This window comes from Blochmannia endosymbiont of Camponotus sp. C-046, assembly GCF_023585865.1.
Lineage (GTDB): Bacteria > Pseudomonadota > Gammaproteobacteria > Enterobacterales > Enterobacteriaceae > Blochmanniella.
The window spans coordinates 576,715-692,057 of record NZ_CP097752.1 but is presented as its reverse complement, the minus strand read 5'-3'; the positions used below and the strand labels follow the sequence as shown (position 1 = coordinate 692,057).

Below are 115,343 nucleotides of genomic sequence, written 5' to 3'. Positions count from 1 at the left end.
ATATTCAAATAAATAAGAATTGTGACAGTAATACAGAGACGGTTTCTGTTAATAAACCATTAGTGAACAATCTCGTTTTATATGCAAAATGGATAAAAACATTAACTAATGAAGGGGAAATTAATCCAATAGATATTTTATCTTGGCCAGGAGTAATAACGTATGAAAAAAATAATTTGGATAATATGAAGAATAATGTTCATTCTGAATTATTAATATGTTTTAAAAAAACATTAGATAATTTAATACAAGATAGAAAAAGAGAGGGTGTGTTTTTAAAAAATAAAATTATAGAACGATTACATCTAATGTACTCTGAAGTGAATAAAATTCGCCAGTATATTCCTAATGTATTAGAGTGTAAAAGAAAACAACTCTTGGAATACATGAAAGATGTTTGCGTTTATACTGACCCAGTACGACTGGAGCAGGAGCTATTAATGATAGCTCAAAAGATTGATATTTCAGAAGAAGTAGATCGTCTAACGATTCACATTAAAGAGATGCATCGTATTCTTGATGAAAACGGAGCTGTTGGTAGACGATTAGATTTTGTAATACAAGAACTACATAGGGAGGCTAATACATTAACTTCCAAATCTATCAATTCTTACATTACTCAATTAGCAATCTCCTTAAAAATATTTATTGAACAAATACGAGAACAAACTCAGAACATTGAATGATATAATATATCTTCTTAGATAAGATATCTATCTGCTTTTTAAAATTTTTATATTTAAAATCTGAATTTGTTGTATAACCTTCCAATTTTATAATTCTTAATTATTTTTTATTTTCATCACATGAAATTTAGTCTGATGAATCAATTTGATTAAACATATTAATTGATACTAAAAATATAATGTACTTAAAATTTTAATTTTATGGAGATTCTCTGATCTATAGAGTGGATTCAATTATTAAAAATTTAAATTTTTATAATAATTTTTATACTCAAATTTATTTTATTTAAGTACTACATAAATTTATATAGTTAATATTTTACTATAAAAAAACTGATATATATCCTTTAATATTATTATTTTTAAGAGTGCATGTGAATTAAAAGAAAGAATATATAATTTAATAAAAAATATTATTATAAAATATAAAATAATTTTTTATTTTTATTTGTATAAAAAATAAAAAATTATTTTATATTTTATAATAATATTGTTTTTTTTTGATTTAGATCTGTTTACTTACAGATGTATAAAATTATAAAATTAAAAATAAATCATAAAATATAAAAAAAATTATTTTTTAATAAATCTACAAGAAGTTTTATTTTCCAATAGCCATATTTCAAATTTAAAAAAACTCCGATAAAATAAAAATAGAAAACAAAATAAATTAAATACCAGAATATATATATTCTGAATGAATCATGTTTTCTATTTTTTAATAAAATCAAAATTTTAATTTAGTAAAATTGCAATAAGTTAGGAGGTGTACACTGTAATAGTTAATTAAAAATATAATTGATTATCAGATGTAAATAATTGTCTATAAAGTTTATTATTCTCAGTAAACAATACTTCAAATAATAATTACTGTTTTAGACTATTATTAACTGATACTGCCAAATACAGTCCTATTATCATTATTGATTCAATATAGAGACAAATAATTATGAATAGATCAACAGATATTTCAAACATGGTAGAATCCTTATCTCGTATTTATCACCGTTTACGCAAAGAAATAAATGGTCAATTAATTAATGAAGGTCTTTCAATGTCTAAGATGAAAATTTTACATCTTATTACTACTGGCAAAACCAGCGCAACAGACATAAAAAATTATATGGGATTTTCATCAAGAACTGTAGTAACAGTTCTCGATGCATTAGAAAAAGATGAAATGTTACGGCGACAACAGAGTCTTACAGATCGTAGAGTAAAATACGTTTATATTACAGAAAAAGGACGTGATAAATTACGTGTTGCTGAAGATACACACAATGTTATTTTAGACCGTATATTTTCCCTTTTATCTGATGTACAACTTAAAAGTTTCAAAGAAGTATGTAATTTACTTGAAACACAACAAAAAAATAATGTCACAAAATAACAATACAACATACATATATTATGCTATAAATTTTTATTAATTCAAAGAAGATCCGCGATGAAACTAAATAATTTTCAGTAATTTCATGGTGACAATATATACTTTAGTATAATTAAATTACGAAAATGTTTTGATCAAGGATCTTCTTTTGAGATAATATCAATATATTCATGCAAACAATGGTTTGAAAATGAATGGGAACTAAATTGATATTTAATAAAAATATGTGTACACATATTAATACGATATATATTTATAAATTTTAACTATTTATATAATTAAATATATATATATATATGTATATATATACATGATCATTTTATGACAAAGAATTCAGGAATATTGTGCATCATATCCGCCCCTAGTGGAGCAGGGAAATCTACATTAATTCAAACTGTAATGCAATATAATCGTTTTATTTATCAAACTAAATTATCTATCTCTTATACCACACGTATTCAAAGGCCTGGAGAAATACATGGGAAGGATTATTATTTTGTTTCAAAAAAAATGTTTAAATATATGATTGATAGAAATATGTTTTTTGAATATGCAAAAATTTTTAATTATTATTATGGTACTGCAAAAAGTAATATTGAAATGATGCTAAATACTGGGGTACATATTATACTAAATATTGACTGGAAAGGAGCTCAACAAATTCGAAATAAAATATCAAAAAACATCTATACTATTTTTATTTTACCTCCATCAAAAAAAGAATTGGCACACCGTTTGTATTTGAGAGGACAAGACACAAAGAAAGTGATCGCTATACGTATGAAGCAAGCAATGGATGAAATTAGCCATTTTAAAGAATATGATTATGTCGTTGTAAATGATAATTTTGATGTCGCTTTAATACATTTACAATCAATTATGTTATCTGAACAATTACGAATAGCACATCAAGAAATACGTTATGCAACATTAATAAATAATTTATTATTACCAGATATGTAAAGAATAAAGTAGTATATATACCCAATCAATATTAATTTAAACTAATAAATAAATTTTTAATATGCGGTAAATTAAAATGGCACGTATAACTGTACAGAATGCTGTAGAAAAAGTTGGTAATATATTTGATTTAATATTAGTTGCCGCGCGGCGCGCGCGGCAACTGCAAATTGGTGGAAAAGAAACGTTGATTAAAAAAAATAATAATGATAAGCATACCGTACTTGCGTTAAGGGAAATAGAAGAAGATTTAATTACCAAAAAATGAATATTGACTATGTATACAATTAAAAAATCAATATTATTTTGAGTGATGAAATTGATATTTAAGACAAAAGGAATGTCTAATATGATAATTATAAAAGTCTATCAAAATATAAGATCGTTATGTTGTTCTTATGTAAGTTTGTATTATCGCATGTAGTATATATAATTTTTTTATTTATAAAACAACAGTTATCATTGTTAATATATGTTTAATTCTCTAAAACTATTGTTGATATTGACAATGTTGCTTACAATATAGATGCATTTTTTAAATTTATATGAAAATAAAAATGTATATATATTTGTGTACTTTATAAATATCATGAAGTATATAAATACATAAAAATGATTATAGCATGTTTGGGCTTTAACTGTTTTTTATGTTGAATTATAGAAATGATAAAAATAATTGATAGTCGTTATGCATATAAGTGTGTTTGTTTTTATTATATTAAATTATTTATCAAGATAATAGTAATATAAGAAATCAGTGTTATATCCAACAAATTTTAGGTTTCAATAAAGGATTAACAGATCTGATTCAAATATTTTATGTACTAAAATATGGTATAGTTTGAATATAGATATCTTAATCAAATAAAGTTTTGAAAACTGTTTGATCGCAAGAATCTTATTCACAAGAGTATTGTTAAATGCCTTTATACAAGTAATATTATCATTATCATGTGATCTATAATAGCTGAGAGAATAAATATGAAAAATATTGAAAAAATTTTTTCTGTTATAAATGAGAATCAAATAAAATTTGTCGATTTGCGTTTTACTGATACCAAAGGAAAAGAACAACACATTACTATTCCTACAACACAGGTTAATGATCATTTATTTAATCATGGCAAAATTTTTGATGGGTCTTCTATTAAAGGTTGGAAAGATGTTAATAAATCAGATATGATATTAATGCCTGATCTTGATAGTTTCGTGATAGATCCATTTTATGAAGATGCCACAATAATTATTCGTTGTGATGTAATTGACCCTAATACTATGAAAAATTATGATAGGGATCCACGGTCTATAGCTAAACGGGCGGAAATGTTTTTGTATAATTCTGGTATTGCTGATAACGTTATGTTTGGTCCTGAACCAGAATTTTTTTTATTTGATAGTGTGCGTTTTTCGACAACAATATCAGGATCTTATGTAGTTGTTGACGATCGAGAGTCTTCATGGAACAGTGGTAGGGTTTATAAAGACGGAAATAAAGGTCATCGTCCTAAAATAAGAAGTGGATACGCTCCAGTGCCCCCAATAGATTCCTCTCAAGACTTACGATCTGCTATGTCTTTAACAATGGAAAAAATGGGGTTAATCGTAGAAGCTCATCATCATGAAGTTGCAACATCGGGCCAAAATGAGATAGCAACTCGATTCAACACTCTTACTAAAAAAGCTGATGAAATACAAATATACAAATATGTGGTCCACAATGTTGCTCATAATTCTGGAAAAACCGCAACTTTTATGCCTAAACCTATTATAAATGATAATGGGTCAGGAATGCATTGTCATATATCCTTGCATAAAAAAGATACTAATTTGTTTTCAGGTTTGCAATATGGCAAACTTTCCGATATCGCTTTATTTTATATTGGAGGTATTTTACGTCACGCTAAAGCATTAAATGCTATAACTAATCCAACTACCAATTCGTATAAACGTTTAGTTCCAAATTATGAAGCTCCAGTAATGTTGACTTATTCTGCTGGTAATCGGTCCAGTGCCATTCGTATTCCATCGTTTGTGGAAAAATTAGGAAATGATGCATCATGCCGTGTTGAAGTTCGTTTTCCTGATCCTTCTGCCAATCCTTATCTGGCGTTTTCTGCGTTGCTTATGGCTGGATTAGATGGCATCATGAATAACATCCATCCTGGAGAACCTGTAGATAAAAATTTATATACTGTTTCTAAAAAAGAAGCATTATCTATACCACATGTGGCTTCATCTCTTGATGAAGCACTAAAATATTTATACGAAGATCATATGTTTTTAACCCGAGGGAACGTCTTTACCCAAGATTATATCAATACATATATTTCATTGTGTCAAGAAGACAGTAGACTAGTATCTGCTACACCACATCCTGTAGAATTTGATCTGTATTATAGCGTTTAAAAATTTTTTGTATTATATGTGAAAAAAATAAAAATACAACATTATTTATTGACTATAGATAGTAATTTACAAAAAATTTTATCAAGGAACAAAACAATTATTTTCATATTCATATATAAATTGGTTGTTTGAAGGGTTTATCAAATAAATTTTGTTAATTTATTTGATTTTTGAATGAACAAAATTATATTAATTTAAATAATTCATTTTAATATTTACTGTGTTATGACATATAATTATCGTGTTGCTTATTTTCTAATAAGTGTACCTGCGGTTTATTGTTTACCTAACGAAACAACAAGTATGGAGGTAGCTTTCGTTGGTTATTCTAATAGCGGAAAATCTAGTGCTATTAATGCTTTAACTTATCAAAAAAAATTAACTAAAGTGAGTAAAACACCAGGATGCACACAATTGATTAATTTATTTGAAATTAGTCCGGGTATTCGTCTTATTGATTTTCCTGGTTATGGTTATTCTAAAAAAAGCAAAAAAAGAAGAAACTATTGGCACGATGCTATATGCGAATACTTAAAAAAGAGAGAAAATTTAAGAGGATTAATATTAATAATGGATATTAGGTATCCAATAAAAGATTTAGATCAAAAAACAATTGAAAGTGCGCTTTCCCTAAACGTTCCTATTTTTGCTTTATTAAGCAAATCAGATAAAATTTCTAGAAATATTTTGCAAATTACATATAAAAAAATAAAACAAGATATGCAGATGATATTTGAAACACATATACAGGTTGAACCTTTTTCTGTCGTAAGAAAATATGGAATAAAATCATTGAAAAAAGTCCTCAATAATTGGTTAAAATAGTGTATTTTTTAAAATATAATTTACATAAATAAATTATTATAATGTGATTGTTATGCAACATGTAGTGATATTTATCATTGTATTTTTAATATTAATTTGATGTAAATTTATGTATTAATGTGCTTGCTCCCAATTCTTTCCAACACCAATATCTACTTTTAGTGGTACATCCATAATAAAACATTCTTCCATTAATGTTTTAATTTTTCTTATAACCGGGTCTATAAGATCATGGTGTACTTCGAATACTAATTCATCATGTACTTGCATAATAATCCGTGCTGGAATTTCATTTTTTTGCAACCAATTATCGATGGATATCATTGCTTTTTTAATAATATCAGCGGCGCTCCCTTGCATAGGAGCATTAATTGCTGATCTTTCAGCGCTTTTCTTTTGTGAAATATTAGTGGAATAAATGTCTGGTAAATATAATTTTCGTCCGTCTAATGTAGATACATAACCGTATTTATTAACATGTTCTCGAATATGTTGCATATATTTCATAACACCAGGATAACGATTGAAATAACGATCTACATATTTTTGAGCTTCTTTACATGTTACTGATAATTGACGTGCTAATCCAAATGCGCTCATTCCATAAATCAATCCAAAATTAATAGTTTTAGCTCGTTGTCTTTGTTCATCAGTAACTGAGTGTAATGCAGTAACAAATATTTCAGAAGCTGTTGCAGTATGAATATCTTTTTCAGAAAGAAAATCATTGATTAATTTAGTATCTTGAGAAAGATGCGCCATAATTCTTAATTCTATTTGAGAATAATCTGCTGCTACAATTAAAAAATTTTTAGGAGCAATAAAAGCCTGACGTATTTTTCTTCCATCGTAATTTCTATTTGGAATATTTTGCAAATTAGGACTAGTAGAGGAAAGTCGTCCCGTAGAAGTTCTAGTTTGATTATACGAAGTGTGTACTCTATTTGATTTTTTATTGATCATAGCGATTAGTTTGTTGATATAAGTAGATTGTAATTTAGATAAAGCACGATACTGCAAAATAATTTTTGGAATTGGATATTTTTTTGATAATTTGTTTAATACTTCTTCATTGGTTGAAGGAGCCCCTTTAGGTGTTTTCTTTAAAATTGGTAACTTTTGCTGATTATATAATATTTCTTGCAATTGTTTAGTTGAAGCAAGATTAAAAGGAGTGCCTACTAATTGATATGCTTCTAGCTCTAATGCATGAATTCGCGAATCTAACTCTTCTGAATGTGTATTAAGTAGTTGTTTATCAATCAATACACCATAACTTTCAATGCGGGATAAAATAGATATTAAAGGCATTTCTATTTCTTCAAATATTTTTTTTAGTTTGTCATTTTCCTCTATTTTTGGCCATAAAGTATGGTGTAGATTAAACAAGGATTTGATGAATTTTGAGGCATATAGCGACTGTAATTGTATATTTTGAAGATCTGAAATTATATTTTTTTTATTATAATTTTCATAATTTTTTTTAAAATTTGTAACAGCATCAAATGTATCCTTATCTAAAAATTTTTTTATATCGTGATAATTAGAAGTACCATACAGTGTATATAATTCTAATATAACATCAAATTCCATACCAACTAAATTTATATTATAACGTTTAAAAACAGAGTAGCTAAATTTTAGATGTTGGCTAACTTTTTTTATTTTTTCATTTTCTAAAATTGGTTGTAGAATTGATAATATTTCCTCAAGATATAAAAAATTCTGATGATTATTAATTGAATCAGTTTTTATAGGGATATACGCGTTTTCTTTAGTATCTATAGATAAACATATACTTATGATATTAGCTGTAGAAACATGAAATATATCTGTATGTATACTAAATATGAAAAATTTGGATGTGTTAATTTTTTCAACCCAATGATACAACATTTCAATATTGTGTATTATTTTGATAGTTTTTTGTTCTTTGGAATAATTTAATAATAAATTATTTTTTTGAGAGAACAGTGTATTATTGGATTGTCGGTGTGATGGGGTATTTTTAAAATGGTGATATTTATCCAGCCATGTTCCTGATTGTAAATCTATTAACCAATTTGTAAATTCATACTGTGTGAATAAAGATGACAAAGTGTTCATATTTATCCGTTGTATTAACAGTTGATAATCAGATATATTTAAAGATAGATTCGTTTGAATAGTTGTTAACCTATAAGAAAGAAATGCTACTTCTTTGTTGATTTGCAATGTTTTTTGTATTGCTTTAGCACCACGTAGACCTAAATTTAATATATCAAATTTATCTAGATGATCGTATAATTTTTTTAAGTTACCTATTTTATTTAATAAAATCTGAGCAGTTTTTTTTCCTATTCCAGGAACTCCAGGAATATTATCAGATCGATCTCCTATTAATGCTAAATAATCGGCTATTAAAGTTGGTGGTACCCCAAACTGTTTTTCTATTTCTTTAGGAGTGAGAATAATATTCGACATGGTATTTATGAGAGTTATTTGAGAGGATACTATCTGAGCCATATCTTTATCTCCTGTACTAATTAATACAGAATTTCCTGATCGCGCGCAAGATACAGCTAATGTACCTATTACATCATCTGCTTCTACATCAGGCACTCTCAGAATTGGTAACCCCATCGCTTGTATTATTTCACATAATGGATCAATTTGAGTATATAAATTTTTAGGGGTTTTAATACGATTAGCTTTATATTGTTCAAATAAATTATTACGAAAGGTTTTTCCTATTGTGTCAAAAACAACTACCATGTGAGTAGGTTGATATCGTATCAATAGACTTTTTATCATGTTGATTACCCCGTATATTACCCACACTGGGGTTCCAGAGCTAGTGATTAATGGGGGAAATGCATGATATGCACGGTGTATATAACAAGATCCATCCACTAGAATTATCGGACTATTTATGATTGTAGCCATAATAATGTTTGTATACGACTTAATTTTACAGAAAAATAAAGAGAATATTAGATTGTTACTTAGTAAAACTATTAACTGTAAGGTTATTATAAACAACAAAATAATAAAATCAATGAAGTCATTTTTCGAAATAACTTTAATACAAATAAAATACTTATTTATATATGTTAGCGTAATGATGATGTGCAATATATAAGGATTATGTTTTATCTATAAGTAAATTTAGCAACTCACAAAATTGTTTTATATAAGCATTAACGGATGATATGTCTAATTTCTCGTTTTTTATCATATATTTACCATTAATGAATATTGATGGTACTCCTTTTAAACGAAAATTTATTGCTGCTTGTTCTTGATCCAAAATTAAAGATTTTACTAATACACTATCCCAAGCGATATCAAATTCTTCTTCTTTGACACCAGATTTAATGAATATTGCACGAATATCCTCTACAGTGCGAATAGATTGTTGTTTTTGTATTGCTGTAAATAATATAGGGCTGATTTTATTTTCTATTCTTAATGCTATTGCTACAGCCCAAGCATGTGTTAATTGCTTTCCTAAGTTACCTAAAAAATTTACATGATATTTATAAAAATTTACATTTTTAGGTAATGTTTGTTTTATATTATTGGAAATATGATAAATTTGTTCGAATTGATAGCAATGTGGGCAGTAAAAAGAAAAAAATTCTAATAATTGCGGTGCATTGTGAATAGGTTTATTTAGTCGAACATATTGCCTGCCTTCTGTAATTGAAGAGGCAATGCTTTTGAATGAAAATATCAAATAAATTACTATCAAAATGAGATGCAATTTTTTCATACCCCCTCCTAATAAGTATATGAATATTTCATATAAAAATATAAATATTGTAATATTATGATTAGAATACTATTTTAATTTATTTAATATTTAAATTAATTTAATTATTGATGTTGGTTTTGTGTATAATACATTTATTTGTAGTATTGTATGAGAGTTTATGTGACTGTTGCATGAACTAAATATAGACAGTAAATTATATTTGTATTTGTTTGAATATGATTGTTAAAAATCATTTTATTGTCGAGATAGAATGTAATATTCGCAAATGGATTATTTTATATAATAATTTTAATTAAAATTTATTATCTATGTGTATGCATACATGGATATTTTCGTAGTTACAAAGTACATAATTACAAACCTATTCATAATATTATACTTGGAACTTCAGAGCAATGATTATATGTTATGATGAATGGAGAGCTTATATAAATTTATTTTAATATAGCAATACATATGTATATGCGATGATTTATTCATATAAATTGCAGTATATCTTTTATTTGTATCGCTAAATATTTATAAATATTGCTATGTATTTAATTTGGTGTATTTGAACTGTATTATTTTTTATTATAAAGTAGTATGTCTAATTTGTCCCAAATACTATCAATATAATGTCGCACTGTATCCTTCATTTGAATAGGAATACCCCATTCTCTTTCAGTTTCTCCTGACCATTTATTTGTTGCATCAATACCTATTTTAGAGCCTAAACCAGAAATTGGGCTAGAAAAATCAAGATAATCAATTGGAGTATTTTTTACTATTATGGTATCTCGATCAGGATCCATTCGTGTGGTTATCGCCCATACTACATCATTCCAATCTCGAGCATTAATATCGTCGTCACATATAATAATAAATTTAGTATACATAAATTGTTTCAAAAAGGACCATATTCCGAAAATTATACGTTTAGCGTGTCCAATATATTGTTTTTTTATAGTCACAATAGCTAATCTATATGAGCAACCTTCAGGAGGTAAATAAAAATCTATAATCTCCGGGAATTGTTTTTGTAAAATGGGGATAAATACTTCATTCATCGCCATTCCAAGAATTGCAGGTTCATCTGGTGGTCGCCCAGTATACGTAGAATGATAAATTGGGTTGTTCCGTTGGGTAATATGGGTAATAGTACATACTGGAAATTTATTAGTAGTGTTATAATATCCTGTATGATCTCCAAAAGGACCTTCCATTGCCATTTCATCTCGTTCTAAATATCCTTCTAATATAATTTCAGAATTAGCTGGAACATCTAAGTCGCATGAAATGCATTTGATCACTTCAGTTCTACAACCTCTTAGTAAACCAGAAAAAGCATATTCTGATAACGTATCGGGAATAGGAACTACTGCTCCTATCAAAGTAGCTGGATCAGCTCCTAATGCTATAGTGATTGGAAATCTTTTTTCTGAAGTATTTTTATGCCATTCTTGAAAATCTAATGCGCCACCACGATGAGATAACCATCTTATAATGATTTTGTTTTTAGATAGTACTTGTTGACGATAAATTCCAAGGTTTTGTCGTTTACTTTTTAGACCACGGGTGATCGTGATACCCCAAGTAATTACAGGGGATATATCTTGAGGCCAACAACGCATTATTGGCATATGTGTGATATCTACATCTTGGTTGCACCAAACATTTTCTTGGCACGGAGCTGTACTGACACGCTTAATGGGCATATGTAGGATATGACGAAAATGAGGTATTTTAGAAAAAAAATCATGCATTCCTGTCGGTAATTCAGGTGCTCTTAAAAATGCAAGTAATTTTCCAACATCACGTAAAGATAAAATGTTTTCTTTTCCCATCCCTAAGGCTATCCTGTTAGGGGTGCCAAATAAATTACAAAGAACAGGTATTGCATATCCTTTAGGATTTTCAAAAAAGAGCGCTGGACCTCCAGATTTAATAGTACGATCAGCAATTTCTGTTATTTCTAAATCAGGACTAATAGGAAATTTAATTCTTTTTAACTCTCCTCTATGTTCTAAGATTGTTATAAAATCACGTAAATCTTTATATTTCATAGTTTTTTAATAATCATTAAATATTGTTGCAATTAATAATATTGAAAATATTGCATGATGTCATTAAATATAGTTTTAAATTTATGATTGAAATTAGCTATATTTTTCTATTTTAACATTTATTTAAAATAAGATATTTATTTGCATGTTCACATGAACTTGTATTAGAAAATACAATTCAATAAAACAGTAACAGTATTATTGTGGATTTAAATAATGCGTTTCCAACCTATTATCCAAATAAAGATGCCAACTGAAAATAAAAAAATAGAAAAAATTTTTAAGTATTTATCTTGTATGTATAAGAAAATACTGCTAGTAATTAACATTGCGCCAACACCGAATAAAAATAATGCTTGACCGTGATTAGTTCGCTGAATGCTTAATTCTCTTATTAATGTTTCTATTTTTTCTTGTAAGATATAAGAACGTTTAAATTCATTAGATAACAATGTAGGTAATTCCGGTATTTTATCTATCCAATAAGGTATCTTGTCTTTTAAAGTACATACTGTTTTTGATAATTTTAATTGGTCCCGCATCCACTTTTTTAAAAAAGGTTGAGCAGATGTCCAAAGATTCAGATTTGGATATAGTTGTCTAACTATTCCTTCGATATATAATAAAGTTTTTTGTAATAAAATTAATTGAGGTTGTATTTCCATATTAAAATGTCGTGCGGTATTAAATAAGTACAACAATATTTTACTAAAAGGAATTTTTTCTAATGGTTGTTCAAAAATTGGTTCGAATACTGTTCTCATGGCGCATTCAAAATCTTCAATTTTGGTATCAACGGGTATCCAACCTGAATCAAGATGTAATTCAGCTATTTTACGATAATCACGATTAAAAAATGCTATAAAATTTGCTGCTAAATAGTATTTATCTTTTTTATTTAAAGACCCAATAATCCCACAGTCAACACTAATATATTTTGGATTTCCTGGATGTTTATAACTAATAAAGATATTACCAGGATGCATATCTCCGTGAAAAAAACCATCTCGAAATACTTGAGTAAAAAATACTTCTATTCCGCGTTCCGCTAATAATTTCATATTAGTTTTTTGTTTTTTTAACGCAACCAAATCATATACAGGTATACCATAAATACGCTCCATAACCATAACATTTTCATTACAAAAATCTACATATACTTTGGGTATATATAATATTTGACTTTTTTTAAAATTTCTTCTTAATTGAATAGTATTAGCTGTTTCTTTTAGTAAGTTCAGTTCGTTAAACAGAGTTTTTTCGTATTCTGCAACAACTTCTGAAAATTTAAATTTACGTCCTTCTGGTAGAAATTTATAAATCCATTTGGACAATCTATACATTAAGCATATATCTACTTTAATAATAGGTAAAAGACCTGGTCGAATAATTTTAATTACTATATCTTTATTGTTTTTTTTTAATCTGGCAGAATGTACTTGTGCAATAGATGCAGATGCCAATGGTATCTCTTGAAAATCTTTAAACCATGTTTCCAATGAATTTCCAATAGATTGTTCTATATACCTTTTAGCAATAATTCCGTCGAAAGGAGCCACACGATCTTGTAATATTGATAGTTGGTCTGCAACGGCATCTGAAAAGATATCTCGTCGAGTGGAAAGCATTTGACCAAATTTGATCCATATTGGACCTAACTCTTGTAATGCTAAACGCAATCTTTCCCCTAAAGTCAGTTGGGAATGTTTATTTAAAGAGTGCAAAAGAAATCTATTACCTATTCTTAATGGAAAAATTAGTCGATGAGTGGGAACGAAATCACTCAATCCATAATTTAATATTGTTTTTATTATGGAAAAAAGTCGATATAGTTCATCAAAAAACATCAGATTTCCTATAATTTGTTTGAAATGATTAAGCATATCTCTTTATGAGGGTTACTTTCGGTTCAATAAATTTACCTCGTGTTCCTACACTACTATCAAATATAGTTATATTGAAAATATTTTTAATTAATATTTATTTTTAATAGAAGCTTATGAGTATTGAATGCCAATTTAATTTGTCTTATGAAATATCAGTTTGATGTACATACAATGAATATTAGTAATGTTTAAACTAAATATTAGGTACTCCTATTTAATTAAATTTCGTATTTATTTATTTATTATTATTATTACACATCCTATTATAGATCTCATTTAATTTTAATATGAATATATTTTTCATGCACTGTATTGTAGGGTGTGTATTCATACGGTAATGGTATCACTGTTTTTATATGTTATTGTTATAAACATAAAGATACAAATAATTTGTTTTTTATTAATATATAAAACAATTGGATATTATAGGTTTGTGAACTCGATATGAAATACTTTTGTAAGATTCGAATAAATATTCATTGTTTTAATAGTATAAACGAATAGCAATATTATTGATCTTCATAACTTACTTAATATAAATCATTTTAACATTTATAAGCGTAATGTAATACAGCAATTCCGAAAGTCATGTTGAAATATTCGACATTTTTGAATCCTGCTTTTATTATCATATTTTTTAAAGTTTCTTGATCTGGATGCATACGAATAGATTCTACAAGATAACGATAGCTATTAATATCTTGAGTTACACATTCACCTATTTTTGGTAAAATATGAAATGAATATAAATCATATATTTTATTTAATATTTTAAACACGGGTACCCCAAAATCTAAAATTAATAATTTTCCTTTAGGTTTTAGTACTCTATGTATTGAAAATAATGCTTGCTCTTTATTTGTAAAATTACGTAATCCAAAAGAAACAGCAACACAATCAAAAGTATTTTCAGAAAAAGGCAGAGATTCAGCATCAGCTTGAATGTATAACACATTATTTAGTATGCCTAAATTGCGTAGTTTCTTTTGTCCTATATGTAGCATGGAAGAATTGATATCTGCTAATACTACTATTCCTGTGTTACCTACTAATCTGGAAAATGGAATACTTAAATCTCCAGTACCTCCAGCTAGATCCAGTACATTGCATCCAACATATACTTCACTGTGATAAATCACAAATTGTTTCCATATTCTATGTATCCCAAATGACATTAAATCATTCATTAAATCATATTGCGATGCTACAGTGTGGAATATATTAGACACTAATGATGCTTTCTTATTTTTGTAAACGTTTTTAAAACCAAAATGAGTTATGTCTTTTTCATATTTATTATTCATATTCGTTTATATATCGTAATATTTACCAACTACATTTCTATTTATCAAAAATATTGATTTCACTAAAATAGCATTATAGTTTTATCAAGTCACATATGTAAATATGCTTGTTTCAAGGATTTGATAAAGATTTATGAGATGTATTTTTAGTGAGATTATCTTCAAAATTGGATGGATCAGAAGAATTATTTTGTTTATCACATAAAAATATGTCATGTGACGACATCACATTAGCAACAATTGGTTGTTTTATTTGTACTCCAAGTGCTCGAAAACCTTCTGCTTGGCTTATAATGTTACCTTTTCCTTCAGAAAATTTATTTTTTGCTGCGCTATAAATAACTTCTGCTTTATTCAGATAGAGGCCAATTTTATTCAAGTCATCCATAAACAACCGTAGTTTATCGTACAATCGTCCTGCTTTATCAGCAATTTTTTTAGCGTGACAATTTTGATATTCATAACGCCATAAATTATTTATGGTGCGCAAAGCTATTAATAGTGTTGTAGGGCTGATTAACATAATATTATATCGCATAGCATCTGTTAATAATGATGCTTCTTTTTTGATGGCTAGCATGAAAGCTGATTCAATAGGAACAAACTTCAAAATATAATCTAATGTGTTTAATCCAAATAATTTTTGATAATCTTTTTTACTTAATAATTTTATATGAGCACGTAATGAATTTACGTGCTCAATAATAGCTGATCGTTGATCTTTTTCGTTATCGCTATTGAAATAACGTTCATAAGCTACTAGGTATACTTTAGAATCAATTATTACATCTTTACCATGGGGTAAATGTATAATCACATCAGGTTGTAATTTGTTTCCATCAGTTTGTTTTATGCTGACTTGTACATGAAATTCATGACCTTCACGCATACCAGATGCTTCTAATGCGCGAGTTAAAATTATTTCTCCCCAACTTCCTTGTGTTTTATTGTTTCCTTTCAATGCTTGTGTTAGATTGATAGTTTCTTGAGTAATTTTCGTGTTTAATTGATGTAAATTATGAATTTCATATGTCAGAGCATGTCTCGATTGCTCCTCTTTTGAGAAATTGTTTTCTATTTGACTTTTAAATCCTTCTAGTTGTTCTCGCAATGGATATAATGTTTTTTCAAGAGTTATTCGATTTTGCTTATCTATTTTATATCCGCTTTGATCAAAGATACGATTTGCTAAATTTTCAAATTGCATAGTTAATCGGTTTTCATTATCGATAAATAATTTTTGTTTTTCTTCTGTTGCTAATTTATGTTCTTCTAACCGAATGTTTAATTCCTGTAGTTTTAATTCTTGAGCATGATTTAAATTTAATTGCATATGTAATTCGTGATTTAGTTTTTCACATTTTTGATGATAATGATCTAATAATTTCAAACGTTCTTCGGCGGTAGATAATTTACCATGTAGTTCATATACTATTTGTGATTCTTTTTGCAATTTCTGTTCTATATTATAACGTGAAGCAGACTCATTTTTTAAATTTTGTGTCATGACAGATAAGGCGTTCTTATGAGCTGCGTAGTCATTATGGTATTTTTTAATGTAACTTTTTCTTATAATCTGAAAAAATATTCCAGATATTAAGAAACCTATGAACATGCTAATTATGTTATATAAGTGAAATGAGGTAATTGGCATATATTCTCTGTTATAAAATATATTGATACATAATCTTATAGTAATTATGCATTATTATTGATATGCAATATATCAATAATCTAGGAATACAACTAGACGACATAAGGTTTATATTATGTTTTAAACAACATATTTTCTTAGATAATACAACATATTAAATTTTATTTAAGATTCTTTGATTTTAAAGAAAATATGTTGTTCAAAAATTTTTCAAGTTATGAAATATATTTTGAATGAATTAAAAGATCTCAAAAGTGACAATTAATATTATTTTAAATAATTATGTAAAGTATTGTTTTTATTCATAAGAATATGAGCACCTTCTATTACAACTTTAATTGCCATGTATTCAGTATGGTGTATCAAATCAATGTTTGGAGTTTCTTTTTGTGTACGGTTTACAATAACACCTGTAACCACTCCTGCCCGTAATCCTTGAGCTAAACACATAGTTAGTAGTGTTGCAGATTCCATTTCGTAACTTATAACTCCCAGGTTTTTCCATTCTTCCATGGATCCGCGCAATTTTTGAATAACTCGTCCAGAATATGTATCCTCTCTTTCTTGTCCAGGATAAAATGTATCTGAAGATACGGTTACACCAAAATGTGATTTAATCCCAATGTTTTTAGCTGCTTTAATTAAAGCCATAGTACACGATAAATCTGCTACTGCTGGAAATTCTAATGGAGCAAAATGTTGACTTGCTCCATCACAGCGAACGGCTGCAGTGGTAATTAATATATCGCCTATTTTTATGTGTTTTTGAATAGCTCCTGCAGTACCTACACGTAAGAATGTGCGTATGCCTAATTGGGATAATTCTTCCACTGCAATGGAAGTAGATGGACCACCTATACCTGTAGAACAAACAATGATTGTATCTCCGTTAATTTTTGAAGACCAAGTAGTAAATTCTCGATGACTAGAAATATATTTTGATTCGTCCATTAAAGAAGCGATTTTTTTTACTCTATTAGGATCGCCTGGAAGAATAGCTAAAGTCGCTCCTTGAAGGTCCCTGATCTTTAAACCTAAGTGAAATGTATTAATTATAGTCATAATAAATCTAATTGCGTGATTTTTTAAGAGCTATTGTCAAGTATTTAAAATTAGTGGAATATTTTTCCAAATTTTTATTTTATAAATTAAATAATATTAATTGTAACTTATCTAATAATCGTTCTTTAAATAGATAATTTCAATGACCATGATTTCACTAGTAAAAATGGTAATTTTTATCTGGATATTAATTGTATACAATCAATGAATAAGATTATTGCGATAATTTATGGTAAATATGATTGTTTGCGTAATAATTTAGCCGCAGACACCATATTACTCAATGATTGTTTAGTTTCAGGCCATGATCTCGTCTTTAACCCGCAATCAGGATTAATCCATAAACGTTGTTTTGGGATATATTTTAACAATTGATTAATTTTTGTGATAAGCTCGTTTTGAGTTGGTGCATTTGGAGAATGAATATCGTATATTCCTGGTCCAATTTCGTTTAAATTCTTGGTTACATATTGTATAGATTGTAACATTTTTTCGTCTGACCTAGATGCTTCTATGCTGATTACATCTGCATCTAATGCTAGGATACTATCCATGATATCACTAAATTCAGAATAACACATATGAGTATGAATCTGAGTTTCATCTTTCACCGACGATACAGTTATCCTAAAGACATCAATTGCCCATTCTAAATATTTTTTTTGATCAGAATGTTTTAAAGGTAATCCTTCTCGTAAGGCTGGCTCATCAATTTGTATGATTCCAATGCCAAATTTTTCTAAGTCGATTACTTCATCGCGTATCGATAATGCTAATTGTAGTGCTATTGTTTTTCGTTGTATATCTTCGCGTGGGAATGACCAATACATTATAGTGACAGGCCCAGTTAATATACCTTTTATTGGTTTTTTAGTCAATGACTGAGCGTAATTGATCCATTCTGTAGTAATGGGTTTTGAGCGACTAATATCTCCAATAATTACTGGAGGTTTTACGCAACGTGAACCATAACTTTGTACCCATCCATTTTGAGTAAATATAAATCCATTTAAATTTTCTCCAAAATATTCTACCATGTCATTTCGTTCTGGTTCTCCATGCACTAAAACGTCTAAACCTAATTTTTCTTGTTCTATAATAATTTCTTTAATATAATTCTTGATATTAAGATGATAATCTTCTTTATTGATTTGATTATTTTTGAAACGAAAACGAAGTTTACGAATTTCTTTAGTTTGAGGAAACGAACCGATAGTAGTTGTTGGAAGCAATGGTAAATTAAGCTTCTTATGCTGTAATGTAACTCGTGTTGCGTATGGAGCACATCTAGAATGTGCAATTTCATTGATATCTTCGAGACGTTTTTTAACTTGTATATTATAAATTGCACTGGAATCAGATCTCAAATTATTGGACACGTAATATTCACTAAGTATATCTTCGTGTGTCGAGTCGTCTGCGTATTTAGCGTTCAAAGCAGTGCATAACATTTTTATTTCGCAACATTTTTGTACTGCAAAGGCAAACCATTCTTTAATGTGTTTTTTTAGTTTTGTCTCTATATTTAGATCGATAGGACTATGTAAAAAAGAACAGGAAGAACCTATCCATAATTTACGCTCTCCCACTAAAGGGGATAATTTTTTAAACCAGTTATGTAAATTAGTTTTCCATATATTACGTCCGTTAATTACTCCTGCTGATAGTACCCAATGTTTTGGTAATTGTGCATGAAGTAAAGGTATGTTATCAGAGTTGGAAACTAGGTCTGCATGTAGACCATCTATTTTTAATTGTGTAATAATATCTAATTGATGATATATATTATCAAAGTAAGTAGTTAACAGCAATTTAACTGTACCATGAAGTTGTTCATATGTGCTTAGATATGCTTCTAGCCATTGGAACGGTAGCTCTAAAACTAATATGGGTTCATCAATTTGTACCCAATCAATATTTTTTGATGATAATATATCTAATATTTCTTGATATACTGATAATAAATTAGGTAATAGTGATAATCGATCAAATTTTTTTCCTTTTACTTTTCCTAACCAAAGATAACTAATTGGGCCAAGTAGTATTGGTTTTACTGTATATTTTAGAGACAAAGCTTCATCTATTTCATCGAATAATTGCATCCAATTCAATCTAAATTCTTGAGTGTGAACAAATTCGGGTACTATATAATGATAATTTGTATTGAACCATTTTTTCATTTCTGCAGGCGGTATTAGTTTTTTGTTGAAAGAATATCCTCGACTTATTCTAAATAATGTTGTTAAATTATCATTTTCTTGATCAGTTCGGTGTCTATTTGGAATATTATTGAGCATCATGCTAGTAGTCAAAACATGATCATACCATGCAAAATCGCCTACTGGGATCCAATCGATACCGGAATCTTTCTGTTGTTTCCAATGACGTCTGCGTAATGTACGACCTATTTCTAGTAATTTATTTTCTTTTATCTTCCCATTCCAATAGTATTCTAGAGCATACTTTAGTTCTCTATGTAATCCAATACGGGGAAATCCCAATGTATGACCGATAATTGTCATAATTTACTCCATGATCATATTTGATTATATGAGGTGTTCATAAAAATGTAGAGTAGAAAATATTTAAAAAAAGCGTCAGGTGCTAATAATCAATCTGGATATTGAAAAATAAATTTACAGTTGATTCTGTATTATATAGTTATATGATTACTTTATAAACTTAATATACACAACATTGCAATTATTAATTATCGCGAATTATATCAAATAATTTAGCTTATAGTCAAATAATTAAAATTAATAAATTATATACACGTGCTAATGGTTTTTTATATCGTTTGGTTTTGTAAATCAAATTAAAAAAATCTAATTAATTTTGTATGATTAATCTCATTTTTTTCATTGCATTTTTTTCTAATTGACGTACTCGTTCAGCGGAAACACCGTATTGATTAGCTAATTCTTGTAATGTACTTTTATTGTCTACATTTAACCATCGGGCACGAATAATGTGTTGGCTGCGTTTATCTAAAGTGTTTATAGCTGCATTTAGTTTATTACCAACCTGATCGATCCATTCATCTTCTTCATTAGAAGAAACGATTTTATCTTGTAAATATAACATAGGTGCTATTGATATTCCTCGATTATCGTCATCTGAAGATTGTTCAAAATTCATATCTTGTGCTGACATTCGAGATTCCATTTCACGTACGTCTTTGCTAGTTACATTTAGTGCTTTTGCAACTACTTCTATTTCTCCTGCATTAAACCAACCTAAACGTTGTTTAGTTTTGCGTAGATTAAAAAATAGTTTACGCTGTGCTTTAGTAGTAGCGATTTTTACAATACGCCAGTTTTTTAAAACATATTCATGGATTTCTGATTTAATCCAGTGCACAGCAAATGATACTAAACGAACATCTAATTCTGGATTAAATCTCCGGACAGCTTTCATTAATCCAATATTACCTTCTTGTATTAAATCGGCCTGCGCTAAGCCATAACCAGAATAATTACGAGAAACGTGAATAACAAATCTTAGATGCGATACAATGAGTTTTTTTGCAGCATCTAAATCTCCATGATAATATAAGCGTTGAGCTAGCGTTTTTTCTTCTTCTGCTGTTAACATAGTGTAGGCATTGGCGGCTCTTATATATGCTTCTAAGTTCCCTTGAGGAACCAAAGTTATATTTTTTTGTATATATTTAGGCATTTATTCTCCTAAAATAACCATGCGTATGCTGATAATATATGTGCATTAATGCACACATATTCAATTGCATTAGAACTTTTATTAAAAAATTTTGTGTCGACAATAGAACTGATACATAACACTAAATATTATATGCAATAACACAATCATCATTTGATGCTATTATTAATTTAAATTGTATATATAATATCATAAAATTACCTGTTATCATTAATTATTTCCCATTTAATCCCATCCAATAATTCGTTAAATCATTTTAGCAATGAAATCTGAATTTCAATTAACATTGATGATTGTAGATTATGTATAAAGTATCCAGTATCCTAGAGGTTATATTTTTTGATTCATTGTTATTAATTTGTGCTATTGTATTAAATGATGTCTTTGAATCAATATGCTAGGGTTATGATTTTTTTTCTATTTAAAGGCATGACAAGTGCTGATTTTAATTCTTATAAATTGGTCTGTTTGGATGAAACTGCTTGTAAGCATAATAAATATTAATGACATTATTTTTAATAATTGTTGATGTAATTATTTTTATTGTTATTTATATTAGTATCTTGTTCTCAATAGATACTAATATAAATTATGAGTATTTTTGTTATTGAGTTTGTTCTTTTAAAATAGCTTCAACAAAATTGTGTGATATAAAGGGTTGTAAGTCATCAATATTTTGCCCTATTCCAACATATCTTATTGGTATTGAAAAATGATCAGCAATAGATAAAAGAGTTCCTCCCTTAGCGCTACCATCTAATTTAGTCATAATTATTCCTGTAATTTTAATAGCTTCATTGAACATACGTACTTGATTTATAGAATTTTGTCCGATGTTGGCATCAAGAACTAATACGATTTCATGAGGTGCTTCTGTATCAATTTTTTTTATTACTCTGATAATTTTTTTTAGTTCTTCCATAGCATGTATTTTATTTTGTAATCTTCCTGCGGTGTCTATAATAAGTAAATCAACAGATTTTATTTTAGCTATTTTAATAGCATCAAAAACTATTGAAGCAGAATCTGCAGTGGTATTTTTTTTGATGACTGTAACGCAACCACTACGTTCTCCTAAAATTTTTAATTGATCAGCAGCTGCTGCTCTACAGGTATCTCCTGCTGCTAACATTACAGTTTTATTCTCTAATCGGTAATAATGTGCTAATTTTCCAATAGTAGTAGTTTTTCCCACACCATTAACTCCTACTATTAACATAATAAATGGTTTTTTTTCTTGTAAAAAAAACGGTTTGTCGACGAGTGTAACTATTTTTAACATTTCGTTACGTAATGTATCGTGAAAAGATTTTTCATCACAGTTTCCATTAACATTAATATAATTTCTCAAATTATTAATGATTTTTTTTGTAGTGTGTATATTTATATCTGCAATTAATAACTGATTCTTAATTTTATCCAGCGTAGCTGTATCAATTCTTTTATCATGAACTAAATCCATGATATTATCACCTAATTTTTTTCGAGTATTTAATAAACTTTGCTTCAGTTTGCTAAATAAATTATATGCACGATTCATATATATATTTACCTCATAATTATTATCAACATATGTGATTTTGTTTTCATTATTTTTTATGTTTTTTTAGATATTTTGTTAATTAATTTTAATTGATATTGTTTATTTTGTATTTTTAAAAACACGAAATATTTAGATGTAATACGCCATATATGATTATATAACGTAAATGCAACTAATAGAAAGTATAACAAAAATAAATGGGTGGTAGATATATGAAGAAGTATCAAAAACTATAATTGTAATATTTTTATAGTTTATGTATAAGTAATTAGATTTATATGGAATAAAACAAGTTGATGATTTGTGGTTCATAATAAAAATATTTATTTTAAAAGATAAAGATATCCTGTGAATCGTTATTTTTAAACTCAGAAATATAGCGAATGCATGAAAAATAAATTACATTTAGGTGTATCCAGAAAAATCAAGATTATTGGTGGTAAATGGAAAGGAAGGAATATACCAATCCTTCGGAATGCTAAGATACGACCAACTACTAATCGTATGCGTGAAATGTTATTCAGTTGGCTTAATCCTATTATTTCTAATGCGGTATGTTTAGATTGTTTTGCTGGAAGCGGCGCATTAGGTTTAGAATCATTATCTAGAGGGGCTAGTAAAGTAACTTTTTTAGATAATAATCGTATTTGTACCACTGCGTTGATGGAAGTCACGCAGTCTTTTTCAGCATATAACAGTGAGATAATATATACTGATTGTCGCTCTTGGTTACAACAATCAATTATGACTTATAATGTAATCTTTCTTGATCCTCCTTTTCAGGACAATATCATACCTGAGGTTATTCTTTTATTAGAAACATGTAATCTATTGAAAAAAAAATCTTGGATTTATATAGAAACCCCTAAAAATAGAAATATTTTTAATGCTAGTATAATTCCAAATCATTGGGTTTTATATCGTGAAAAAATTACTCGGAATGTCATGTATTATCTTTTTCTGAGAAGATCATAGAATGTTTTAAATATGACAAAATACTAATAAAGACAAATTATTCCTAATGTCTTAACTATATAATTGAACACGATTTTATGAATCAAGAACCACATTGATTACGCCAAAATTTGTAAGAATCTATTAAACCGCGAGTTGAGCTGTCATGCTGTTTAGAGGTGATATTTTCATATTTTAATTCCGGTAAAATACTGTCAGCCAGTTGCTTTCCTAATTCCACCCCCCATTGATCAAAAGTATAAATATTAAAAATAATACCTTGTGTAAATATTTTATGTTCATATAAAGCAATCAAAGCTCCTAAAGTATAAGGGGTGATTTTTTTAACTAAAATAGAATTACTAGGATTATTTCCTTTACATAACTTACAAGGAGCGACATATTGTTCGTTTCTGTAATTTTTTTTAGATTTTATATATTTTTGAATTGATGTTGCATGTGTATTTCCGAAAGCTAACGCTTTAGTTTGAGCCAAAAAATTTGATATTAATTTTTCATGATGATCAGATATAGTGTTATGACTGATTGCTGGAGCTATAAAATCACATGGAACCATTTTAGTACCTTGATGAAGCAATTGATAAAATGAATGTTGTCCATTAGTCCCAGGTTCTCCCCATATAATAGGACCAGTTTGATATGTAGTAATAGGGCGTCCATTTCGATCTACACATTTTCCATTAGATTCCATATTTACTTGCTGCAAATATGCTGTGAAACGATGCATGTATTGATCATAGGGAAGAATGGCTTCAGTTTCTGATTGAAAGAAATTATTGTACCAGATACCAATAAGCGCTAAAATTACTGGCAGATTTTCATGTAACGGTGTGTTATGAAAATGCATATCCATATCATGAGCTCCGGTCAGTAATAATTCAAAATTACTAACTCCTAGCGATAGCATTATCGGTAAACCAATTGATGACCATAATGAATAACGTCCGCCTACCCAATCCCAAAGCTTAAACATATTGTCTGACGGATTAATACCAAATTTACGCACTTCTATAGTATTTGTAGATAATGCTATAAAATGCTTCGATATATGTTGTGCATTGGAAGAAACTTTACAAAACCAATTACGTGCGCTAAGCGCATTGGTCATAGTCTCTTGAGTGGTAAAAGTTTTTGATGCTATTACAAATAGTGTATTTTCTGGATTTAAATTTTTTAATGTTTCAAAAATATGTGTACCGTCAATATTAGAAACAAAATGCATGTTTAAATGGTTTTGATATGGTTTTAATGCTTCAGTGACCATATAGGGCCCAAGATTGGAACCTCCAATGCCTATATTAACAATATCTGTAATTATCTTATCTGTATAGCCTGTCCAACTACCTTGAATAACCCGATTACAAAATTGTTTCATTTTATTTAGTACTACATTTATTTGTGGCATTACGTTAAATCCATCTACTAAAATTGGTGTATTTTTTATGTTTCTTAGAGCTATATGTAGTACAGCACGATTTTCACTGCGATTAATTTTTTCACCACGAAACATATCTGAAATAGCTGCTATCAGATCACATTCAATAGCTAAGGATATTAGTTTCATGATAGTTTTGTTTGTAATTAAGTTTTTTGAATAATCTACTAAAATTTCATTGTTAAATGTTTTAGAGAAGCGACTGAACCTATATTTATCTTGATTGAACAAATCGATAATTGATGTGTCCTTCATATCGTCAAAATGACGTTTGAGATCTTGCCAGGATTTAGTATGACTAGGATTTATATTTTTCATGATTTATTTTCTTATGTTCTATTGTAAAAAGTAAGTGCATAAGAATTTAATTTAAAGTAAGCTATTCGGCGCAACATACTTTGTTGACGTTACTATATCTATTGAGTTGGGTAATGTATATAAAGAACTATATCATACCTTATGCATCATGTATAAATATGACGAAAAACTATTTATTTTTTTATAAATATAATACATATCTCCACACATATTTATATAAATTAAAGAGTTCTTGTCTATATATAAATATAATTTTTTAGTTAATTGATATCATCAATTTCATATAAAAGTTGAAATACGTAGTTATTTTACACTTATAGTAACAATAAGTACAAAACTGTAGTTTTGAATAAATTGTACGAGTGTGAAATATTTATAATTTTTTGAGCTTAGATTTTGTAAGTTGATTTTCTAAAAATAGAAAATATGATTTATTATTTATTCAATTTGTTCAAACAGAACTGAAATGTTTTGTGATATTTATGTTGTACACATAATGATTTAACCAATTGGCAAACAATAAATACGCGTGACTTCTCCAGTTGATCTTAGGCGCTAAATTAGGATTGTTTTGAGGAAAATAATGATCTGGTAGCATCGGACTTAATCCTAATTTTAAATCTCTATAATACTCTTGATGTAAAGTCATCGCATCATATTCTGGATGTCCAGTGATAAATATTAAACGCTTGTCTTGACTGATAAGTAAATATGCGCCTGCTTCATCAGATTCTGCTAAAATTTCTAAATCTGTATTCCGATAAATTACATCCTTAGGGAAATCCGAATAACGAGAATGAGGTGCTAAAAATATTTCATCAAATCCTTTGGTTAAAAGTGCATGTGAATTAATAGTATTATGCTGGTAAATTCCTACTAATTTATGTTGTCGAGTAAATTTAGGAAGATTGTATAGTATTTTTAAAGCTGCTTGTACTGCCCAACAAACAAATAATATTGAGTTAATATGCTCTTTTGCCCATAAAAATAATTGCTTAATTTGAGGCCAAAAGGTTATATCTTCAAAATCAATCAACCCTAAAGGAGCTCCGGTTACAATTAAACCATCGAAATTTTTATATTGGATATCTGGAAAACTGCAATAAAATTTATTTAGATGTTCGACAGGTGTGTGTTTGGGAACATGATTATCTATGCGTAATAATTGAATATCAACTTGTAAAGGAGAATTTGATAGTACGCGTAGGAATTGATTTTCTGTTTCAATTTTTTTTGGCATTAAATTAAGAATCAATACTTTTAAAGAATTTCGTTCTTTAAAAGTATTACATGATTTTTGCATAACAAAAATGTCTTCGTTCTGTAAAATTTTTATCGCAGGCAATTTTCTTAATACCCGAACTGGCATAGTGTTTGCGACCTTAATATGGATACATATGTGCTAAGTTTATTTGATTTGAGATTGTTTAATTACCTATATATATCACAAATTCCTATTTATTTCTTATAAAGATGAAATTTTAATCATAAAAATCGATTTTTTTATTTAACACATATTCAATACAATTTAAAAAATGAAAAATCATAGTTAAAGATTACTGATATCTGCACTCGATATATTTAAGATAGTTAAAATGATTGTAATGATCAATCGCATATACGTATTATAGGCATGCATAAATATGCAAATTTTATTGCATATTAACCATTCCATTATCTATCTAAATTAAGTTCAATGCATTGATTTTATTATAGGCCTGAGTGGAATTGAACCACCGTCCTCACCCTTATCAGGGGTGCGCTCTAACCGCCTGAGCTACAAGCCTGTAATATCAATGATAAAATGTATCAATTTTTAAAATTTTTAATCATAACACATGAGATATATGTAAGTTTTGATTGCTTAACCGCTTTTTTTATTGAAAATGAAATGTATAGTTAAACTCACGTGTTTATTATTTACATAGTAAAAATACCACATCTTACGATAGCATAACTAGAAATATTAATTCAAGCGTTTCCATAGCTTTGTCATTGCAGTAAAATTAATAAATAATAACAATTGTTTCAAATTCTATTTTTGAATCTTATATACTATTACAATAATCTCACTAATATAATCCTAATTACCTACAGTAATCAGTATTACTTCAGATGTCCTCAATAAACAAGTGATTTAATCTATTTTTTTCATTGAATTTTTTAATTTTTCAAGTACAATTATAAAAATATTTGATCATTGAGGCGGATTGTTTTTAAGGATATAGAAGGATATAAAAAAGGTTCGTTTGGAGTTGTATGTTAGTAAGTATAATTAGGTATACGATTTTATTCTAAAAAGAAAAGTTTTTGGAATAGTTTTGGGGATTGTTGTTAACTGTGCAATGAGGTTGGCGTATGTTTTATTCTACTCACTTTGATGTTATTGTTGTGGGAGGAGGTCATTCTGGGACAGAGGCAGCTTTGGCTTCTGCTAGGATGCAATGTAATACGCTTTTGATTACTCACAATATCGATACTCTTGGTCAGATGTCTTGCAATCCGGCTATTGGTGGAGTAGGGAAAGGACATTTAGTCAAAGAAATTGATGCTATGGGTGGGGCGATGGCTTATGCTATAGATCAATCGGGAATTCAATTTAGAGTCCTTAATAGTAGTAAAGGCGCTGCTGCTAGAGCAACACGTGCTCAGGCAGATAAAATATTATATCGCCAAGCAATACGTAATCTTCTTGAGCATCAAGAATCTTTGTTGATTATTCAGGCGTCAGTAGAAGATCTAATAATTAATGGTAACAAGGTTGTTGGGGTAATTGCTCCAACAATAGGAATGAAATTTTTTGGTACGTCCGTGGTGTTAACAACAGGAACGTTTCTTAATGGTAAGATTCATATTGGGATGAATAATTTTAGAGGAGGGCGATCTGGAGATGCGGAGTCATCGTCGTTTTTATCAAAGAGGTTGAAAGAGTTATCTTTTCGGGTTAACCGGTTAAAAACAGGTACTTCTCCTCGCGTGCACACCAAAGGAATAAATTTTGGTTCTTTGAGAGCACAGTATAGCGATAGTCCCATCCCTGTTTTTTCATTTATAGGATCGGAACAACAACATCCTAAACAAGTGCCTTGTTTTATTACTCATACTAATAATAAAACACATGAAATAGTTAGATCGAATTTACATCAAAGTCCTATGCATGCAGGTTTAATCAAAGGAATATCGCCTCGTTATTGTCCATCTATAGAAGATAAAATAATCCGTTTTTCAGATCGTAGTGCTCATCAGATTTTTTTAGAACCTGAAGGTTTGACGACACCTGAAATATATCTTAATGGTATTTCTACCAGTTTACCATTTTGTGTGCAAATACAAATGATTAAATCAATTCAGGGATTAGAGAATGCTCATATAATTAGGCCAGGATATGCTATCGAATACGATTTTTTTGATCCTCGTGATTTAAAGTTAACATTAGAGAGTAAGTTTATTTCTGGGTTATTTTTGTCTGGTCAAATTAATGGAACTACTGGATATGAAGAGGCAGCTGCCCAAGGATTATTGGCTGGAATTAATGCAGCTAGATTTTTTCAAAATAAAGAAGGATGGTATCCTAGAAGAGATCAGGCGTATTTAGGAGTGCTCGTAGATGATTTATGTACACGTGGAACTAAAGAGCCTTATCGTATGTTTACTTCTCGTGCTGAATACCGTTTGTCTTTGCGTGAGGATAATGCTGATTTAAGATTGACTGAAATAGCGCAACAATTAGGTTTAATTGACGAAGCAAGATGGAGATCTTTTTGTTGCAAAAAAGAAAATATTGAAAAAGAACGTCAAAGATTGCGTAATACTTATATTTTTCCGTATAGTGTAGATGTTGCTCAGTTAAATAATTTTCTTACAACACCTTTAATACATGAAGTAAATGGTGAAGATCTATTAAGAAGACCAGAAATTAATTACATAAAGTTATCCCAACTAAGTACTTTTGGTCCATCTATATTGGATCATCAAGTATTCGAGCAAATTGAAATTCAAATAAAATATGAAGGCTATATTCGTCATCAACAAGAAGAAATAGCAAGACATATTTATAATGAAAATACATTATTACCGATTGATATAGATTTCAATCTTGTTACTGGATTATCTAAGGAAGTCATTGAAAAGCTTAATAATTATAAACCTTATTCTATTGGGCAAGCTTCTCGAATTTCTGGTATAACTCCTGCCGCTATTTCTAATTTATTGGTTTGGTTAAAAAAACACGGTTTGTTAAGTATAGACCATGTGAATTTTGTTAAATAATGGATTTTTATTATTGATATAAGTAATACTTGTTCATTACCGTGTGTTTGTTGTGGTTATTATGTAGAGGATAATGGGAGTGTAGAGTGTGACATGGTGATGTTTTTTCAACATTTCTATAGGATAAAGTAATGGTAGTAGATATACTACTAAGATAAGTTGGTTATATACGACATTAGTTTGTAGGTTCTATGTGGTTGTTTTTGGTATATGTTTAAATTTTGTGTCTTGAATTTGTTTAAAACAGAATTATACAAAATTTTTTAGTTATATGTAGCAGATTCATTATTTCGTAATTTTTAATGAATACACCTTAATTAATATTTATCAAAAATAAGTTACAGTATTATTTATGTCACATCAAACTTGTAGTTTGATTTTTTTTGTTTTATAAATTGTAGTGTGTCACATGAAAATTTATTAACTAATTCATAGTGTTATTATAATTCTTTTTTATTACATTAGTGTGGGTTTGTATAAAAACCAGTGTTCTTATTATTTTCTGATAGTATTTGATTTCATAATATTAATTGAAGGCTCTATTGTTTTTATTCGAATACAACATCATTTTTAAACATTATATAATGTATATAACTTTATTAAATATAGTATTCTTGTATATATAAGATATTGTAACCAATATTTTTTTTGAAAGGTAGACTATGTCAGGAATCAAAGGCACTTCCCAGGAATATATTGGACATCATTTATATCATCTACAATTTGATTTAAGTACTTTTTCGTTAGTAGGATCGGAAAACATTTCTTCATTCTGGGTATTAAATGTAGATTCGATGTTTTTTTCAATATTATTAGCTGTTTTATTTTTATTGATTTTCGGTCGTTTGGCTACAGTGGCAACTTATGAAGCACCCACAAAACTCCAAGTGTTTATCGAGTTAGTGATATTGTTTATTGATGACAACGTGAAAGACATGTTTCATGGAAAAAATAAACTAATTGCGCCGTTATCTATGACAGTTTTTGTTTGGATTTCTTTAATGAATGCTATGGATTTATTTCCTATAGACTTATTGCCTGTTATAGCTCAGTATATATTAGGATTGCCTGTTTTACGTGTTGTGCCATCTGCTGATGTAAATATTACTTCTTCGATAGCTTTAAATGTATTTGTACTTGTTGTGTATTACAATATCTATACTAATGGTATTCGTGGTTTTTTTAAAGGACTAGTGTATCATCCATTTAACCATCCAACATGTATTCCTATTAATTTTATTCTTGAAGTTGTTGGTTTGATATCTAAACCGGTATCGCTTAGTCTTAGGTTATTTGGCAACATGTATGCTGGTGAGTTGATTTTTGTTTTGATATCTGGTTTATTGCCGTGGTGGGGGCAATGGATTTTAAATTTACCATGGGCTATTTTTCATATTTTAATTGTTATATTACAAGCTTTTATTTTTATGGTTTTAACGGTGATTTATTTATCTACAGCCCATGATCGGTGTTGAAATGAATAATATAATACAGAAGATGTAAAGAGGTTATTAATTATGGAACATTTAAATTTTGATATGTTGTATATAGCTGCAGCGATAATGATGGGATTAGCAGCAATAGGAGCAGCTATTGGTATTGGAATTTTAGGTAGTAAATTTTTGGAGGGAGCTGCGCGTCAACCGGATCTCATTCCTATTCTTCGTACTCAATTTTTTATTGTTATGGGATTAGTTGATGCGATACCGATGATTACTGTGGGTCTTGGTTTGTATGTGATGTTTTCTGCAGTTTAACAATTAAAATTAATGTGTGTATTTATTATATTGATTATCAGATATCAGGATTTGTGCCGTGAATCTTAATGCAACAATATTAGGTCAAACTATTTCATTTATTTTGTTTGTTTGGTTTTGTATGAGGTATGTATGGTATCCATTTATGTCTATTATTGAGAAACGTCAAAAAGAAATTTCTGATAATTTGGCTTCTGCTACTCATGCTAGAACAGAATCTGATCGTGTTAATGCTGAAGCTTTGATTTGTTTAAGACAGGCTCGGATAAAAGCTCAATACATTATAAACCAAGCAAATATATGTAAAATGCAGATAATTAATGAAGCTAAGCATGAAGCCGAAAAGGAACAAAGTAGAATTTTGTCCCAAGCGAGAGAACAGATTCTTTATGAAAGAAAATGTGTTATTGATGAATTAAGAAAGCAAATTGGTAATCTTGTAATTGAGGGTATAGAGAAAATTATAGAACATTCTATAACTGAAATGATTGATACAGATCTTGTAAATAATATTATTAATACGTTGTCACATGAGGATTAAATGTCTAGTATGTTTGTAGTGGCTCGTACATATGCTCAAGCTATATTTGATATAGCTGTAGAACAAAAAGATATAAGCAAGTGGGAATCAGTTCTTGATTTATTTTCTAAGATTAGTGTGAATAGATTAGTACAATCTTTATTTGTTAGATGTTTAGAACCGAAAAGATTATCAGATATTTTTATTACTATTTGTGAAGATTATCAAAAAAAACAAATTGATGTTTTTGGTAGAAATATAATTTATATCATGGCAGAAAATCATCGTTTATTGTTGTTACCAATTGTGTGCAAAGAGTTTACTTATTTATGCGCTATGTATGCTCGTACTGTAGAAATAGAAATTGTTTCTGCTTGGCCTTTGAAGTATAGGCAACTAAAAAAAATTACTGATATAATGTCTAAACGTTTATCTAAAACAGTGAATGTAGTACACAAAGTAAATAAAGATATTCTGGCTGGTTTAATTATTCGTGTTGGAGATACTGTAATTGATGGAAATATACGTGGACGTATTTTACGCTTAAATAATATTCTACAATCTTAATATTTTAATGTTAGTTTTTAGGTACAAAAGGTGATGCAATTAAATTCAAGTGAAATTAGCAAATTAATTAAACGACGTATTGCTCAGTTTGATATAACGTGTGAGATTCGTAATGAAGGTACTATTACTTCCGTAGGTGATGGAATAGTTCGTATACATGGATTAACTGATGTTATGCAAGGTGAAATGATTGCTTTGCCATCAGATCAGTTTGCTGTAGCATTGAATTTAGAACGTGATTCTGTCGGGGCTGTAGTTATGGGTTCATGTTTAAATTTGTCTGAAGGAATGGTGGCAAAATGTACAGGAAATATATTAAGAGTTCCTGTGGGAACAGCGTTGTTGGGGAGAGTAGTAAATGCATTAGGGGTTCCTGTGGACAATAAAGGAGCAATACAATGTTCTTCTTATTTGCCGGTAGAAGCCAGTGCGCCTAGTGTGATTGATCGAAAGTCGATAAATAAGCCTATTCAAACAGGATATAAATCTGTAGATTCTATGATACCTATTGGACGCGGTCAACGTGAATTAATTATAGGAGATCGTCAAACTGGAAAATCTGCATTAGCAATTGATACTATTATTAATCAACGTCATAGTGGGGTGAAATGTGTTTATGTTGCTATTGGTCAAAAAGCAACAACTGTAGCTAATGTTGTAAAAAAACTGGAAGAATATCATGCGTTGTCAAATACTATTGTGGTTCTTGCATCTGCTTCTGAATCAGTTGTATTGCAATATTTAGCTCCTTATGCCGGGTGTGCTATGGGAGAATATTTTAGAGATCATGGAGAAGATGCGTTGATTGTATATGATGATCTTTCCAAACAAGCAGTAGCTTATCGTCAAATTTCTCTATTGCTGCGGCGTCCTCCGGGACGTGAAGCATATCCAGGGGATATATTTTATTTGCATTCTCGTTTGTTAGAGCGAGCTTCTAAAGTTAGCTCTGATTATGTGGAGCGATGTACTCATGGAAAGGTCATAGGAAAAACTGGTTCGTTAACTGCAATACCTATCGTTGAAACTCAAGCTGGAGATGTTTCTTCTTTTATTCCAACTAATGTTATTTCTATCACTGATGGCCAGATTTTTTTAGAGTCTCATTTATTTAACTCAGGAATTCGTCCTGCAGTAAATCCAGGAATTTCAGTATCTCGAGTTGGAGGATCTGCTCAAACTAATATCATGAAAGTGTTGTCTGGGGGAATTCGTACTGCTTTAGCCCAATATCGTGAATTAGCTGCTTTTTCTCAATTTGCTTCAGAATTAGATGAGATTACTCAAAAACAATTGCAGCATGGTCAAAAAGTAACTGAATTATTAAAACAGAAACAATATGTACCTATGTCTGTTTCATGTCAATCCATTATTTTATTTGCAGCAGTGCATGGTTATTTAGAAGATGTTGAAGTTTCAAAGATAAATGATTTTGAGTCTGCATTAATATTATATATGATTCATACAGAAAAGGAGCTGATTAAAATCATTGATAATGATGGCGTATATAATATTAATGTCGAAAATAAATTTAAAAGTATACTTGAGACTTTTAAATCAAATCAATCTTGGTAAACGCAAACGAGTTACATGATGGAACAAAAATATGTCTGGTCCAAAAGAAATACGCGGGAAAATAAATAGTGTTCGTAACATACAGAAAATTGCCAAGGCCATGGAAATGATTTCTGTTGCTAAGATTCATAAAACACAGAGACGTATGTTAATAAGTAAGCCGTATGCAGAAACTATTCGTAAAGTAATTAATCATATTTCTTCAGGGACACTAGAATATAAACATTCTTATTTTTTAGAACGAAACATTCAATCTGTTGGTTATTGGGTAGTTTCTACAGATAGAGGGTTAACAGGAGGATTAAATATTAACTTATTTAGAACGTTATTATGCGATTTTAGCAAATGGAATAATACGGGAATAACGATTAGATTAGCTATTATTGGATCAAAAGCTGCTTCTTTTTTACGTTCTATAAAACAAACTCAAATAGTCAGCTGTGTCCATGGAATTGGAGATGCTCCTAAAATGTCAGCGTTAATTGGGTCTGTGAAAGTGATGTTGCAGTTGTATGATAGTAATCAGATAGATAGATTATATTTGGCATATAATACATTTGTTAATACTTTAACTCAAGTTCCTCAGATTTTACAGATTCTACCGATTATTCCCTCAAAAAACTCTATATTACAAACTAAATATTGGGATTATTTATATGAACCGGATTCTAAAATATTGTTAAATAGTTTATTACAAAGATATATTGAATCACAAGTTTATCAGGGAGTAGTAGAAAATTTAGCTAGCGAGCAATCTGCTCGAATGACGGCGATGAAGACAGCTTCGGATAATGGAGAAATTATTATTAATGATTTAAAGTTATTTTATAATAAAGCTAGACAAACTAAAATTACGGAAGAACTTACAGAAATTGTTGCAGGAGCTTCTGTGATATAAACTTAAAAGATAGTTAGAGGTGTAATTAATATGAGTTCTGGGAAAATTGTCCAGGTTATTGGAGCAGTAGTTGATGTTGCGTTTCATCAAGATGCGGTACCGACTGTATATCACGCTCTTGAAGTGTATGTTGATAATTTTAATAAAAAGTTAATATTAGAAGTAGCACAACAATTAGGTGGAGGTATAGTACGTTGCATTGCAATGGGTGGTACAGATGGGTTACGACGCGGGTTAGTAGTAGTCAATTTAAAACGTTTTATTGAAGTTCCAGTAGGTAAAGAAACTTTAGGTCGTGTAATGAATGTATTGGGTGAGCCGATTGACATGAAAGGACCAATTAATGAAAAAGAAAAGTGGTCTATTCATAGATCTGCTCCATTTTATTCTGAATTATCTACCAATCAAGAACTTTTAGTTACCGGTATTAAGGTAATTGATTTAATGTGCCCCTTTTCTAAAGGAGGAAAAATTGGTCTTTTTGGAGGGGCAGGGGTAGGAAAGACCGTAAATATGATGGAGCTTATTCGTAATATTGCTGTAGAACATTCTGGTTACTCAGTATTTGTTGGTGTCGGAGAGCGCACTCGTGAAGGTAATGATTTTTATAATGAAATGATAAACTCTGATGTTATTAATAAAGTTGCTTTGATATATGGTCAAATGAATGAACCACCTGGGAATAGGTTGCGCGTGGCTTTGAGTGGTCTTACTATAGCGGAAAAATTTAGAGATGAAGGACATGATGTATTGTTGTTTATAGATAATATATATCGTTATACTCTTGCTGGAACTGAAGTTTCTGCATTATTAGGACGTATTCCATCAGCAGTAGGATATCAATCAACATTGTCGGAAGAAATGGGTATTTTGCAGGAACGCATTACTTCTACAAAATTAGGATCAATTACTTCTGTGCAAGCAGTATATGTTCCTGCGGACGACCTTACAGATCCCTCTCCTGCTACTACTTTTTCTCATTTAGATGCAACTATAGTTTTAAGTCGTCAAATTGCTGCTCTTGGTATTTATCCTGCAGTAGATCCATTAGATTCTAATAGTCAACAATTAAATCCACTGATTGTGGGACAAGAACATTATGATGTGGCGAGTGATGTGAAATCTATCCTGCAACGTTATCAAGAACTGAAAGATATTATTACGATTTTAGGTATGGATGAATTATCAGAAGAAGATAAGTTAATAGTGTTACGTTCTAGAAAAATTCAACGGTTTTTATCGCAACCCTTTTTTGTTGCAGAAGTTTTTACTGGATTTTCTGGTACATATGTTGCTTTAAGAGATACTATTCAAGGATTTAAAGAAATCATAGAGGGAAAATATGATCATATTCCAGAGCAAGCATTTTATATGGTAGGAACTATAGAAGAGGCTATAGAAAAAAATAAAACGCTTTAAAATTTTTTTATTTTATTGATAAAAAGTAAAGGATATCAGAATGTCTGAGCACACGTATTACTTAACTGTTGTTTCTATCGAAAGAAAGATATTTTCTGGTATGGTGCATAAAATTCAAGTAACAGGTACTGAAGGTGAAATGGGTATTTTTCCCAGGCATACTCCATTACTTACATCGATTAAGCCAGGAATATTGCGTATAGTAAAATCATATGATCATGAAGAATATGTATATATATCTGGAGGTATACTTGAGGTTCAGAGAAATGTAGTGACGATATTGGCGGATACAGCCATTCGCGCGGAAGAGTTAGATGAAAAAAAAGCCATGGAAGCTAAATATGAAGCTGAAAAACATATTAAGAATTATCGCCATAACGCTGATAAAGATTATATAAAAATAGCTTCAGATATATCTAAAGCTATTGCAAAACTTAGATTAATGGAATTGACCAAAAAAAACAAGCATATGTAATCATATGATAATATAATACGAGTAGATACAATCAAAAGTAATAACCCAAAGAAATATATAAATTATGTCATATATTGATTTCAGCGCAATTATCCTTGCTGCCGGTAGAGGTAATAGAATGTTGTCTGATATACCAAAGGTATTGCACCAGATTGGCGGTAAGTTTATGTTGCAACATCTGATCGATTCTGTGATAAAGGTAGGTGTTAAGTCCATATATGTGGTGTATGGATACAAAGGAGAAATGATCAAAAAAAAAATTAATGCGGATCAGTATAAAATTCCTGTATATTGGATACTGCAGAATGAACTTATTGGGACCGGAGATGCTGTTCGGAGAGTGCTACCTATTTTCGGTGATAGAGAAGAAATTCTTGTGCTATATGGTGATGTTCCTTTTGTTTCTTATCAAACATTACGACAATTACATGCCATTAAATCCCAGTGTGATATAAGCATGTTAACTGCTACATTGCCTAATCCAAAAGGATATGGACGTATCATTCGAAATCAGGAAGGGAATGTTGTTGATATAATAGAACACAATGATATAATCAATGATGATCACAACAAAATTAAAGAAGTTAATACTGGCATTTTTATTGCTATTTCTGGGCATTTAAAGCATTGGTTAAGCGCATTAACAGCGCATAAGTTAAACAATGAATTCTATTTAACAGATATAGTGAAGATAGCCCATCAATCGGGTTACATCATACACACCATGTGTCCCGCGGATCTATTTGAAATAATGGGAGTAAATAGTAAATTAGATTTAGTTGATTTAGATAAACAATATCAACAAAGAAAAATACAATGTTTTTTATTGTCAGGGTTGATGATTGCTGATCCAAATAGATTTAATTTAAGAGGAAACTTAGTACATGGAAAAGATGTGTATATTGATATAAATGTGATCATTGAGGGACATGTTTCTTTGGGGAATAGAGTTAAAATAGGCGCAAGTTGTATATTGAAAGACACAGTGGTTGAAGATGATGTAGAAATATATCCGTTTTCAATTATTGAAAATACAAAAATAAGTCTTCAAAGTAAAGTTGGTCCATTTGTTCGGTTGAGACCAGGAACTGAATTAAAGAAAAAAAGTCATGTGGGAAATTTTGTAGAAATAAAGAATACTCAATTGGGCGAGAAATCTAAGGTCAAACACCTTAGTTATTTAGGTGATGCAAACATTGGTGATCAAGTAAATATCGGAGCTGGCACTATTATTTGCAATTATGACAGCATCAAGAAACATCATACTATTATTGGTGATGACGTTTTTATTGGAGCGGATAGTCAATTAATAGCTCCAATAACTATTGGAAAAAACGCAACTATTGGAGCCGGAACTACAGTAACTCGAGATGTACCTCCTGGGGAAACTATTATTAGTAGAATACGACAATTTTCTATTTTAAATTGGAAGAAGCGATCAAAAAAATAAGTGTTATTTTTTATTTATTAGTTATATCCGAACACAACATTCTAATTACAGATTTTCAAGGAAATTTATATTTGTAAAAAATATTTGAAAATTGATTATGCGCGTTTATCATGCATTATTTTCCAATACAAAATGTAGAAAATATTTTTTTTAGTAGATCGTCAGGAGTAAATTTTCCCAAAATTTTACTCAATTCCTTATGTGCTAATCTTAGATCTTCAGCGAAGAGTTCATTGATTGTCATAGCAGACAATAGTTGTGTTTGAGCAGACACAAGAAATTGAGAAGATTTTTCAAGCGCTTTTAAGTGACGTCTACGCGCGATAAAATTTCCTTGATTTTCAGAAAGATTATAAGAGTAATCTTTCTGGATTTTTAATTTTATATTATTGCTTAAATGTTCTTTTAATAAATTCGTTCCATCGTCAAATAAAGCTGATAATGTGATGATTGTATAATCATTGATCATATTGATTCCGATTGGATTATTAGTTAAATCGGATTTATTATGTATGATTGTAATCGGAGTTTTTTTATTTTTATAACACAATATTTTTTCTACATGTTGTAGTGTGATGCTATGTTCTGTATTTATGTGATCATTAGGATCAATTACCCATAATATATGATCTGCATTACTTAATTCTTCCCATGCACGTTTCATTCCAATTTGTTCTATTTCATTGTCACTGTTCTTTTGTAGTCCAGCAGTATCAGTGATATGGAATGTTATTCCATCTAACTGAATACATTCAGTTAATGTGTCTCGTGTGGTTCCAGATATCGTACTTGTAATTGCTCTATCAATTCCAATTAACGCATTAAATAAACTAGATTTTCCAGCGTTTGGTTTTCCAGCAATTACTATTTTTATTCCTTCACGGAGCAAAACACCATGACAGGTTGATTTATGCATTTGTTGTATATTGTTGATAATTTTTTTCAATTTGTTTTTAATATCTTCATATGAAATGATGCTAATTTCATCTTCTGAAAAGTCAATAGATGATTCGACGTACATGCGTAGATTAGTAAGTTGTTCTGATATTATATGTATTTTACGCGAAAACATTCCTTGTAAAGAATTTGATGCTGATTTTGCAGCTTGATATGAAGTAGCATCGATAATGTCAGCTATTGATTCTGCTTGAATGAGATCTATCTTATTATTTAAGAATGCTCGTTTAGTAAATTCCCCTGGGTGTGCTATTCGAATATCAGAGGATATTTTTAAAATACGTTCCAATAATATATCTAGAATTATTTGACCTCCGTGTCCATGAATCTCTAGTATGTTTTCTCCGGTAAAAGAATTTGGTTCAGGAAAAAATAAGGCTATTACTTTCTCTAGTATGGATCCATCTGTGTCTAAAAATGGTAAATATTCTGCTGTTCTGGGATGTGGTATTTTGCCTAATAATTTACCAGCAATTATAGGAACTGATTTTCCAGATATTCGTATAACTCCAATACCTCCACGTCCTGGAGGTGTGGAAATAGCAACCACTGTATCTGTTGTATAGTTCATTTTTATGTTATTTTAAGATATATGATAATGTGTAAGTATTTTTAATCTATAAATTTTTAAATATTTTTGTGAGTTGTTTTATTGTGTAATCCTTGTTTTTCTAATTCTCTATGAATCATGTATTGTTGAATGATGGTGATCATATTGCTCGCTATATAATATAATACTAAACCAGATGGGAACCAGAAAAAAAATATAGTAAAAATTATTAACATGATCGTCATCATTTTTTTTTGTATCGCATCACTAATTGTAGCAGGAGACATTTTTTGTATGAAAAACATACTAATTCCCATTAATATAGGCAATATATAATAAGGATCCGGAGCAGATAAATCATGAATCCAGAAAGCAAATTTAGCGTGTCTTAATTCTACGGAACCTGACAACATATAGTATAAAGCCAAAAATATTGGCATTTGAATTAATAAAGGCAAACATCCCCCTAACGGATTCACTTTTTCTGTTTTATATAACTCTATAGTTTTTTGATGATATTGATATTTATCGTGTTTATATGCCTCCTGTATTGCAGATAATTTGGGTTGTAGCATGCGTATTTTTGCCATAGAAGTATATTGCGCTTTGGTTAACGGATACATGGTTAGACGTATCACTAATGTTATTATAACAATAGATATACCCCAATTTTCTATGTAACTGTGAATAAAACTCAATAATTTAAACAATGGTTGAGAAATAAACCATAACCATCCGTAATCAATTACTAGTTCTAAATTTGGAGTTATTTCTTTCATTTTTTCTTGAATTTTTGGACCTATCCATAATATAGATTGGAATGTACCTGTTTCTCCTATTGGGAGGGATATTGAATCAGATTGAAAACCTATAGAAACACTATTGTTATCATGATATGTAGTATAAAATGTATTATTTCCTTGAGTAATGGGTATCCAAGCTGTCGCAAAATATTTTTGTGACATTGCTATCCAACCTTTAGAAGTATTAATGTTTAAGTTCATATTTTTTATATCTTTAAAGCTATATTTTTGATATTTTTTTTTATCAGTAGAGTATGCTGATCCTCGATAAGAGTATAAAGGAAAATTATCTCCGTCATTGTTGCTGTTATTGTGTGATTTTGGATAGTGTTCAGATTGTATGATATCGCCAAACAACTTAATTTTTAATGGAGAAGTGCTCATATTATTTACGGTGTAAAATAAATATATGAAGTAATCATTTCTATTGAAAATATAATTCTTAGTATATGTAATTCCATCGGAGGTGTAATGTGTTAGAGTTAACTGTAGTTTGTTTTTATTTTTTGGTATAAAGTATGTACTTTGATTAGTTTCGGTAGTATACAATAGTTTTTTTTTATTCGGAACATTTTCGTTTATTAGTCCGCTTGTTGTTTGATATGTAAATTCTTGTGAAGTACTTAATAAATGAAAAGGCTCCTTAGAATGTAAATTCTCTAAATAATTTAATAGATATGCTTCTTCAATATCTCCTCCATAAGTATTTATTTTGAGCGACAATACATCTGTTTTTACTGTAATCACAGGATTTGTATTATGAACATGTTTGATCTCATCATTATTTTCAGCACGAATCAATGGATATGTATTTGCATGTTGTATATCTATTTTATTAATGTTCGTTCTTTGGTGATATTCTGTTTGCCATGTTTGCCATAGTATAAACGACATAATTAAAAAAGCTATCACAAAGAAATTGCGTTGCGAATCCATATTGATTATGTCCTGAATATGTGAATATGAATAATATTTAAAATCTTTATCGCTATTTAATGTTAAAGGGTGACATCGCAAAACACGAATACATGTTATCCAAATACCTCGTAATACTCCAAATTTACGTATTGATTCTACCCCGTATTGAGAACATGTTTTTTGAAAACGACAATGATGGCCCAATATGGGACTAATACTGATTTGATATCCATGTATCAGCCATATTATGCTTTTTTCTATTAACACAAATAGTGGTGATACCATAATTGTTCGAGCTTTTGTATCAATGTTTTATTATTACAATGAATAATCTCTTTTGAACTAATAGTTAGAACAAAGTCTTTATCTAATAGGTTAGATTGATTTGTACGAAATGTTTCGCGCATATGTCTTTTTATTCTATTGCGTTCATGAGAACATTTAACATATTTTTTTGAGATAGATAACCCAATACGAGGATATCCTAATCGATTGGATCGACTGAACAAAGTGATTCCAATTGTTTTAACACGCTCTGGTTTTTGAAATACAAAAATAAACTGATTTAAAGTCAATAAACGTGCCCGTTTAGGTAGAAATTTTCTATTCATTTGGTTGCACACTAACTAATAAAATTTTAGTGAATGTTTATACAGACACAACCAATCGAACGCGTCCTTTGGATCTACGTCTGGATAATATTTTACGGCCTTGTCTTCTTGACATTCTTACTCTAAACCCGTGCGCTCTATTGCGTTTTAATATGGAAGGCTGAAAGGTGCGTTTCATATTTATATTCTTGTGTATTTACTTGATAATAATAATAAAATTATTTAATTGTGTTATTTAACTATTTTGCGTTGATAATTAACGCTTATACTATAGGATAGTATAGACGAAGTCAAAAATATTTAGAGTTTTGTTTTATTATTTTTAGTGATGATTGTTGATTTGGAATAATACTAATGAAGGTAATTATTTGTATGAACGTGTCGTTTATTTTTTTACACATCAATGTGTTTGCGTTTTGATATTTTACACACTATATTATTACGATATATTACTGAGTCTTTAATCAAAATAACATCACGCGTGATTATTTTGGAATATTGTTTTTAACAAGTTCAGTTATGGATGTTTCAATAGATAGAAAGTTGTTATATCGATCATTACAAAAGATTATGGGCATCCTTAGCGGACGCCCGAGGATCCCCATATTAACTCATGTATTATTAGAAGTCAATGATAATTGTTTGTGTATTACTGCTACAGATTTAGAAATAGAGATAACGGTTCGAATTATGTTACAAGATAAGTGTCCCATGGGATCCGTTGCAGTACCAGGGCGTAAGTTTTTCGAAATTTGTCGCAGTTTATCCGAACTATCAAAAATTTCTATAGTATTAGAGGGAAAAAAACTAATTATTTGTTCTGGATGTAGTAAATTTCATTTATCTACATTTTCTTCGTCAGATTTTCCTAAATTAGAAAATTGGGATAGTAACTTACAATTAGTCATATCTCAAGATATTTTAAAAAAAATGATTGAATTAACCCAATTTTCTATGGGTCATCAAGATGTACGTTATTGTCTAAATGGTATGTTTTTTGAAACTAAGGAAAATGTTTTACGTATTGTTGCGACAGATGGACATCGCTTGGCAAGTTGCGAAATAACTATGGATTCATTGTTACCCGATCAATCAGTGATCATACCTCGAAAAGGAGTTATTGAAATCTTACGTTTGTTAAACGTCAGAGAAAAATTAGTTAATATTCGCACGAATAATAATAGTATTCGTATGGAGGCAGATGATTATACTTTTACTTCTAAGTTGATTGATGCTGTGTTTCCGAATTGTCATGATATTTTTGTAAAACGCCCAAAAAATGTTTTGGAAATAGAATGTGATCTTTTGAAGCAGGCTTTAAAACGTGCAGCTATTCTTGCAAATGAAAAACTTCGTATCATTCAATTTGCCTTAAGTACTAATCAATTAAAAATAACCGCGCATAATTTTGAACATGAAGCATCAGAAGAAATTTTAGACGTTTTATATTCAGGTCAGAATATGAAAATATCTTTTAATGTAGATTATTTAATCGATGTTCTTCAGGTAATGAATGCTTATTATGTGAGGTTTTATTTAACAAATGCAATATCTAGCGTGCAAATTGAGGGCACAGAGCAATGTTATGGAGCAACATATATCGTCATGCCAATTCGGATATAATAATGATTTACAGATTGTAACCTAACATGTATTTTAATGTTATGAAGTGTGATTTAGTTGATAGTGCGTAATCACAATAACACCAAAACGGATAAATTATCTAAGTGATTATACATTTCCAAATTAAAAATGGAATAATCAATATATTTTCTTTATATAAGTAAATCTTTGCTGCATGATCAAATGATTATGCATGCATGTGTGTGTTCATATTTATAAATATGATACTTCAGTTGTAGTTATTTTGGGTTATATATTTTTTGAAAAAATTTGTTTATATTATATGTGTATTTATACAGGAACAAGGTCATGTTGAGTGCTTATGATTCTTCAAGTATTAAGATCTTAAAAGGGTTAGACGCGGTACGAAAACGTCCTGGGATGTATATTGGAGATACTGATGATGGCACAGGATTGCACCACATGGTATTTGAAGTAGTAGATAATGCTATTGATGAAGCTATCTCGGGATATTGTCAGAAAATAGTAGTAATAATTCATCAGGATCATTCTGTTTCGGTACAGGATGATGGACGCGGTATTCCCACAGGTCTGCATGAAGAAGAGGGAATATCTGCAGCTGAAGTTATCATGACTATATTACATGCTGGAGGTAAATTTGACAATAGTAATTACAAAGTATCAGGAGGATTACATGGTGTTGGAGTGTCAGTAGTAAACGCATTGTCTGAGAGACTAGAATTAGTAATACAAAGAGATTTTAAAACCTACAAACAGGTGTATTGTGAAGGAAAACCGTTATCACCTTTGGAAATTATAGGCGATAGTGAGCACAGCGGCACCACAGTGCGTTTTTGGCCAAGTCTTAAAACATTTACGGGTAAAACTGAGTTTCAATATGATATTTTAGCTAGGCGTTTTAGAGAGTTGTCATTTTTAAATTCTGGAATCGTAATTATTTTGCGTGATTGCCGTAATAATAAAGAAGAAAATTTTCATTGCTCAGGCGGAGTAAAATCTTTTATAAAGTATTTAAGTGTTAATAAAACACCAATTCATCCTAATATATTTTATTGCTTAGGCAATAAAGGAGAAATCAATATAGAGGTTGCATTACAATGGAATGATAACTTTCAGGAAAAGATATATTCTTTTACTAACAATATCCCTCAACGGGATGGAGGGACTCATTTATCAGGTTTAAGAGCAGCTATTACAAGAACAATGCATTTTTATATGGATAAAGAAGGATATAATAGAAAAGTTAAGGTTCTAACTATAGGAGATGATGCTCGAGAAGGGCTTGTTGCTGTATTATCTATTAAAATAGCAGATCCAAAATTTTCTTCGCAAACTAAAGATAAATTGGTGTCTTCGGAGGCGAAAACTGCCGTTGAGTCATTAGTTTATGAAAAATTAATAGAATTTTTTTTAGAAAACCCAATAGATTCTAAGAATATAATAAATAAAGTTATAGGAGCTGCCCGGGCTCGAGAAGCAGCGAGAAAAATAAGGGATTTGACACGTCGTAAGGGTTTGTCAGATTTTTCAATACTTCCAGGTAAATTAGCCGATTGTCAAGAAAAAAATCCAGTTTATTCTGAACTATATTTGGTAGAAGGAGATTCTGCTGGTGGTTCTGCAAAACAAGGTAGAAATCGTAAAAATCAAGCAATATTGCCGCTTAAAGGCAAAATATTAAATGTAGAAAAAGCACGTTTCGATAAAATGTTGACTTCTCAAGAAGTGATGACGTTAATTACTGCTCTTGGATGCGGAATTGGTCCAAATGAATATAATCCAGATAAATTGAGATATCACAATATTATAGTTATGACGGATGCAGATGTTGATGGCGCACATATTCGGACTTTGTTGTTGACTTTTTTTTATCGGCAGATGCCAGAAATTATTGAAAGAGGCCATATATTTATTGCGCAACCTCCTTTGTATAAAGTTCAAAAAGGACGCCAAGAACGATATCTTAAAGATGAGGAAGCAATGAGTAGATATCAAATATCAATAGCAGTGGGAAGTTCTCGTTTCTATATTAATCCTGATACCCCTCCTTTAACAGGAAAAATATTAGAACAATTAGTTTTTGAATATTATTTAATACAAAAAATCATTGTTCGAATGGAGCATCGATTTCCCAAGATACTATTGAATAGATTAGTTTATCATTCAGTTTTATCTGAGGAACAATGTTGTTGTTACGAAAATGTTGAAATATGGGTGAGATCTTTAGTTGACTCATTGAGTGGTTTTGAAGAATATGGAAATAGTTATGATTTTATTATTTTAAAACGTCATGAGCATAAATATTTTGAACCGGTATTACGTATACGAACATACGGTATAAATATAGATTATGTATTAAGTATGGATTTTATTAAAAGTTATGAATATAAAAAATTGGTATCTTTTGGAATGAAAATGAATGCATTGTGTATTTCAGATGCATATATAGAATATGGGATATATCGTAAACGGGTCCATTCTTTTGATCAAGCAATGGAATGGCTTATGCAAGAATCTAAAAAGGGATTAATAATACAACGTTATAAAGGACTAGGTGAAATGAATCCAGATCAATTATGGGAAACAACTATGAATCCAAAAAACAGATGTATGTTACGTGTAACAATAAAAGATGCAATAGAAGCTGATCATTTATTTACTACACTTATGGGTGATTTAGTTGAACCAAGACGTGCATTTATTGAAAAGAATGCATTGAAAGCAACAAATGTAGATTACTAAATTGTAAATATTTTCATGTGAATTTGATGTAAAAATGGTTTTCCAGTTAATAGATTGTTATTATGTAATTATGTATTGATATTATAAGCACAAATAGTATTATAATATAGGTAATGATATTATAGTAGAAGATACAGTAATTAAATCTTATTATATTTGTACATTTGTTAAAGTTAGTCAATCACTTGATTAGGAGTGCTGTATATGCGTAATTTCGATTTTTCGCCGTTGTATGGTTCTGTCATTGGATTTGATAGATTAGTTAATTTTTTGGAGATCGGGCAAAGTAATGGAAGTTATCCACCTTATAATGTTGAATTAGTTAGTGAACACAAATATTGTATTTCTATTGTAGTAGCTGGTTTTACGAATAGTGAATTGGATATTACAATGCATGATAATATGTTAGTAGTTAAAGGGATACATATTGATTCCCATCAAAATTCTAAAAATTATTTGTATCAGGGTATTACTGAGCATGATTTTGAAAGAAAATTTCAATTAGCCGAACATATTCAAATAACAGGTGCAAATCTGGAGTATGGAATTCTTTACATACATTTGGAAAGAATATTACCAGATACATTAAAACCAAGGCGTATAGAAATTAAATAGTGATAAATTTAATTCTTAATGTAATGTAAGAATCAAACCGGGCTTTATTAATTAAATATACGGATAGAGTTCGGTTTGATTTTATAGTTTCCGATATTTAATCAATAAATTAGTTGATTATGTGAATGAGTTTAACACTAAAATATCAAATTATTTTTTTCGAACGTAATTCATTTTTTAAATAGGCATAAAAAATTGGAGCTGCTATTAGGCCTTCTAATCCGAATATTGATTCTAGCAAAATCATTGCAAGTATTAGTTCCCAAGGGTTAGCATTGATTTTATTTCCAACAATTTCGGCATTCAAAAAATATTCTAATTTGTGAATTAATATTAAATAAATAAGCATCATTAATCCAATGCTTAACGAGATAGATAAAGCAGCGATAGTAATCATAATATTGGAAATAAGATTACCAATGATTGGTAGCATACCCAAAACAAAAGTAATGATGATTAAAGTCTTTCCTAATGGTAAAGATTGTCCAATTAATGGTAATAAAACAAAAATTATAATGGATGTTAACAGTGTATTTACGGAAGAAATTTTAATTTGAGCAAAAACAATATTGCGAAATGCTCTAGAAAGATTATATATACGTTCTGATAATTGAATAATGAAAAATGTATCATGAGTATAATATTTTGTAGATTTAGAGCAAGATACTAAAATACCAACCACTACTCCTACTAGTAAGGTAATAAATCCGTGTAGAAAAGTGTGTCCCATATTTCGGATAAGAATTGAGTTTGATTCGATCCAAGTAAATATTTGATCTTTTAGTTCTTCGGTAGTATTTGGTAAAAAAGAAGGTAAAAAATCAGGAAGTCTTTTTTTAAAATCAGAAAAAATTCTATTAATTTCAATGGAAATACTAATTTTATTGATATCTTCTGTAAAAAAATTGGTGCAATTAATAACTCCTATGACTATAACAATAGTTATGTTTATAACAATAAATGCTACTGAAATCCAACGAGCACGACTGATTCCAATAAATCGTTCAAAGTAAGATGCAAGAGATACTATAATTTCATAAGTTAAAAATCCAGAAAAAAAACAAGGAAATAAACCCAATGGTATTACGGTAATGATAAAAATAAACATTATTAGATAAGAAATTATTATGATCGGTGTTTCTTGAGAAATCATTTTATACCCTAATGCGTGTAGATTTCTGAAATATGTAATGTCTTATCAAGATTAAGAATAAAACTACATGTTCATAATATATGAATGTGAATTTTTATTTTGTTGTATAGCATATTTATAATGATCGATGTAGAATGAATTTGTTTTAAGCAACTGATTTAAAAATCATCTCATTATTATATATATGAATATATAATACCTAATATTAAATAGATATAAAAATATTAATATTGATGTTTTTGATGTCCTATATATATCAATATATATTGATTTTTAATTTAAGATGTTTTGCATTACATGATAGAAATTATTTTCTGTAATTATAACTTTAAGTTTTGTTATATTATAAATGTCATCAACAATAATGAAATGAATATTTATTGTTATAAGTAGATGTGCAATCAAAATGATTTTTTAAATAGATAAGATAAAATGTACGATAACAATGATACAAAAACCTTTCAAGGACTAATACGAACATTAGAAAGTTATTGGGAAAGTTATGGTTGTATTATAGTTCAACCATTAGATATAGAAGTTGGGGCCGCTACTTCGCATCCCATGACTTTTTTTAATGCTATTGGTCCAGAGCCTATTGCTCTCTCTTATGTTCAGGTATCTCGCCGGCCAATGGATAGTCGGTATGGTCAAAATCCCAATAGATTGCAACAATATTATCAGTTCCAAATAATTATAAAGCCTTCTCCAAAAAATATGCTGCAATTATATTTAGATTCTTTAAAAGAACTTGGATTAAATCATATAAAAAATGATATTTTTTTTGTTGAAGATAATTGGGAAAACCCTACGCTTGGGGCATGGGGATTAGGTTGGGAGGTTTGGTTGAATGGTATGGAAATAACACAAATTACTTATTTTCAACAAATGGGTGGATTAGAATGTAGACCTGTTACTGGAGAAATAACCTATGGTTTAGAACGTTTATCTTTATTCTTGCAAGGGGTCAATCGTGTTTATGATTTGATTTGGAGTCATAGTGTATTAGGGCCTGTTACGTATGGAGATTTATTCTATCAAAATGAATTAGAACAATCAATTTATAATTGTGAACATACGGATATTAAATTTTTGTTTAAAATTTTTAGTCAATATGAAAATGAGATAAAATATTTGATTACTATGACGCAACCATTACTTATGCCCGCATATGAACGAGTTTTAAAAGCAATACATATTTTTAATTTATTAGATGCTAGGAAAGTAATTTCCATTACAGAAAGAAAAAATTATATTTTACGTATTCGTAAATTATCAAAAATGATAGCAGAATCTTACTATATATCTCGCAGAAAATTAGGATTTCCTATGTGTATAAAGAAATTATAATATAATGCAAGGATAATTTTATAATGAAAGTATATACTTTTTTAGTAGAGGTTGGTACTGAGTCGTTGCCATCTAAAATTTTAAAAAGATTAGGAAAAGATTTTTTTTATCAGATTGTTAGTGAGTTTAAAAAAAGTAATTTTTTTTGTGATAAAGTGAAGTGGTTTGCATCTTCGTGTCGCTTAGCGGTAAAGGCTAATATAACAGTAAGAAGTGACTTCAATACTAATATAGAATGTGTTAATCAATCAGATACTAGTGATATGTATGATAAATGTATTAAAAATGCAGATACTCAAATTAATCATATAGTTAATAATATGAATGTCAAAAGTATTTTGCACACCGATAATTTTCAAAAAATATTGGCATACGATGAAAATATAGCAACGCATAAAAATTTAAAATATTTATTATGTAAAATAGTTAATTCCTCCTTAGAAAAATTAAATGATTATGAAATGATGCGTTGGAGCGATATAGATATTCCATTTGTTCGGCCCGTCCGTACTATGACTATATTGTTAGATACATATCTTGTTCCGGGTTGTTTTTTTGGTATAAAAACAGATCGAATATTATATGGTAATAGATGTATGGAAGAGAATAAAATTACTCTTGAACATGCAGATCATTATCCAGATATTTTGACTAAAGATGGTTGGGTAATAGCAGATTATGATGTACGTAAAAATATAATATGTTCAGAAATAGAAAAAGAGGCTAGAAAACTTGGGGGAATTGTAGATGCTCAGAGTGTAGAGAGTTTGTTAGAAGAAGTTACTTCTTTAGTAGAATGGCCTGTAATTCTTTCTGGTCAATTTAATAATAAATTTTTAGTATTACCATGTGAGGTAATACTTCATATTATGAAATACGATCAAAAGTATTTTCCTGTATACGATGTTACAGGTGGAGTTTTATTACCGTATTTTATTTTTGTATCAAATACGATTTCAGATAACTACGAACAAATTATTGCTGGACACGAAAATGTGATAACTCCACGTTTAATGGATGCAGAGTTTTTTTTAATGCAAGATAACAAATGTCGTTTAGAAGATTATATACCTAAATTAAATGCTGTTTTATTTCATAGCAGACTTGGTACTTTGCGTGATAAAAGTTGGCGTATAGAAACATTATCCGGATGGATAGCTGAAAAAATAGGTATAGATATAGAACAAACGAAACGCGCTGGGCGTTTGTGTAAGTGTGATTTGATGAGTAATATGGTATCTGAATTTCCTTCAACTCAAGGAACTATTGGTATGTATTATGCTCGTCGTGATGGTGAATTGGAAGAAATAGCATTAGCGCAAAAGGAACATTATCAACCTCGTTTTTCTGAAGATACATTACCTACCACTCATATTTCTTGTGTTATATCTATTGCAGATAAAATAGATACTATATCAGGTATATTTGGAGTTAAAGAATTACCAAAAGGAAACAGAGATCCGTTTGCTTTAAAGAGATCTGCAGTTGGAATTTTACGTATTCTTATATATAAAAAATTACCAATAAATTTATGTGATCTAATAAAAAAGTCAGTACAATTATATGGTTCTCAATTAATTAATGCGACAGCTATTAATGATATTTATGATTTTATGTATAATCGTTTGTTTTCGTGGTATTCTTTGAGAGGTTACAAATTAGATGTTATAAAATCAGTTTTAAGTATTAAATCTGATAGCATAGTAGATATCGATGACCGGATAAAAGCAGTCACTGATTTTTGTAGATTACAAAAAGAGAAGAATGTTAAATTGAATTTAATTTATAAACGCATATCTCATATGTTATTAAAACATCAGATATCTTATGATGATGTGCAATATTTTTTGTTAAAAAAGCCAGAAGAAATAAGTTTAGCCATGGAGGTAATTTCGATTGAAAAAAGACTGCAGGTATTGTGCGCACAACATCGTTATTATGATGCATTAATTGTTGTTGTAACGATATCAAATGCGGTGAATGCATTTTTTGATAATGTTATGATTATGGATGAAAATGAAGAGATAAGAATCAATCGATTAACTTTATTAAATAAAGTTAAAAATTTATTTTTGAAGGTGTCGGATATTTCTTTATTAAATGTTTAACTGTATATTTATGTGTGTATTTTTTAATTTCAGTTAGCTCGTTAATAATTTTTTACGAGCTAACTGAAATTATGATCAATGGTACTTCGTAAACTTGTTTGTGTTTAGAATGCCATCAAATTTGACATGTGTATATAAAACTCATATCTTTTAGTTTAATTAATAACTATTTTATACTTGATTGAATTGCTCGTGTACTTCATCCCAGTTCACTATACTCCAAAATGATCTAATATACTCTAATCGCCGATTTTGATATTTTAAGTAATAGGCATGTTCCCATACATCTAGACCAAGAATTGGGTGTCCATTTGTTCCGGAAATATCTGTTCCCATTAATGGGTTATCTTGATTAGCAGTAGATACTATAGATAAAATATTATTTTGTTTTATAAGCCATACCCAACCAGATCCAAAACGACTAATGGCGGTTTTTTCAAAATGATCTTTAAAAGAAGAGATACTTGAAAAGTTATATTCTATTGCATCTTTTAATGATCCTTGAAGTACAGTATTTTTTTTAAGATACTTCCAAAAAAGGCTATGATTGATATGTCCTCCGGCATTATTACGTAATATAGTTTTTTTGTGATTAGGTAAATGATTTAATTGTTTTATTAATTCTATAACAGATAGATTAGAAAATTCAGGTAAATCAATTAGCGCTGCATTAGCGTTATCAATGTATGCTTGGTGGTGTTTTGTATGATGAATCTCCATAGTTTTTTCATCAAAAAATGGCTCTAAAGCATCATATGAGTAAGTTAAAGAAGGTAATATAAAACTCATAATTAAAATTTCTCCATAATAATGTAAATAGTAAGACTATTAATTCTAAGCATAATTTAGATTATACATTTGTTAGATAATAATGTATACGAATAGATTATTTATTAATAAATGTATGCAAATTATTTATATTATTTAATATGATGTTTGTGTATATTTCAACTTTTGATAAAACATGATAAAATAAATATTTTAATTTAGATATCTGTTTAGTGGTATTCTTATTGATAAAATCGTATTAGTAAATTCTAAATTTTGTTGTGGTTGATTGTGTCAATAAAATCAGAATATTTATGTTGAATCGCGAGTTATATGCAACCATACTTATAACACGACGGTGAGTAGCGTAGTTTGGTTAGCGCAATACGTTCGGGACGTATAGGTCGAAGGTTCAAATCCTTCCTCACCGATATAAAATAATGATGTATTTATTGAATTTTACGTAAATTGATAAACAGTAAAATGATTGTAAATGATGCGTCAATAAAGACCTATTTAATTAAATAAATAAGTTTACAGATAATATCTGGATGTATGTATAACCTGTTTATGTATATGATTTTAATACAACGTGAGATTTCAAAATTGGCTATACGATAGCTATAATTTTTTAAGGTTTGTTTTATGGATAATAATCCGTTGTTAAGCTATTCTATATTTCCTCCGTTTTCCTCTATTAAGGTAAGCCATATAAAAGAGGCTGTGCGAACAGTATTGACTCATTGTTATAATACGGTAGAGCAGATTGCATCTGAGAAACGTATTACTTGGGACACGTTATATTATCCGTTGATGATTGCAGAAAATGAGTTGCAACGCACTTGGTCTCCGATAACGCATTTAAATTCTGTGCAACATAATTTAGAATTACGTAAAGTTTATGAAGAAAGTTTACCACTTATTTCTGAATATAGAAATTGGGTCAATCAACATTATGGATTGTATAGATCGTATCAATTATTACGACATGGAGATGCTTATCAACAGTTAAGTTCAATACAAAAAAAAGTGTTAAATAATATTTTACGTAATTTTAAATTATCAGGAATTTATTTGTCTCCACAGAATAAAAAGATATATGCATATATAACCTCTAAATTATCCCGATTAAGTTCAAATTATGCCAATAATGTATTTGACGCAACGTTAGGTTGGAATAAGTTAGTTACTGAAAAAAAAATATTATCCGGAATACCAGATCATATATTAGAGATTGCTCGTGCAGCAGCACAAGTTCGTGGAAAAAAAGGATGGTTATTTACATTGCAATATCCTAGTTATTCTTCAGTTTTGTTATATTGTGATACCCGAGAACTGAGAGAAGAACTATATTGGGCTTTTAATACTCGTGCTTCTGATCAAGGACCTAATAGCGGAAAATGGGATAATACTTTGGTAATGGATGAAATTCTTGCATTACGCTATGAGTTAGCACAAATTTTGGGATTTAGTACTTATCTTGAAAAATCTTTAGCAAACAGAATGATACAAAGCCCAAAGCAAGTATTTGATTTTCTTATAAACCTATCCGACCAGATACGCCCTTACGAATATAAAGAATTTTTAGAAACACAAAATTTTGCTAAAAATAAATGTTCTTGTATATCTTTATATCCATGGGATGTTGCATATTATAGAGAGAAACAGAAACAGTATCTTTTTTCTATTAAAAATGAAGAACTACGTTATTATTTTACTGAAAAAACGGTACTTCATGGAATGTTTTCAGTAGTGAATCGCATTTATGGAATCATTATTAAAGAACGTTATAACATAGAGAAATGGCATTCTGATGTACGATTTTTTGATATTTTTGACGAAGAAAATGAGTGGATAGGAGGATTTTATTTAGATATATACCTTAGAAATGATAAGAGAGAGGGTGCTTGGATGGATGAGTTAGTGAGCATGATGTATCGGAATAATACTGCTAATCAAAAACCCATCGCATACTTAACTTGTAACTTTAATCGTTCAGAAAATCAAAAATCTTCATGTTTGCTGACGCATCATGATGTCATTACTTTATTTCATGAGTTTGGGCATGTACTACATCATATTATGACACGCATTGATATTCCAGAGATATCTGGAGTTAATGGGGTACCTTGGGATGTGGTAGAATTACCTAGTCAACTCATGGAAAAATTTTGCTGGGAACCTAATGTATTACAATTAATTTCCATGCATTGTCAAACACAAGAACCGTTACCTGATCATATAATAAATAACTTATTAAAAACAAAAACATACCAATCATCATCGTATCTTTTACGTCAAGTGATATATGGATTATTTGATTTACGAATACATCATGAATATATTCCGGGGGAAAAGAGGAGTGTATTAAAAATATTTAATGACGTAATAAAACAAATATCAACGTATCATTTTTCAATGGATTGGGATCGTTTTCCTCACTCTTTTTTACATACTTTTTCTAATGATTATTCTGCAGGGTATTATAGTTATTTATGGTCGGATATGTTGGCATCCAATGTTTGGTGTCGTTTTCAAGAATTAGGCATTCTTAATTCAAAAATAGGGAAATTGTTTCTTCATGATATTCTTGCGTTGGGGGGGTCCATTGACTTAAAAAAATGTCTTTCAAAATTTTGTAGTACACACACTATGACAGTAAAACCGATGCTAAGATATTATGGGTTCTCTGTTACTATTGATAATTCTATGTTAATAAAACGTGCATAATTTATTATATACACCATTTTAATTGTATGCAATTATTCTTAGATTAATCAGATAAATTGATGATAGAGGATGTTGTTTGGTTTTTTTGACAGATATCTTCAGTAGTTATGTGTAAGAAATCTAGAAGTTATTTATACTTTTTTGTTTTATATTTGAATGTATTTATGTAATAGTGTTAATGTAACCCAATAAAAACTTCCGCTTAATATAGTAGACACAGGTACAGTTAATGACCAAGTAATTAATATGTTTTTTATCGTCTTCCCTTGTACTCCCCATCCCCGAATTAGCATGCTCCCCGTAATGGATGAGGATAATACATGAGTAGTTGATACAGGCATTCCAACGTAACTTGCTGTGCCTATAGATATAGCTGTAGTTAATTGGGCTGATAAACCCTGCGCATAAGTCATCTCCTTTTTTCCTATTTTTTCCCCGATAGTAGTAGCAACTCGTTTCCACCCAATTACCGTACCTAAAGATAATGATAATGCAACAGCCAAAATGATCCAAGTTGGTGCGTATTCAATGGTGTTCAACAAATTTTTTTTTAAGTGTTTAAGGAAATTTTTATTTTCATACGAGGTTTCTGGGAGTACTATGATTTGATCTAAAACATCTACTACATAGATGAGTAATTGTCTCATTTGGGAACGTTGATCTACGTTTAATTGAGCATAATTATCCAAATTTTCAAGCAACAGTAAAGCGTTATTGATAATAGTAAGAGTTAATGATAAATCGTGGAAAATTTTTCTTAGTTGTATCTCTGTTTCTGAAGCAGATAGATATTTATTAAAATATGTTACGTTGTTATTTTTTATAAAAATTTGCGTAGAGTCTTTGATGGAAGGAACAATAACTTTTATTTGGTTTAATGCTATTGATATGGGCATAGATGTGATTTCTGATGGCATGATAGTTTTAAAATTATTATAGTGTTGAGTATAATATTTATAAACGTCATCCACGGCATTTCGAGTACGGGATATATCATGAGTACTAGCATGCATATTCAACATAAAGTTTGCTGGAGCTACTCCTATTAGCAGTAACATGATAAGACCAATTCCTTTTTGTCCATCGTTTGCGCCATGAGAAAAACTAACTCCAGCTGCAGATAAAATTAATATAATACGAGTCCATAATGATGGTTGAGGTTTTCCATATTCTTCTGCTTGTTGAGTTGGAGTGATATGAATGTTTTTATTTTTTTTGTTGCTGTTCCAGTATCTACATAATATTAACATAATTATTCTAGATAGCGTCAAACCTATTATTGGTGATATTATTAATGATAAAAAAATATTAATTAATTTTGGGATATTCAATCCTTGCACCATTGGACAGTGTGTAATAATTGCATGTGCTAATCCGATCCCAATTAATGTTCCGATTAGAGTGTGAGAACTAGAAGTAGGTAATCTGAAATACCATGTTCCAAGATTCCATAGTATCGCTGCAAATAATGTGGAAAAAATCATAGCTAAAATATGGTTAGTATTGGAATTCATAAAAAAATGAGTGGGAAGTAAATGGATAATTGTATATGCAACACTCAAACCACTTAGTGTTACGCCTAAGAAATTGAATATTCCTGACATTAACACCGCACTGTGAGAACGTAATGCGCAAGTGTAAATTACAGTGACTACAGAATTAGCAGTATCATGAAAACCATTAATAGCTTCATAAACACATACGAGAATCAATGCAAGAATCAACATAATGCTGATGTGTATTTCTAAGTTGAATAGAAAGTGTGACATAAGAAATACGCCATTATTAAAATGATAAAATTCGTATTATCTAAGAGAATCTATATAGAAAAAAAGAAAATTATATTTTTTTACGATGATCATATGTATACATGATATATTTCATTATTGTACGGTCATGTTGTTTGTAAAAATATTTCATGCTTGCTTCCTATTGTATATGACATAATATTTATTGGTTTGATAAATCGGCGATGGATACGATTGCGGTAATACGTAATTATTTCATGAAATATAAGTGAAATAAATATCCACAATGCCATTGTATATACTGTGATAACATTATCGATGATTGATATTGTTATTGGTAAAAAGTTACAATGATTATATTAATTACTAATTTTATGTCAAACGGGCTTTTTTTTATTAAAAAGTGCTATAATCTAGCACAGTTAATGCGCATTAATCAACCTATTGGGTTTTTTCTATTACTATGGCCTACTTTATGGGGGTTGTGGTTGTCACATCAAGGTATCCCGGATAAAGGGATTTTGATAGTGTTTGTTGTCGGCGTATTGTGTATGCGTTCTTCAGGTTGTATCATAAATGATTATGTTGATTACGATATTGATAGTCGTGTTCAACGTACTAAAATGCGTCCTTTATCATCTGGGAGGATCACAAAAAAGGAGGCATTAGTGGTATTAGTGATACTTCTTTTTATTGCATTCATATTGGTTCTAAGTTTTAATGTTATTACTATCTTGTTATCTGTAGTAGCATTGATATTGTCTTGGATATATCCTTATCTTAAAAGATACACCTATTTTCCTCAATTAATGTTAGGAATATTATTTAGTTGGCCTATTTTAATGACGTTTACCGCAATTAATAGTCCTGTAAATAGTACTGCTTGGTTATTGTTTCTGATGAACACTGTATGGACAGTGGTGTATGATACACAATATGCTATGATAGATCGAGAGGATGATATATGTGTGGGAGTAAAGTCATCTGCTGTGTTTTTTGGAGACATGGATAAATTTGCAATAGGAATGTTTCAGTTGTGTATTATATTTATATTGGGAATTATTGGATGGAAAGAACGATTTACTGTAGCATTTTATTTTTTTTCATTATTTGGTGTCATCGTATTATTTACGTGGCAACAAATATTGCTTAATAAAAGAAAACGAATGAAATATTTTCAGGCTTTTTTGAGTAATAATTATGTAGGTATGTTAGTGTTTATAGGTATTGCTTCAAGTTTCTATTAATTTACAGATAATAGATTTTATTTTTTAAGAATAAGAGTGTATAGAATAAGTGTATGTACAAAGTAGCCTTACGAGTTTATGTGGATTCTAAAGTATTAAAATTTTAATTTAAGTTGATATTAATATACGGCGCAATTATGGATAAATTGTTAGTTTTAATTGATTTTTTTTATTATCATAATATTAAAGATTCATGATGTATATATAAAATATTTGTATTAATTTTAGTACATATATAAATAATTAGGGTTTGTAATGTGAGTGCAACTTAATATTGATACATTTGGGACATAATCCGTGTGCTTCAATAATATTATTAAACATAGTAAATCCTGTGATTTGAGCCATGTTTTGTAAAATTTCTTCGATTCCTTTTGTTGTTTGTTCGGTAACTTGTTTGCAACTTTTACAAATAAAGAAAGCAAAATTATGTGATAATTCAAAAAAATAGTGGCATAACATAAAACTATTAGTAGATTCAACACGATGAATAAATCCTTGTGCTAACAGAAAGTTTAAAGCGCGATAAATAGTAGAAGGTTTTGCGTGGGGTAGCGAAGATTGTCGTAGTAAATCTAGTAAATCATAAGCACTTATAGCTCCGTTGTATTGGGATATCAATCGTAAGACCGCCAAGCGTTGCGGTGTTAAACGTACACATCGTTGTTCGCACAGTTTTTTAATTTGAGTTAATATTTTTTGGATATTAGTATTCATACTGTTCCTTAAATTATTGATGATATAGTTATGTTATTGTCAATATAGGAGGTATAAATCAACAGTTATTTGATATATCCCTGAAAAAAAGATGATACTAAAAAGTAATTATAGTACATATAAAAATGTAGATTTATTAATTAATTGTGTCTTTTACGTTTATAGCATATAGTTTGCAGTAAATGAATAATAAATAATATTGAAAGATGGTTACGCATAATGATTTTATTTTTTATCTATAAAAAGATGTTTATGTACTGTATGTTTATACTATCATCGATTAAACTGTAAGTATTTTCATATTATATTAGTAAAAATATTGTATTATTAGATACAAAATGTATTTTAATTTCATTTTTAATATTTTAAACAATCCCAGTATACATAGGTATGATATTTGTATATATGATTTTATGATTGGCATTAGTTTAGTTATTTTGGGTGTTACACAGGTATTTGTAATGGTGGAAATATGGTTTTCATGTTTACAAATTTAGATATTTCTTGTTAATAAAAATAAAAATTTATGCGGAGAAAATATTAAGACAATGCATGTTTCGCATGATCAACAAGTAAATAATGTAAAGATACCACCGTATTCATTAGAAGCTGAACAATCAGTATTGGGTGGTTTAATGTTAGATAATACTCAGTGGGAATATGTATCAGTACAAGTAAATTCTGATGATTTTTTTAATTATGCTCATCGAATTATTTTTAATGAAATGAAATGTTTGTTAGAAAGGAATAAACCTATTGATTTAATAACACTGTCGGAATCTTTAGAGATTCAAGGAAAATTAGAATTAGTGGGAGGATTTGCATATTTAGCAGAGTTGTCAAAGAATGTTCCTAGTGTCTCTAATGTAGTTGCATATGCCGATATAGTACGTGAACGTTCGGTAATACGCGCAATGATTGCGATAGCAAATAAAATTGCTGATGCCGGATATAATCCTCAAGGTCGAAGCAGTGACGAGCTATTAGATTTAGCTGAATCTCTCGTTTTTCAAATCTCAAATAGTAAAAGTAATCACAATATTAATCCACAAGGAATAGATCATATTTTAGAAAAAACAGTTGCTCATATTGAGAAGGTATGTAATAAACCGAAATATGGTGTTACTGGTGTTTCTAGCGGATATAAAGACTTGGATAAAAAAACTGATGGTTTACAAAAATCTGATCTTATTATTATTGCTGCTCGTCCTTCTATGGGAAAAACTGCTTTTGCTATGAATTTATGTGAACATGCCGCAATGACTGAGAAGAAACCAGTGTTGATATTTAGTTTAGAAATGCCTGGTGATCAAATTATAATGCGTATGTTAGCTTCATTGTCTCGAGTTGATCAAGTGCGTATTCGTACGGGGCGACTGAATAATGAAGACCGAGAAAGAATTACTAGTGCTATGGAACTTCTTTTGGAAAAACGTAATATATATATTGATGATTCTTCGTGTTTAACGCCTTCTGAAGTGCGTGGTCGTGCTCGTAGGTTGTGTCGTGAACATGATGGTTTGAGTTTGATTATGATTGATTATTTACAATTAATGAGAGTGCCGTCTTTATCTAATAATCGTACATTAGAAATTTCAGAAATTTCTCGTTCGTTAAAAGCTTTAGCTAAAGAATTAAAAGTGCCAGTGATAGCAATCTCTCAGTTAAATAGAGGTTTAGAGCAACGTACTGACAAGCATCCTATTAACTCAGATTTACGTGAATCTGGAGCAATTGAACAGGACGCCGATCTTATTTTATTTATTTATCGTGATGAAGTGTATCATGAAAATAGCGAAATGAAAGGGGTTGCTGAAATTATCCTAGGGAAACAACGAAACGGTCCCATTGGCACCATACGGTTGATGTTTAACGGACAATGGTCTCGATTTGATAACTATGTTGAATCTGGTCAATATTGATATTCTATTGGTGATGTGGATTTGTTGTAGATATTACTATATAAAGTAGTAACTTATGTATTTATTTTAAGCAAAGTTTTTAGTATTTGTTTTACAATAAATGATACATAATACATATATAAATATTATTGTTTAATTATGTTTTATACTGTAATAAACATAAAAAATAAAGTTAATTATGAATTAATAATTAATTATTATTATATGTTTCAGTATAAATGTGATTTTTAATTTTTTTCATGAAATTCATGCAATAATTTAAAATTTTTTACTAATACAGTGTCGTATCACTCGATAAAATACTGATTCTTAATATGATTCATTTTATTTTATGGAATTTTTTAGAAATATTAGTTAATAATATTGGTTTTGATTGAAGTATATTAATTATATTGTTTAATGCAATGGCAATCACATAGTTATTTGAATAGAAATGTTTTATATAAAAACCATACGATGTAATTAGCGGAGGCATTGTGGCTAACAGAGGAATTAATAAAGTTATTTTAATAGGGTATCTCGGTCAGGAACCGGAGATTCGTTATATGCCTAATGGTAATATGGTCACTAATATTTCAGTAGCTACTACTGAATCCTGGAAAGATAAACAAACGAATGAATTTAAAGAAAAAACTGAGTGGCATCGTGTAGTGTTATTTGGAAGATTAGCAGAAATTGCATCAGAATATTTGCATAAAGGTTCTCAGGTGTATATCGAAGGATCGTTAAAAACTAGAAAATGGCAAAATAAAAATGGACAAGATCGGTATGTTACTGAAATCATTGTTAATATCGGAGGAACAATGCAAATGTTGGGTAGCCGTCATGCAGGAGAAAACGTATCATTAGATGATCAGAACATAATGAATAACAGTGACGAATCTACATCGAATGATGTAGCTTCTAATGATTCGCCCGATGTTTCTTTCGATGAAGAGGATATTCCTTTTTGAACGAACTTGAATGCATTAAAATTGACTTTGGTCTGTTTTATTGTGTGAGATGTTGTTGTGTATGGGTTGGATTTTAGAATAGTTAGGCTCATGTTATATATTTATATATAGCCTATAAACATCAATATACATAGATTATGTTTTGTATTTTTAGTTATATCAACAGAAATTTCATATTGTTATCATGTTGTTTAAATTATATAAACTAATCAAATATGCATTTATATTTTTGCTATCATTCAATCAACTTGATCATATTAACGAGTGTTAAAGTGCTTCAAACAGAGTTATTACAAGAATTGCCATACATCTAGGATGTTATACAGTAAGTATATATACATATATGAATGGTACATTCAATACTATATTGAATATATTTAAATAATAAATCATAGTGTTTATATTGTTAAAGCAAATGTAAAAATATTTTGATTTCTTGTACGTAGTATATAACCAAAGGGTTATATACATATATAAATTCATCATTTTGTTTAATGCATTATGCATTAATGCCATGCTTATATACAATATGAAGTAAATATAAAACTAATATTATATTCGTAGGTAAAATATTTATTTTTTTTTTTTGATACGGTTGAGATTACGGCATGGAGATTTTTTTCACGATTCTTATTCTTACTTTAGCTGTCTCTATGTCAGGAGTTATAACGCGAATTTTGCCATTTCAAATGCCATTACCTTTAATGCAAATTGTATTAGGAGCTTTATTAGCTTGGCCTAGATTTGGATTACATGTAGATTTTAATCCTGAATTATTTTTGTTGCTTTTTATTCCCCCTTTATTATTTTCTGATGGTTGGAAAACTCCAATGCGTGAGTTTTTGCGTCATGGGGGAGAAATTGTTATATTGGCATTGGTATTGGTTATTATTACCGTGGTTGGTATTGGATATTTAATTCATTGGATGATACCAGAAATGCCTCTCGTAGCAGCATTAGCATTGGCAGCAGTTTTATCTCCAACTGATGCAGTAGCGCTTTCAGGCATTGTGGGGGAAGGACGTATTTCTAAAAAGATTATGGATATTCTTCAAGGAGAAGCTTTGATGAATGATGCATCAGGTTTGGTATCGCTCAAATTTGCTATTTCAGTAGCTATGGGTACTATGGTTTTTAGTGTAAGTGGAGCTTCTATAGAATTTATCAAAGTATCTATGGGTGGATTATTAGCAGGGGTAGCTGTTACTTGGGGATATAGTAAATCATTAAGGGTTATCACTCATTGGAGCGGTGGTGATCCTGCTACTCAAACAATATTGCTTTTATTATTGCCTTTTGCGGCATATTTGGTTGCTGAACATATTGGGGTATCTGGGATATTATCGTCAGTTGCTTCGGGAATGACTATTGGGCAATCAGGAATAATTCGCAATGCACCGTTAGCTATGCGTTTAAGAGGGAATAGTGTTTGGACGATGTTAGAATTTGTGTTTAATGGCATGGTATTTATTATGCTGGGATTGCAATTACCAGATATTTTATCAACCTCTATTTCACAAGCAGCAATGGATCCAACTATTAAAACATGGATGTTATTTGTATACGTAATTCTTATTTATTTCGCATTAATGATACTTAGATTTGGGTGGTTGTGGTTGATGAAAAACATAAGTTTATATTGTATGACTAAGCGTCCAATGGTATTTGGTGAATATAGTATACGAGAGATTTTAATTGCTTCTTTCGCTGGGGTACGTGGCGCTATTACATTAGCAGGAGTACTTTCAATACCACTTTTTTTGAGAGATGGATCAGTTTTTCCATTTCGTTATCAATTAGTTTTTATTGCCACTGGTGTTATTCTGTTTTCTTTACTATGTGGTGTAATTGTTCTTCCGTGGTTGTTGCAGGGAATTATAGTATCTGATAAATTATTACAACGAAAAGAGGAACGTATGGCACGAGCGATAGCAGCAGAAGTAGCTATTGAAAGTTTGTATAAACTGGAAGAACGGTTAATACATAGCCAAGAAGAAAATATTGATAGTCAAATTATTAATGAGGTAAGTGCGCGTGTTATAGGGAATTTACGTCGTCGTATAGATGGCAACAATGATGCGAATTCTATGTTAACTGAAGAATTAGAAAGACGGATGAGGTTGAATGCATTACGTGCTGAACGAGGAGAATATTATCATTTGCGCGCACAACAAAAAATTAGCAATGAAACATTAACTAAATTATTACGTGATTTAGATTTTTTGGAAGCTTTATTAGCAGGGCACGAATAATATCACTTATCTTAATAAAGATAATATTGTGATTTCGTGTAAAGATTATGGTAGTATTAAATACTAAAGAATTTAAAAAAAATTAAAAGTAACTGATATAAATATTGGTCATGTATGCTGTTGTGATAATCTCAATTATATAGTAAAATACGATGTTATTTTATTTTCAATGCAATTATATATTGTTATATGTTACGTGTTGACGTAACATATAATTTTTTTTGTTAAAAAATAATAATTTTTTGATGGATATTTCGTTATGAGATCGGTTGGTTTTAATTATGGGCGGTTTTGTCCTTTTGGCAGGTAGTTTGAAATTATTAGGGTCTCTCTATTTAAGATAGAGATAGGGTGTTGATGTTATATTGTGCTTAGTTGTAAGTTTTCATGAATAGTTAATACATAATTTTATGTATTAATTTGGTATATTACTCAATGCACATAAAAAAATATGTTGCGTTGAGTTTTGTTTTTTCAAGTAATTGTGTTTAATAAATCATTTATAATGGATATGCAGTGTTTTGATATAAAGTTTAATCAATTTTTTGTGAATTGGTTTATGTTTGTGATTAGTAGTTTCTTTGTGTACGTTTGTGTTATTTCATGGGGATTCTGAGAAGAAAATTGTTTAAATTAATTGAATATGATTGATTCGGAATTGATGGTACAACAAACATGACTCATTTTAATTAAGGGAACTATGATGATTAAAAAGTTTAAAATTACCCTTGCTTGGAAAATTTTTTTTGCTTTAAACTTGGGTATTATTTTAGGAATTGTATTGCATAATCAAATAGAATTAAAAGATTGGATGATTACTACATTTTTGTCTCCAGCTGGAGAAATTTTTATCCGAATGATAAAGATGATCGTGGTTCCCATTGTAATGGCTACGTTGGTAGTTGGAATTGCTGGTATTGGAGATGCTAGAAAATTGGGCAGTATTGGTTTAAAGACTATCATTTATTTTGAGATTATTACAACACTTGCTATAGTGCTTGGTGTAGCTTTCGCTAATTTGATGCATCCTGGTTATGGAATTGATATGTCTCTTCTTTCGAAAACAGATATTTCAATGTATGAACAAACTACATCTGAAATACAATCCAATTTAGTGAACACTATGTTATCGTTGATTCCTTCGAATATTATTCATTCTATGGCTAAAGGAGATATGTTGCCAGTTATTTTTTTTTCAGTCATCTTTGGGCTCGGATTAGCTACGTTACCAGAAAAAACTAAAACTCCATTATTAGATATTTTTAATTCTATAGCGGATACTATGTTTGAAGTAACACATATCGTGATGCGGTATGCTCCTATCGGAGTGTTTGCTTTGATTTCAGTGACCGTTGCGACTTTTGGATTTAGCTCTTTATTACCCCTTACTAAACTTGTATTATTAGTTTATGGTGCTATTATTTTTTTTGCATTAGTAGTATTGGGTATAGTGGCACGTATATGCAATCTTAGAATTTGGAAATTAATTTGTATTTTAAAAGAAGAATTGATTTTATCTTTTTCTACTGCTAGCTCAGAGACTGTATTACCGCGTATCATAGAGAAAATGGAAGCTTATGGAGCCCCTTCAACTATCACTGGATTTGTGGTGCCTACTGGTTATTCTTTTAATTTAGATGGATCAACTTTATATCAAAGTATTGCTGCTATTTTTATTGCGCAATTATACGGTATTGAGTTAGCTTTAAGTCAGGAAATTATTTTGGTATTGACTTTAATGATTACTTCTAAAGGTATTGCTGGTGTTCCAGGGGTTTCTTTTGTAGTGTTATTGGCTACATTAGGTAGTGTAGGTATTCCATTAGAAGGATTAGCGTTTATAGCAGGGGTAGACAGGGTTTTAGATATGGGTCGTACAGCTTTAAATGTCATAGGCAATGCTTTAGCGGTGCTAGTTATTGCAAAGTGGGAGAATCAATATGATACAGAACGAGCGCTTATATATGAATCAGAGATGTTATCTAGTAAATAAATAAAATAGTATCTGTTATTTATAATAATTTATAAAAATAAAATTTTTCAATATTGGTATATTTAAAATTTTTGTTTTCTTTAAAAATAAAGATGTATGTAATAATGATGAAAGAATTTTATTACTTATTGTGTAAGTATCTTTTATAAATAGAGAGATAATGCAGTTTGAGGTCTGTATACATCTATTTGGCTCCCTATTTAAAAAATAGGGAGCCAAATAGATGTATCATTATATCAATGAGATTATGCAAAATGATTTGTTTGTTTGTTGTTTATTAGTGTTTTTGTCATGATTATTATATATCTATAAAATACGCGCAGCGATAGCTTCAATTTCTATTTTAGCATTTTTTGGAAGTCTAGAAACCTCTATACAGGATCGTGTTGGTAAGATTGTATCTTTATTATAATTAAAAGAAGATGAATGAAAAAAATTTTTATAGCTAGCATTTATAGTAGGCATATCATTTATATCAATGACAAACAATGTAGTTTTAATAATATTGTTTATTTTTAAACCAGCAGTTTTTATGATGTTTTGGATATTGTTTAGTGATTGATGTGTTTGATCGTAGATATTATCAGGAATAGTATCTGTATCCGGGCATATTCCTATTTGTCCAGATACAAATACTATGTTTCCTATGTCTATTGCTTGAACATAAGGCCCCATAGGGAGGGGGGATTTTTTTGTATTGATAATGTGAAACATATGATTTATCCTAATTTTTTAATGAAAAAGATGCTCTAATTTTGAGTATTTATATCAAATAATTCTATTATTTATTAATAAAATTATTAGCATTGGGTAGTAACGTTGCCAGAATCAGAGCTTTGGCGGTATGTAATCGATTTTCAGCTTGATCAAACACTACACTACAAGAAGATTCGAATATATCGTTTGTTACTTCTAGTCCATTTTTCAAATTATATTGTCTTGCTATTTTTTTACCAATAGTGGTGTCGTTGTTGTGTAATGCCGGTAAACAATGTAGAAATTTCACATTTGGATTATTGGTCTCTTGGACCATACGATGGTTTACTTGATATGGAGATAATAAAGAAATACGTTCTTTCCATATTTTTTCATTTTCTCCCATAGATACCCATACATCAGTATATAAAAAATCTACATTATTGATTCCGATAGGAATATCTTCAGTCAGTGTGATATTTCCATTATTACGTTGCGCAATATTTTTACAATTTATAAATAGTTCTTGTGTTGGCCAAAATATTTTAGGTGATACCAATCTCAAATCAAATCCCATTATAGCAGCAGCTTCTAATAAAGAATTGCTGATATTGTTTTTTGCATCTCCTATATAGGCTAACTTCATTTGATGAAACATTTTATGTGGTAGTTGTTCTTTCATAGTCATCAGATCGGCAAGTAATTGTGTTGGATGAAATTTTACGGTAAGTCCATTCCATACTGGTACCCCAGAATATTGTGCAAATGTGGTAACTGTATCTTGACTGTAACCGCGATATTGAATCCCATGATACATGCGGCCTAATATTTTAGCAGTGTCTTTAATAGATTCTTTATGCCCAATTTGACTAATATTTGGAGTCAAACAGGTTACACATGCACCTTGATCAAATGCTGCTACTTCAAAGGCACATCTTGTTCTAGTTGAATGGTTTTCAAAAACGAGTACAATATTTTTTCCGTTTAATTTTTTAATTTCAGTTTGTGTATGTTTTTGGTGTTTTAAATGACTGGATAATTGTAATAAGTAATAAATTTCATTTATAGTGAAATCCATTAATCGTAAAAAAGATCGTTTATATAATTGATTCATATGATATTTACCTAAAATATTGATATTTATATAATCATGTGGTGTTGAACATTGTGAATATATATATGGAAATTAATTTTGATCATCAAAGCGTGAGAGTTATTTATAACTAATTAAAAAATAATGGAATAAATTTATTACTTAATTTTTTAATTCATACTTAGAATACGAATAAAAATTTATTTTCCAAATTGTTTTTATTTATATTTTTTGTATCAACTGATTACAGTTTTTTTATTATATCGCATTGATCAATCAATTTATTTTGAATTTGTTCGTAATAATTTAATAGTTTTTGTTTATTTTGGATGACGGAATTTGGAGCCTTCTTCATAAAATTATTGTCATCTAACAGTTTTTGTATTGCTTCAATTTTATGATTTATTGATTTTGATTCTTTTTTCAATCTATTTATTTCGATCTCTTTGTTAAACGTTTCAGGTATTTGTATTAATAATTCTGATGAATCTAAGGGTATTATCACTGATTTTGGATAAACTGTATCTTTGGGTATGAAATTGATACTTCTTAATTGAGCAATATGACATAAAATATTGGAATTTTCTGTAATGCGTCTTTTAATTTCTGATGAAGTATTTCTAAATACTATCTGTAGGGGTATATTGTATGCTATATTCATGTTTACTCGAGTGGTACGTATTGCTATGATAGTATGTTTCATCCATTCTAGATCTACTACAGATTTTGTGTCGATCATAGATTCATTATATTCTGGAAATGATTGTAGCATAATTGTTTTTCCGTTATTTCCACTAATTATTTTAACTTCTTGCCAAATTTTTTCTGTGATAAAAGGAATAATTGGATGCGCTAATCTTAGTAATGATTCTAACAATGTAATTAATGTGTAACGCGTGCCTCGTAGTTCTAATGTATTTCCATGGTAAAGTATTGGTTTCGTTAATTCTATATACCAATCACAAAACTGATGCCAAATAAATTCATGTAAAATATTTGCTATTTTATCAAAACGATAAATTTCTAACTTTTTATGAAAAATTTGTATTGTTTGATAAAATTTTGTGGTGATCCAACGATCTGCTAAGGAAAATGATTTTTCTTTAGCAGATATACCGCAATCTTGATTTTTAGTATGCATGAGAATAAAGCGACTAACATGCCATAATTTATTGCAAAAATTACGATAACCTGTTAGTCGTTTCATATCCCAATGTATATCTCGTCCAGATGATGCTAATGCTACTAAGGTGAATCGTAAAGCATCTGTTCCGTAAGGTTTGATTCCATTGGGGAATTGTTTTTTGGTATATTTTATAATTTGATTAGACAATTGTGGTTGTAACATGTTTTTTGTTCGTTTTTTTAATAAATTTTCTATTGAAATACCATCTATTATGTCTATTGGATCGATGATATTTCCTTTAGATTTAGACATTTTTTGACCAAATTCGTCGCGTATAAGACCGGTAATATATACAGTTTTAAAGGGAATTTGCGCTGATCCGTTGTCATTTTTAATGAAATGCATAGTTAACATAATCATTCGTGCAATCCAAAAAAATATGATGTCAAATCCACTGATTATAATGTTAGTAGGATGAAAAACATTTAATAAATTAGTATTTTTAGGCCAACCTAAAGCAGCAAATGTCCAAAGACTTGAAGAAAACCATGTATCTAATACATCTTCATCTCTATGTAATATTACGTCGTTATCTAATTTATTTTGTGTTCTAATGTCTTGCTCGCAGTGTCCTACGTATATTTTGTTATTATCATCATACCAAGCAGGTATTTTGTGTCCCCACCATATTTGACGAGAGATGCACCAATCTTGCAGGTTGTGCATCCAGCTAAAATACATATTTTTGTATTGTTTTGGAATAAAATTAATCATATCTAAATTTACTGCGTTTATTGCATGTTGTGATAAATTTTTAATTCGTATATACCACTGATTAGTCAACATGGGTTCGATTATAGTGTCAGTACGATCACTATATGGAATCGTTATATCATGAGGTTCTATCTTATGTAGCAATTTAAGTGCGTTGCATTCGGAAATTATTTTTTTTCGTGCTTTATAACCGTCAAGATTATGGAATATTTGGGGAATATTGCAGTGTAACTGCTCATTAAGTTGTCCATAGCTGTTAAATACTTCTGGTTGTGTAAGAATTTTTCCATCAAGTGAAAAAATTTTTATCATAGGTAATGCATGTCTTTTTCCTATAACATAATCATTAAAATCATGGGCAGGAGTGATCTTAACGCAACCGGTTCCTTTCAACATGTCTACATGTTTATCAAAAATAATAGGAATACGTCTGTTAGTTATAGGTGTGATAACGTATTTTCCGATTAAATTTTTATAGCGAGTATCTTCTGGATGTACTGCAATGGCAGTGTCTCCTAATATAGTTTCTGGTCGTGTTGTTGCGACAACTAAGTGATTAGAGTTTGAATTAATAATAGTGGAGTTATCAAATTTATAGTTTATATACCACATAAAACCTTTTGTTTTTTTATTTGTAACCTCTAGATCAGAAATTGCGGTTTGTAATTTGTAATCCCAGTTTACCAACCTTGTTCCTCTATAAATGAAATTATTTTGATATAAACGAACAAAAGCTTCTGTTACTGCATAAGACATCTCTGTATCCATGGTGAAACGTTTTCTTTTCCAATCTACTGAATTCCCTAATCGTTTCATTTGATAAGTAATAAATCGTTCAGATTGATTTTTCCATTCCCAAATTTTTTTTATTAATTCATCACGCGTATAATCGTGTCTGTTTTTACCTGTATTATTGTAAATTTTATGTTCCACCAGCATTTGAGTAGCAATCCCAGCATGATCTGTTCCTGTTTGCCACAAAGTGTTCTTGCCTTGCATTCTTTGATAACGAATCAAGACGTCCATAATAGTTTGTTGAAATGCGTGTCCGAGATGTAATTGTCCTGTAATATTAGGTGGAGGCATCATAATACAATAACTTCCTTGAGATGTATCTCCATGGGGACTAAAGTAGTCTTCATGTTCCCAACATTTATAAATTGATTCTTCTATGTTTTTAGGGTTATATATTTTTTCCATGATATAATTGCTCATGAAGTTGGAGTGTTAATAACATTTATCTGAAATCCATTTCTTTTGTAGGATTGATATCTGTATCTTGCCCATTTTTTTAAAATGTCAGGTATGGGAACAAAATCTATTATTTCGTTAAAATTAAAAAAAAAGCTCATATTTTTTTGCATAAGATTTATTAATAAATCTCTTGGTTGATTATCATAATAATATTGATTCCAATATATGGTTATTGGAGCGTGATGGATATTTTTCCCAAATAGATTATGTGGCAAAAATGAATCTTGATCAAATGTCCACAATATTTCGTCTATTTTTGTAGCTTGCTGTTTATTTTCACAAGTTACTAATATAGTTTTTCCCGATCTCCACTGCATAGTTATTAACTTGCAAGCAAATTGTTCGATATAGTCAGATTTATTTTGTTGTTCAAATTTTTGAGATAGTAAGTAAAAAGTACCGTGTTTCATATATTATTGATCTTGATTATTTTTATAAAATTGATTTTATAAAAATAAATTTTAAATTTCACGGGATGATCTATTGATTAGGTATTGCGATAAAAGTGCAACGGGGCGTCCCGTTGCACTTTTATCGCAATGCTCAGATATCCATGCTGTTCCAGCAATATCTAAATGTGCCCAACGATATTTATAAGCGAACTGTTGAAGAAAACATCCGGCTGTAATAGCACCACCGGGTTGACCCCCAACATTTGTCATGTCCGCACATGTAGATTTTAATTGTTTTTGAAACATTTCGTCTAATGGTAATTTCCAAACATAATCTTTGGTTTGTTCTCCAGCTATAATTAATTCGTTAGCTAAATTTTTGTCATTAGACATTAAACCGCTAAAATGATGTCCTAAAGCAATCACACAAGCTCCGGTTAATGTAGCTATATCTATTACAACATCAGGTTTATAACGTTCTGCGTATGTTAATGCATCACATAGAACCAAACGACCTTCAGCGTCAGTGTTTAATACTTCTACTGTTTTTCCTGATAAAGTAGTCAAGATATCACCTGGACGGAATGAAGTATGGCTTATCATATTTTCACAAATAGCAAGTATTCCGATAATATTTAGTGGCAAATTTAGTTTTATCGCTACACACATAATTGCATATACTGTAGCAGCTCCACACATATCATATTTCATTTCATCCATTTTATTTGATTCTTTAATAGAAATTCCACCAGAATCAAAGGTTACACCTTTTCCTATAAATACAATAGGAGGAACATTAGATCCTTCAGGATGTCCTCTGTATTTAATTATGGGCATTGTAGGAGCATAACGAGATCCTTTTCCTACTGCTAAATAAGCATTCATACCTAATTGTTTCATTTTTAAGGCATCGACTATATTTATTGTGACATTATCATAGTTAGATAATTCATTTACTTGATTGACAAAATAATCAGGAGTACAAAAATTAGGAGGCATGTTTCCTAGGTCTTTAGCTGTTTTTATTCCATGAACGATAGATAATCCATCCCTAATAGATTTTTTACAAAATCTTAATTCATTTTCATTAGGAATATATAATATTATTTCATTTAGTGATCGATTTAATGTAGCTTTATTGTTTTTAAATTTATTAAAAACATATAATTCTTCATTGACGATTTCTATCGTTTGTCTTATTTTCCAATAATTATCGTATCCTTTTATATTTAATTCACTTAAAAAAAGTAATATCCTAACTATGGGCATCTCTTTGCATAAGATTATTATTTTTCGAATTAATTTTTTATAACAATTTTCATTAAAATCAGATTTGTTGCCACAACCAATTAATAAAATTTGTCTATTTTGTAAATGAGGTACGTCGTATAATAAAAGTGTTTGAGTGATTTTTCCGTGTAACGCTCCACGATGTAACAACGAACTGATATATCCTTCGCTTATGTCATCAATTTTTTTGGTAGAGGGAAATAAATGTAATTCTTCAAATACGCCAGTAACAATGCAGCCGTCAGGATATAATTCTATATGATCGCTAGTAACTCTAAATTTTATCATAAAATTTCCTATGTGTAAATATGTCAAATGATATGCTGCAAAACAAACTAGATACAACATTCATAAATTTTTTTATATTTTATGTGGAAACATAATTAACATATATCATTGTGACGATTTGTATTGGATTTATAACTCAATAGTAATTTTTTTGTTGCATTATACACAAATCGGAATATGTATCATTTTTTCAACATCATAATCTGTTACCATTACAATACTTATTTTTTATGTAAAAACAAGTTTTTTTAGGCAATATAATGATATTTACCAAATATATATTGAAAGAAACATTTAAGAATCAGTTCATTATTTTAACATTGTTATTTTTAGTGTGCTTTTCTCAAAAATTGGTTAAAATGTTGGGTTTGATGATAGATAATAATATTTCAATATGCTTGATTTTTCTGTGTCTTGGATTAAATATACCAGAATTAGGAAAATTACTTATTCCTTTTAGTGTATTTTTAAGTGTGTTAGTAACGTTTTATCGATTACATGTTCATAAAGAAATTATAGCTATGTATTCTTGTGCTGTAGATAAATATATCTTTATAAGAAGCATGGTTTTTTTTAGCGGGATCGTTGCTATATTCACTATGATTAATATAGCGTGGTTATCTCCTTATTGCTCAAGTTGTCAAAGTAGATTGTTGTATCAAATTAAGGAAAATATTAATTCGGTTGTTTTATCAGAAAAAAAATTTCAACCGTTAGCTACTAAATACTTAATTTTATTTTCAGATAGCATTCAGGGAAATACATTAAAACACGTGTTTTTATCGAAAAAAAATCCAGATAAAGATAGTGATATGTTTATAATTATCACTGCAGATCAAGGCAGTGTTTGTAGAAATTCTGATGGATCTCGATCAATTATTTTAGAAAAAGGCACATATTATGAAATTTATAATAAGTGTGAGTTGCGCAAAGATGTGTTTATTACCGATTTTTCTCAGTATGCAATGTTAATCAATGGTACTTTTAAAAGATTGTTAAAAAAAAATGAATCTGTTGATCATATGTCTATGTATCAGTTATGGTGTTCTGATCAATTAGAGATGCGGATGGAGTTTCATTGGCGTTTAACTCTGTTAGTATCTATTTTTATTATGCCAATGATCGCAGTATTATTAATCACTGTTGTTTCATATAATTATTTCTCAAATTTGTTAGCAACACTTGTTCTATGTACAATTTTTTTTATTTTTCATATTTTACTGCGCTCTTATATTCTGTTGGATACAATAAATCCTATAGTATGGATGTGGGTTATTAATAGTATTTATTTATCGATAATTTTATTGCTTAATTCATGGGATACTTCTTGTATGAAAAAATTAGTTTTAATAATGTGTTATCGTAGTCACATAAAAATATAGTGTATATGTATAGCATTTTGAATGATTACATTAGAAAAATGGTTATATCGAATATAACAGCGGTGTTCTTAGTGTTACTATCTTTATCTAGTGTAATCAAATTAGTTGATGAATTGCGTAAAACAGGAGAAGAAAATCATTCTGTTTTTGAAGTTATTGTGTATATGGTTTTAAATTTACCAAAAGATTTTGAATTATTTTTCCCTATAGCTACTTTGTTAGGTGGGCTTTTAGGTTTATGCATGCTTGAAGTACATAATGAATTTATAGCAATGCAGGTCTCGGGATTTAGCAGGTTACAGATCGCTTTATCAGTAATAAAAGCTTCTATTCCTGTACTATTATGTAGCATCATTTCTAATGAATGGGTGGTGCCTAATAGTGAAAAAATAATGTGCATGTATCATAATCAATCACAACATGATTCTTCTTTGCTGTCTGTAAAGATTAAAAATCTGTGGTTTATAGATAATAATAATTTTATTTATGTTGAGAATATAATCACTTGTAATGAGTTGTTAGGAATAAATCTGTATAATTTTAATGAAGAAAAAAAATTAAAAAAGATATGTTATATTGAACGGGCAGTATTTGCGAATAAAGTATGGCATTTAATTAATGTAAATGAGTTGGATATTTCTGAGGAAATATATGTTACTAATAAAAAAATACCCCATTCTGAATGGAATGCTGCGTTAACTCCATATAGATTATCCATGATGATTACGCATCCAAATTTTTTGTCTATTTCTAAATTATATAGTTGTGCTAAATATTTTAATAGGATTGGTCAAAATTCTAAATATTATCAAGTGATTTTTTGGAAGAAAATATTATCTCCTATCTCTGGGTCGGTGATGACCATAATGGCACTAGCGTTTACTTTTGGACCATTATATAAAAAAAAGATAGGTGTTAGACTATTTGTAGGAAGTATAGTGGGGTTTTTATTTTATATTGTAAATCAAATATTTGGAATATTAAGTGCTACACATAGTGTTTCTCCAATAATTGGATCTATATCACCTAGTGTAATATTTTTAGCAATTAGTGTTATTATTATGTGGATATATTCATAATCTTATGAATATAAAAATTTTTGACAATTTTTATATTATATTTTGGTTAAAAATATGTTTTTAGTAAATTCTCTCAGCCATTTATGAGCAGAAGAGTGGTTATGTTTAGAATGCCATGCTTGAATAATACTTTTTTTGCCTAAATTAAAATCAGTATTAAAATATGTTACTGGTATATTCAATGTCTGTATCATTGTTAATGTAAATTCTGGTATTATCGCTAATGCATCCGAATTAATTATAGCGTTTACAGTGGTAATATATCCAGGAGTAATACCAATTAAATTACGTTCTGACCAAAAATATCTACTATATTCATCGGCATTGGTTAAATGTTCATGTTTGGTTTTGATGAATTGATATTTTAACAAATTATCCATATTTTTAGGTTGAGATAAAATAGGATGATGATTCCGACATATCATATAACATTTGGATACGTAGATAGTTCGAATAGTTATTTCGGGATTAAGTGCACGTATTTCTCCTATATATAAATCTATGGTGTGGTTGCGCAAAAAATTATCATCGTAATCTGAATCATTTACTAAATGAATGAATACATTGGGAGCTTCATTTTGTATTTTTTGAAATAAGATAGTATTCAGGATAAAAAGAATAGCATTATTTGATGCAATAGTAAATGATATAGTAGTAGTTGTAGGCTCAAATACTATGTTGCTGTTGAATATTGACTCAATACGATTAACTAATTCTTTAATATTTTCCTTTAGAGAAATTGCTTTAGGTGTAGGGATTAATTTAGTTCCACTACGAACTAAAATTTGATCATTAAATAAAATACGTATTTTATTGAGGGATTTACTAATAGCTGGAGCAGTAACATTTAATTTTTTTGCTGCTAAGTTTACGCTATTATTTTCTAGTAGTGCATTAAGAATTACTAGTAAATTGAAATCAAAATTATTCATATAATAAATTTTCATGTAATATTTATGTTACATTGTATTATAATGTATAAATATACAATAGTAAAATATATTAAATGTACTTAATCATAATGTGATTATACACTTGTATAGTGTGAAAATCATAAGTGGTGGTGTAGTTGATGTAAATAAAAGTTTTTGATGCATTGTTATTGTAATAACACGTCACATAATACATGTGTATTTGGTAATTCTTTATATTATCAAAAATGAAATATTTAATAGATGGTTTTCGAATTTTTTAATATTTTGAATTATATTTCATGAAGAATTATATTATATTTACAATTTTAATACTTAAGTTGAATGATTGTGGAACAATTGATTTTGTATATTGAATTATCTTTCAAAATTTGATAGACTTTTTGAGGTTGTGTAGTCTTCTTACATAAGGTGGATTTACTAGATATGTTCAGATTTTGCCGAAGTGGCGAAATAGGGAGACGCAATTGACTCAAAATCAATCACCTTAATGGCGTGCCGGTTCGAGTCCGGCCTTCGGCAGTTTTATATCAGGTAATTATAAGAAAATAATTTAAGATTAATAATCTGAATTTGGTTTTGAAGATATACAAATAGATGTGGTGTTATGACAAACAAATTTCATCTATTTATTAATTAAGTACTACATTATTATGTAGTGACTGAATTTGTTGGAGTAAAAAATATTTAAATGTTTATGTCGATCCGTTAAAATGTCAGGGTTTATGTCTTTAAATTTTTTTCTTTTTTCAAGAAGGTTGTTGTTTTTCCTTAATAATTTTGTTATGTTATAACATAACAAAATTATTAAGGAAACCCCATTGGCATTTCATTTGAAACAACGTTTGTCAATTACTATGAAAATATTTCTTGCTTCAGGGTTACTTCGTATGCTCATAGTACTATTTATATTGTTATGTTCATGGGTTGCTATTTTTTGGTCTTCTTTGCTACCGTAATAATACAAACACTTAAAACTATGATAACATTACATAATTTAATAGCAGGTTATTATGGGCGTAATGTTAGTCCATCTGTAAGTGGCCAGATTAAGTATGGTAGTATGATTGCTATTGTAGGACCTAATGGAATAGGTAAATCTACTTTATTAAAAACTTTAGCTGGATTATTGCCTCCGGTGTCCGGTCGATTAGAATTTGGAAAAAAAGGTAAACCTCGTATGGGGTATTTGCCTCAGAATAGAACTATAGATCACCATTTTCCATTAACTGTATTCGACGTAGTATCTATGGGTTGTTGGCCGAGAGTAAATTTATTAAAAAGACTTAACCGATATCAAATCGCAGTAATCTGGCGTTCTTTAGATCAAGTGAAATTGTTAGATGTATTAAATCAATATATAGAAACCTTATCGGGCGGACAAGTGCAACGCATGTTATTTGCTAGAATATTGGCTCAGAAGGCATCGTTGATTTTACTTGATGAGCCATTTCAGGGTATTGATATGAATACTTGCAAGATAATGATACGCGCTGTAAATCTTCTGTGTAGACGAGGATGTACTGTGATTGCTGCATTACATAATAATGAATTCGTTACTGAATATTTTCCTAATATATTATCGTTAACTCGCTTCCGTAGTGTTTGGAATCCGTCCATATAAATGTTAAAAACTTTAAATTTTAAGATATTTTTGATTGTTTTATATGTACTTCCGTATACATACATAAAGTTGCTTGTAGTAAATCAAAGGGTTGTATGAATGATCATTCACATATTATTTGATCCTTTTATTAACTGTGGATATATGCGCAGAGCTATAGTTGCTTGTTGTATATTGTCTATTAGTATCACGCCAATAGGTAATTTTTTGATGTTGAGACGTATGAGTCTAGTAGGAGATGTGTTATCTCATGCTATATTACCAGGTGTGGCGATAGGGTATTTTTTTTCAGGTATGTCATTTATGATAATGAGTATAGGGGGATTTATTTCTGGTTTAATGGTCGCAATATTGTCTAATTGGATTAGTGAAAAAACATTGTTGAAACAAGATGCTAGTTTTGCTGGACTTTATCTTGGATCTTTAGCATTTGGAGTTATATTAATGTCGTTACATGGTCCTAATATAGATTTGTTGGATTTGTTATTTGGTGGATCTATTTTATCTGTAAATTTATTAAATTTAGGATGTATTGGGATCATTAGTACTATAACTTTACTTACTGTCGCATTATTTTATAGAGCTTTGATTATTGAAATATTTGATCCAAATTTTTTAAGAAACAATAACATTGAAGTATCGAGATGTATTCAAATATTTTTTTTGTCAATAGTCATGTTGAACTTAGTAGCAAGTTTTCAAGTCACTGGTACCTTGATGTCTGTTGGTTTAATGATGTTGCCTGGACTATCAGCTCGATGTTGGGTTAAAAGTTTAATACATATGTTGCTCTTATCAGTATTTGTTGCTTTTTTGTGTTCGTGGATAGGGTTGCTTGGATCATTTTACATGTTTTTACCTGCAGGCCCTACTATAGTATTATGTGGTAGTGTAATTTTTTTAATTTCGGTGTTATTTGGTAGAAATAAAGGTATTGTATTTTCTGTATATAACAAAAAACAAAATTTATGATTATTATCATTATTTGTTTGATTAGAGTATTTTTTGTGATGTATACAGATAAATTTAGTATTCTAATGCTATAATTTTATGTATAAGTAATTAATTTATTAACATAGTACATACTATGTAGAAGTATGGATTAATATTAATTTAAGTATATTATTACTAATAATAGCGATATATTTTCATTGTATTTAAACAGACAAATGGAAGATCTAAGAAAACTTAAATCTTTATTTAACGGGGCTTATAATAACAGGAACAATAATTGGTTTGAACTGATTGTTAAAATAGATAATATTTGTGTTACGAAGTTTATTTTGGTTTTTAAATTATTCAGTTAGTGTGTTTATTTTTTTACGATGTAGTACACAAAGTATTTTTTATTAGTAATTTTATATTTATTTTGATGTAATTTGTTAAATTTTATTGTTTATAGATCGATTGAAAATAATGTTTGAATATTGATAGTTTACACAAATTGATTTTTTTAAAATTATTTTATTTTCATTATTCCATATAACACATGATATGTGTCATGTGTTATATTTTAAATATATCTCCTAAGTATACTTTTTGTACGTGTTCATTACTTAATATTTCCTTAGGGGATCCATGGGCAATTGATTTTCCTTGATTAACTATATATGCTCGTTCACATATACGTAATGTTTCTCGTACATTATGATCGGTTATTAATACTCCCAGTTTTCTGGCTTGAAGTTGTTTAATAATTTTTTGTATATCTATTATTGAAATTGGATCTACTCCAGAAAAAGGTTCGTCGAGTAATATAAATTTAGGATTAGCAGCTAATGCTCTTGCAATTTCTACACGTTTTCGTTCACCGCCAGACAACGTGTGCCCGATGTTATTTTTTAAATGACTGATATGAAAGTTATTCATTAATTCTGTAATAAGTTTATCACGTTTTTTTTTATTAAGATCATGTTGCGTTTGCAATATAGCCATTAGATTATCAAATACAGTTAATCGACGAAAAATGGAGCTTTCTTGAGGCAAATAACCTATTCCTAATCGAGCTCTAAGGTAGATTGGTAACATACTAATATCTTTGTTACCAAGTAAAATACTACCGGAATTATGTTGAATAATTCCTAATATCATATAGAATGTTGTAGTTTTTCCCGAGCCATTTGGACCTAATAATCCAACAATTTCTCCAGAAGTTACATATAAGCTTACATTTTTAACTACATGTCGTCCTTTATAAATTTTGGATAGATTTTTTATAGTCAGTGTTGTCATGAAATTAAAATATAACTAATGATGTAATGTATGTTAAATATATTTTTAAATGGATTTTTTTGATAAAGTTGTTATAACTTTATTGCCTTGGTTGGAAGTGGCTTTTATTTTTTTATTTTTTATTGAGTATGTAATCTTATCACTTTGTATAGAATTTTCTGATTGTTTTATATAAGCATTACCAATAAGAATAACGGTATTATTGTTGGTATTGTACTGTATTATTGATGATTGAGCAAATACCACATTCTTCGTTTTTTGAGTTTGATTTAAAGTAACAGGGTTTCCATGCGCTTCTATCATGGACAGGTGATGTGTATCTTCTACATGAGAGATTAATATCTTATCTGCATAAAGATTAATATCTTTATACTTCAACGTCACTTGACCTGTAAAAACTATTGTATTAGTTAACATATTGATTGATTGACATTCAGAACAAATTTGAAGTATTTGTGATTTTTTATCTTCTACAGCATAAGAGTGAGCAAATATTAAAAATGTATTGATACAAGTAATCATTATTTTATATTTATCGTATATGTTGGATTTCATAACAGGTTTGTGCATTATCAATTAATTTTGCTGTTTGTGTATGTAAATTAGCATACATTTTCATCCCTACAGAATAAAAATAATGACCATGTATAATTACTGTTTCATTTGAAATAATGTCTTGAGTTATTAAGTTAATTGTTGCTTGATTTGTAATAATGGACTGAAAGCATGTGTTATTTATTAAATTATTGATATGTACATATCCGTATAAGTGTAATGTTTGTTCAGAATTCAATTTGGCTTGGTTTGCTATGATTTTCCACGTTGGAATATTTTTGTTGTTGAAAGATGTGATGCTAGGATACATGAACCAAGTAATTTTTTGATTTGAAAAATGTTGAATGCAATGTGCCGTCAATTTAAATTGCAGTTGTCCTGTTTTATTGTATATGTTCACGATGATATCGTTGCCTTGATGAGTACATATGTTATGATCAGATAACAGGTGTAATGATGTATTCAACATGATTGATGTTTTTTTCATGATAAAAAACGTAAAAATTATGATTAATATCAATAAAATTAAAATAAAAATATATTTTTTATTTTTTTTTGGTGACTGTGATGTATAAAACATTATATAGGATCTCATATTTAATTAATGATTATAACTTAATATTTTTTTTATTTTTTAGATGATAAAAGATATTATTAGATAGGTAATATGAATTTAATATTATTACGATTGTTTTCTTTTAATTGTTGTTTCGATGAAATACGCATTTAAATAATCAGTTATTTAATATGAAACAATATAAAAATATTTTAGAATTATCCTTTAAAAAAATAATATGTAACAAAGATTATTTGAATATATGAATTATAAATTATGTATTTTGCAGTGATATATTTCTGAAGAATATTACGTTTTTTAAGTCTTCATCTATAAGAAGATTTAGGTATCTTTTTAAGTTTGTGTAAATAGTGTGCATTGTATATGAATATGTTCGAGATGAATAGTTATTATGTTAATTAATGGATTGTAATTTAAATCACGCATACTACTGTTGATGCGCATATATATTTTCAGTAACTAATAGTAATCAAATAAAATATATGAATTTTTTTTTAAAATATATTTGTTAATGAAAATCATAACTTATATTTTTAGTTTTTATATAGCAAATAGATTCTTAAGTTTTGCGATATTGTTAAAGAAGTATTATATTTAATGATACTATTTTTATTTAAAATATCTTCTATTTTTAATAGAAAGATTAAAGAGTAATTTTTATTATAAAAAAATTATATTATTTAGGTGAAAAACGTGAATAATAAAGAATATTTTTATATTAAAGTACACGAACTCATAATAATTTATTTATTATCATTAATTAATAATTGTTTATGTTAATAATTTTTTTATTTATATTATTAATATGGTCGATTATAGTATCTGTAATCATTTATAAATTTTTGATATTTCAGTAAAAGTATTTAAATAATTTATGTTTTATAATGTATTTCTATGAAATAGACGTGTATAAATTTTAATTTTTGTTTTATAGAAAAAAATTATTTTCAAAATTAAATTATTGTTGATGATAACTGCATAATTGGGTTTTAGAATATAAACAATAAAAAGAATAGATTATTAATAATAGATGGAATGATTTGACAGTTTCATTATAGATGGAAACATCAGCATCATGTGATTTGTAAAAATAATCATTTGTTTAGAATGTATTTAAACAATAATTATCGTTATGGTTTTTAAAAATCAAAAAATAAGTTAATCTTTAGTAAAATTAAAGAATTGGAAATGGGAAGGCATTTGCATTTTTATTAGAAAATTTTCATGTAAGGTGTGTTTAAATATGAGATATAAATGTGTATATATGTTATGTAATTAGATTATTTAAATAAATTATTTAGTTGAAAAATCATTCAATAATGATTAATAATGATGATTAAATGATTATTTTAAATTTTTTAAGGCTATTGTTATTTTGATAATATTAATAATTGAAGATACCCATATCTTACAGTAATTAAAGATATTACATCAGTATGATTAGATATTTCGGGAAATTATTTAATTATGGTTGTCGATTGATATATAGCAGTGTGTTTAAAAATTAGGTAAAAATACTATTTATTTGACGTTCGTGTAGTTTATTCATCATGATATTTAATATGGATTTTTAGTATCAAAATATGAGTATTATTGTATGATAAAAGTCATTAAAGTGAGTCGATGTTATTTAAATCAGTAATAAATAACACCGATCTAGATTAGATAATATTAGTAACAATATCAATTAAAATTTTTATTATTTTAAGATTTAGCATCGAAAAACATAAGAATATTTTTGATTTCTAAATACAATTACAAATAAGATAGATTGGTGTATTGCTAATGACTAACAAATAATTTAGTTATACAGGTGTTGTTGATTATTCATGTGTAATATTGCTAAGGGTGTGGATATTTTGAGTTAGTTAAATTATTTTACGAATTTTATGAATAATCAATTTTTATATCATTATAAATGATGTGTAATTTTTCTGATGAAAAGGATTATCACTGATTCAATGTGTTTAGATATATGTTTTGTGAAGGATTTTATTATGATTGAATTAACAATTTGAAATAATATCTTTTAGCATAAAAATTATCGATCGACAGATATGATGTCTATCCTATAAAAGGTATTTATTAATAGTGTTTATTCTTGAAAATACATTATATCCTATTTTTTTATATTTAAATTAAATTGAGTAGCATTACATAATAACGTCTTGGATATGAGATGTTTAATAATGAATTTTATTTATAGATTAAAGAATATTGTTATAATGTTTTTATTTGTATTGAAGAATACTTAAATAGTAATTACAGAAAATATTTTAATTAATAATGGAAATCATTGATATTAATTAATTATCTTGTAATATTTTATATTATATATTGTATATTTTATATTGCGATTTGTTTTTTAGAAAAAGTTCAATAACAATGAATATTGTTATACTTACTGTAACAGAAAGTAAGTGATTCGTCATGCAAATGCAAATGAAATATTAGATTAAATTGATATTTTGATATAAAACAACAGTAGAATAATAATTGTATAGTCATAAAAAATATGAGAACATAATTCTGCATTTTTCTAATACTATATATGATTATTTAAATGGTGATAGTTATGCGTGCGGATGAAGTCAAAAGTATTTTATTAAAAAATTTGTCATTAGATGAAGCATATGTTTCTCTGTGTGATAATAATTATCAAATTATCGCCGTAAGTCATGTTTTTTATGATGATATGGATGAGTTAGAACGGCATAAAATCATATATGCTCCTCTTATGAAGTATATTTTAAATAATAAAATTCATTCAATATCTATTCAAGCATTCAATCCTAAGGAATGGAATAAGAAACGTCGATTATGCGGTACGTGAACGTGAATCAGTTTTTAATTAATGTTAAATTAATATAATATATCATGATATTAGGCTATGACAATGGATAGATTTTATATTCATGGTCCTACTCCTTTAAGTGGTGAAGTGAGTATATCAGGTGCTAAAAATTCTGCATTGCCAATTTTGTTTGCTACATTGTTGACTGAAGAACCAGTAGAAATTTTTAATGTACCTAAGTTAAAAGATATTGATGTTACTATAAAATTGTTAACACAACTTGGAGCAAAAGTGGATCATTGCGATGTAGTCTTTGTAGATACTAGTAGTGTTAATACGTACTGCGCATCTTATGATTTGTCTAAATCTATGCGCGCTTCTATTTGGGCATTAGGACCATTAGTAGCACGGTTTGGAGAAGGTAAAATTTGGCTGCCTGGGGGATGTTCAATTGGGAAAAGATTAGTGGATTTACATGTCAACGGTTTAGAGAAATTGGGAGCGACAATTATTTTAGAAGAAGAATATGTTACAGCTTCTGTGAATGGACGGTTACACGGTGCTCATATTATCATGGATAAAATCAGTGTTGGAGCTACGGTTACTATAATGAGTGCTGCTGCATTAGCAGAGGGGATTACTGTCATTGATAATGCTGCTCGCGAACCAGAGATTGTTGATACTGCTAATTTTCTTATTATGTTAGGAACTAATATTAATGGAGCTGGAAGCAACAGAATTACTATCGAAGGGGCTCAAAAATTAGGCGGAGGGAAGTATTCAATTATGCCCGATCGTATTGAAACTGGTACCTATTTAGTTGCAGCTGCTATTTCGCGTACAAATGTAGTTTGTTTAGGATCTCGTCCGGATACCTTACGTTTTGTGATAAAAAAATTACGTGAATCTGGAGCTGATATTGATATTGGAAAAGATTGGATCGGTTTGAATATGCATGGGAAAAGACCCAAAGCTATTACTGTATGTACTAAACCATATCCAGGATTTCCTACTGATATGCAAGCACAGTTTACTTTATTAAATATAGTTTCTGAAGGAACGGGAAAAATTGTAGAAACTATATTTGAAAATAGGTTTATGCACGTACCAGAACTTGTTCGTATGGGAGCTCGTGTTAAAATATCAAATAATATGATTGTGTGTCACGGTGTTGATTCATTAATCGGTGCTCAAGTTATGGCCACGGACTTACGGGCTTCTGCAAGTTTAGTATTAGCTGGTTGTATTGCTGAAGGGTTGACAATAGTGGATTGTGTATATCATATTGATCGTGGATATGATCATATTGAAAAAAAGTTAAAACATATGGGAGCTCATATTGAACGAGTTACTAATAAATAACTGTTTTATTGAGTGTAGCAATTTTAAATTGCGTTTTTTGAGTGATCTTCTTGTTGAAATATATGTTTTTATGTTATTTAATTATATTAAATAATTAGAGTTTATATGGGAATCTTTGTTAAAATTATTTAATGGTATATAATATAGGTTAATTAATTATTTATTAGTTGTGTTGTTGTTTAAAGTAGATTAAACTTAACGAAGTAGTAAAAATATACTTGTATCTCCACGCATAATATTCAGCGCTATAACTGATGGTTTTTCGTTTAAAATTTTACGTAATTGAGATAAATTGTGTACTTTCGTGCGATTTAATCCGACGATTAAGTCGCCTTTTTGAAGACCAATAGAGTAAGCTGGAGAATCTTTTACTATATCTTCAACTCGTACTCCTTTTGTTCCATCTTTTGAAGATCCATTGCTTAGAGAAGCCCCTTGTAATGCTGGAGTTAACATTTCTTCGCTGGTACTTACAGAAGTGCTATCATCTAATAGCACTGATACTGTTTGTATTTTCCCATCTCGTAACAATCCTAGTTTTATAATTTTACCTGGAGTAGTAGTACCAATTTTCACCCTTAATTCTGCAAAATTTTTTATTGGTTTTCCTTCTATGGATACAATAATATCTCCTGCTTTAATATTTGCTTTGGAGGCTGCAGTTCCCGGTAGAACTTCGCTAACAAATGCTCCACGTTGTGCGTCGATATTAAGTGCTTTAGCGATATCGGCAGTTAATTCTGTACCTTTTATTCCTAATTGTCCTCGTTTTACTTCTCCAAATTCGATTAATTGTTGACTTAAATTTTTCACGATGTTGCTAGGAATAGCGAAACCAATACCAATATTTCCTCCCCCAGGCGCTAAAATAGCAGTATTAATTCCAATTAATTCTCCATGTAAGTTCACTAGAGCTCCTCCAGAATTTCCTCTATTTATAGAGGCATCAGTTTGTATAAAGTTTTCTAATCCTTCAAGGTTTAAACCACTCCTTCCTAATGCTGATATAATTCCAGAAGTTGCTGTTTGACCTAATCCAAAAGGATTACCAATCGCAACAGCAAAATCACCAACTTTTAAAATATCAGAATCAGCTATTTTTATTTCAGAGAGATTTTTAAATTTTAATAATTGAAGCAATGCTAAGTCAGTTTGTTCATCATGTCCTACCAATTTGGCATTAAACTCTCGACCATCGTTAAGTTGTATTTTAATTTTATCTGCACCGTTGACAACATGGTTATTGGTGATAATGTATCCTTTGTTAGCGTTAATAATTACTCCTGATCCTAGTCCTTCGAATGGTCTAGATCCAAAATTTCCTCCAGGGATATCTGGTCCAAAAAAATATTTAAATTCTTTAGGTAATGTCAGCCTCCTTGCAGGTTGAATGCCTTCTACATGCACACTTACTACTGCTGGCAGCACTGTATCTAACATGGGCGCTAAACTCGGAAAGCATTCCGACATTTCTGTAGAAAATGTTGTATGATTTATAGAAGACCCAGCATATGACATTCCCAATGTAAATAATATACTCAATATGTTCAGGAAATGTGTTATCTTCATAGGTAATTAATTAAGTTAGTTATATTGTAATCAAGAAATAGTATTGTTTAAATATTCATAAATTTTAACAACTAAAAATCCAAGCTCCAATTTTATTATTCTAGGTAATAACTTTTAATTGTCTAGAATAGATTTAGGTGGATGATGAGTTACTATATTACACATGCTGTATATAGTATATGACGTCAAATAGCTTATGTAGAATAATGAAAGTTGCCTTATATTGTTTAATATCATGATTTTTTTATAGTATCTTCTACATTACTGGAATAATCTAGTGGTGCTTCTACTATTGGTAATTGTTCGTTTTTTATGGTTGTTTTTTTTATATTAAACGCGTGTATATTATCTTGTATATGTGTATTTGGTAAAAAAAAATTAGCACTTTTTTTAACGCTATGGTATAAATGACGATAATCATCTGCCATTTTGTTTAGTAATTCTATAGTATAAACAAAGTGATTACTTAGTTCTTTTTGGTATTCATTCAGTTTAATTTTTTTATCCTGTAGTTCGTTATATAAAGTTTTTTGATCATGTAGTAAATAGCGTGCTTTGTAATACATTATGGATCCCCCTATAATTATTCCAATTATTAAACTTATGAATATACACATCCATATCATAATAACACCCCTAAATTTATTTTATTTAATGTGTTTGTTTTCGTATGTTAATTGATTTAATACATAATTTTGCATATGTTTATGTTATCGTATAATATATTCAAAGTTAATAATCCCAATTATCGATTATCTAATATATACGTGATTTAGTAGAATTTTATTCTACTTAGTTTTCTTTATCAATAAATATTCATACAGAATGTTATAAAGTAAGTAGATAGGTATCTATTTGAGTATTTATTTTGAAATAAATATTAGAGTGATTCTAGAAATAGAATGATGATACAATATATCTTATCACATCAACTAATTTACTTTTAGTTAATCTATAATATATGGATTGAGACATTGTTTGAAGTAGTACCAATTTATACTGTTTTATAGGTTCAAAAGGTATTATGATATAACAATTTTAATGTTCAATGGTAGTATATATGCTGATATTAATCAAGTATCTTATTTGGCATATTGAATTCATTATTTTATGTTTAGTTAATATGGTTAAATTTTTTATATTGAGTGAGGTTTTATGTTGATGAAAACTTTTATGGCAAAATCACATTTAATTAGACGAAAATGGCATATTATTGATGCTAAGAATAAAATACTTGGTCGTTTATCTACTGTAATCACTAGATATTTAATTGGTAAGCATAAAATAGAATATACTCCTCATATCGATACCGGAGATTACGTTATTGTTGTAAATGCAAAAGAGGTGTCTGTAAGTGGGCATAAACGTGATGATAAAATATACTATCATCATACGGGATATATTGGAGGTATTAAGCAATTGAATTTTAAAGGAATGATAAATAGATACCCTGAAAAGATAATTGAAATTTCAGTAAAAGGTATGTTACCGAAAGGTCCTTTGGGTCGTATGATGTACTCTAGACTTAGAGTGTATTCGGGCAATGCGCATGTGCATGCTGCTCAAGAACCTCAATTTATAGATTGTTAATAATGAGAAATAACAATGGAAATAAAGTATGAATTTAAATCAATATTATGGTACTGGACGACGAAAAACTGCTTCCGCTCGAGTGTTTATTAGGTCTGGGATAGGTAATGGAAAAGTTATTATAAATAAACGTGAATTAGATCAATATTTTCCTAAACATAACATACAGTCAATCATTATCAGGCCCTTAAAAATTACTAATTTACTAAATAAATTAGATGTTTATATCACTGTAAAAGGTGGAGGTATGTCTGGTCAGGCTGGAGCGATATGTCATGGAATGACACGTGCATTATTGCAGTATGATGAGAAATTACGCAGTGTATTGCGATCAGTTGGATTAGTTACTAGAGATTCTAGAGAAGTAGAAAGAAAGAAGGTGGGTTTACGCAAAGCACGAAGGCGTCCTCAGTTTTCAAAGCGTTAAATATTTTAATAATGATAAAAATGTATTTTAGAATGTTTCTCCACAATTATGTATAAAATTTTTATAAAACATAACAAATGTAATAAGTATTTTCTATAACCTTACAGATGTGGTCGATGATGACGTTAGTGACATTATGTTTGTTGTGTTATAAAAAATTTTAAGAATCTTAAACAAACATTGATTACAATTGGTGAATGTGTACCTTTAAATAGAATGAGGATTGATGTTTTTATTTTTTTATTTACTGTTGTAGATTTTAATTTAAATCTAGAGATGGCATAATGTTTAAAACTGACTTAACTAACTATTTTATGTTGAAATGTCGAAAAGATAACAATCTTAACTGAACGAATAGTTGTAAAAAACTATAGGTACTATTATAGTTTTTCATGTTTATTTGAGAATGATTTTAAAACGATTACTAATTAGTATCTGTTCATTGTAGAAGGATATAATCCTTTACTATCTATGATAGTAGATATCTCTTCGTTATTTTATATAAATTGTTTATTTGGGTATCTCAGGTATCTTCCAAATGGTTTTGTTTTAATAGTAGTTATATCGTAATGATTAATTTTTTTTTGATACCAATAGTTATTTTTTGTTTTTTATTTCATATGGATGAAATCATTTTACTATAACAATACATTGCGTATTCTTAACAGAAATATAAATTAGTTTAATTTTAATGTAAGTGAAAACATTTTTGGTAAGAACAATATTATACTAATTTGCAAAGAAGTATTAATAATATTACTTATATTTATTTAATTAGTTCGATGACAATGTAAATTCATTTAATATGAATTTTATGTATTTATCCTCATTTATTTGACTGGTAATAGTTTAATTGATGTGAAGATAGCGGTAATGTATCAGAAGAGATGTGTTTATAAGAGGGATTGTTTATTTTAATGATTGTTATTATTTCAAAATAAGTTGTATGAATCGCATCTTATATTCTATCAATATATTATTAGTTTTGAAAACTAGATATTTTATTAAAGGATTCGAAATATATTTTTTAAATTTGATTATATCTTTAAACAAAGAGTACAGTATAGAATTAAAAATGTTTGAAAGCTGATCGATAAAAGTATTACTAATTTTCGCTCTTTTCGGTGGTACTTTGAATAAAGTAAATATGTGTAATATGTTTTACAATGAAAATCGTTATATAGTTTGTGTATAGATACTAATGATAATATCCGTTATGATTATTAAATGTTTTTGTGTGATATTAGCAGGCTCTGTTTACATTTCAGGCACATAAAAAGTATAAAAAATATAGGAAATAGTGATGATGGTGGGCTATACATAATTTATGTGTGGTACTATATTTAGGAAATATAAGAAAAAGCAGTAAACACATTTTTTATGCCGTTTATTGAGCTTGCAATTTTTTCAGCGTATCTACCTTCTTCTTGAGTAACTTGTCCTAAAAGAAATACTTCTTTATTTTCTGTAATTATTTTAACGTTGGAAACATGTATATTCTTTTTTATAAACAAATTTAAGCGTATTTGAGTGCTGATCCAAGCATCTGTGCAAATGGATTGTACAGATATTGGTTTATCTTGACGAATTGCATTATAAACATTTTTTGTTCCATTGATTTTTTTTACTATTTTTATTGTTTCTTCAGCGAAAGAAATGGCAGGAGTTTGTCCGGTCAATAGCACATTACCTTGATATACGGTATTTTTTATTCTTGATGATTTTGTAATATGTTTGTTTTGATTAAGAGCATGAGCAATGTGAGCTTCTAAAATCTTATCATCCAACTGAGTACCTATAGTACGAGGATCATTCCATGCAGTGGTTATGAATGCAGCAGTTCCAATAGCCAACATACTTGAGCAACAAGCTTGCAACATTAATGTTGCAAATAAAATTAATAATATCTGTGATATATAATATTTAATGTTCATTTACACGCATTCATGTGCTCGGATCAGTAAATATAATACCAGTATTAATTTTTATTATCAAGTTTATAAATAGACTTATTTGTAAATACATTGTTTTAAAAGATAGGGCTAATGATAGTAATTATGTTAATAGATACGGTATAATACATGCATCAAGGTTTATGTACAAAAGTAAAATATATCTATAAGATTATTTTTAGTATTTAATTATGTTTACAATTTGTTTTTAGAATGTATAATATTGATGAAGTTTATTTGATAAATTATATGATAATTAAGGAATTATTATTATTTAATATTATCAAATACATTAAAAATATCATTTGATAATTTCAAGCCAGAAATGTATTAAATTTTTTAAATTAATATTAATTAATTAATTAGATGTAATATCATTTATTTATTAATAGTGTGATTTAGTTACTACAGATAATGAGATCGATTTGTTTGTTTTTTATAAAAATTACATATTAGACTGATAAATTGATATTGAATCTTTTATAAATAATCCATAGATGTTGTTGTTTATTTTATAAATATAATGTCTATCGTAGTAGATGTTGATATGTGAAGAATATGTTGCCATCGATACCCAGTTTTGCATCTGCATTGTATATAGTACCAACTCCTATTGGAAATTTGCAAGACATTACGTGTCGGGCTTTGTCAGTATTACGTCAAGTAGACTGTATTGCTGTGGAGGATACACGTCGTACTCGTATATTATTAGATTGTTTTTCTATTCATACATCCTTATGTACATTACATCAGTACAATGAATTCAAAAAAATACCAATGCTAATATCGAAACTACAGGAAGGATTAAGTATCGCTTTAGTGTCTGATGCAGGTACTCCATTGATTAATGATCCAGGATATTGTTTGGTACAATCTTGTCAGAAATTAAAAATTAGAATTATTCCATTACCTGGCCCATGTGCTGCTATTACTGCATTGTGTGGATCTGGTTTACCACCGGATCGTTTTTGTTTTGAAGGATTTCTACCGCATAAACATAATTTACGTATAGGACGTTTGCGAGATTTATCAGAAGAATCACGTACATTAATTTTTTACGATGTAAAACATCGTATAATAGATACTTTAAAAGATATGGCTAGTGTTTTCGGGTTAGAGCGTTATGTTGTGATAGCTCGAGAATTAACTAAAATATGGGAATCTATTTATGGTGCTCCTATTGGTCAATTATTATCTTGGGTTCAAAAAGATAATTCTCGAATTCAAGGAGAAATAGTTTTAGTTGTAGCAGGAAATGATTTGAAAAAGAATGAATTATCCCCAAAAATACTTCATGTCATGCGATTATTAGCATCCGAGTTACCTTTGAAAAGAGCCGCAACTTTGGCGGGATATATATATGGTGTAAAAAAGAATACGCTTTATAAGAAGTATCTAGATGAAAAAATTAAATAAAATTAAACATGCGATGTGATTTGATTGATGACTTAGCAAAGAAGGCATGGTTATAATATTTTGAGGAGTTGACTAGACAATCGCTGCTTCTTTGTATTTATAGTACTTAAAGATAGTCGGTGTGATTACAAATGAGGGGGAGGAAAGTCCGGGCTCCATAGGACAGGGTGCCAGGTAACGCCTGGGAGATGTGAATCTACGACAAGTGCAACAGAAAGAAAACCGCCTATAATTATTTTATAATAAATTATAGAAATTATAGGTAAGGGTGAAAAGGGGTGGTAAGAGCACACCATTCGAATTGGTAACAATTCGTGTTATGTAAACTCCACTCGGAGCAAGGCTAAATAGAAGTTCTACAGTATGGTCCGTACTGAACTTGGGTAGGCTGCTGAAACTATCGTGTGAACATTAGTTTAGATGAATGATTGTCCAAGACAGAACCCGGCTTATCGGTTAACTCCTTGTTAAAAGTCAAATATAATCATCGTGTGTGATCGTTGTTTTCATGATAAAGATATGTGTAGTAACACTAAATGTTAAGATAATGTTTTTCAGAGAAAGATTGATCGACAATAATATTTAGATGGCGATTACAATGATTTGTAATCATGATGAGTTATTATAAGAATGGTATATCTGATAAAGAAATAGTTTTGATTTGTTAGAATAGATATTTTTTGCATATTTTAAGTTAAGTTTTGAAGATTTAATTAATTATTAAAATACATGATGTATTTAATGCTACATGTGGTAAGAGTAAAATAATAGTAATATTTATAAGTAGTAATTTATTACATGAAAAATGTAAATAGATATAAACAGTACATGTTGTTATATGTTATAAAAAATTATAAATTGGTTATTTGTATAATGATTTTCTAAAAAATTGAGAGTTATAGTAATTAATTGAGAATTATTGATTCTCAAATGGAATAAAAGTGTTATTTTTATTTTTAATAGAATGGTATGTTCAAACTGTTATGTAAAAATTCATTTAATTAGGTTAAATATGTTAAATTCAATATAATTGACTTTGAAAATTTGTGAATGGAATTCAATAAGTAATGAATATTTTAAAAGAATTGATACATGTAGTATGGCAAAATAATCTTGTATTATTTCCTAATGTGAGGTTGGTATTAGCTATTTATTCATTAGCATTTCTTATTCTTTTTTTAGAAAATGCTATTATTCCGGCTGTTTTTTTGCCTGGGGATAGTTTGTTAGTGATATTAGGAGTATTGATCGCAAAAGGTATTTTGAATTTTACCGTTACTTTAGGAATTTTAACAATAGCTGTCAGCTTGGGTAGTTGGATTAGTTATTTACAAGGTAAATTTTTGGAGAATAATAAAATTTTTAAACGCTGGTTATCTTTGTTACCTAATAAATTTTATCAAAGAGCGAATTATATAATGAATAGGTATGGATTGTCTGCGCTTTTTATTGGTCGCTTTATAGCATTTGTGCGAACAGTATTACCTATTATTGCAGGAATATCTGGATTAAGTTCTTTTCGTTTTCAATTATTTAATTGGATCAGTTCATTTGTGTGGGTATTTATATTTATTGTTTTAGGTTTTTTTTTAGAACGATTAGAATGTTTTTATATATGTTATGATATGTAATGAAAAATTACTTATTCTTATTAAATAAGAAGATAAAAATATAGATTTATTATTTTATTTGAAAATCATCGATATACGACCATTTTGGTATGGTGTTGATCTTGTAAGAATAAGATCTTCATTTTTCAATAAAGCATGAAGATTGATTTGATGAAATTACTTTTTATTGAAAAGTAATGACCCCTGCTGGATTTGAACCAGCGACCAAGCGATTATGAGTCGCCTGCTCTAACCGATCTGAGCTAAGGGGCCTTGGTTTGTTTGTAATGATAACAATTGAGTTTGTGTTCATCATCATCTTGTCTATGCGCATAACAACTTGTTTTATTAAACACACAATATCACGCATATACTATTATAGTATGTAATAATAGAGTTGTTATTAATTTTAATTGTTACTATATTTGTATTTTTTATTTACTAGTATATCTGATTACTATCATGTATATCATATTTTACAATTAAAATAACTAACATTCTGATGGTGTGTATCGAATAACGTATCCATAAAATTATATAATATCATGATTATAAAAAATGATGAATCATGCTTCTGAAATTTTTACTTAATCATCCAAAAAGCTTCTCAAAATTTCAGATCGACTAGGATGACGTAATTTTCTTAAAGCTTTTGCCTCTATTTGGCGAATACGTTCGCGAGTTACATCAAATTGTTTGCCCACTTCTTCTAGAGTATGATCAGTATTCATATCAATACCAAATCGCATACGTAATACTTTTGCTTCTCTTGGGGTCAGTCCAGCGAGTACATCATGAGTAGCAGTGCGCAAATTATCTGAAGTTGCTGAATCTAAAGGTAAATCATGATTGGTATCTTCAATAAAATCTCCAAGGTGAGAATCTTCGTCATCTCCTATAGGAGTTTCCATAGAAATAGGTTCTTTAGCAATTTTTAATACTTTTCTAATTTTATCTTCTGACATAAGCATACGCTCAGCTAGTTCTTCTGGTGTTGGTTCATGCCCTATCTCTTGCAACATTTGTCGAGAAACTCGATTAAGTTTATTAATAGTTTCTATCATATGAACTGGGATTCGGATGGTACGCGCTTGATCGGCTATCGATCTAGTAATTGCTTGACGAATCCACCAAGTAGCGTAAGTGGAAAATTTATAACCTCGACGATACTCAAATTTATCCACAGCTTTCATCAATCCAATATTGCCCTCTTGTATTAAATCTAGAAACTGCAACCCTCTATTTGTATATTTTTTGGCAATAGATATAACTAAACGAAGATTAGCTTCAACCATTTCTTTTTTAGCTCTTCGAGCTTTAGCTTCTCCAATAGACATACGACGATTAATATCTTTTACTTGCTCTATTGTTAATCCTGTTTCTTGTTCAATTTGATGTAGTTTTGACAAACTATTTTCTACATCTTCATCAACTTTATATAATCTTTCTGACCATGATGTGTGCATAGATAAAGCTGTATTAAACCATGTTTTATTGGTTTCGTTGCCTGAAAATAACTCTATGAAGTTTTTTTTTGGCATTTTACTAATTTCGACACATAATTTCATAATTAAGCGTTCTTGCTTACGTACTCGTTGCATCATAGATCGCATATTATTAACCAAATAATCAAATTGTTTTGGAACTAATCTAAATTGTTTGAATATTTCAGAGAGCTTTAAAATTTCTTTTGATGATTTAATATGATTGCGTCCATTATATTTAATCGTTTTGCGTGTTATTTCATACTGGTCTCGTAGTGCTGTAAATTTTTTACAGGCTATTTCTGGATCAATGTTATTTTCATCATTATTTTCTTCTTCATCGTCATCAGATATTGATTCAGTTATTATTTCAGAAGTTATGTGGGTTATGTTGGTGTGTATTGATATATTTTCATTTATATTAGGATCAACAAAACCTGTAATTAAATCTGAAAGACGCGTTTCACCTGTTTCTACACGTTTATACTGATCTAAAAGATAAGTAATTGCTTCTGGATATTCCGCAACTGAACATTGTACTTGATTTATTCCGTCTTCAATTCTTTTAGCAATATCTATTTCACCTTCTCGTGTTAATAATTCCACAGTACCCATTTCCCGCATATACATTCGTACTGGATCAGTTGTTCTCCCTAATTCTGAGTCAACGCTAGTTAATGCTTGAACGGCAGCTTCTGTCGCATCTTCTTCGTCATTAGTAGAATGAGTGTGTCCAATTAATAAAAACTCATCAGAATTAGGAGCTTCTTCCATAACTTGAATACCCATATCATTCATCATTTGTATTATATTTTCGATTTGACCAGGATCCACAATATCTTCTGGCAAATGATCATTGACTTCAGAAAAAGTTAAGTATCCTTGTTCTTTTCCGAGTGTGACGAGTAACTTAAGTTGTGATTGTGGGTTATGTTCCATAAAGACTCCCACGTTTCAAAATAATATTTATATTTAAAAGTTTAATAGTAGTGTAATTTCCCATCTATTGATGAAATGTAAGTGAATTATTAAAATAATTCATTCAGGAGGTATTTTTATGATTGTTTTCATTAGTAACATTAAGTCCAAGAGTTTATATTTTTATATTAATGTTTCGATAATGTTTTATTTAATAACCATAATTCTTGACGTTCTTGCATTGTTAAACCAGATGTACGATCACGTGCAATCAGTATCTCTTGGCGTTTTTCAAGAGTTAAATTATATAATTTGGTCAAAGCATCAATAAAAGTAGTTTCTATCATATCATTTGTAATTATGTGATTCCAATATGCTAGTAATTCAAGTTTTGAAAAAAATTTATTCCCACGATAATGCTCTAATAATTGAGCAGAAGTTGATATTGGATATGTTTTGCATATTTGAACTAAATCAATAAACATCACAATATCATCTTGTTCAAATTGTTCCAATCCTTGCACACTTGGGACTAATTTAGCAAGTCGCGGATTTTGTATGAGTAATACTATCAATATGCGTTCTATGCTGTTATTTGTATAACATCTGTTTATTTTATTATTGCATATAATAGGTTTTTTTATGAGCAATTGGCTCAATTTATTATCATCTAGAATCCCTATTTTGTTGCCTAATTGTTGCAGTAAACACAATTTTAAAGTTTGTCCTGGAATTTTTTTAAGTATAGGTAACATCAGGCTACTTAATTTAACCCGACCTGATAATGTTTGTAAATTTGTTTTTTGTAATAATGTTTCAAATAAAAAATTTGATAAATCTTGTGTTTGGGTTAACTTTTTTAAAAAATTGTTTTTTCCTATTTTACGTATCAATGTATCTGGATCTTCTCCATGAGGCAAGAATGAGAAATGTATTTGACGTTCATCAGTAAGATATGGTAGAGCGGTATTTAGTGTACGCCAAGCAGCTTTTTTACCAGCATAATCACCATCATAACAACAAATAATTTGATCAGTAATACTATATAATAATCGAATATGATTATCAGTAGTAGAAGTTCCTAAAGCAGCAACTGCATAGTTAATCCCAAATTGTGTTAAGGTGATAACATCAATATAACCTTCTACTAAAAGTATGCAAGAGAGATTTTTTTGTTTCATGCGTGCTTCGTACAAGCCATATAAATGTTGACTTTTTTTAAAAATTTTGGTATCTGGTGAATTCAAGTACTTGGGTATTTTTTTTTGGGTAATAACACGACCTCCGAATGCTACAATTCTTCCCGCTATATCTCGTATAGGAAACATAATGCGGCCACGAAAGCGATCGTATTTATGTTTTTTTGTATTATTGCTAATTAACATGCCTGATTGATCAAGTAGCTTTTGATCATATAATGTCAGACTAAATTTTTGTATTATGTTGCTCCATCTGGATGGAGCAAATCCAATATTGAAGTAATCGATAATTTTGGTATTTAATCCACGATTTTTCAAATATTTGTAGGCGTATAAATATTTTTGTTGGGTTAATATATTTTTATAGTATGCACATAATTTATTCATTAATTGATATAAATTATTTTTTAGATCATTATTGTTTGTATAGGATGTTGAATCTTTTTCTATTGGTATTCCGTGCATGATTGATAGTTCTTTAATAGCTTCAATGAATGTAAGTCGGTCATAATGCATCAAAAAATCTATTGCATTTCCATGTGATCCACAGCTGAAGCAATAATAAAATTGCTTTTCGATATTGACAGTAAATGATGGGTTTTTTTCAGTATGAAACGGACAGGAGGCCAAAAAATTCTTCCCCTGTCTTTTTAAAGACACACGTTGACCAATTAAATCAACAATATTAGTACGTGATATTAATTCATTAATTACTGTATTTGGGATTCGGGTAATTGCATTTCCTTAGCTCATGTTATTGAGCACAGATAACACAAACTATTGTCAATCATCAATGATTGAACATCATGTATGTAACTACATGTCATTTGGTTCTTATAATTGTTTAAAGTAAATTGTTGATTGTTATGTTTTTGTACATAAAAATTGTAAGATCATTTAATATAAGCGAATACGTCTTAAATTTTCTCGAGCTAGTTTTTTGATATGACGTTTAATAGCTGATGCTTTGGCTCGTTTACGTTCTGTGGTTGGTTTTTCATAAAATTCTCTACGACGTACTTCAGATAAAATTCCTGATTTTTCACAAGATCTTTTGAAACGACGTAACGCTACATCGAATGATTCGTTTTCACGTACTTTAATTATTGGCATATATCTATCTCTATTATTTAATATTTTTGATTGAGGATTGTTATTATATATTTTATATAAATAACTGTATTTTTATTATTTTGTAATATAACATTAAATATTATGACATGAAATATAAATAGTGTGAGTACTGTGTAATTATCAGTTGGATATAGAATATTATATGCGTGTTTTAGGTATTGAAACTTCGTGTGATGAAACAGGTGTAGCAATTTATGATCAATATAAAGGATTATTAGTGAATGCAGTACATAGTCAAAATGAATTGCATGCTGCTTATGGTGGCGTTGTTCCTGAATTGGCTGCTCGTGATCATATACGAAAAATAGTTCCTTTAATTTTATCTACATTAGATCGAGCTGGTTTGGAACCTAAGAATATCGACGGAATAGCATATACTGCTGGACCTGGCTTGATGGGCGCTTTATTGGTTGGAGCAACTGTTGCTAGAACACTTGCGTATGCTTGGAAAATACCCGCTGTCGATATTCATCATATGGAAGCTCATTTATTAGCGCCAATGTTAGAAAAAAAGATTCCTACTTTTCCATTCGTGGCATTATTGGTATCTGGTGGACACACTCTGCTTGTGTCTGCAAATAATATAGGGGAATATAAAATATTAGGAGAATCTATTGATGATGCTGTTGGAGAAGTGTTTGATAAAATTGCTGTATTATTAGGATTAAAATATCCTGGGGGGGCTTTATTATCCCAAATGGCTCGAAAGGGTATTCCGGGGCGTTATGTATTTCCTCGTCCCATGACTGATCGACCTGGTTTGAATTTTAGTTTTTCTGGATTAAAAACTTTTGCGGTAAATACTATTATGTCAGGTTCTCATGACGCTCAAACTTATGCTGATATTGCACGCGCATTGGAAGATTCAGTCGTTGAAACACTGGCAATTAAATGTCGTCGTGCATTAAATCAAACTGGATTGAAGTGTTTAGTAATATCTGGAGGTGTTAGCGCTAACCATGAGTTGCGGTCATGTCTTTTGAAGCTGATGTATATATTAAAAGGAAAATTGTTTTATCCTAGATCGGAGTTCTGTACAGATAACGGTGCAATGGTGGCTTATACTGGATTAATTAGACTAAAGGCTGGATTATTTAGTGATTTACCAATTGTAGTGAGACCACGCTGGTCATTAGAAGATCTTCCCCGAATCAATCAAAAACAACAATCATTGTGATTTATGAGTCGGGTTAATATAGTATGTTAATCACGCCAAATACGTTCTTCTTTATGATTAAACAAACGTCTAATATTAGTAATATGTTTTATTATAACTAAAGAAGATATTATTATTATTGGAAGTAAATATTGAGATTGAAAGTACCAAGCATAACAAGGTATGATAAGTGCAGTAACGATGGCTCCCAGTGAGGAATATCCAAAAGATAACACAATCAATGTCCAAATACTCATCATTACTATGGAGGAGTTAGGATCTATGGTTATGAGAGTTCCAAATGCGGTAGCTACGCCTTTTCCTCCATAAAATTTAAAAAATATGGGATACATATGCCCCAAACAAGCAAAAACAGCTGTAGCTCCTAAGAAAATAGGAGAAATTTCAAAATGTAATCCCAACCAAACCGGTATTGCTCCTTTTAGTATATCAAATAAAATCACACTAATTGCAATTTTAATCCCTGCGATGCGTAAAATATTAGTAGCACCAGGATTTTTAGAGCCAAAATTTCTTGGGTCTGGAAAATGTAATATTTTGCATATTAAAATAGCGCTGGATATTGATCCTAAAAAATAAGCAAGTATCACTATGATAATGGGAGAAAAATCATAAAAATTCATTTTATTAAGATTTAAACCAATTTATTGCATACATTTTTTATATAGTGTGTATATTAAACAATTAAACGGTCAATATCATTTAAATAAATGATTTTTTATGTAGTAAATACAATGTATGATGGATATCTTATTTATTGAACAACTAACAGTAATGGCGTATATCGGTATAAATGATTGGGAAAAAAAATGTTTACAAAAATTAATTTTTGATTTGCAATTATCATGTAATACTGATTTTTTTTTTAGATAATCGAAACATAATATCTTATGTCGATTATACTCATGTAAATCAAGTTATACTTAATTTAGTGGGCCAAAAACATTTTTATTTAATAGAAGATGTTGCTAATTTAATAGCAAATACGTTGATGGAAAAATTTTGTATTGAATGGATTCGTGTAAAAGTAAGTAAACCTGGAGCAATTCACAATGCTTTTAATGTTGGTGTATGTATTGAGCGACAGAACAAAATGTTTATCAAATCTTTAAAAAAAGATTAGTTTGTTGAAGAACATATGAATATGTCTGTAAAATAATGAAAATTCTTAAATAATCAAATTATTTCTACATACCATGAAAATGTGGTAATGCATGTGTTATGATTACTTTATGTTAAATATTATATTTTATATTATTGATTTTGGGTCGTTAATATTAGATGTACGTAGATTAGTTATTTCATTGATTTTGGGGATAGTAGAAGGTTTAACAGAATTTCTTCCTATCTCTTCAACAGGGCATATGATATTGGTAGAAAATATTTTAAATTGTATGGATGATTCAGTTATAGCTTTTACTGTGATTATTCAATTAGGTGCTATTTTGTCTATAACAAAAATCTTTTGGAATCGATTATATTGTATGAGTATGATTTCTATAAAAAAAATATTTGTTAAACAACACGATAATAAAAATTATTTATGTATTCGACATATATTGTTAGGAACGTTGCCTGGGACAATATTAGGAATGATTTTTTATGAAAAAATTAAATTGGTTTTTGAATTAATATATATTATGTATGGGTTAATAATTGGAGGAGTTTTTTTATTAATTGGGGAATTATATATATCTAAAAAACCACGCGTATCAGATATTAATAATATAACTTATTTGCAAGCTTTTTTAATTGGATGTTTTCAATGTTTAGCTTTTTGGCCGGGATTTTCTCGCGCTGGAGCTACTATTGGAGGCGGATTATTAGTTGGTCTTAATCGACGTATATCGTCAGAGTTTTCATTTTTTTTAGCAGTTCCTATTATATTTGGTTCTGCAGTCTTAACTTTTTATCATTATAGATCGTTTATTGATCTCGTAGATGCTTTGCTATTACTAGGAGGCAGTGTCATAGCATTTATTGTGGCATTATTTACTGTAAGATATTTCTTGAAAATAGTTCAAAATATTTCTTTAATTCCTTTTGCTATATATCGATTTTTATTAGCAGGAGGTATCTATTGGGGATTAATAACATAATTCACATTAATGTTATAATGTATTTGATAATAATTTATATTATTAAATATTTGTATTGATTAAGCATGTTGTGCGCTGAGTATTAAACAACAGAATTATTGCTACAACAATTATAGTCACTGATTGTGATTCATAATACACATGTTATTTTTTTGTATGTAGATTTATTAATATTATTAATGATAGTTCATCATATCTTTATTGTAATTTTTCTCTAGTAATATGTATTTGCTATAGTTTATTTGATTATTTATAGTGTTTTAAAATTTTGTTTATAAATATTTTATATTTATTTATTTTTCCATGAATTTAAAGCATGTAAACGTCTAACATATAATTCTTTAGTTATATTTGATCCGGTAAATCCCTCTTTAATAATGTCTGAGGTAGAAATTTTTTTTGCTATTGCAAAGGCTGTTCGTAGAAAATTTTCTTGATTTAACACATAACTGTTATGACTTTCATGTCTTATTGTATCGGATTGAATAACTAAAATAATTTGATTTATTCTGTTCGGGCGCCGCCAACAATCAAAATCATGGAATAAGGTCATTAGCATTTTAGGCGTCAACATGTTCAAGTCATGTAAATAGTTATGATATTCTGAAATAATTTTTGAAAAATTACGAATTTCATGTGGTATTTTTAATCTATTGCATAAATTGTGGATCAAAGTAACCCCTAATTTTCTGTGATCATAATGTTTGGTGTTTTTGTTTTTTTTGTTAAAAGATATCCCCTTGCTTAAATTACGACATAAAACAGAAAACCGTACATTGATATCATCTGTTAAATGAGCCGCTTTAGAAAGTGTTGTCATAGTATAATAACCAGTATTAATTTTTGAGTAATATTGATTCGGAGTAGGTATATCAAATAATGCATCTAATTCAGGGAATAAGATTTTTAAAGCTCCGCAATGACGTAAAACTGTAAAATATACTTGTGGGTTGTCTGTGATCAAAGCTTTTTTTGTTTCCGCCCATATACGTTCTGGAGATAGTGATAGTAATTCACGAACCATTTGTGTCATTAATATTAGCGTTTCTGAAGCTATAGTAAAATGCATGTGCGCGAATCGTGCAGCAAATCGAGCGACTCTTAATACTCGTAGGGGATCTTCATTAAATGTATGAGAAACATGCCGTAACAATCGTAACTCTATATCTCGTTGTCCGTGGTATGGATCTACAAGATTGCCATGTGCATCATAAGCCATAGCATTAATAGTTAAATCTCTACGATACAAATCTTCTTCAATAGTAATTGAAGGAGCTGTATGACAAGTAAATCCAGTATATCCTTGACCAGATTTGCGTTCAGTACGCGCTAATGCATATTCTTCATGATTTTCTGGGTGTAAAAATACTGGAAAATCTTTTCCAACTTGTTCATAACCTATATTCAACATTTCTTGAGGAGTAGATCCTACTATCACCCAATCTTTTTCTTGAACTGGTAGTTTTAACAGTGTGTCTCGTACAGCACCGCCTACTAAATATTTTTCCATTGCGTAATTCTCGATCAAATGATTGTAATATTAAAATGCTACCGATTAATTAAAAATTAAAAATATTTTATATAGAAAAAATTTTAAAAAGAAAATATAGTGATTTTTTTGTTTTTATTAATTATATTAAATAAAAATCGTTTAACAATTGTTTTAATAGTAATGAATTAAATCAATTTATTAAGATGCATAAAGTTTTATATGGTCAGATGATGTTTAGATAAAAATATTAATTACAAGTGTGTAGTGTAGTAAAAATATTGTTTTCAATTTTTTAAAGATATAATGATTAAGTTGTATTTAAAGTAGAATTATATAAATGCACCAAAACTGTATATATTATAATTTTGATTACTTACCAAATAATTTAATGTGTTATTAATGAAAAATGATACTTTCATGTATAATCAACTACGTTTTTATTCGTTCAAGATGTGTACTAGGTAAATTATGACTGTTATTTTTCCAAATTTTTCCAATTCGCGTGTATTAATCGTAGGAGATGTTATGTTAGACCGATATTGGTATGGGTCTACTGATAAAATTTCACCAGAAGCACCTGTTCCAATTGTTAAGATCAATAAAATTATAGATCGACCAGGTGGAGCTGCTAATGTTGCGATGAATATTGCTTCTTTAGGCGCTCAATCAAGATTATTAGGATTAACTGGAGTTGATGAAGCAGCTAAAATTTTAAAAAAACAACTCAATGAATCGAATATCAAATGGAATTTGATCCCGGTTAATACATGTCCTACTATAATTAAATTGCGAGTAATGTCGCGTAACCAACAACTTATTAGATTAGATTTCGAACAATGTTTTAATAATATTGATACTACGAAATTATTTAAAAAAATTGAATTGTATTTACCAAAATATAAGGTGTTAGTATTGTCTGATTATGCTAAGGGTTCTTTAAATTGCATAGAAGAAATTATTAAATTGGCACATTATATGAATGTACCAGTTATCGTAGACCCTAAAGGTATACAATTTTCTCGTTATAAAGGCGCTACTTTATTAACTCCTAATATATCAGAATTTGAATCGGTAGTAGGATTTTGTCGCAATGAAAAAATTTTGATAAATCGAGCTCAAGAAATTATAATTGATTATAATTTATCAGCTTTGTTGATCACACGTTCTGAAAGGGGTATGACTTTATGTACACGAGATGCGGCCCCATTATATTTTTCAACTCAAACAAAAGAAGTACACGATGTAATTGGTGCTGGGGATACAGTAGTTGGTGTACTGTCAGCAGCATTATCTGTTGGTAAAAGTTTGGAAAAAGCATGTTTTTTGGCTAATTTAGCTGCCGGTGTAGTAATAAAAAAATCGGGAACTTCTACTAGCAATGTAACTGACATGAGAGAAATCATGAATAATCATATATCTACTACTTTGCCGGGTGGTATATTAGATGAGAAAACATTAAAAGAGATGATAGCTTTAGTTCGTAATAGAGGCGAAAAAATAGTCATGACTAATGGCGTATTTGATATTTTGCATGCTGGTCATGTAAGTTATTTGACTAATGCTAAAAAACTTGGAGATAGATTAATTGTGGCTGTGAACAGTGACGGTTCAACAAGACGTTTAAAAGGTAAAACAAGACCTATAAATACTTTAGAACAACGTATGTTCATATTATCTGCTTTAACAGTAGTAGATTGGGTGGTGCCTTTTTATGAGGATACACCCGCAAGGTTAGTTACATACTTGTCTCCAGATTTTTTAGTAAAAGGTGGTGATTATCATGTATGTGATATTGAAGGAAGTCAAGAGGTATTGAGTAGTGGAGGAACAGTGCGTGTGTTAAATTTTCAAACCGGTTGCTCGAGCAGTAATATTATCAATGCTATTAAACGTAAAAATTGAAAACATGTAAGGTATATTAATACAATATATATATTGTAGTATGATATTAAAGTATATGGAATATTTCAGTCCTGGAATGTGGGTACAAGTATAATCATGTGAGGGTATAAATAATAAATAAATGTATTGATGTGAAAATCAATCATGTTGTTCTAATCTTTATAAAAAATTTAGTTATACAGAGAGGGTTATTTTTGTTATTTATTTGTTATTCATAAATGACTGGTGATTTTGAATTTGTGTTTATATTGGTTGTTGAATTGTTATGATTGTTTCGTTTTTATTGTGATGTTAAGTTATATTGTATATGTGTATATATAAATTCTTTTAATTCTCTATAATTCACATTTATATTATTTATGTCATCGTAAAATTCAATATTTTTATTGTAAATTATATGTGAGATTTTTACTGGTATTTGGAATAAATTTATACGAATAATATTAAATGTTTTAATTTTAAAATATTTAATATATTAATGTTGTTAGTTATTTTTTTAATTTATATATATATTGCATATAATGAACAGTGTTTTTATATAAATTTTTAATTTTCTGATATGTGTTGTATCAATATAGTGTTTAATGCATGTAGATTAAGGTTGTTTCAGTGTATATATAAGATAATCTATATTGAATTATATAAAAATATAAAAAAATTCAATAGCATTTATTGGTACGGCTTTATGACGATGGTTTGATATAATTTGAATGTTAGTAGCCATGGTTAACGTAAGATGATGGTATAGTTTTGGATCGACATGTATTATGTTATTTAAAATTATACTTTTGTTTGTAGTTTGGTTTATTGTTATTGGATGAATTATTGTATTTAGTGAGGATTTAATTATTATGTATCGGAGGAATTGTTTGTCTGAATTTGGATCACCTATAGAACGTGTCCAAAATGCATTAAAAGCATTACGCAATGGCCAGGGTATTTTAGTGATGGATGATGAAGACCGAGAGAATGAGGGTGATATGATATTTGCTGCAGAAAATATGACAATTGAACAAATGGCATTGGCCATTCGTTATGGCAGTGGAATAGTTTGTTTATCCTTAACAGAAGATCGATGTAAACAATTAAATTTAACAATGATGGTAGAAAATAATAGCAATCGTCATAGAACCGCTTTTACTGTTACTATAGAAGCAGCAAAAGGTATAACGACTGGGGTGTCGGCCGCAGATCGACTAACTACTATTAGAGTTTCTATAGAAGATAACGCAAAACCTTCTGATTTAAATCGTCCCGGTCATGTTTTTCCATTACGAGCTCAAGATGGTGGAGTATTAGTTCGTTGCGGCCATACAGAAGCAGCTATTGATTTAACTTCATTAGCTGGATTAGGACCTTTTGGAGTGTTGTGCGAGGTAACAAATAAAGATGGAAGCATGGCGCGTATATTAGAAATAATCACGTTTGCACGAAGACATAGAATGCCAGTTTTAACTATTTCAGATTTGATCACTTATCGTATTCATATGACTTAATGACAATCATTGTTTATTAAATGATAAATTTTTTAATAATATTTAAAAAATATATTGCGTAGAGAATTATAATTATCAATTATCATCAATAATAATGTGTTTGATTATGTATTTTTGATGTATTTTAATGAGCATATTTATTGCAATATTTTGTATAAATAGAATTTATATCATCTAACCAAGGTAGTGTTTTTGACTGAAATGATTATAATTGAATAATTGTGTTAAGAACATTAACTATAATAAATGATGTGGCTTAATTAGATAAAATACGTGGCTATATAATTTTTTAAAAAAGGTTCATAGAGAATTTGTTCAAGGAGAACATATGCTTGCCATTATACGTATTATTTTGATCTTGATATTGTCAATTAGCATTTGTATGTTTGGTATTATTTATTGTTTATTAAGTCCTCGTCAATCATATCACACTGCTTTTTTTAGTCGATTGTTTGGAAGTATGGCCCCTATTTTTGGTATTCAAGTTAAAATACGCAATTTGTTACGTAATAAATTACCAAAACATTGTATATATATCGCTAACCATCAAAATAATTATGATATGATCACAGTATCTTGTGTTGTGCAGCCACGTACAATAATAGTAGGTAAAAAAAATTTACTGTGGATTCCATTATTTGGACAACTGTATTGGTTATGTGGAAATATATTGATTAATCGTAGTCAAAATACTAGGTCTCATAACGTTTTAATACAAAAAGCTAAATCCATGAAAAAGAACGATATTTCTATTTGGGTATTTCCAGAAGGCACACGCAGTGCTGGAAGGGGTTTGTTGCCGTTTAAAATTGGTGCGTTTCATGCTGCAATTTCAGCTCAAATACCAATCGTGCCTATTTGTGTTTCTAATATTTCTAATAAAAAAATAAAATTAAATCGTTGGTCCAACGGTTTAGTAATTATTGAGATTATGCCTCCTATAGAAACTCAAAAATATGAACCTAATAAGGTGCGCGATATGAGTAAGTATTGTTATGAAGTTATGAAGATGAAAATTGATTCATTAAACAAAGAAGTAATTGAACACGAAACACAGATATCTCGAGTATTAAAAACACATTGCACAAAATAATTTGCAATTTAATTGTTTTTTTGGGAATGGGCGATTGTTATTGCTCGCTAGTTTAAATTATAAAATCACGGTATACGATGCAACAAACACTATTTGTTGGGATAACTGTTGTAGCTAATGTATAAAAATAAATTACAATAACAAATTTGTTGTGATGATGAAATTAAAAATAAAAATATCTTTGCATGTTAATGTTATTTATATCATGATGCATTTATACGGTAAAGAGCACCTGATAAGTCACGAATCAAATCGTTAGGATGTTCTAATCCCACATGAATTCTAACTAATGTTCCTGTAAAATCTAATGTACCCGAGGGACGTATTGGGCGTAGTTCCTCTACTTGATTCACTAAAATCAAAGATTCAAATCCACCCCAAGAGTATGCAATTTTAAAGTATTTAAAATGATTAATAAAATGAGACAATTGCGAATTGTTTAAACGTTTTTTTAGAATAAACGAAAATAATCCGCTAGATCCACTAAAATCTCTTATAAAATATTTATGTCCCTTGCATGTAGCTAAGGCGGGGTGATTTACTCGTTCTATTGCTGGATGTTGAGCTAACCAATGGGCAATGTGCAGCCCATTTTCTTCATGTTGTTTTAGTCTAACATATAAAGTACGTAATCCACGTGATGCCATGTAAGCGGTGTCAGCATCAACCATTTGTCCCATTAAATACGATTGTTTTTGCAATTGATCCCAACAGCGTGCATTGGACACTGCAGTTCCTATCATTCCATCAGAATGGCCTATGATATATTTAGTGCCTGATTGTAGGGAGATATCTACGCCTATATCTAATGCTTTAAAAAAAACTCCTGCCGACCAAGTATTATCTAATAATATGACAATATCTGATTTTTTTTTACGCACTGTTTTAACGATGCTAGGAACATTTTGTACCTCCATCGTTATTGATCCTGGTGATTCTAATACAACTAAACAAGTGTTGTGCTGAATTAAATTGGCAATATCATTTCCAATTAACGGATTAAACCAGGTGGTGTCTATATTCATTCTTTTTAAAACATATCGACAGAATTTTTGAGTTGGTTCATATGCAGAGCCTGTCATTAATATATGGTCTCCTGGTTGAACAAAAGAAAGGATTGTATGAGTAATTGCTGCTGTACCACATGGATACAGTACACAACCAACTCCGTTTTCTAATTCAGCCATTGATTGGCGTAAGGAAAAATGAGTAATAGTTCCATATCGACCGTAGAATAATTTATCCGTCGTGTTGTGATTTTTTGTGGCTTGTTGTTTTTGTTGAATAGAATCGAATACTACTGAAGATGTCCGTTGGATAATAGGATTAATTGCGCCGTATGTGTATTTTTTATCCCTGCCAGAAGTAATTAATGCAGTTTCAAGTTTTTTCATGATTATTATGTTGTATGGACTAATGATAAAAATTAAATCTATTTAATTATGTTAAATATAAATTTATATTCCTTATATTATTTTAATATATTCATATGATTTTTTAGATTAAAATATAACATAATGATAATGTTATATTTTACCGATCTTAATGGATATATATGGCGATGTCTAGTATTTATGTATTACGTGTATGTAAATTTTTATTTTTATAAGAATCATCATAAATAGGATTTATATCTAAAGATATTTAAATATATCAGGTGAATAGGTTTGAGTCTTAAAAAAAAATATTTTTTAACATCATCGGGTGTTTAAATGATATAACATATCATGTGCATCATGCATACATTTACTTAGGTAGTCGTCATATCATGTTTATTTACTAGTCCTGTATGTACTAATAGATTTAATATCCTTCCCATGTTCGTCTCTGTAAGCAATGAAAGTGATTATAAGTAAGTGTGTATTGAAATCGAAATCATTCATATAGTTACATAACATACGAAATGTAATAAATAAACTAGTGAGGTATTTGGTTATTGGTTTAATAACTACAGGTCATTATACTTTCAATGATTGCGATTGAATATGATCGTTATTGGATTTTAAATAATTAGCGGCATTAAAAAAATAATGATGATGATATAATTTAAGCTTTACGGAAAAAATTTTATTTACAAAAATAGTATTTTTTTTGCAATGATTACTGTAATTATTGGGTATTAAATAAATATTAGTTTTCCTTAATGGATTCAGAGATTAATCTAGAATTTTTTACTTAATTGTTATTGAGTATAACTGAAAATTTAATTTTTTATATACTGTTACTATCTAAATATAATTATTAATTTTTTTATTACGTACTTATGAAGTAGAAATAATTTTAGTAATCTTTAGTCAAAAGATGTAGCCATACAAATATATTGTTATATTCATTAAGTATGCATATTTTGAATAATTTTAATTAATTCATATAAAACTATTATATTAAAATATCATTAATTTAATTTAAGTTTCCTAATAGCTTTAATAACTAGGTTAACACATAAATCTATATTGTTTACTGTAGTGTTATGCGTCTAAGATTATTGAGTAATTTAAAATTTGTATTTTTGTATGTTTAGATAGCTACACTAAATGTGTCATCTATTTTGAGATTCATCATACAGTTAATAGTCTTTATTGGAATCTTTTATGGTTTTTATTGATTTTAATTTGTGTTTGTTTACATAAATGACGGTGTTTTATTAGCGCTTCATAATCATTAAGTCTTTATTTATCTTTTCACTATAGAGGTGTATTGTAATAAACAATAACTGATGGCCTGGGATTGAAAATAACTGTAGACAAATCTTATTTAATTATGAAAAAGTATTATTAATTAATCGAGGTTTCAAATCAATTGGACGGTGTTTTAAGGTGTGCCCGGACTTGGAATTGAACCAAGGACACGAGGATCTTCAGTCCTCTGCTCTACCGACTGAGCTATCCGGGCTTATTATAGTTTTGTGTACATTGTTATATATGTATGCGCAGACAACTTAACTATATTGTATTATCTTTATTCTTTTGAATTCGTCAATATATTTTGTTTGTTGATAATTACATTTTATCTAGAAACTATGTTTCTACTTCAAAAAATAGTTTAGATGGACACTGTGTGTGAAGCGACAGTTATACGTTGTTTATTTGCATAGGAACAGTTAGATAAATTTTAGTGGAGACAGCGTTTTTTGTTTATCATTTTAAATATAATGATGGCAATTAACTGTAATAATAAAATTGTGATCTTATGACGGAATAATTAAGTATAAATTATATTATTTGCGCGTGTTATTCCTAATCGTGTTGTGTTTTCTATTTATAGAGTATTAGTGTTTGTGTAATATAGATCGCATCCATGACAAATAATTTGGATCACCATCTATGATAGGAAGCACTAACAATTCTGGAACTTTATAGGGATGTAATTGCTTGATTGTATTTAATGTTTCTTCTTGTAAGGAACTGTGTGTTTTAATTAATAATTGTAATTCAGACTGATCTTTTAAGACATTGTCCCAATAATAAAACGAGCGCACTTCGTGTAGTACAGTTATACATGCTGCTAGTTTATGATGTAATAAAGTTTTCGTTAAATTTGAAACGATGGACATATCGTTAGGTATGGTACATAAAATTATTATCATTTTTTTCTGTAAATGATCAATTAGGGTAAATATCGTTAATTACATTGCTACGGAAAAATGTTCTTTCAAAACAAAAACGATGGTTTCATCGTTTATTTTAATTGTGTGCCCATTTTAAATGGGCAGTATGTTCGTACTATCTTTGATTATTATACTTAATAATAGTTGTGTGTGAAGTACTAAGTAAATAAAAAATAATTTTTATTGATTATAAGAAAATGTACTTATGAAGGTGTGAACACGCGTATATGTAAAAAATTTTTTCTTACCCCCTTGAAGCGGTCTTGAACGTCCCCATTTTAGGTATTGTCTTGAAGTGGTGAATACTAAAAAATTTGCATCTGATTTCTAATATCAGAATTTATTGCTGTACGATGCAAATAGTTAGATAATATAATTAGGGAGCATTAAATGAAAATTCGTCCATTGCATGATCGTGTAATTGTTAAACGTAAAGAGGTTGAATCAAAGTCTGCGGGAGGTATTGTGCTGACTGGATCTGCAGCAGGAAAATCTACGCGTGGAGAAGTGTTGGCTGTTGGTCATGGCCGCGTTTTGGAAAATGGGGGAGTAAAAGCTTTAGATGTGCGTGTTGGTGATACCATTATTTTCAATGATGGGTATGGTGTAAAAGTGGAGAAAATTGATAATGAAGAAGTATTAATTATGTCAGAAAGTGATATCCTTGCTATCGTTGAGAAATAATTCGCGACTAACTTATTAATTGAACTTGAAAATTTTTAAGGAAAATGAAATGGCAGCTAAAGATGTGAAGTTTGGTAATGATGCGCGTGTCAAGATGCTGCGCGGAGTGAATGTGTTGGCTGACGCAGTAAAAGTTACTCTCGGTCCTAAAGGTAGGAATGTGGTGTTAGATAAATCTTTTGGGGCTCCAGTTATAACTAAAGATGGGGTATCTGTGGCACGAGAAATTGAATTAGAAGATAAATTTGAAAATATGGGCGCTCAAATGGTGAAGGAGGTTGCTTCTAAAGCAAATGATTCTGCGGGTGATGGAACCACTACTGCTACTGTGTTAGCTCAATCTATAGTTAATGAAGGACTAAAAGCTGTCGCTGCTGGAATGAACCCCATGGATTTAAAACGTGGCATAGATAAGGCAGTAGTTGCAGCAGTAGAAGAATTGAAAAAGCTATCCGTCCCTTGTTCAGATCCTAAGGCTATTGCTCAAGTGGGTACTATTTCTGCAAATTCTGATGAAACTGTTGGTAAACTTATTGCGCAGGCAATGGATAAGGTGGGGAAAGAAGGAGTTATTACTGTAGAAGAAGGGTCTGGTTTACAGGATGAACTAGATGTAGTTGAAGGTATGCAATTTGACCGCGGTTATCTTTCCCCTTATTTTGTTAATAAACCTGAAAGCGGAACAGTGGAACTAGAGCATCCTTTCATTTTATTAGCAGATAAGAAGATCTCTAACATTAGGGAAATGTTACCTATATTAGAATCTGTTGCAAAAGCAGGGAAACCGTTACTTATCATCGCTGAGGATGTAGAAGGTGAGGCTTTAGCCACTTTGGTTGTGAATAACATGCGTGGTATAGTCAAAGTAACTGCTGTAAAGGCGCCAGGTTTTGGTGATAGACGTAAAGCTATGTTGCAAGATATAGCTGTGTTGACTGCAGGAACTGTGATTTCTGAGGAAATTGGATTAGAATTGGAAAAAGCGACATTAGAAGATATGGGGCAAGCTAAACGAGTAGTTATTACTAAAGATGCTACTACTATTATTGACGGAGTAGGTAATAAATCTGCTATAAATAGTCGTGTGGCACAAATTAATCAACAGCGTGACGAAGCTACTTCTGATTATGATCGTGAGAAACTGCAAGAACGTGTTGCTAAATTAGCCGGAGGAGTTGCAGTAATTAAAGTTGGAGCAGCTACTGAAGTAGAAATGAAAGAAAAGAAAGCACGTGTAGAGGATGCATTGCATGCAACTCGCGCCGCTGTTGAAGAAGGTGTAGTTGCAGGTGGTGGTGTTGCTTTAATTCGTGTAGCTAATGCTATTAGGAATGTGTGCGGTGACAATGAAGATCAAAATGTTGGTATTAAGGTAGCTCGCCGTGCAATGGAAGCTCCTTTGCGTCAAATTATGGCAAATGCTGGAGAAGAGCCGTCAGTAATTGCTAATAATGTCAGATCGGGAGAGGGCAATACTGGTTATAATGCCGCTACTGAAAAGTATGGCAATATGATTGAATTAGGAATTCTAGATCCTACTAAAGTGACTCGTTCTGCCCTACAATATGCAGCATCTATTGCGGGTTTAATGATTACTACTGAATGCATGGTTACTGAATTACCTAAAGAAGATAAGCCGGATTTAGGTAATGCAGGAGCTGGTGGTAACATGGGTGGCATGATGTAATTGGGATTCATTATTTTCTAATATAATCCTGAAAAATACAACCCTAATCTATATTTAGATTAGGGTTGTTTTTTTCAGGATTATATTAGAAAATAATGAATAGATTTTTGTAAATTTTATTATTTAAAATATTTTTATGGTATTTTATAATATTAATGAATTTAGAACTGGACTCAAGGTTATTCAAAATGGAGTACCATGTGTTATTATTAGCCACGAATTTACAAAACCTGGAAAAGGACAAGCTTTTAGCCGTGTAAGATTTAGACAAATAATTTCTGGTAAAATATTAGAAAAGACTTTTAAGTCTGGAGATTTTTTAGAATCAGCTAATGTTATAGAAATCAGACTAATTTATGTTTATCACGATAATGAATTTTGGTATTTCATGAATGAAAGGAATTTTGAAGAAATTGCAGTTTCTGAAGCAATAATAGGAGAGAACAGAAAATGGATTACAAATCAATTAAATTATATAGTAACTTTATGGAATAAAGTACCAATTCTTGTCACTCCGCCTGATTGTATAGAATTAAAAATTATAAAGGTTACTCCGTTAAAAAAGAGTAGCACTGGCTCTTCTGGAGTTAAACTAGCTACTGTCAGTACTGGTGCTGTAATTAAAGTCCCTTTTTTTATTCAATTAGGGGAATTGATTAAAATTAATACTCGTTTAGGTACATATATATCTCGATCAAAATAAAATGTAATAAATATTTATGTTGTTATTTAATAATTTTTATTCGAATAATTTGAAT

88 protein-coding genes, 5 tRNA genes, 1 other RNA gene and 1 pseudogene (2 of these 95 only partly in view) are annotated in these 115,343 nt (G+C 29.2%); 52 read left to right on the top strand and 43 right to left on the bottom strand.

The window, feature by feature from the left end; all coding sequences use genetic code 11:
* The 6 genes and pseudogenes from M9409_RS02890 to yihA all read left to right on the top strand — a co-directional run.
* On the top strand, positions 1 to 686 hold the 3' portion of the coding sequence (locus M9409_RS02890; RefSeq protein ID WP_250226864.1) for a YicC/YloC family endoribonuclease. The gene continues 199 nt to the left of window position 1, outside the view; the window shows 686 of its 885 coding nt (coding positions 200–885); its start codon lies off the left edge, out of view; it ends in the stop codon at positions 684 to 686.
* A gap of 949 nt (positions 687 to 1,635) precedes the next feature.
* Complete coding sequence (locus tag M9409_RS02885; protein ID WP_250226863.1) at positions 1,636 to 2,076, top strand: MarR family winged helix-turn-helix transcriptional regulator; 441 nt, start codon at positions 1,636 to 1,638, stop codon at positions 2,074 to 2,076.
* A 321-nt stretch (positions 2,077 to 2,397) separates the two neighbouring features.
* Positions 2,398 to 3,039: a guanylate kinase gene (gene gmk / locus M9409_RS02880; protein WP_250226862.1), complete on the top strand. Its 642-nt coding sequence runs from the start codon at positions 2,398 to 2,400 to the stop codon at positions 3,037 to 3,039.
* A 76-nt stretch (positions 3,040 to 3,115) separates the two neighbouring features.
* Positions 3,116 to 3,304: pseudogene (rpoZ, locus tag M9409_RS02875) on the top strand (DNA-directed RNA polymerase subunit omega); the annotation flags it as partial.
* A gap of 716 nt (positions 3,305 to 4,020) precedes the next feature.
* Entirely contained in the window at positions 4,021 to 5,445 is a 1,425-nt protein-coding gene (gene glnA / locus M9409_RS02870) for a type I glutamate--ammonia ligase (RefSeq protein WP_250226861.1), read from the top strand.
* 225 nt (positions 5,446 to 5,670) lie between these two features.
* Positions 5,671 to 6,270 (top strand): ribosome biogenesis GTP-binding protein YihA/YsxC, encoded by a 600-nt coding sequence (yihA, locus tag M9409_RS02865; protein ID WP_250226860.1) that lies wholly within the window; start codon positions 5,671 to 5,673, stop codon positions 6,268 to 6,270.
* 114 nt (positions 6,271 to 6,384) lie between these two features.
* Here yihA and polA read toward each other — a convergent pair whose 3' ends face one another.
* The 10 genes from polA to ftsY all read right to left on the bottom strand — a co-directional run bounded on the left by polA (position 6,385) and on the right by ftsY (position 23,199).
* Positions 6,385 to 9,195, bottom strand: a complete 2,811-nt coding sequence (polA, locus tag M9409_RS02860) for a DNA polymerase I (RefSeq protein WP_250226859.1) — start codon at positions 9,193 to 9,195, stop codon at positions 6,385 to 6,387.
* A gap of 199 nt (positions 9,196 to 9,394) precedes the next feature.
* Positions 9,395 to 10,024: a thiol:disulfide interchange protein DsbA gene (dsbA, locus tag M9409_RS02855; RefSeq protein WP_250226858.1), complete on the bottom strand. Its 630-nt coding sequence runs from the start codon at positions 10,022 to 10,024 to the stop codon at positions 9,395 to 9,397.
* 566 nt (positions 10,025 to 10,590) lie between these two features.
* A complete protein-coding gene (gene ubiD / locus M9409_RS02850) occupies positions 10,591 to 12,072 on the bottom strand; it encodes a 4-hydroxy-3-polyprenylbenzoate decarboxylase (RefSeq protein ID WP_250226857.1) in 1,482 nt (493 codons plus the stop codon).
* A 209-nt stretch (positions 12,073 to 12,281) separates the two neighbouring features.
* Positions 12,282 to 13,919 carry a ubiquinone biosynthesis regulatory protein kinase UbiB gene (gene ubiB, locus M9409_RS02845; protein WP_250227210.1) on the bottom strand — a complete coding sequence of 546 codons (1,638 nt, stop codon included), beginning with the start codon at positions 13,917 to 13,919 and terminating at the stop codon, positions 12,282 to 12,284.
* Between the two features lie 584 nt (positions 13,920 to 14,503).
* Complete coding sequence (gene ubiE, locus M9409_RS02840) at positions 14,504 to 15,262, bottom strand: bifunctional demethylmenaquinone methyltransferase/2-methoxy-6-polyprenyl-1,4-benzoquinol methylase UbiE (protein WP_250226856.1); 759 nt, start codon at positions 15,260 to 15,262, stop codon at positions 14,504 to 14,506.
* A gap of 112 nt (positions 15,263 to 15,374) precedes the next feature.
* Complete coding sequence (gene rmuC, locus M9409_RS02835) at positions 15,375 to 16,916, bottom strand: DNA recombination protein RmuC (protein WP_420022260.1); 1,542 nt, start codon at positions 16,914 to 16,916, stop codon at positions 15,375 to 15,377.
* Between the two features lie 267 nt (positions 16,917 to 17,183).
* Complete coding sequence (gene udp, locus M9409_RS02830; RefSeq protein ID WP_250226854.1) at positions 17,184 to 17,978, bottom strand: uridine phosphorylase; 795 nt, start codon at positions 17,976 to 17,978, stop codon at positions 17,184 to 17,186.
* 227 nt (positions 17,979 to 18,205) lie between these two features.
* Positions 18,206 to 20,500: a 5-methyltetrahydropteroyltriglutamate--homocysteine S-methyltransferase gene (metE, locus tag M9409_RS02825; RefSeq protein ID WP_250226853.1), complete on the bottom strand. Its 2,295-nt coding sequence runs from the start codon at positions 20,498 to 20,500 to the stop codon at positions 18,206 to 18,208.
* A gap of 310 nt (positions 20,501 to 20,810) precedes the next feature.
* Entirely contained in the window at positions 20,811 to 21,659 is an 849-nt protein-coding gene (gene rpoH / locus M9409_RS02820; protein ID WP_250226852.1) for an RNA polymerase sigma factor RpoH, read from the bottom strand.
* 604 nt (positions 21,660 to 22,263) lie between these two features.
* A complete protein-coding gene (gene ftsY / locus M9409_RS02815; RefSeq protein WP_250226851.1) occupies positions 22,264 to 23,199 on the bottom strand; it encodes a signal recognition particle-docking protein FtsY in 936 nt (311 codons plus the stop codon).
* Positions 23,200 to 23,589: 390 nt separating this feature from the next.
* Between ftsY and rsmD the strand changes: the two genes are divergently transcribed.
* Positions 23,590 to 24,177, top strand: a complete 588-nt coding sequence (gene rsmD, locus M9409_RS02810) for a 16S rRNA (guanine(966)-N(2))-methyltransferase RsmD (protein WP_250226850.1) — start codon at positions 23,590 to 23,592, stop codon at positions 24,175 to 24,177.
* Between the two features lie 82 nt (positions 24,178 to 24,259).
* Here rsmD and pgi read toward each other — a convergent pair whose 3' ends face one another.
* From pgi to M9409_RS02795, 3 genes are all read right to left on the bottom strand, one after another.
* Positions 24,260 to 25,930 (bottom strand): glucose-6-phosphate isomerase, encoded by a 1,671-nt coding sequence (gene pgi / locus M9409_RS02805; protein WP_250226849.1) that lies wholly within the window; start codon positions 25,928 to 25,930, stop codon positions 24,260 to 24,262.
* A 451-nt stretch (positions 25,931 to 26,381) separates the two neighbouring features.
* Positions 26,382 to 27,299: a homoserine O-succinyltransferase gene (locus M9409_RS02800; RefSeq protein ID WP_250226848.1), complete on the bottom strand. Its 918-nt coding sequence runs from the start codon at positions 27,297 to 27,299 to the stop codon at positions 26,382 to 26,384.
* Between the two features lie 344 nt (positions 27,300 to 27,643).
* Positions 27,644 to 27,717, bottom strand: a tRNA-Ile gene (locus M9409_RS02795).
* Between the two features lie 571 nt (positions 27,718 to 28,288).
* Between M9409_RS02795 and mnmG the strand changes: the two genes are divergently transcribed.
* The 10 genes from mnmG (at position 28,289) to glmU (ending at position 38,860) form a co-directional block, all read left to right on the top strand.
* The gene (mnmG, locus tag M9409_RS02790; protein ID WP_250226847.1) at positions 28,289 to 30,199 is read left to right on the top strand and encodes a tRNA uridine-5-carboxymethylaminomethyl(34) synthesis enzyme MnmG; all 1,911 of its coding nucleotides are present in this window, start codon (positions 28,289 to 28,291) and stop codon (positions 30,197 to 30,199) included.
* Between the two features lie 662 nt (positions 30,200 to 30,861).
* The gene (atpB, locus tag M9409_RS02785; RefSeq protein ID WP_250226846.1) at positions 30,862 to 31,674 is read left to right on the top strand and encodes a F0F1 ATP synthase subunit A; all 813 of its coding nucleotides are present in this window, start codon (positions 30,862 to 30,864) and stop codon (positions 31,672 to 31,674) included.
* A gap of 42 nt (positions 31,675 to 31,716) precedes the next feature.
* Positions 31,717 to 31,956, top strand: a complete 240-nt coding sequence (gene atpE / locus M9409_RS02780) for a F0F1 ATP synthase subunit C (RefSeq protein WP_011282559.1) — start codon at positions 31,717 to 31,719, stop codon at positions 31,954 to 31,956.
* A gap of 58 nt (positions 31,957 to 32,014) precedes the next feature.
* Positions 32,015 to 32,497, top strand: coding sequence for a F0F1 ATP synthase subunit B (gene atpF / locus M9409_RS02775; RefSeq protein WP_250226845.1), 483 nt, complete (start codon positions 32,015 to 32,017; stop codon positions 32,495 to 32,497).
* Positions 32,498 to 33,043 carry a F0F1 ATP synthase subunit delta gene (locus M9409_RS02770; protein ID WP_250226844.1) on the top strand — a complete coding sequence of 182 codons (546 nt, stop codon included), beginning with the start codon at positions 32,498 to 32,500 and terminating at the stop codon, positions 33,041 to 33,043.
* Positions 33,044 to 33,076: 33 nt separating this feature from the next.
* Positions 33,077 to 34,618 carry a F0F1 ATP synthase subunit alpha gene (atpA, locus tag M9409_RS02765; RefSeq protein WP_250226843.1) on the top strand — a complete coding sequence of 514 codons (1,542 nt, stop codon included), beginning with the start codon at positions 33,077 to 33,079 and terminating at the stop codon, positions 34,616 to 34,618.
* A gap of 31 nt (positions 34,619 to 34,649) precedes the next feature.
* Positions 34,650 to 35,516 carry a F0F1 ATP synthase subunit gamma gene (gene atpG, locus M9409_RS02760; RefSeq protein WP_250226842.1) on the top strand — a complete coding sequence of 289 codons (867 nt, stop codon included), beginning with the start codon at positions 34,650 to 34,652 and terminating at the stop codon, positions 35,514 to 35,516.
* 30 nt (positions 35,517 to 35,546) lie between these two features.
* The gene (gene atpD / locus M9409_RS02755; RefSeq protein WP_250226841.1) at positions 35,547 to 36,935 is read left to right on the top strand and encodes a F0F1 ATP synthase subunit beta; all 1,389 of its coding nucleotides are present in this window, start codon (positions 35,547 to 35,549) and stop codon (positions 36,933 to 36,935) included.
* Positions 36,936 to 36,975: 40 nt separating this feature from the next.
* Complete coding sequence (locus M9409_RS02750; protein ID WP_250226840.1) at positions 36,976 to 37,410, top strand: F0F1 ATP synthase subunit epsilon; 435 nt, start codon at positions 36,976 to 36,978, stop codon at positions 37,408 to 37,410.
* 64 nt (positions 37,411 to 37,474) lie between these two features.
* Positions 37,475 to 38,860: a bifunctional UDP-N-acetylglucosamine diphosphorylase/glucosamine-1-phosphate N-acetyltransferase GlmU gene (gene glmU / locus M9409_RS02745; RefSeq protein ID WP_250226839.1), complete on the top strand. Its 1,386-nt coding sequence runs from the start codon at positions 37,475 to 37,477 to the stop codon at positions 38,858 to 38,860.
* Between the two features lie 115 nt (positions 38,861 to 38,975).
* Here glmU and mnmE read toward each other — a convergent pair whose 3' ends face one another.
* From mnmE to rpmH, 4 genes are read right to left on the bottom strand one after another with little or no spacing between them, the layout of a single operon-like run.
* Positions 38,976 to 40,388 carry a tRNA uridine-5-carboxymethylaminomethyl(34) synthesis GTPase MnmE gene (gene mnmE, locus M9409_RS02740; RefSeq protein WP_250226838.1) on the bottom strand — a complete coding sequence of 471 codons (1,413 nt, stop codon included), beginning with the start codon at positions 40,386 to 40,388 and terminating at the stop codon, positions 38,976 to 38,978.
* 56 nt (positions 40,389 to 40,444) lie between these two features.
* A complete protein-coding gene (gene yidC / locus M9409_RS02735; RefSeq protein WP_250226837.1) occupies positions 40,445 to 42,373 on the bottom strand; it encodes a membrane protein insertase YidC in 1,929 nt (642 codons plus the stop codon).
* Entirely contained in the window at positions 42,349 to 42,699 is a 351-nt protein-coding gene (rnpA, locus tag M9409_RS02730) for a ribonuclease P protein component (RefSeq protein ID WP_250226836.1), read from the bottom strand. The genes yidC and rnpA overlap by 25 nt, the downstream gene beginning before the upstream one ends.
* Before the next feature lie 37 nt (positions 42,700 to 42,736).
* Positions 42,737 to 42,877 carry a 50S ribosomal protein L34 gene (gene rpmH, locus M9409_RS02725; protein WP_250226835.1) on the bottom strand — a complete coding sequence of 47 codons (141 nt, stop codon included), beginning with the start codon at positions 42,875 to 42,877 and terminating at the stop codon, positions 42,737 to 42,739.
* Between the two features lie 341 nt (positions 42,878 to 43,218).
* Between rpmH and dnaN the strand changes: the two genes are divergently transcribed.
* The 3 genes from dnaN to M9409_RS02710 all read left to right on the top strand — a co-directional run bounded on the left by dnaN (position 43,219) and on the right by M9409_RS02710 (position 47,661).
* Entirely contained in the window at positions 43,219 to 44,322 is a 1,104-nt protein-coding gene (gene dnaN / locus M9409_RS02720) for a DNA polymerase III subunit beta (protein WP_250226834.1), read from the top strand.
* 309 nt (positions 44,323 to 44,631) lie between these two features.
* Positions 44,632 to 47,046 carry a DNA topoisomerase (ATP-hydrolyzing) subunit B gene (gene gyrB, locus M9409_RS02715; protein ID WP_250226833.1) on the top strand — a complete coding sequence of 805 codons (2,415 nt, stop codon included), beginning with the start codon at positions 44,632 to 44,634 and terminating at the stop codon, positions 47,044 to 47,046.
* Positions 47,047 to 47,250: 204 nt separating this feature from the next.
* On the top strand, positions 47,251 to 47,661 hold the full coding sequence (locus tag M9409_RS02710; protein ID WP_250226832.1) for an Hsp20 family protein: 411 nt from the start codon (positions 47,251 to 47,253) through the stop codon (positions 47,659 to 47,661).
* Between the two features lie 145 nt (positions 47,662 to 47,806).
* On the opposite strand, the gene M9409_RS02705 is transcribed toward M9409_RS02710, so the two are convergent.
* Positions 47,807 to 48,814, bottom strand: coding sequence for an AI-2E family transporter (locus tag M9409_RS02705; RefSeq protein WP_250226831.1), 1,008 nt, complete (start codon positions 48,812 to 48,814; stop codon positions 47,807 to 47,809).
* A 432-nt stretch (positions 48,815 to 49,246) separates the two neighbouring features.
* On the opposite strand from M9409_RS02705, the gene glyQ reads away from it, so the two are divergent.
* On the top strand, positions 49,247 to 50,161 hold the full coding sequence (glyQ, locus tag M9409_RS02700) for a glycine--tRNA ligase subunit alpha (protein ID WP_250226830.1): 915 nt from the start codon (positions 49,247 to 49,249) through the stop codon (positions 50,159 to 50,161).
* Between the two features lie 23 nt (positions 50,162 to 50,184).
* A complete protein-coding gene (glyS, locus tag M9409_RS02695; RefSeq protein WP_250226829.1) occupies positions 50,185 to 52,269 on the top strand; it encodes a glycine--tRNA ligase subunit beta in 2,085 nt (694 codons plus the stop codon).
* A gap of 171 nt (positions 52,270 to 52,440) precedes the next feature.
* Here glyS and M9409_RS02690 read toward each other — a convergent pair whose 3' ends face one another.
* The gene (locus M9409_RS02690) at positions 52,441 to 53,058 is read right to left on the bottom strand and encodes a Fe-Mn family superoxide dismutase (RefSeq protein WP_250226828.1); all 618 of its coding nucleotides are present in this window, start codon (positions 53,056 to 53,058) and stop codon (positions 52,441 to 52,443) included.
* Between the two features lie 335 nt (positions 53,059 to 53,393).
* Here M9409_RS02690 and M9409_RS02685 point away from each other — a divergent pair.
* Positions 53,394 to 53,468: transfer RNA gene (locus M9409_RS02685), tRNA-Pro, on the top strand.
* A gap of 214 nt (positions 53,469 to 53,682) precedes the next feature.
* Positions 53,683 to 55,767 (top strand): M3 family metallopeptidase, encoded by a 2,085-nt coding sequence (locus M9409_RS02680; protein ID WP_250226827.1) that lies wholly within the window; start codon positions 53,683 to 53,685, stop codon positions 55,765 to 55,767.
* Between the two features lie 146 nt (positions 55,768 to 55,913).
* Here M9409_RS02680 and M9409_RS02675 read toward each other — a convergent pair whose 3' ends face one another.
* Positions 55,914 to 57,536 carry an inorganic phosphate transporter gene (locus M9409_RS02675; protein ID WP_250226826.1) on the bottom strand — a complete coding sequence of 541 codons (1,623 nt, stop codon included), beginning with the start codon at positions 57,534 to 57,536 and terminating at the stop codon, positions 55,914 to 55,916.
* A 353-nt stretch (positions 57,537 to 57,889) separates the two neighbouring features.
* Between M9409_RS02675 and ubiA the strand changes: the two genes are divergently transcribed.
* Positions 57,890 to 58,762, top strand: a complete 873-nt coding sequence (gene ubiA, locus M9409_RS02670) for a 4-hydroxybenzoate octaprenyltransferase (RefSeq protein ID WP_250226825.1) — start codon at positions 57,890 to 57,892, stop codon at positions 58,760 to 58,762.
* Between the two features lie 243 nt (positions 58,763 to 59,005).
* On the opposite strand, the gene zur is transcribed toward ubiA, so the two are convergent.
* Positions 59,006 to 59,479, bottom strand: a complete 474-nt coding sequence (gene zur / locus M9409_RS02665; protein ID WP_250226824.1) for a zinc uptake transcriptional repressor Zur — start codon at positions 59,477 to 59,479, stop codon at positions 59,006 to 59,008.
* Between the two features lie 548 nt (positions 59,480 to 60,027).
* On the opposite strand from zur, the gene dnaB reads away from it, so the two are divergent.
* From dnaB to gltP, 4 genes are all read left to right on the top strand, one after another.
* Entirely contained in the window at positions 60,028 to 61,401 is a 1,374-nt protein-coding gene (gene dnaB, locus M9409_RS02660) for a replicative DNA helicase (RefSeq protein WP_250226823.1), read from the top strand.
* 476 nt (positions 61,402 to 61,877) lie between these two features.
* On the top strand, positions 61,878 to 62,354 hold the full coding sequence (gene ssb / locus M9409_RS02655; protein WP_250226822.1) for a single-stranded DNA-binding protein: 477 nt from the start codon (positions 61,878 to 61,880) through the stop codon (positions 62,352 to 62,354).
* Between the two features lie 608 nt (positions 62,355 to 62,962).
* Positions 62,963 to 64,606, top strand: coding sequence for a Na+/H+ antiporter (locus M9409_RS02650; RefSeq protein WP_250226821.1), 1,644 nt, complete (start codon positions 62,963 to 62,965; stop codon positions 64,604 to 64,606).
* A gap of 706 nt (positions 64,607 to 65,312) precedes the next feature.
* Entirely contained in the window at positions 65,313 to 66,599 is a 1,287-nt protein-coding gene (gltP, locus tag M9409_RS02645) for a glutamate/aspartate:proton symporter GltP (protein WP_250227209.1), read from the top strand.
* A 306-nt stretch (positions 66,600 to 66,905) separates the two neighbouring features.
* Here the strand turns inward: gltP and M9409_RS02640 are convergent, their stop codons facing one another.
* From M9409_RS02640 to M9409_RS02620, 5 genes are all read right to left on the bottom strand, one after another.
* Positions 66,906 to 67,313: a Rid family detoxifying hydrolase gene (locus M9409_RS02640; RefSeq protein WP_250226820.1), complete on the bottom strand. Its 408-nt coding sequence runs from the start codon at positions 67,311 to 67,313 to the stop codon at positions 66,906 to 66,908.
* A 67-nt stretch (positions 67,314 to 67,380) separates the two neighbouring features.
* Positions 67,381 to 68,409 (bottom strand): ornithine carbamoyltransferase, encoded by a 1,029-nt coding sequence (gene argF / locus M9409_RS02635; RefSeq protein ID WP_250226819.1) that lies wholly within the window; start codon positions 68,407 to 68,409, stop codon positions 67,381 to 67,383.
* Positions 68,410 to 68,632: 223 nt separating this feature from the next.
* The gene (locus M9409_RS02630) at positions 68,633 to 71,488 is read right to left on the bottom strand and encodes a valine--tRNA ligase (RefSeq protein ID WP_250226818.1); all 2,856 of its coding nucleotides are present in this window, start codon (positions 71,486 to 71,488) and stop codon (positions 68,633 to 68,635) included.
* Between the two features lie 11 nt (positions 71,489 to 71,499).
* Complete coding sequence (locus M9409_RS02625; RefSeq protein WP_250226817.1) at positions 71,500 to 71,952, bottom strand: DNA polymerase III subunit chi; 453 nt, start codon at positions 71,950 to 71,952, stop codon at positions 71,500 to 71,502.
* A gap of 51 nt (positions 71,953 to 72,003) precedes the next feature.
* The gene (locus tag M9409_RS02620; RefSeq protein ID WP_250226816.1) at positions 72,004 to 73,512 is read right to left on the bottom strand and encodes a leucyl aminopeptidase; all 1,509 of its coding nucleotides are present in this window, start codon (positions 73,510 to 73,512) and stop codon (positions 72,004 to 72,006) included.
* Positions 73,513 to 73,772: 260 nt separating this feature from the next.
* Here M9409_RS02620 and M9409_RS02615 point away from each other — a divergent pair, with 260 nt between their 5' ends.
* Together M9409_RS02615 and lptG are read left to right on the top strand one after the other, a co-directional pair.
* Positions 73,773 to 74,894 (top strand): LptF/LptG family permease, encoded by a 1,122-nt coding sequence (locus tag M9409_RS02615; RefSeq protein ID WP_250226815.1) that lies wholly within the window; start codon positions 73,773 to 73,775, stop codon positions 74,892 to 74,894.
* Between the two features lie 38 nt (positions 74,895 to 74,932).
* The gene (gene lptG / locus M9409_RS02610; RefSeq protein ID WP_250226814.1) at positions 74,933 to 75,973 is read left to right on the top strand and encodes an LPS export ABC transporter permease LptG; all 1,041 of its coding nucleotides are present in this window, start codon (positions 74,933 to 74,935) and stop codon (positions 75,971 to 75,973) included.
* Between the two features lie 35 nt (positions 75,974 to 76,008).
* Here the strand turns inward: lptG and M9409_RS02605 are convergent, their stop codons facing one another.
* The gene (locus M9409_RS02605) at positions 76,009 to 76,905 is read right to left on the bottom strand and encodes a LysR family transcriptional regulator (RefSeq protein ID WP_250226813.1); all 897 of its coding nucleotides are present in this window, start codon (positions 76,903 to 76,905) and stop codon (positions 76,009 to 76,011) included.
* Positions 76,906 to 77,344: 439 nt separating this feature from the next.
* Here M9409_RS02605 and M9409_RS02600 point away from each other — a divergent pair.
* The 4 genes from M9409_RS02600 to M9409_RS02585 all read left to right on the top strand — a co-directional run bounded on the left by M9409_RS02600 (position 77,345) and on the right by M9409_RS02585 (position 79,501).
* Positions 77,345 to 77,427, top strand: a tRNA-Leu gene (locus M9409_RS02600).
* A 299-nt stretch (positions 77,428 to 77,726) separates the two neighbouring features.
* Complete coding sequence (locus tag M9409_RS02595) at positions 77,727 to 77,864, top strand: hypothetical protein (protein WP_250226812.1); 138 nt, start codon at positions 77,727 to 77,729, stop codon at positions 77,862 to 77,864.
* Between the two features lie 20 nt (positions 77,865 to 77,884).
* The gene (locus M9409_RS02590; RefSeq protein ID WP_250226811.1) at positions 77,885 to 78,529 is read left to right on the top strand and encodes a metal ABC transporter ATP-binding protein; all 645 of its coding nucleotides are present in this window, start codon (positions 77,885 to 77,887) and stop codon (positions 78,527 to 78,529) included.
* Between the two features lie 99 nt (positions 78,530 to 78,628).
* Complete coding sequence (locus M9409_RS02585; protein WP_250226810.1) at positions 78,629 to 79,501, top strand: metal ABC transporter permease; 873 nt, start codon at positions 78,629 to 78,631, stop codon at positions 79,499 to 79,501.
* 534 nt (positions 79,502 to 80,035) lie between these two features.
* Here M9409_RS02585 and lptB read toward each other — a convergent pair.
* The 3 genes from lptB to lptC are packed head-to-tail and all read right to left on the bottom strand — an operon-like array spanning position 80,036 to position 81,896.
* Positions 80,036 to 80,761: an LPS export ABC transporter ATP-binding protein gene (gene lptB, locus M9409_RS02580; protein WP_250226809.1), complete on the bottom strand. Its 726-nt coding sequence runs from the start codon at positions 80,759 to 80,761 to the stop codon at positions 80,036 to 80,038.
* A 45-nt stretch (positions 80,762 to 80,806) separates the two neighbouring features.
* On the bottom strand, positions 80,807 to 81,283 hold the full coding sequence (gene lptA / locus M9409_RS02575; RefSeq protein ID WP_250226808.1) for a lipopolysaccharide transport periplasmic protein LptA: 477 nt from the start codon (positions 81,281 to 81,283) through the stop codon (positions 80,807 to 80,809).
* A 10-nt stretch (positions 81,284 to 81,293) separates the two neighbouring features.
* A complete protein-coding gene (lptC, locus tag M9409_RS02570; protein WP_250226807.1) occupies positions 81,294 to 81,896 on the bottom strand; it encodes an LPS export ABC transporter periplasmic protein LptC in 603 nt (200 codons plus the stop codon).
* Between the two features lie 2,572 nt (positions 81,897 to 84,468).
* Here lptC and M9409_RS02565 point away from each other — a divergent pair.
* Complete coding sequence (locus M9409_RS02565; protein ID WP_250226806.1) at positions 84,469 to 84,726, top strand: BolA family protein; 258 nt, start codon at positions 84,469 to 84,471, stop codon at positions 84,724 to 84,726.
* A gap of 63 nt (positions 84,727 to 84,789) precedes the next feature.
* Positions 84,790 to 86,049 (top strand): UDP-N-acetylglucosamine 1-carboxyvinyltransferase, encoded by a 1,260-nt coding sequence (murA, locus tag M9409_RS02560; RefSeq protein WP_250227208.1) that lies wholly within the window; start codon positions 84,790 to 84,792, stop codon positions 86,047 to 86,049.
* A gap of 195 nt (positions 86,050 to 86,244) precedes the next feature.
* Here murA and M9409_RS02555 read toward each other — a convergent pair whose 3' ends face one another.
* Together M9409_RS02555 and M9409_RS02550 are read right to left on the bottom strand one after the other, a co-directional pair.
* Positions 86,245 to 87,618 (bottom strand): Do family serine endopeptidase, encoded by a 1,374-nt coding sequence (locus tag M9409_RS02555; protein WP_250226805.1) that lies wholly within the window; start codon positions 87,616 to 87,618, stop codon positions 86,245 to 86,247.
* A 233-nt stretch (positions 87,619 to 87,851) separates the two neighbouring features.
* The gene (locus M9409_RS02550) at positions 87,852 to 88,244 is read right to left on the bottom strand and encodes a Z-ring associated ZapG family protein (protein ID WP_250226804.1); all 393 of its coding nucleotides are present in this window, start codon (positions 88,242 to 88,244) and stop codon (positions 87,852 to 87,854) included.
* 535 nt (positions 88,245 to 88,779) lie between these two features.
* On the opposite strand from M9409_RS02550, the gene rplM reads away from it, so the two are divergent.
* Both rplM and rpsI read left to right on the top strand, forming a co-directional pair.
* Positions 88,780 to 89,208 carry a 50S ribosomal protein L13 gene (rplM, locus tag M9409_RS02545; protein WP_250226803.1) on the top strand — a complete coding sequence of 143 codons (429 nt, stop codon included), beginning with the start codon at positions 88,780 to 88,782 and terminating at the stop codon, positions 89,206 to 89,208.
* 28 nt (positions 89,209 to 89,236) lie between these two features.
* The gene (gene rpsI / locus M9409_RS02540; protein WP_250226802.1) at positions 89,237 to 89,635 is read left to right on the top strand and encodes a 30S ribosomal protein S9; all 399 of its coding nucleotides are present in this window, start codon (positions 89,237 to 89,239) and stop codon (positions 89,633 to 89,635) included.
* Positions 89,636 to 90,978: 1,343 nt separating this feature from the next.
* Here rpsI and dolP read toward each other — a convergent pair.
* Positions 90,979 to 91,569, bottom strand: a complete 591-nt coding sequence (gene dolP, locus M9409_RS02535; RefSeq protein ID WP_250226801.1) for a division/outer membrane stress-associated lipid-binding lipoprotein — start codon at positions 91,567 to 91,569, stop codon at positions 90,979 to 90,981.
* Between the two features lie 576 nt (positions 91,570 to 92,145).
* Here dolP and rsmI point away from each other — a divergent pair.
* The 3 genes from rsmI to M9409_RS02520 all read left to right on the top strand — a co-directional run bounded on the left by rsmI (position 92,146) and on the right by M9409_RS02520 (position 94,634).
* The gene (rsmI, locus tag M9409_RS02530) at positions 92,146 to 93,003 is read left to right on the top strand and encodes a 16S rRNA (cytidine(1402)-2'-O)-methyltransferase (RefSeq protein WP_250226800.1); all 858 of its coding nucleotides are present in this window, start codon (positions 92,146 to 92,148) and stop codon (positions 93,001 to 93,003) included.
* A gap of 64 nt (positions 93,004 to 93,067) precedes the next feature.
* Positions 93,068 to 93,471, top strand: an RNA gene (gene rnpB, locus M9409_RS02525) — RNase P RNA component class A.
* 599 nt (positions 93,472 to 94,070) lie between these two features.
* Positions 94,071 to 94,634: a DedA family protein gene (locus M9409_RS02520; protein WP_250226799.1), complete on the top strand. Its 564-nt coding sequence runs from the start codon at positions 94,071 to 94,073 to the stop codon at positions 94,632 to 94,634.
* 177 nt (positions 94,635 to 94,811) lie between these two features.
* Here the strand turns inward: M9409_RS02520 and M9409_RS02515 are convergent.
* The 4 genes from M9409_RS02515 to rpsU all read right to left on the bottom strand — a co-directional run bounded on the left by M9409_RS02515 (position 94,812) and on the right by rpsU (position 99,327).
* A tRNA-Ile gene (locus M9409_RS02515) sits at positions 94,812 to 94,886 on the bottom strand.
* A gap of 314 nt (positions 94,887 to 95,200) precedes the next feature.
* A complete protein-coding gene (rpoD, locus tag M9409_RS02510) occupies positions 95,201 to 97,036 on the bottom strand; it encodes an RNA polymerase sigma factor RpoD (protein WP_250226798.1) in 1,836 nt (611 codons plus the stop codon).
* Between the two features lie 167 nt (positions 97,037 to 97,203).
* Positions 97,204 to 98,949, bottom strand: a complete 1,746-nt coding sequence (gene dnaG / locus M9409_RS02505) for a DNA primase (RefSeq protein ID WP_250227207.1) — start codon at positions 98,947 to 98,949, stop codon at positions 97,204 to 97,206.
* A 162-nt stretch (positions 98,950 to 99,111) separates the two neighbouring features.
* Complete coding sequence (gene rpsU, locus M9409_RS02500; protein WP_250226797.1) at positions 99,112 to 99,327, bottom strand: 30S ribosomal protein S21; 216 nt, start codon at positions 99,325 to 99,327, stop codon at positions 99,112 to 99,114.
* A gap of 163 nt (positions 99,328 to 99,490) precedes the next feature.
* Between rpsU and tsaD the strand changes: the two genes are divergently transcribed.
* The gene (gene tsaD, locus M9409_RS02495; RefSeq protein ID WP_250226796.1) at positions 99,491 to 100,525 is read left to right on the top strand and encodes a tRNA (adenosine(37)-N6)-threonylcarbamoyltransferase complex transferase subunit TsaD; all 1,035 of its coding nucleotides are present in this window, start codon (positions 99,491 to 99,493) and stop codon (positions 100,523 to 100,525) included.
* A 26-nt stretch (positions 100,526 to 100,551) separates the two neighbouring features.
* On the opposite strand, the gene plsY is transcribed toward tsaD, so the two are convergent.
* On the bottom strand, positions 100,552 to 101,148 hold the full coding sequence (gene plsY / locus M9409_RS02490) for a glycerol-3-phosphate 1-O-acyltransferase PlsY (RefSeq protein WP_250226795.1): 597 nt from the start codon (positions 101,146 to 101,148) through the stop codon (positions 100,552 to 100,554).
* A gap of 115 nt (positions 101,149 to 101,263) precedes the next feature.
* Here plsY and M9409_RS03305 point away from each other — a divergent pair, with 115 nt between their 5' ends.
* The 3 genes from M9409_RS03305 (at position 101,264) to M9409_RS02480 (ending at position 102,624) form a co-directional block, all read left to right on the top strand.
* Positions 101,264 to 101,398: a dihydroneopterin aldolase gene (locus M9409_RS03305; RefSeq protein WP_284307262.1), complete on the top strand. Its 135-nt coding sequence runs from the start codon at positions 101,264 to 101,266 to the stop codon at positions 101,396 to 101,398.
* 58 nt (positions 101,399 to 101,456) lie between these two features.
* The gene (locus M9409_RS02485; protein WP_250226794.1) at positions 101,457 to 101,648 is read left to right on the top strand and encodes a dihydroneopterin aldolase; all 192 of its coding nucleotides are present in this window, start codon (positions 101,457 to 101,459) and stop codon (positions 101,646 to 101,648) included.
* A 109-nt stretch (positions 101,649 to 101,757) separates the two neighbouring features.
* Complete coding sequence (locus tag M9409_RS02480; RefSeq protein WP_250226793.1) at positions 101,758 to 102,624, top strand: undecaprenyl-diphosphate phosphatase; 867 nt, start codon at positions 101,758 to 101,760, stop codon at positions 102,622 to 102,624.
* Positions 102,625 to 102,913: 289 nt separating this feature from the next.
* On the opposite strand, the gene M9409_RS02475 is transcribed toward M9409_RS02480, so the two are convergent.
* Positions 102,914 to 104,134: a tRNA CCA-pyrophosphorylase gene (locus tag M9409_RS02475; RefSeq protein WP_250226792.1), complete on the bottom strand. Its 1,221-nt coding sequence runs from the start codon at positions 104,132 to 104,134 to the stop codon at positions 102,914 to 102,916.
* 450 nt (positions 104,135 to 104,584) lie between these two features.
* Between M9409_RS02475 and hldE the strand changes: the two genes are divergently transcribed.
* From hldE to M9409_RS02460, 3 genes are all read left to right on the top strand, one after another.
* Positions 104,585 to 106,018: a bifunctional D-glycero-beta-D-manno-heptose-7-phosphate kinase/D-glycero-beta-D-manno-heptose 1-phosphate adenylyltransferase HldE gene (gene hldE / locus M9409_RS02470; RefSeq protein ID WP_250226791.1), complete on the top strand. Its 1,434-nt coding sequence runs from the start codon at positions 104,585 to 104,587 to the stop codon at positions 106,016 to 106,018.
* A gap of 851 nt (positions 106,019 to 106,869) precedes the next feature.
* Positions 106,870 to 107,514 (top strand): 3,4-dihydroxy-2-butanone-4-phosphate synthase, encoded by a 645-nt coding sequence (ribB, locus tag M9409_RS02465; protein ID WP_250226790.1) that lies wholly within the window; start codon positions 106,870 to 106,872, stop codon positions 107,512 to 107,514.
* Positions 107,515 to 107,842: 328 nt separating this feature from the next.
* Positions 107,843 to 108,607: a 1-acylglycerol-3-phosphate O-acyltransferase gene (locus tag M9409_RS02460; protein ID WP_250226789.1), complete on the top strand. Its 765-nt coding sequence runs from the start codon at positions 107,843 to 107,845 to the stop codon at positions 108,605 to 108,607.
* A gap of 203 nt (positions 108,608 to 108,810) precedes the next feature.
* Here M9409_RS02460 and metC read toward each other — a convergent pair whose 3' ends face one another.
* From metC to cutA, 3 genes are all read right to left on the bottom strand, one after another.
* Positions 108,811 to 110,001: a cystathionine beta-lyase gene (metC, locus tag M9409_RS02455; RefSeq protein WP_250226788.1), complete on the bottom strand. Its 1,191-nt coding sequence runs from the start codon at positions 109,999 to 110,001 to the stop codon at positions 108,811 to 108,813.
* A 1,425-nt stretch (positions 110,002 to 111,426) separates the two neighbouring features.
* Positions 111,427 to 111,499, bottom strand: a tRNA-Phe gene (locus M9409_RS02450).
* Between the two features lie 376 nt (positions 111,500 to 111,875).
* Positions 111,876 to 112,160, bottom strand: a complete 285-nt coding sequence (gene cutA / locus M9409_RS02445) for a divalent-cation tolerance protein CutA (RefSeq protein WP_250226787.1) — start codon at positions 112,158 to 112,160, stop codon at positions 111,876 to 111,878.
* Positions 112,161 to 112,604: 444 nt separating this feature from the next.
* Here cutA and M9409_RS02440 point away from each other — a divergent pair, with 444 nt between their 5' ends.
* The 3 genes from M9409_RS02440 (at position 112,605) to efp (ending at position 115,288) form a co-directional block, all read left to right on the top strand.
* Positions 112,605 to 112,898, top strand: a complete 294-nt coding sequence (locus tag M9409_RS02440; protein WP_250226786.1) for a co-chaperone GroES — start codon at positions 112,605 to 112,607, stop codon at positions 112,896 to 112,898.
* Between the two features lie 49 nt (positions 112,899 to 112,947).
* Positions 112,948 to 114,585 carry a chaperonin GroEL gene (groL, locus tag M9409_RS02435; RefSeq protein ID WP_250226785.1) on the top strand — a complete coding sequence of 546 codons (1,638 nt, stop codon included), beginning with the start codon at positions 112,948 to 112,950 and terminating at the stop codon, positions 114,583 to 114,585.
* 136 nt (positions 114,586 to 114,721) lie between these two features.
* Positions 114,722 to 115,288 carry an elongation factor P gene (efp, locus tag M9409_RS02430; RefSeq protein ID WP_250226784.1) on the top strand — a complete coding sequence of 189 codons (567 nt, stop codon included), beginning with the start codon at positions 114,722 to 114,724 and terminating at the stop codon, positions 115,286 to 115,288.
* Positions 115,289 to 115,314: 26 nt separating this feature from the next.
* On the opposite strand, the gene mscM is transcribed toward efp, so the two are convergent.
* On the bottom strand, positions 115,315 to 115,343 hold the end of the coding sequence (mscM, locus tag M9409_RS02425; RefSeq protein ID WP_474198195.1) for a miniconductance mechanosensitive channel MscM. The gene runs 3,352 nt beyond the window's last position; 29 of the gene's 3,381 nt are visible here — the last part of the coding sequence; the start codon falls outside the window, past its right edge; the stop codon is at positions 115,315 to 115,317.

Bases quoted from the DNA above. Each gene is read 5' to 3' on its own strand.
- ubiA (WP_250226825.1), top strand. From the start codon at position 57,890: ATGTCAAACGGGCTTTTTTTTATTAAAAAGTGCTATAATCTAGCACAG.
- M9409_RS02690 (WP_250226828.1), bottom strand. From the start codon at position 53,058: ATGAGTTTTATATTACCTTCTTTAACTTACTCATATGATGCTTTAGAG.
- M9409_RS02440 (WP_250226786.1), top strand. From the start codon at position 112,605: ATGAAAATTCGTCCATTGCATGATCGTGTAATTGTTAAACGTAAAGAG.
- rpsU (WP_250226797.1), bottom strand. From the start codon at position 99,327: ATGCCAATAATTAAAGTACGTGAAAACGAATCATTCGATGTAGCGTTA.
- metE (WP_250226853.1), bottom strand. From the start codon at position 20,500: ATGACAATTATCGGTCATACATTGGGATTTCCCCGTATTGGATTACAT.
- M9409_RS02800 (WP_250226848.1), bottom strand. From the start codon at position 27,299: ATGCCAGTTCGGGTATTAAGAAAATTGCCTGCGATAAAAATTTTACAG.
- metC (WP_250226788.1), bottom strand. From the start codon at position 110,001: ATGAAAAAACTTGAAACTGCATTAATTACTTCTGGCAGGGATAAAAAA.
- lptA (WP_250226808.1), bottom strand. From the start codon at position 81,283: ATGATTACTTGTATCAATACATTTTTAATATTTGCTCACTCTTATGCT.
- dnaN (WP_250226834.1), top strand. From the start codon at position 43,219: ATGGATGTTTCAATAGATAGAAAGTTGTTATATCGATCATTACAAAAG.
- M9409_RS02615 (WP_250226815.1), top strand. From the start codon at position 73,773: ATGATATTTACCAAATATATATTGAAAGAAACATTTAAGAATCAGTTC.
- M9409_RS02590 (WP_250226811.1), top strand. From the start codon at position 77,885: ATGATAACATTACATAATTTAATAGCAGGTTATTATGGGCGTAATGTT.
- polA (WP_250226859.1), bottom strand. From the start codon at position 9,195: ATGGCTACAATCATAAATAGTCCGATAATTCTAGTGGATGGATCTTGT.
- rnpA (WP_250226836.1), bottom strand. From the start codon at position 42,699: ATGAATAGAAAATTTCTACCTAAACGGGCACGTTTATTGACTTTAAAT.
- M9409_RS02705 (WP_250226831.1), bottom strand. From the start codon at position 48,814: ATGATTTCTCAAGAAACACCGATCATAATAATTTCTTATCTAATAATG.
- glmU (WP_250226839.1), top strand. From the start codon at position 37,475: ATGTCATATATTGATTTCAGCGCAATTATCCTTGCTGCCGGTAGAGGT.
- M9409_RS02520 (WP_250226799.1), top strand. From the start codon at position 94,071: ATGAATATTTTAAAAGAATTGATACATGTAGTATGGCAAAATAATCTT.
- M9409_RS02680 (WP_250226827.1), top strand. From the start codon at position 53,683: ATGGATAATAATCCGTTGTTAAGCTATTCTATATTTCCTCCGTTTTCC.
- M9409_RS02480 (WP_250226793.1), top strand. From the start codon at position 101,758: ATGTTAAATATTATATTTTATATTATTGATTTTGGGTCGTTAATATTA.
- mnmE (WP_250226838.1), bottom strand. From the start codon at position 40,388: ATGAACTATACAACAGATACAGTGGTTGCTATTTCCACACCTCCAGGA.
- atpA (WP_250226843.1), top strand. From the start codon at position 33,077: ATGCAATTAAATTCAAGTGAAATTAGCAAATTAATTAAACGACGTATT.
- lptC (WP_250226807.1), bottom strand. From the start codon at position 81,896: ATGTTTTATACATCACAGTCACCAAAAAAAAATAAAAAATATATTTTT.
- atpE (WP_011282559.1), top strand. From the start codon at position 31,717: ATGGAACATTTAAATTTTGATATGTTGTATATAGCTGCAGCGATAATG.
- gyrB (WP_250226833.1), top strand. From the start codon at position 44,632: ATGTTGAGTGCTTATGATTCTTCAAGTATTAAGATCTTAAAAGGGTTA.
- M9409_RS02620 (WP_250226816.1), bottom strand. From the start codon at position 73,512: ATGATAAAATTTAGAGTTACTAGCGATCATATAGAATTATATCCTGAC.
- zur (WP_250226824.1), bottom strand. From the start codon at position 59,479: ATGAATACTAATATCCAAAAAATATTAACTCAAATTAAAAAACTGTGC.
- M9409_RS03305 (WP_284307262.1), top strand. From the start codon at position 101,264: ATGATGGATATCTTATTTATTGAACAACTAACAGTAATGGCGTATATC.
- pgi (WP_250226849.1), bottom strand. From the start codon at position 25,930: ATGAAAAATATAAATCCTAGTCATACTAAATCCTGGCAAGATCTCAAA.
- M9409_RS02650 (WP_250226821.1), top strand. From the start codon at position 62,963: ATGGAGATTTTTTTCACGATTCTTATTCTTACTTTAGCTGTCTCTATG.
- rplM (WP_250226803.1), top strand. From the start codon at position 88,780: ATGAAAACTTTTATGGCAAAATCACATTTAATTAGACGAAAATGGCAT.
- lptB (WP_250226809.1), bottom strand. From the start codon at position 80,761: ATGACAACACTGACTATAAAAAATCTATCCAAAATTTATAAAGGACGA.
- rmuC (WP_420022260.1), bottom strand. From the start codon at position 16,916: ATGCCAATTACCTCATTTCACTTATATAACATAATTAGCATGTTCATA.
- rpsI (WP_250226802.1), top strand. From the start codon at position 89,237: ATGAATTTAAATCAATATTATGGTACTGGACGACGAAAAACTGCTTCC.
- ubiD (WP_250226857.1), bottom strand. From the start codon at position 12,072: ATGAAATATAAAGATTTACGTGATTTTATAACAATCTTAGAACATAGA.
- dnaB (WP_250226823.1), top strand. From the start codon at position 60,028: ATGCATGTTTCGCATGATCAACAAGTAAATAATGTAAAGATACCACCG.
- plsY (WP_250226795.1), bottom strand. From the start codon at position 101,148: ATGAATTTTTATGATTTTTCTCCCATTATCATAGTGATACTTGCTTAT.
- rpmH (WP_250226835.1), bottom strand. From the start codon at position 42,877: ATGAAACGCACCTTTCAGCCTTCCATATTAAAACGCAATAGAGCGCAC.
- ubiE (WP_250226856.1), bottom strand. From the start codon at position 15,262: ATGAATAATAAATATGAAAAAGACATAACTCATTTTGGTTTTAAAAAC.
- M9409_RS02605 (WP_250226813.1), bottom strand. From the start codon at position 76,905: ATGAATAATTTTGATTTCAATTTACTAGTAATTCTTAATGCACTACTA.
- glyQ (WP_250226830.1), top strand. From the start codon at position 49,247: ATGTACGATAACAATGATACAAAAACCTTTCAAGGACTAATACGAACA.
- dolP (WP_250226801.1), bottom strand. From the start codon at position 91,569: ATGAACATTAAATATTATATATCACAGATATTATTAATTTTATTTGCA.
- murA (WP_250227208.1), top strand. From the start codon at position 84,790: ATGGATAGATTTTATATTCATGGTCCTACTCCTTTAAGTGGTGAAGTG.
- dsbA (WP_250226858.1), bottom strand. From the start codon at position 10,024: ATGAAAAAATTGCATCTCATTTTGATAGTAATTTATTTGATATTTTCA.
- M9409_RS02475 (WP_250226792.1), bottom strand. From the start codon at position 104,134: ATGGAAAAATATTTAGTAGGCGGTGCTGTACGAGACACACTGTTAAAA.
- M9409_RS02675 (WP_250226826.1), bottom strand. From the start codon at position 57,536: ATGTCACACTTTCTATTCAACTTAGAAATACACATCAGCATTATGTTG.
- M9409_RS02460 (WP_250226789.1), top strand. From the start codon at position 107,843: ATGCTTGCCATTATACGTATTATTTTGATCTTGATATTGTCAATTAGC.
- hldE (WP_250226791.1), top strand. From the start codon at position 104,585: ATGACTGTTATTTTTCCAAATTTTTCCAATTCGCGTGTATTAATCGTA.
- mnmG (WP_250226847.1), top strand. From the start codon at position 28,289: ATGTTTTATTCTACTCACTTTGATGTTATTGTTGTGGGAGGAGGTCAT.
- ribB (WP_250226790.1), top strand. From the start codon at position 106,870: ATGTATCGGAGGAATTGTTTGTCTGAATTTGGATCACCTATAGAACGT.
- lptG (WP_250226814.1), top strand. From the start codon at position 74,933: ATGGTTATATCGAATATAACAGCGGTGTTCTTAGTGTTACTATCTTTA.
- rpoH (WP_250226852.1), bottom strand. From the start codon at position 21,659: ATGCCTAAATATATACAAAAAAATATAACTTTGGTTCCTCAAGGGAAC.
- M9409_RS02770 (WP_250226844.1), top strand. From the start codon at position 32,498: ATGTCTAGTATGTTTGTAGTGGCTCGTACATATGCTCAAGCTATATTT.
- ftsY (WP_250226851.1), bottom strand. From the start codon at position 23,199: ATGAATCGTGCATATAATTTATTTAGCAAACTGAAGCAAAGTTTATTA.
- atpD (WP_250226841.1), top strand. From the start codon at position 35,547: ATGAGTTCTGGGAAAATTGTCCAGGTTATTGGAGCAGTAGTTGATGTT.
- M9409_RS02710 (WP_250226832.1), top strand. From the start codon at position 47,251: ATGCGTAATTTCGATTTTTCGCCGTTGTATGGTTCTGTCATTGGATTT.
- groL (WP_250226785.1), top strand. From the start codon at position 112,948: ATGGCAGCTAAAGATGTGAAGTTTGGTAATGATGCGCGTGTCAAGATG.
- M9409_RS02625 (WP_250226817.1), bottom strand. From the start codon at position 71,952: ATGAAACACGGTACTTTTTACTTACTATCTCAAAAATTTGAACAACAA.
- glyS (WP_250226829.1), top strand. From the start codon at position 50,185: ATGAAAGTATATACTTTTTTAGTAGAGGTTGGTACTGAGTCGTTGCCA.
- rsmD (WP_250226850.1), top strand. From the start codon at position 23,590: ATGAAAAATAAATTACATTTAGGTGTATCCAGAAAAATCAAGATTATT.
- M9409_RS02640 (WP_250226820.1), bottom strand. From the start codon at position 67,313: ATGTTTCACATTATCAATACAAAAAAATCCCCCCTCCCTATGGGGCCT.
- atpB (WP_250226846.1), top strand. From the start codon at position 30,862: ATGTCAGGAATCAAAGGCACTTCCCAGGAATATATTGGACATCATTTA.
- yihA (WP_250226860.1), top strand. From the start codon at position 5,671: ATGACATATAATTATCGTGTTGCTTATTTTCTAATAAGTGTACCTGCG.
- M9409_RS02885 (WP_250226863.1), top strand. From the start codon at position 1,636: ATGAATAGATCAACAGATATTTCAAACATGGTAGAATCCTTATCTCGT.
- glnA (WP_250226861.1), top strand. From the start codon at position 4,021: ATGAAAAATATTGAAAAAATTTTTTCTGTTATAAATGAGAATCAAATA.
- rsmI (WP_250226800.1), top strand. From the start codon at position 92,146: ATGTTGCCATCGATACCCAGTTTTGCATCTGCATTGTATATAGTACCA.
- M9409_RS02630 (WP_250226818.1), bottom strand. From the start codon at position 71,488: ATGGAAAAAATATATAACCCTAAAAACATAGAAGAATCAATTTATAAA.
- ubiB (WP_250227210.1), bottom strand. From the start codon at position 13,919: ATGTTTTTTGATGAACTATATCGACTTTTTTCCATAATAAAAACAATA.
- efp (WP_250226784.1), top strand. From the start codon at position 114,722: ATGGTATTTTATAATATTAATGAATTTAGAACTGGACTCAAGGTTATT.
- M9409_RS02555 (WP_250226805.1), bottom strand. From the start codon at position 87,618: ATGAAGATAACACATTTCCTGAACATATTGAGTATATTATTTACATTG.
- cutA (WP_250226787.1), bottom strand. From the start codon at position 112,160: ATGTCCATCGTTTCAAATTTAACGAAAACTTTATTACATCATAAACTA.
- tsaD (WP_250226796.1), top strand. From the start codon at position 99,491: ATGCGTGTTTTAGGTATTGAAACTTCGTGTGATGAAACAGGTGTAGCA.
- yidC (WP_250226837.1), bottom strand. From the start codon at position 42,373: ATGGTATCACCACTATTTGTGTTAATAGAAAAAAGCATAATATGGCTG.
- M9409_RS02565 (WP_250226806.1), top strand. From the start codon at position 84,469: ATGCGTGCGGATGAAGTCAAAAGTATTTTATTAAAAAATTTGTCATTA.
- argF (WP_250226819.1), bottom strand. From the start codon at position 68,409: ATGAATCAATTATATAAACGATCTTTTTTACGATTAATGGATTTCACT.
- M9409_RS02550 (WP_250226804.1), bottom strand. From the start codon at position 88,244: ATGATATGGATGTGTATATTCATAAGTTTAATAATTGGAATAATTATA.
- M9409_RS02585 (WP_250226810.1), top strand. From the start codon at position 78,629: ATGATCATTCACATATTATTTGATCCTTTTATTAACTGTGGATATATG.
- M9409_RS02750 (WP_250226840.1), top strand. From the start codon at position 36,976: ATGTCTGAGCACACGTATTACTTAACTGTTGTTTCTATCGAAAGAAAG.
- atpG (WP_250226842.1), top strand. From the start codon at position 34,650: ATGTCTGGTCCAAAAGAAATACGCGGGAAAATAAATAGTGTTCGTAAC.
- gmk (WP_250226862.1), top strand. From the start codon at position 2,398: ATGACAAAGAATTCAGGAATATTGTGCATCATATCCGCCCCTAGTGGA.
- rpoD (WP_250226798.1), bottom strand. From the start codon at position 97,036: ATGGAACATAACCCACAATCACAACTTAAGTTACTCGTCACACTCGGA.
- udp (WP_250226854.1), bottom strand. From the start codon at position 17,978: ATGACTATAATTAATACATTTCACTTAGGTTTAAAGATCAGGGACCTT.